Source organism: Alkalicoccus chagannorensis DSM 18086, assembly GCF_000429725.1.
Taxonomy (GTDB): domain Bacteria; phylum Bacillota; class Bacilli; order Bacillales; family Salisediminibacteriaceae; genus Alkalicoccus; species Alkalicoccus chagannorensis.
Genome location: NZ_AUCK01000004.1, coordinates 1 through 114037, shown reverse-complemented (window position 1 = coordinate 114037; position 114037 = coordinate 1). Strand labels below are relative to the sequence as shown.

124 protein-coding genes, 4 tRNA genes, 1 other RNA gene and 2 riboswitches are annotated in these 114037 nt (G+C 50.5%); of the genes, 108 read left to right on the top strand and 21 right to left on the bottom strand.

The genetic code is table 11. The features are described 5' to 3' along the window. Positions 1–497 precede the first annotated feature (497 nt). Positions 498–1607, bottom strand: coding sequence for a flavodoxin-dependent (E)-4-hydroxy-3-methylbut-2-enyl-diphosphate synthase (gene ispG, locus G477_RS0103200; protein ID WP_026696715.1), 1110 nt, complete (start codon positions 1605–1607; stop codon positions 498–500). A gap of 257 nt (positions 1608–1864) precedes the next feature. Here ispG and G477_RS0103195 point away from each other — a divergent pair, with 257 nt between their 5' ends. Together G477_RS0103195 and G477_RS0103190 are read left to right on the top strand one after the other, a co-directional pair. Further along, positions 1865–2761: a DUF1002 domain-containing protein gene (locus G477_RS0103195; protein WP_026696714.1), complete on the top strand. Its 897-nt coding sequence runs from the start codon at positions 1865–1867 to the stop codon at positions 2759–2761. Positions 2762–3310: 549 nt separating this feature from the next. Next, positions 3311–3997 (top strand): NfeD family protein, encoded by a 687-nt coding sequence (locus G477_RS0103190; RefSeq protein WP_026696713.1) that lies wholly within the window; start codon positions 3311–3313, stop codon positions 3995–3997. Between the two features lie 938 nt (positions 3998–4935). Here the strand turns inward: G477_RS0103190 and G477_RS0103180 are convergent. Beyond that, positions 4936–5736 carry a DUF1189 domain-containing protein gene (locus G477_RS0103180; RefSeq protein ID WP_026696711.1) on the bottom strand — a complete coding sequence of 267 codons (801 nt, stop codon included), beginning with the start codon at positions 5734–5736 and terminating at the stop codon, positions 4936–4938. Between the two features lie 233 nt (positions 5737–5969). Between G477_RS0103180 and G477_RS0103175 the strand changes: the two genes are divergently transcribed. The 8 genes from G477_RS0103175 to G477_RS0103145 all read left to right on the top strand — a co-directional run bounded on the left by G477_RS0103175 (position 5970) and on the right by G477_RS0103145 (position 11689). Beyond that, on the top strand, positions 5970–7568 hold the full coding sequence (locus G477_RS0103175) for a Na/Pi cotransporter family protein (protein WP_051287640.1): 1599 nt from the start codon (positions 5970–5972) through the stop codon (positions 7566–7568). 330 nt (positions 7569–7898) lie between these two features. Continuing rightward, positions 7899–7975 (top strand) — tRNA-Met (locus tag G477_RS0103170). Positions 7976–7992: 17 nt separating this feature from the next. Beyond that, a tRNA-Ile gene (locus G477_RS0103165) sits at positions 7993–8069 on the top strand. A 5-nt stretch (positions 8070–8074) separates the two neighbouring features. Next, positions 8075–8167, top strand: a tRNA-Ser gene (locus G477_RS0103160). Positions 8168–8242: 75 nt separating this feature from the next. Beyond that, entirely contained in the window at positions 8243–8584 is a 342-nt protein-coding gene (locus G477_RS0103155; protein ID WP_026696709.1) for an iron-sulfur cluster biosynthesis family protein, read from the top strand. A 99-nt stretch (positions 8585–8683) separates the two neighbouring features. Beyond that, the gene (locus G477_RS0103150; RefSeq protein WP_026696708.1) at positions 8684–9292 is read left to right on the top strand and encodes a superoxide dismutase; all 609 of its coding nucleotides are present in this window, start codon (positions 8684–8686) and stop codon (positions 9290–9292) included. 73 nt (positions 9293–9365) lie between these two features. Further along, a non-coding RNA gene (ssrS, locus tag G477_RS20850) (6S RNA) lies at positions 9366–9556 on the top strand. Between the two features lie 78 nt (positions 9557–9634). Continuing rightward, entirely contained in the window at positions 9635–11689 is a 2055-nt protein-coding gene (locus tag G477_RS0103145) for a peptidoglycan D,D-transpeptidase FtsI family protein (RefSeq protein WP_245575368.1), read from the top strand. Positions 11690–12341: 652 nt separating this feature from the next. Here G477_RS0103145 and rpmG read toward each other — a convergent pair. Beyond that, positions 12342–12491, bottom strand: a complete 150-nt coding sequence (gene rpmG, locus G477_RS0103140) for a 50S ribosomal protein L33 (RefSeq protein WP_026696706.1) — start codon at positions 12489–12491, stop codon at positions 12342–12344. A 228-nt stretch (positions 12492–12719) separates the two neighbouring features. Here rpmG and G477_RS18555 point away from each other — a divergent pair, with 228 nt between their 5' ends. Next, a complete protein-coding gene (locus G477_RS18555; protein ID WP_035211055.1) occupies positions 12720–13037 on the top strand; it encodes a hypothetical protein in 318 nt (105 codons plus the stop codon). Between the two features lie 110 nt (positions 13038–13147). Next, the gene (locus G477_RS0103130) at positions 13148–13645 is read left to right on the top strand and encodes an endolytic transglycosylase MltG (RefSeq protein WP_026696705.1); all 498 of its coding nucleotides are present in this window, start codon (positions 13148–13150) and stop codon (positions 13643–13645) included. A gap of 214 nt (positions 13646–13859) precedes the next feature. Here the strand turns inward: G477_RS0103130 and G477_RS0103125 are convergent, their stop codons facing one another. Beyond that, the gene (locus G477_RS0103125) at positions 13860–14219 is read right to left on the bottom strand and encodes a hypothetical protein (protein WP_026696704.1); all 360 of its coding nucleotides are present in this window, start codon (positions 14217–14219) and stop codon (positions 13860–13862) included. Positions 14220–14540: 321 nt separating this feature from the next. On the opposite strand from G477_RS0103125, the gene G477_RS0103120 reads away from it, so the two are divergent. From G477_RS0103120 to G477_RS18550, 5 genes are all read left to right on the top strand, one after another. Then, on the top strand, positions 14541–15092 hold the full coding sequence (locus G477_RS0103120) for a 5-formyltetrahydrofolate cyclo-ligase (RefSeq protein ID WP_026696703.1): 552 nt from the start codon (positions 14541–14543) through the stop codon (positions 15090–15092). Continuing rightward, positions 15089–15853, top strand: coding sequence for a DUF92 domain-containing protein (locus tag G477_RS0103115; RefSeq protein ID WP_026696702.1), 765 nt, complete (start codon positions 15089–15091; stop codon positions 15851–15853). Before G477_RS0103120 ends, G477_RS0103115 begins: the two co-directional genes overlap by 4 nt. A gap of 73 nt (positions 15854–15926) precedes the next feature. Next, positions 15927–16883, top strand: coding sequence for an L-lactate dehydrogenase (locus G477_RS0103110; RefSeq protein WP_026696701.1), 957 nt, complete (start codon positions 15927–15929; stop codon positions 16881–16883). Between the two features lie 120 nt (positions 16884–17003). Next, positions 17004–17459, top strand: coding sequence for a hypothetical protein (locus tag G477_RS20420; RefSeq protein WP_156897270.1), 456 nt, complete (start codon positions 17004–17006; stop codon positions 17457–17459). After that, positions 17460–18629: a rhomboid family intramembrane serine protease gene (locus tag G477_RS18550; protein ID WP_051287634.1), complete on the top strand. Its 1170-nt coding sequence runs from the start codon at positions 17460–17462 to the stop codon at positions 18627–18629. It begins immediately after the preceding gene. Here the strand turns inward: G477_RS18550 and G477_RS0103095 are convergent. Then, positions 18626–19021, bottom strand: a complete 396-nt coding sequence (locus tag G477_RS0103095) for a YueI family protein (protein ID WP_026696699.1) — start codon at positions 19019–19021, stop codon at positions 18626–18628. The genes G477_RS18550 and G477_RS0103095 overlap by 4 nt on opposite strands. 196 nt (positions 19022–19217) lie before the next feature. On the opposite strand from G477_RS0103095, the gene G477_RS0103090 reads away from it, so the two are divergent. Genes G477_RS0103090 through G477_RS0103080 form a run of 3 tightly spaced genes read left to right on the top strand, consistent with a single transcriptional unit; the run spans position 19218 to position 20923 of the window. Further along, positions 19218–19406 carry a YqgQ family protein gene (locus tag G477_RS0103090; protein ID WP_026696698.1) on the top strand — a complete coding sequence of 63 codons (189 nt, stop codon included), beginning with the start codon at positions 19218–19220 and terminating at the stop codon, positions 19404–19406. Positions 19407–19434: 28 nt separating this feature from the next. After that, positions 19435–20403: an ROK family glucokinase gene (locus tag G477_RS0103085; RefSeq protein WP_026696697.1), complete on the top strand. Its 969-nt coding sequence runs from the start codon at positions 19435–19437 to the stop codon at positions 20401–20403. Positions 20404–20407: 4 nt separating this feature from the next. Further along, positions 20408–20923, top strand: a complete 516-nt coding sequence (locus G477_RS0103080) for a hypothetical protein (RefSeq protein WP_026696696.1) — start codon at positions 20408–20410, stop codon at positions 20921–20923. Positions 20924–20966: 43 nt separating this feature from the next. Here the strand turns inward: G477_RS0103080 and G477_RS0103075 are convergent, their stop codons facing one another. Further along, positions 20967–21152, bottom strand: a complete 186-nt coding sequence (locus G477_RS0103075) for a DUF2759 domain-containing protein (RefSeq protein ID WP_026696695.1) — start codon at positions 21150–21152, stop codon at positions 20967–20969. Positions 21153–21321: 169 nt separating this feature from the next. Between G477_RS0103075 and G477_RS0103070 the strand changes: the two genes are divergently transcribed. Next, positions 21322–21954: an MBL fold metallo-hydrolase gene (locus G477_RS0103070; protein WP_026696694.1), complete on the top strand. Its 633-nt coding sequence runs from the start codon at positions 21322–21324 to the stop codon at positions 21952–21954. A 47-nt stretch (positions 21955–22001) separates the two neighbouring features. Here the strand turns inward: G477_RS0103070 and G477_RS0103065 are convergent, their stop codons facing one another. After that, positions 22002–22244: a DUF2626 domain-containing protein gene (locus G477_RS0103065; protein ID WP_026696693.1), complete on the bottom strand. Its 243-nt coding sequence runs from the start codon at positions 22242–22244 to the stop codon at positions 22002–22004. A 238-nt stretch (positions 22245–22482) separates the two neighbouring features. Here G477_RS0103065 and G477_RS0103060 point away from each other — a divergent pair, with 238 nt between their 5' ends. The 12 genes from G477_RS0103060 (at position 22483) to gcvPB (ending at position 32331) form a co-directional block, all read left to right on the top strand. Continuing rightward, positions 22483–22932 carry a YtxH domain-containing protein gene (locus G477_RS0103060; RefSeq protein ID WP_026696692.1) on the top strand — a complete coding sequence of 150 codons (450 nt, stop codon included), beginning with the start codon at positions 22483–22485 and terminating at the stop codon, positions 22930–22932. A gap of 512 nt (positions 22933–23444) precedes the next feature. Continuing rightward, entirely contained in the window at positions 23445–24512 is a 1068-nt protein-coding gene (gene comGA / locus G477_RS0103050; protein ID WP_026696691.1) for a competence type IV pilus ATPase ComGA, read from the top strand. After that, on the top strand, positions 24509–25531 hold the full coding sequence (gene comGB / locus G477_RS0103045; protein WP_026696690.1) for a competence type IV pilus assembly protein ComGB: 1023 nt from the start codon (positions 24509–24511) through the stop codon (positions 25529–25531). The genes comGA and comGB overlap by 4 nt, the downstream gene beginning before the upstream one ends. A 96-nt stretch (positions 25532–25627) precedes the next feature. After that, positions 25628–25939, top strand: a complete 312-nt coding sequence (comGC, locus tag G477_RS0103040; RefSeq protein ID WP_026696689.1) for a competence type IV pilus major pilin ComGC — start codon at positions 25628–25630, stop codon at positions 25937–25939. After that, a complete protein-coding gene (locus tag G477_RS18545; protein ID WP_035211051.1) occupies positions 25939–26370 on the top strand; it encodes a hypothetical protein in 432 nt (143 codons plus the stop codon). Before comGC ends, G477_RS18545 begins: the two co-directional genes overlap by 1 nt. Further along, the gene (locus tag G477_RS0103030; protein ID WP_156897269.1) at positions 26318–26668 is read left to right on the top strand and encodes a hypothetical protein; all 351 of its coding nucleotides are present in this window, start codon (positions 26318–26320) and stop codon (positions 26666–26668) included. The genes G477_RS18545 and G477_RS0103030 overlap by 53 nt, the downstream gene beginning before the upstream one ends. Further along, positions 26616–27095, top strand: a complete 480-nt coding sequence (comGF, locus tag G477_RS0103025) for a competence type IV pilus minor pilin ComGF (RefSeq protein ID WP_170203817.1) — start codon at positions 26616–26618, stop codon at positions 27093–27095. The genes G477_RS0103030 and comGF overlap by 53 nt, the downstream gene beginning before the upstream one ends. Beyond that, entirely contained in the window at positions 27092–27463 is a 372-nt protein-coding gene (locus tag G477_RS0103020) for a hypothetical protein (protein ID WP_026696686.1), read from the top strand. The genes comGF and G477_RS0103020 overlap by 4 nt, the downstream gene beginning before the upstream one ends. Before the next feature lies 1 nt (position 27464). After that, positions 27465–27959, top strand: a complete 495-nt coding sequence (locus tag G477_RS0103015) for a shikimate kinase (RefSeq protein ID WP_026696685.1) — start codon at positions 27465–27467, stop codon at positions 27957–27959. A 72-nt stretch (positions 27960–28031) separates the two neighbouring features. Next, a riboswitch (glycine riboswitch) is annotated at positions 28032–28120 on the top strand. Between the two features lie 3 nt (positions 28121–28123). Next, positions 28124–28203, top strand: a riboswitch (glycine riboswitch). A gap of 215 nt (positions 28204–28418) precedes the next feature. Continuing rightward, positions 28419–29504 (top strand): glycine cleavage system aminomethyltransferase GcvT, encoded by a 1086-nt coding sequence (gene gcvT, locus G477_RS0103005; RefSeq protein WP_026696683.1) that lies wholly within the window; start codon positions 28419–28421, stop codon positions 29502–29504. 14 nt (positions 29505–29518) lie between these two features. Beyond that, positions 29519–30865, top strand: coding sequence for an aminomethyl-transferring glycine dehydrogenase subunit GcvPA (gene gcvPA, locus G477_RS0103000; protein ID WP_026696682.1), 1347 nt, complete (start codon positions 29519–29521; stop codon positions 30863–30865). After that, on the top strand, positions 30862–32331 hold the full coding sequence (gene gcvPB / locus G477_RS0102995) for an aminomethyl-transferring glycine dehydrogenase subunit GcvPB (RefSeq protein WP_026696681.1): 1470 nt from the start codon (positions 30862–30864) through the stop codon (positions 32329–32331). Before gcvPA ends, gcvPB begins: the two co-directional genes overlap by 4 nt. Positions 32332–32706: 375 nt before the next feature. Here gcvPB and G477_RS0102985 read toward each other — a convergent pair whose 3' ends face one another. Further along, on the bottom strand, positions 32707–33084 hold the full coding sequence (locus G477_RS0102985) for a rhodanese-like domain-containing protein (RefSeq protein ID WP_026696679.1): 378 nt from the start codon (positions 33082–33084) through the stop codon (positions 32707–32709). 138 nt (positions 33085–33222) lie between these two features. On the opposite strand from G477_RS0102985, the gene G477_RS0102980 reads away from it, so the two are divergent. The 3 genes from G477_RS0102980 to mntR all read left to right on the top strand — a co-directional run bounded on the left by G477_RS0102980 (position 33223) and on the right by mntR (position 37862). Next, positions 33223–34059 carry a lipoate--protein ligase family protein gene (locus tag G477_RS0102980; RefSeq protein WP_026696678.1) on the top strand — a complete coding sequence of 279 codons (837 nt, stop codon included), beginning with the start codon at positions 33223–33225 and terminating at the stop codon, positions 34057–34059. A gap of 279 nt (positions 34060–34338) precedes the next feature. Beyond that, complete coding sequence (locus G477_RS0102975) at positions 34339–36891, top strand: vitamin B12-dependent ribonucleotide reductase (RefSeq protein ID WP_156897276.1); 2553 nt, start codon at positions 34339–34341, stop codon at positions 36889–36891. Between the two features lie 545 nt (positions 36892–37436). Then, a complete protein-coding gene (gene mntR / locus G477_RS0102970; protein ID WP_026696676.1) occupies positions 37437–37862 on the top strand; it encodes a transcriptional regulator MntR in 426 nt (141 codons plus the stop codon). Between the two features lie 279 nt (positions 37863–38141). Here the strand turns inward: mntR and G477_RS0102965 are convergent, their stop codons facing one another. Together G477_RS0102965 and G477_RS20415 are read right to left on the bottom strand one after the other, a co-directional pair. Next, entirely contained in the window at positions 38142–38960 is an 819-nt protein-coding gene (locus tag G477_RS0102965) for a hypothetical protein (RefSeq protein WP_026696675.1), read from the bottom strand. Positions 38961–39032: 72 nt separating this feature from the next. Then, positions 39033–39428 carry a hypothetical protein gene (locus G477_RS20415; RefSeq protein WP_051287632.1) on the bottom strand — a complete coding sequence of 132 codons (396 nt, stop codon included), beginning with the start codon at positions 39426–39428 and terminating at the stop codon, positions 39033–39035. Positions 39429–39639: 211 nt separating this feature from the next. Between G477_RS20415 and aroQ the strand changes: the two genes are divergently transcribed. The 20 genes from aroQ to G477_RS20410 all read left to right on the top strand — a co-directional run bounded on the left by aroQ (position 39640) and on the right by G477_RS20410 (position 58159). Next, positions 39640–40071: a type II 3-dehydroquinate dehydratase gene (gene aroQ / locus G477_RS0102955; RefSeq protein ID WP_026696674.1), complete on the top strand. Its 432-nt coding sequence runs from the start codon at positions 39640–39642 to the stop codon at positions 40069–40071. Further along, the gene (locus G477_RS0102950) at positions 40068–41135 is read left to right on the top strand and encodes a M24 family metallopeptidase (protein ID WP_035211047.1); all 1068 of its coding nucleotides are present in this window, start codon (positions 40068–40070) and stop codon (positions 41133–41135) included. The genes aroQ and G477_RS0102950 overlap by 4 nt, the downstream gene beginning before the upstream one ends. 18 nt (positions 41136–41153) lie before the next feature. Continuing rightward, positions 41154–41711: an elongation factor P gene (gene efp, locus G477_RS0102945; RefSeq protein WP_026696672.1), complete on the top strand. Its 558-nt coding sequence runs from the start codon at positions 41154–41156 to the stop codon at positions 41709–41711. A 27-nt stretch (positions 41712–41738) separates the two neighbouring features. Continuing rightward, positions 41739–42140, top strand: a complete 402-nt coding sequence (locus G477_RS0102940; RefSeq protein ID WP_026696671.1) for a hypothetical protein — start codon at positions 41739–41741, stop codon at positions 42138–42140. A gap of 415 nt (positions 42141–42555) precedes the next feature. Beyond that, positions 42556–43044, top strand: a complete 489-nt coding sequence (accB, locus tag G477_RS0102935) for an acetyl-CoA carboxylase biotin carboxyl carrier protein (RefSeq protein WP_026696670.1) — start codon at positions 42556–42558, stop codon at positions 43042–43044. 15 nt (positions 43045–43059) lie between these two features. Next, positions 43060–44433: an acetyl-CoA carboxylase biotin carboxylase subunit gene (gene accC / locus G477_RS0102930; RefSeq protein ID WP_026696669.1), complete on the top strand. Its 1374-nt coding sequence runs from the start codon at positions 43060–43062 to the stop codon at positions 44431–44433. After that, positions 44426–44851: an Asp23/Gls24 family envelope stress response protein gene (locus G477_RS0102925; RefSeq protein WP_026696668.1), complete on the top strand. Its 426-nt coding sequence runs from the start codon at positions 44426–44428 to the stop codon at positions 44849–44851. The genes accC and G477_RS0102925 overlap by 8 nt, the downstream gene beginning before the upstream one ends. Before the next feature lie 339 nt (positions 44852–45190). Further along, complete coding sequence (gene nusB, locus G477_RS0102915; RefSeq protein ID WP_026696667.1) at positions 45191–45604, top strand: transcription antitermination factor NusB; 414 nt, start codon at positions 45191–45193, stop codon at positions 45602–45604. Between the two features lies 1 nt (position 45605). After that, positions 45606–46463: a bifunctional methylenetetrahydrofolate dehydrogenase/methenyltetrahydrofolate cyclohydrolase FolD gene (gene folD, locus G477_RS0102910; protein ID WP_026696666.1), complete on the top strand. Its 858-nt coding sequence runs from the start codon at positions 45606–45608 to the stop codon at positions 46461–46463. Continuing rightward, entirely contained in the window at positions 46456–47808 is a 1353-nt protein-coding gene (xseA, locus tag G477_RS0102905; RefSeq protein ID WP_026696665.1) for an exodeoxyribonuclease VII large subunit, read from the top strand. The genes folD and xseA overlap by 8 nt, the downstream gene beginning before the upstream one ends. Continuing rightward, positions 47801–48031: an exodeoxyribonuclease VII small subunit gene (gene xseB / locus G477_RS0102900; protein WP_026696664.1), complete on the top strand. Its 231-nt coding sequence runs from the start codon at positions 47801–47803 to the stop codon at positions 48029–48031. The genes xseA and xseB overlap by 8 nt, the downstream gene beginning before the upstream one ends. Positions 48032–48034: 3 nt before the next feature. Further along, the gene (locus G477_RS0102895; protein WP_245575366.1) at positions 48035–48928 is read left to right on the top strand and encodes a polyprenyl synthetase family protein; all 894 of its coding nucleotides are present in this window, start codon (positions 48035–48037) and stop codon (positions 48926–48928) included. Between the two features lie 660 nt (positions 48929–49588). Continuing rightward, entirely contained in the window at positions 49589–50182 is a 594-nt protein-coding gene (locus tag G477_RS0102890; RefSeq protein ID WP_026696662.1) for a CNNM metal transporter family protein, read from the top strand. A gap of 15 nt (positions 50183–50197) precedes the next feature. Then, on the top strand, positions 50198–52093 hold the full coding sequence (gene dxs, locus G477_RS0102885; protein ID WP_026696661.1) for a 1-deoxy-D-xylulose-5-phosphate synthase: 1896 nt from the start codon (positions 50198–50200) through the stop codon (positions 52091–52093). After that, entirely contained in the window at positions 52090–52899 is an 810-nt protein-coding gene (locus tag G477_RS0102880) for a TlyA family RNA methyltransferase (protein WP_026696660.1), read from the top strand. The genes dxs and G477_RS0102880 overlap by 4 nt, the downstream gene beginning before the upstream one ends. Before the next feature lie 12 nt (positions 52900–52911). Then, complete coding sequence (ahrC, locus tag G477_RS0102875) at positions 52912–53361, top strand: transcriptional regulator AhrC/ArgR (protein ID WP_026696659.1); 450 nt, start codon at positions 52912–52914, stop codon at positions 53359–53361. 89 nt (positions 53362–53450) lie between these two features. Next, on the top strand, positions 53451–55184 hold the full coding sequence (gene recN / locus G477_RS0102870; RefSeq protein ID WP_026696658.1) for a DNA repair protein RecN: 1734 nt from the start codon (positions 53451–53453) through the stop codon (positions 55182–55184). Positions 55185–55226: 42 nt separating this feature from the next. Next, a complete protein-coding gene (gene spo0A, locus G477_RS0102865; protein WP_084406099.1) occupies positions 55227–56066 on the top strand; it encodes a sporulation transcription factor Spo0A in 840 nt (279 codons plus the stop codon). Positions 56067–56209: 143 nt separating this feature from the next. Further along, the gene (locus G477_RS0102860; RefSeq protein WP_026696656.1) at positions 56210–57181 is read left to right on the top strand and encodes a tyrosine-type recombinase/integrase; all 972 of its coding nucleotides are present in this window, start codon (positions 56210–56212) and stop codon (positions 57179–57181) included. 180 nt (positions 57182–57361) lie between these two features. Further along, positions 57362–58159, top strand: a complete 798-nt coding sequence (locus tag G477_RS20410; RefSeq protein ID WP_051287631.1) for a hypothetical protein — start codon at positions 57362–57364, stop codon at positions 58157–58159. Between the two features lie 800 nt (positions 58160–58959). Here G477_RS20410 and G477_RS0102850 read toward each other — a convergent pair. After that, on the bottom strand, positions 58960–59196 hold the full coding sequence (locus G477_RS0102850; protein WP_026696655.1) for a helix-turn-helix domain-containing protein: 237 nt from the start codon (positions 59194–59196) through the stop codon (positions 58960–58962). A 185-nt stretch (positions 59197–59381) separates the two neighbouring features. Here G477_RS0102850 and G477_RS0102845 point away from each other — a divergent pair, with 185 nt between their 5' ends. From G477_RS0102845 to G477_RS0102740, 22 genes are all read left to right on the top strand, one after another. After that, on the top strand, positions 59382–59921 hold the full coding sequence (locus G477_RS0102845; protein ID WP_026696654.1) for a tyrosine-type recombinase/integrase: 540 nt from the start codon (positions 59382–59384) through the stop codon (positions 59919–59921). After that, positions 59918–60127, top strand: coding sequence for a hypothetical protein (locus tag G477_RS0102840; RefSeq protein WP_026696653.1), 210 nt, complete (start codon positions 59918–59920; stop codon positions 60125–60127). The genes G477_RS0102845 and G477_RS0102840 overlap by 4 nt, the downstream gene beginning before the upstream one ends. Continuing rightward, the gene (locus G477_RS0102835; RefSeq protein ID WP_026696652.1) at positions 60124–60360 is read left to right on the top strand and encodes a hypothetical protein; all 237 of its coding nucleotides are present in this window, start codon (positions 60124–60126) and stop codon (positions 60358–60360) included. Before G477_RS0102840 ends, G477_RS0102835 begins: the two co-directional genes overlap by 4 nt. Next, a complete protein-coding gene (locus G477_RS0102830; RefSeq protein WP_026696651.1) occupies positions 60357–60713 on the top strand; it encodes a hypothetical protein in 357 nt (118 codons plus the stop codon). Before G477_RS0102835 ends, G477_RS0102830 begins: the two co-directional genes overlap by 4 nt. Positions 60714–60975: 262 nt before the next feature. Continuing rightward, positions 60976–61098, top strand: a complete 123-nt coding sequence (locus G477_RS21595) for a hypothetical protein (protein WP_281171118.1) — start codon at positions 60976–60978, stop codon at positions 61096–61098. A 34-nt stretch (positions 61099–61132) separates the two neighbouring features. Next, positions 61133–61603, top strand: coding sequence for a hypothetical protein (locus G477_RS0102820; RefSeq protein ID WP_026696650.1), 471 nt, complete (start codon positions 61133–61135; stop codon positions 61601–61603). Then, positions 61600–61851: a helix-turn-helix transcriptional regulator gene (locus tag G477_RS0102815; protein WP_026696649.1), complete on the top strand. Its 252-nt coding sequence runs from the start codon at positions 61600–61602 to the stop codon at positions 61849–61851. The genes G477_RS0102820 and G477_RS0102815 overlap by 4 nt, the downstream gene beginning before the upstream one ends. Continuing rightward, positions 61838–62020, top strand: a complete 183-nt coding sequence (locus G477_RS0102810) for a hypothetical protein (protein WP_026696648.1) — start codon at positions 61838–61840, stop codon at positions 62018–62020. Before G477_RS0102815 ends, G477_RS0102810 begins: the two co-directional genes overlap by 14 nt. A gap of 362 nt (positions 62021–62382) precedes the next feature. Then, positions 62383–63252, top strand: a complete 870-nt coding sequence (locus tag G477_RS0102805; protein WP_026696647.1) for a hypothetical protein — start codon at positions 62383–62385, stop codon at positions 63250–63252. A 112-nt stretch (positions 63253–63364) separates the two neighbouring features. Then, complete coding sequence (locus G477_RS0102800; protein ID WP_026696646.1) at positions 63365–63607, top strand: helix-turn-helix domain-containing protein; 243 nt, start codon at positions 63365–63367, stop codon at positions 63605–63607. 5 nt (positions 63608–63612) lie between these two features. Further along, positions 63613–64464, top strand: coding sequence for a hypothetical protein (locus tag G477_RS0102795; protein ID WP_026696645.1), 852 nt, complete (start codon positions 63613–63615; stop codon positions 64462–64464). Between the two features lie 64 nt (positions 64465–64528). After that, a complete protein-coding gene (locus G477_RS0102790) occupies positions 64529–64846 on the top strand; it encodes a hypothetical protein (protein WP_026696644.1) in 318 nt (105 codons plus the stop codon). 134 nt (positions 64847–64980) lie between these two features. Beyond that, a complete protein-coding gene (locus G477_RS18530) occupies positions 64981–65418 on the top strand; it encodes an HNH endonuclease (protein WP_035211042.1) in 438 nt (145 codons plus the stop codon). After that, positions 65399–65878, top strand: coding sequence for a hypothetical protein (locus G477_RS0102780; protein ID WP_026696643.1), 480 nt, complete (start codon positions 65399–65401; stop codon positions 65876–65878). The genes G477_RS18530 and G477_RS0102780 overlap by 20 nt, the downstream gene beginning before the upstream one ends. 153 nt (positions 65879–66031) lie before the next feature. Further along, positions 66032–66187, top strand: a complete 156-nt coding sequence (locus G477_RS21110; RefSeq protein ID WP_156897266.1) for a hypothetical protein — start codon at positions 66032–66034, stop codon at positions 66185–66187. Between the two features lie 13 nt (positions 66188–66200). Then, positions 66201–66461, top strand: coding sequence for a hypothetical protein (locus tag G477_RS0102770; RefSeq protein ID WP_026696642.1), 261 nt, complete (start codon positions 66201–66203; stop codon positions 66459–66461). An 18-nt stretch (positions 66462–66479) separates the two neighbouring features. Further along, positions 66480–67574, top strand: a complete 1095-nt coding sequence (locus tag G477_RS0102765; protein WP_026696641.1) for an SU10 major capsid protein — start codon at positions 66480–66482, stop codon at positions 67572–67574. 32 nt (positions 67575–67606) lie between these two features. Beyond that, a complete protein-coding gene (locus G477_RS0102760) occupies positions 67607–68149 on the top strand; it encodes a hypothetical protein (protein WP_156897265.1) in 543 nt (180 codons plus the stop codon). A gap of 147 nt (positions 68150–68296) precedes the next feature. Then, a complete protein-coding gene (locus tag G477_RS0102755; RefSeq protein ID WP_026696639.1) occupies positions 68297–68557 on the top strand; it encodes a hypothetical protein in 261 nt (86 codons plus the stop codon). Continuing rightward, entirely contained in the window at positions 68548–70875 is a 2328-nt protein-coding gene (locus tag G477_RS20405) for a phage tail tape measure protein (protein WP_051287630.1), read from the top strand. Before G477_RS0102755 ends, G477_RS20405 begins: the two co-directional genes overlap by 10 nt. Next, positions 70872–71885, top strand: coding sequence for an XkdQ/YqbQ family protein (locus tag G477_RS0102745; RefSeq protein WP_026696638.1), 1014 nt, complete (start codon positions 70872–70874; stop codon positions 71883–71885). Before G477_RS20405 ends, G477_RS0102745 begins: the two co-directional genes overlap by 4 nt. A gap of 12 nt (positions 71886–71897) precedes the next feature. After that, on the top strand, positions 71898–72164 hold the full coding sequence (locus G477_RS0102740) for a hypothetical protein (RefSeq protein ID WP_026696637.1): 267 nt from the start codon (positions 71898–71900) through the stop codon (positions 72162–72164). Positions 72165–72589: 425 nt separating this feature from the next. On the opposite strand, the gene G477_RS0102735 is transcribed toward G477_RS0102740, so the two are convergent. Further along, a complete protein-coding gene (locus tag G477_RS0102735) occupies positions 72590–72859 on the bottom strand; it encodes a DUF2627 domain-containing protein (RefSeq protein ID WP_026696636.1) in 270 nt (89 codons plus the stop codon). An 89-nt stretch (positions 72860–72948) separates the two neighbouring features. Here G477_RS0102735 and G477_RS18520 point away from each other — a divergent pair, with 89 nt between their 5' ends. The 9 genes from G477_RS18520 (at position 72949) to G477_RS0102690 (ending at position 84427) form a co-directional block, all read left to right on the top strand. Continuing rightward, on the top strand, positions 72949–74820 hold the full coding sequence (locus G477_RS18520) for a sigma-54 interaction domain-containing protein (RefSeq protein ID WP_051287629.1): 1872 nt from the start codon (positions 72949–72951) through the stop codon (positions 74818–74820). A 136-nt stretch (positions 74821–74956) separates the two neighbouring features. After that, a complete protein-coding gene (locus G477_RS0102725) occupies positions 74957–75880 on the top strand; it encodes a bifunctional enoyl-CoA hydratase/phosphate acetyltransferase (protein WP_026696635.1) in 924 nt (307 codons plus the stop codon). After that, a complete protein-coding gene (locus tag G477_RS0102720) occupies positions 75877–76977 on the top strand; it encodes a Leu/Phe/Val dehydrogenase (RefSeq protein WP_026696634.1) in 1101 nt (366 codons plus the stop codon). The genes G477_RS0102725 and G477_RS0102720 overlap by 4 nt, the downstream gene beginning before the upstream one ends. Before the next feature lie 15 nt (positions 76978–76992). After that, positions 76993–78087 carry a butyrate kinase gene (gene buk, locus G477_RS0102715; protein WP_026696633.1) on the top strand — a complete coding sequence of 365 codons (1095 nt, stop codon included), beginning with the start codon at positions 76993–76995 and terminating at the stop codon, positions 78085–78087. Between the two features lie 14 nt (positions 78088–78101). Beyond that, positions 78102–79526 (top strand): dihydrolipoyl dehydrogenase, encoded by a 1425-nt coding sequence (gene lpdA / locus G477_RS0102710; protein WP_026696632.1) that lies wholly within the window; start codon positions 78102–78104, stop codon positions 79524–79526. A gap of 70 nt (positions 79527–79596) precedes the next feature. Beyond that, on the top strand, positions 79597–80538 hold the full coding sequence (locus tag G477_RS0102705; protein ID WP_245575377.1) for a thiamine pyrophosphate-dependent dehydrogenase E1 component subunit alpha: 942 nt from the start codon (positions 79597–79599) through the stop codon (positions 80536–80538). 2 nt (positions 80539–80540) lie between these two features. Continuing rightward, positions 80541–81524 (top strand): alpha-ketoacid dehydrogenase subunit beta, encoded by a 984-nt coding sequence (locus tag G477_RS0102700; protein WP_026696630.1) that lies wholly within the window; start codon positions 80541–80543, stop codon positions 81522–81524. Between the two features lie 12 nt (positions 81525–81536). Continuing rightward, on the top strand, positions 81537–82820 hold the full coding sequence (locus tag G477_RS0102695) for a dihydrolipoamide acetyltransferase family protein (RefSeq protein WP_026696629.1): 1284 nt from the start codon (positions 81537–81539) through the stop codon (positions 82818–82820). A 434-nt stretch (positions 82821–83254) separates the two neighbouring features. Continuing rightward, positions 83255–84427 carry a metal ABC transporter solute-binding protein, Zn/Mn family gene (locus tag G477_RS0102690; protein ID WP_026696628.1) on the top strand — a complete coding sequence of 391 codons (1173 nt, stop codon included), beginning with the start codon at positions 83255–83257 and terminating at the stop codon, positions 84425–84427. 118 nt (positions 84428–84545) lie between these two features. On the opposite strand, the gene G477_RS0102685 is transcribed toward G477_RS0102690, so the two are convergent. Next, positions 84546–85031, bottom strand: a complete 486-nt coding sequence (locus G477_RS0102685) for a hypothetical protein (protein WP_026696627.1) — start codon at positions 85029–85031, stop codon at positions 84546–84548. Between the two features lie 107 nt (positions 85032–85138). Here G477_RS0102685 and G477_RS0102680 point away from each other — a divergent pair, with 107 nt between their 5' ends. The 4 genes from G477_RS0102680 to G477_RS0102665 all read left to right on the top strand — a co-directional run bounded on the left by G477_RS0102680 (position 85139) and on the right by G477_RS0102665 (position 87457). After that, entirely contained in the window at positions 85139–85567 is a 429-nt protein-coding gene (locus G477_RS0102680; RefSeq protein WP_026696626.1) for a BrxA/BrxB family bacilliredoxin, read from the top strand. A gap of 149 nt (positions 85568–85716) precedes the next feature. Next, positions 85717–86091, top strand: coding sequence for a hypothetical protein (locus G477_RS0102675; protein WP_026696625.1), 375 nt, complete (start codon positions 85717–85719; stop codon positions 86089–86091). Positions 86092–86156: 65 nt separating this feature from the next. Beyond that, positions 86157–86231 (top strand) — tRNA-Arg (locus G477_RS0102670). A 245-nt stretch (positions 86232–86476) separates the two neighbouring features. Further along, on the top strand, positions 86477–87457 hold the full coding sequence (locus G477_RS0102665) for an aromatic acid exporter family protein (RefSeq protein WP_026696624.1): 981 nt from the start codon (positions 86477–86479) through the stop codon (positions 87455–87457). Between the two features lie 471 nt (positions 87458–87928). Here G477_RS0102665 and prli42 read toward each other — a convergent pair whose 3' ends face one another. Then, the gene (prli42, locus tag G477_RS21105; protein ID WP_156897264.1) at positions 87929–88018 is read right to left on the bottom strand and encodes a stressosome-associated protein Prli42; all 90 of its coding nucleotides are present in this window, start codon (positions 88016–88018) and stop codon (positions 87929–87931) included. A 125-nt stretch (positions 88019–88143) separates the two neighbouring features. Between prli42 and G477_RS0102655 the strand changes: the two genes are divergently transcribed. From G477_RS0102655 to G477_RS0102640, 4 genes are read left to right on the top strand one after another with little or no spacing between them, the layout of a single operon-like run. Beyond that, positions 88144–89787 (top strand): acyl-CoA mutase large subunit family protein, encoded by a 1644-nt coding sequence (locus tag G477_RS0102655; RefSeq protein ID WP_026696623.1) that lies wholly within the window; start codon positions 88144–88146, stop codon positions 89785–89787. An 11-nt stretch (positions 89788–89798) separates the two neighbouring features. Then, complete coding sequence (mce, locus tag G477_RS0102650) at positions 89799–90620, top strand: methylmalonyl-CoA epimerase (RefSeq protein WP_026696622.1); 822 nt, start codon at positions 89799–89801, stop codon at positions 90618–90620. Further along, positions 90607–92154 carry an acyl-CoA carboxylase subunit beta gene (locus tag G477_RS0102645; RefSeq protein ID WP_026696621.1) on the top strand — a complete coding sequence of 516 codons (1548 nt, stop codon included), beginning with the start codon at positions 90607–90609 and terminating at the stop codon, positions 92152–92154. The genes mce and G477_RS0102645 overlap by 14 nt, the downstream gene beginning before the upstream one ends. A gap of 50 nt (positions 92155–92204) precedes the next feature. Continuing rightward, complete coding sequence (locus G477_RS0102640) at positions 92205–93311, top strand: M20/M25/M40 family metallo-hydrolase (protein ID WP_026696620.1); 1107 nt, start codon at positions 92205–92207, stop codon at positions 93309–93311. Positions 93312–93791: 480 nt separating this feature from the next. Here the strand turns inward: G477_RS0102640 and G477_RS18515 are convergent, their stop codons facing one another. Beyond that, positions 93792–93986 carry a hypothetical protein gene (locus tag G477_RS18515; protein WP_035211033.1) on the bottom strand — a complete coding sequence of 65 codons (195 nt, stop codon included), beginning with the start codon at positions 93984–93986 and terminating at the stop codon, positions 93792–93794. Between the two features lie 167 nt (positions 93987–94153). On the opposite strand from G477_RS18515, the gene G477_RS0102630 reads away from it, so the two are divergent. From G477_RS0102630 to G477_RS0102600, 6 genes are all read left to right on the top strand, one after another. Beyond that, the gene (locus G477_RS0102630; RefSeq protein ID WP_026696619.1) at positions 94154–95326 is read left to right on the top strand and encodes a DNA polymerase IV; all 1173 of its coding nucleotides are present in this window, start codon (positions 94154–94156) and stop codon (positions 95324–95326) included. Between the two features lie 65 nt (positions 95327–95391). Beyond that, complete coding sequence (locus G477_RS0102625) at positions 95392–97869, top strand: hypothetical protein (protein WP_026696618.1); 2478 nt, start codon at positions 95392–95394, stop codon at positions 97867–97869. After that, positions 97866–98165 (top strand): EscU/YscU/HrcU family type III secretion system export apparatus switch protein, encoded by a 300-nt coding sequence (locus G477_RS0102620; RefSeq protein ID WP_415783241.1) that lies wholly within the window; start codon positions 97866–97868, stop codon positions 98163–98165. The genes G477_RS0102625 and G477_RS0102620 overlap by 4 nt, the downstream gene beginning before the upstream one ends. Before the next feature lie 65 nt (positions 98166–98230). Continuing rightward, positions 98231–98650 carry a flagellar export chaperone FliS gene (gene fliS, locus G477_RS0102615; RefSeq protein ID WP_026696616.1) on the top strand — a complete coding sequence of 140 codons (420 nt, stop codon included), beginning with the start codon at positions 98231–98233 and terminating at the stop codon, positions 98648–98650. A 14-nt stretch (positions 98651–98664) separates the two neighbouring features. Then, the gene (locus G477_RS0102610) at positions 98665–100095 is read left to right on the top strand and encodes a flagellin N-terminal helical domain-containing protein (protein ID WP_026696615.1); all 1431 of its coding nucleotides are present in this window, start codon (positions 98665–98667) and stop codon (positions 100093–100095) included. Between the two features lie 278 nt (positions 100096–100373). Continuing rightward, on the top strand, positions 100374–100814 hold the full coding sequence (locus tag G477_RS0102600; RefSeq protein ID WP_026696613.1) for a YaaR family protein: 441 nt from the start codon (positions 100374–100376) through the stop codon (positions 100812–100814). A gap of 493 nt (positions 100815–101307) precedes the next feature. Here G477_RS0102600 and G477_RS0102590 read toward each other — a convergent pair whose 3' ends face one another. Further along, positions 101308–102531 carry a DUF4236 domain-containing protein gene (locus tag G477_RS0102590; RefSeq protein WP_035211031.1) on the bottom strand — a complete coding sequence of 408 codons (1224 nt, stop codon included), beginning with the start codon at positions 102529–102531 and terminating at the stop codon, positions 101308–101310. Between the two features lie 65 nt (positions 102532–102596). On the opposite strand from G477_RS0102590, the gene G477_RS0102585 reads away from it, so the two are divergent. Continuing rightward, complete coding sequence (locus G477_RS0102585; protein WP_026696610.1) at positions 102597–103046, top strand: SRPBCC family protein; 450 nt, start codon at positions 102597–102599, stop codon at positions 103044–103046. A gap of 251 nt (positions 103047–103297) precedes the next feature. On the opposite strand, the gene G477_RS21100 is transcribed toward G477_RS0102585, so the two are convergent. From G477_RS21100 to proC, 5 genes are all read right to left on the bottom strand, one after another. Continuing rightward, positions 103298–103435 carry a hypothetical protein gene (locus G477_RS21100; protein WP_156897263.1) on the bottom strand — a complete coding sequence of 46 codons (138 nt, stop codon included), beginning with the start codon at positions 103433–103435 and terminating at the stop codon, positions 103298–103300. Between the two features lie 479 nt (positions 103436–103914). Next, positions 103915–104400: a cyclic-di-AMP-binding protein CbpB gene (gene cbpB / locus G477_RS18510; RefSeq protein ID WP_051287639.1), complete on the bottom strand. Its 486-nt coding sequence runs from the start codon at positions 104398–104400 to the stop codon at positions 103915–103917. Positions 104401–104550: 150 nt separating this feature from the next. Beyond that, complete coding sequence (locus tag G477_RS0102565; RefSeq protein ID WP_026696609.1) at positions 104551–104856, bottom strand: MerR family transcriptional regulator; 306 nt, start codon at positions 104854–104856, stop codon at positions 104551–104553. A 96-nt stretch (positions 104857–104952) separates the two neighbouring features. After that, on the bottom strand, positions 104953–105771 hold the full coding sequence (locus G477_RS0102560) for an ion transporter (protein WP_035211027.1): 819 nt from the start codon (positions 105769–105771) through the stop codon (positions 104953–104955). A 260-nt stretch (positions 105772–106031) separates the two neighbouring features. Beyond that, positions 106032–106883 (bottom strand): pyrroline-5-carboxylate reductase, encoded by an 852-nt coding sequence (gene proC / locus G477_RS18505; protein ID WP_051287627.1) that lies wholly within the window; start codon positions 106881–106883, stop codon positions 106032–106034. Between the two features lie 155 nt (positions 106884–107038). On the opposite strand from proC, the gene G477_RS0102550 reads away from it, so the two are divergent. The 6 genes from G477_RS0102550 (at position 107039) to G477_RS0102525 (ending at position 113598) form a co-directional block, all read left to right on the top strand. Then, positions 107039–107821 carry an SDR family NAD(P)-dependent oxidoreductase gene (locus tag G477_RS0102550; RefSeq protein ID WP_035211023.1) on the top strand — a complete coding sequence of 261 codons (783 nt, stop codon included), beginning with the start codon at positions 107039–107041 and terminating at the stop codon, positions 107819–107821. Between the two features lie 148 nt (positions 107822–107969). Then, positions 107970–108437: a low molecular weight protein-tyrosine-phosphatase gene (locus G477_RS0102545; RefSeq protein WP_026696606.1), complete on the top strand. Its 468-nt coding sequence runs from the start codon at positions 107970–107972 to the stop codon at positions 108435–108437. A gap of 62 nt (positions 108438–108499) precedes the next feature. Further along, on the top strand, positions 108500–109492 hold the full coding sequence (locus G477_RS0102540) for a class I SAM-dependent methyltransferase (RefSeq protein WP_026696605.1): 993 nt from the start codon (positions 108500–108502) through the stop codon (positions 109490–109492). Between the two features lie 232 nt (positions 109493–109724). After that, a complete protein-coding gene (locus G477_RS0102535; protein ID WP_026696604.1) occupies positions 109725–111215 on the top strand; it encodes a phytoene desaturase family protein in 1491 nt (496 codons plus the stop codon). Then, entirely contained in the window at positions 111212–112654 is a 1443-nt protein-coding gene (locus tag G477_RS0102530) for a phytoene desaturase family protein (protein WP_026696603.1), read from the top strand. Before G477_RS0102535 ends, G477_RS0102530 begins: the two co-directional genes overlap by 4 nt. 92 nt (positions 112655–112746) lie before the next feature. Beyond that, complete coding sequence (locus G477_RS0102525; RefSeq protein WP_156897273.1) at positions 112747–113598, top strand: phytoene/squalene synthase family protein; 852 nt, start codon at positions 112747–112749, stop codon at positions 113596–113598. Positions 113599–114037 lie beyond the last annotated feature (439 nt).

Genomic DNA, 114037 nt, shown 5'->3' with positions numbered 1-114037 from the left:
CCAAACAAAGCACTCGGAGAAAAATGGATCTCCCTGAGAACAAAATAAACATCTTGTGTGCTGTTGAAGGAAGACCACCATCGGCAGAACGATCTAATTCGTACGATACGTTGGAAACATTAAGATGTTTCGAAATTTTTAAGTTATAAGAATGGATAGATTCTCATCGAGGGAGACGGCTTCTTCGTGCGCTGCTCAAGAAGAAGGCAGGATTCCATCTTCCCTCTAAGAACCAGGGTTACACTGTTGTGACCAAAAGGCGCTTCGGGCTTTTGGTCACTAAAAATCGAGAACGTTCTTTCCTTAAGAATGTTAGGGGAAAGAGGATAAGCTAGTGGTAAAAGCAGCAGGTATCCCGTCCGTATGCGTTCGCCGCTCGGCGGATGTTCTGCCGGCGGGAGGCGGTGAATCACTTTGGGATACGTAAAGCCCTCACCAAAAATGGTGAGGGCTTCTTAAATTTCTGCTTTTGTCCCAGCAGGAGGGTACAGAACATGTTAAGCGTTCTGTTCTTGCTCTTCACGTTGTTTTTTATAATGTTCTTCCGCAAGTTTGTCGATTTCTTTCTTTAACTCTTCGACCATCGTTTCTTCAGGAACTTTACGGACTGTCTCCCCTTTCATGAACAGCAGACCTTCCCCTCGGGCGCCTGCAATACCGATATCGGCTTCTTTTGCCTCACCGGGTCCATTGACGGCACAGCCGAGAACAGAAACCTTGATCGGTGCGTGGATGTTCTGAATATATTCTTCGACCTCATTTGCAATACTGATCAGGTCAATCTCAATTCTGCCGCATGTCGGGCAGGAGACGAGGGTTGCTGCATTAGCGGCAAGCCCGAAGCTCTTGAGAAGCTCTTTCTGTACTTTAATCTCTTCTACCGGATCCGCCGAAAGGGAAATTCTCATCGTATTTCCGATGCCCTGATTCAACAGGACGCCGAGGCCGGCGGAACTCTTAACGGTACCTGCGAAGAGTGTACCGGACTCTGTAATACCGAGGTGGAGTGGATAATCGAAAGCTTCAGCGGCTTTCTGGTACGCTTCGACAGCGAGGTGAACATCGGATGCTTTCATTGACACGATAATGTCATAAAAGTCCAGATCTTCAAGTATCTTAATGTGGTGAAGGGCACTTTCCACCATACCTTCCGCCGTCGGATAGCCGTACTTATCGAGAATTTTTTTCTCCAGGGAGCCGGCGTTTACGCCGATTCTGATTGGAATGCCTTTCTCTTTCGCTGCGTTGACAACAGCTTCGACTTTCTCACGCCGGCCGATATTACCCGGGTTGATTCGGATTTTATCAATTCCGCCTTCAATCGCCTTCAGCGCCATTTTGTAATCGAAATGTATATCTGCCACAAGAGGGATGTTGATCCGTTTTTTAATTTCAGGGATGGCTTCAGCATCTTCCATGTTTGGACACGCTACCCGGACAATTTGACAGCCGGCTTCTTCCAGCCGGAGTATTTCTGCAACAGTAGCTTCAACATCGTGCGTCTTGGACATGGTCATGCTCTGCATAATGACTTCGTCTTTGCCGCCGATTGTTAATGGACCGACTTTGACCGGTCTCGTGTTTTTTCGATGTGTCATTTCGCTCATGCGTCATCATCGCCCTTTCTTCATTCGAGCAGTAAAAGCTTCATTCTATATTGTAACAACGAGCATACCAGGATACAAGCAGAACCGCTTCGATTTCCACAATTAACAATGTTTACATCCTGCAGCGGCCATATTAGAATAAAAAGCGGCACTGCAGGCACGTGATGCAGGAAGACAAATTTTCGACTGTGTGAAACTTTTCTCCACATATCGTCGACAAAGAGAGTGCAGTGGAGACAATAAGGAGTGATAGGTTCATGAAAATAGCGATGAAATCATTTATAGTGTTTTTAGCAGTACTTATTTTTACTGGCAGTACAGCGGCTGCTGATGCGGTCCCGGGAGAAGAGATCGTCACACTCGGTGAGGATCTGAATCCAGAACAGCGTGAAGAACTTCTCCAGGAAATGGGAACAGCGGAGGGAGAAGTAGAAATCATTACTGTCACGAACGAGGAAGAACATCAGTACCTCGGAGATTATATTGATGCATCCGTGATTGGAAGCAATGCTCTTTCTTCGTCAAAAATCACCATGCTGGAAGCGGGCGAAGGCGTCAATGTCGAGACAAACCGGATAACCTGGGTGTCTGAAGGTATGTATGCCAATGCACTGATTACGGCTGGCGTGGAAGATGCCGACGTCTATGTTACTGCGCCATTTGATGTTTCAGGTACTGGAGCATTGACCGGCCTGATTAAAGCCTACGAAAGTTCATCCGATGAAGATATCCCGGAAGAGCAGAAGCAGGCCGCCAATGAAGAACTCGTTCGCACGGCAGAGCTGGCGGATGAATACGGCGTAGAAGATGCAACGGAACTGATGACGAGAATTAAAGAAGGAATCGCAGAGGAAGACATTGAATCGGAAAGTGATCTCAGAGATCTCATCCGCCGTCTTGCGGAGGAAATCGGTATTGATCTGACTCAGGACGAAGAGGACAGCCTGGTTTCTCTATTCGAACGAATCCGTGGGCTGAATATCGACTGGGATCAGGTGAGAACGCAGCTGGACTCCGTCCGGGGAAATATCAGTGATTTTGTTCAGAGCGATGAGGGACAGAGTATTATAGAAGCCATTACGGACTTCTTCAACTCCTTGATCGACACAGTCATGAGCTGGTTTAATTCCGGTTCTGACAATCCGGAGCAGTAAGAGTCCACGTATATAGCAAGCATCATGTCATTTTTGGAGATATCGGTCTGATGACCGCCCTGCCGGGATATACCGGCAGGATATTTTTTTAGATGATAAGAATGTATAAGTTTTCGGTTCTAAATTATATGTTGGAGTAGAGGTTTATTTCCGTGGCATCTTTTTTTCGTATCAGGCGGACGCCCGCCAAGGGGATGCTGCCTGAAACGATCTTCGCTTTGCGGGGAGGATGTTCGGACGGCGCTTGATCCTTCTGGCGTCGCCGCCGCGCGTTGCGAGGGAAAAAAGAAGTTCCCTTTTTCCCTTCGAAAGCCTGCGGTTTCGGCCGCTGCTCAGAGACAGTGGACAGGGGTTTCCCCGGAGTATCCTGCAGCGATGTTGACCGCAGCTCTCTACATAAGGTACTCTGCGGTTTTGTTTTCCTCAGCTTCATCCGACGCGGGATAGAAAGAAATCAGCTGAAACTTTTTTTTCGGTAGTTCGTACGTGATACAAAGGCGCTACTTCTGGTAAACTGGAAGTGTAAGCGGATGAGAGGGAGTGAAAAGAATGGAACTACTGGATAGTGCCGTTTTTGGTTTCTTTGTTATATTCCTTGCGACGCTCTTTATTTTCGGAGAAGTAATGGTAAGAGTGAAAGGACTTTTCGCTGTTATCGGGATACTTTTGATGACGCTCTACTTTTCTTACCATTTAGGTGCAGCTGACGGTACGTGGGTGATTATTCTGTATGCAGTGGGTCTGGCACTGATTGTATTTGACGGGAAAGTAACGACAGACGGGACGATTGCTGGCATCGGTGTACTGCTGATGGTGTTTGGTCTCGCGATTCCTGCACCGGATCTTGCCTATGGATTTATGGTGGCAGTAGCATTTCTCATTGCCGCACCTTCATCCTATTTATTTACGAAAGTATTTCCTTCCAGAACGCTGTGGGAAAAAATGCTTTTGAAGGACAGGTTAACAGGTGAAGACGGCTACAATTCGATGAATGATTCCTACAAGGAGCTTGCAGGAAAAGAAGGCACAGCGATGACACCATTTCGACCGACTGGAACTGTGGATATCGATGGGGAATTATACAGTGCAACCACCGATAATCAATGGATCACAGAAGACACGAAAGTCCGCGTTGTGAAAGCAGATGGAACGAGAATTCTCGTCACGCCGATCAGCAGTGATGAGGAGAAAAAAGAAGATCAGCAGACAGAGCAGTCCCGCGCTGATCAAGCTTAAGTCTGCTGCTGCATAAAAATCAGTCGGCTGAAGCACTGGTTCCACATGATAGATCGAAATAATGTTCAAAAGAACGCCTCCGATGATCCAGGACGGATCGTCGGAGGCGTTCTGTCTGCATGGACGAATCATACGCTGGTTAGGACGATCCGTTTTCGTGAACTCAGGTTCTAAAATACATGTTGTGGTAGAGGTTCATTTCCGTGGCATCTTTTCTTCCGTTTCAGGCGGACGCCTGCCAAGGGGCGCTTGATCCCTCTGGCGTCGCCGCGCTTTCCTACTGATAGAGGTTTCGTTTTGTTTTTCTTTTTCGCTCTTTTCCTGTTCATTGTTGATACAAGGGTCCTTCCTTTCAAGTCGGCATGCCTGTCGTGGTCGAGCTCCTCCGCTTCGTTCTTGCTTTGCAAAAGAAAAGACAGAGATGGTTTCTTTCTCCCATTTTCTATCAAAAAAGCGTAGGCAAGGCGATGTTTCGAGACGCCTGCGGAAAAAGAAAGCATGACGATCATCCCGGACGAAAGGAAGGGATAGCGGAAGGATTTCTCCGCGACAAGCGAAGAAAAAGGAGCCGCAGGCGTCCTTTGAAAAATGTATGAGCATTTTGAGCCTGTTCAACATGTGAATGAGAACCTGAACTCAGGGGCAGCTCGAAGGGTTATGCAGCTGTTGAAGCATTTGGTCAATGAGGCGTTGGTGCCGCCGCACAGGAAGAAGCCGCCTTTATCCTGCTATGACATGTTATGCTTTCCTGCGGAGTGAAAAGAGTGGGGGAAACCTCTTCGGTTTGAAGCTGTCGGATGAAACCGATCATTCATAATCAGCATGTCACGCTAAAAAAAGACCATCTTACATACAGAAGACCCTCACCAAGAAAATGGGAAGGGTCTTCTGTATTGTTACTGGTTGTTAACGGCCGTATTAAAGCCTGTTCCTCCTGATTATGTCGAAGTGGAAGGTTCGCTCGGTTGAGACTCGTCACTGTTATCCGCTGACGGTACATGCTTCATAACGAGGTTCAGCATCACGACAGCAATAATCCAGTAAAAGGCGAACTGGAAAGGGAAAATAATCCCGAATGCTTCCAGTGCCGCAAACAGTAACGTAGGCATCGTTACTGTGAAAGCAGAAAGGACGAAGCAGTCCCGGTACCTCAAGTGAGGAGCACGGCTCCGTTTCATCAAGAGCGCAATCAACGACAGAAAGAGGACGCCGATAAATTTCGACCCAGTGTTGAATAAGTAAATAAGCAGGGCAGCTCCGGCAGCCAATAATCCGGAAAGACCGTCAATGGTCAGGTAAAACGATTCAATCTCTTCTTTGCTTACATCCAACCCGAATTCCTGATAGCCCAGCTGATCAGCGATCCCACCAACAGAAAAAACAGCGTTCCTCTCCAGCAGCGCGATGACATCGCCTTTACCGTCGAGATCTCCAACCGATGTTTCTCCTGTATCATCGACGACAATGGTCATCCCGTCAATCTCTTCCCGCATCGGTTCATCCAGTCCTGACTCCAATGTCCCGTCTTCGATTGTAAAGTCAGGCATTTCGTCCAGATAGTCTCCTCCGGAATCGATCAGGCTGTTAATTAGAAAGATGGTCGTAATAATAACTGGCAGGGTGGCAATCAGCATCAAGAGGAAGATGTAAAGGACGGCCTTACCAGGATGTGTCTGACGGAAGCCGGCAATCGCCTCCGGTGAATAAATGCTTTTTACTAGTTTTTGAAAAATATTCATCGTCTGACTCCTAACATGGATAATTTCTCTGCATAGCTTAGTTTACCTGTTTAGTTCATGATGCACAAATCGAAATTCATTCATAAAAACTACAATCTTAATATAATCTTTACAAAGCATTAATGAATAATTAACAATCTGCACGTAGGATGAGGGCTGGTTTAGTTTGTTGACTTTATTTACGTACAGGGGGATGCTTTGTGGAGGAACTGGGTCTGCAGGAAATATTATTTATGTTTTTTGGTGGTCTCGCCATTTTCTTATTCGGCATTAAATATATGGGAGACGGCCTGCAGAAAGTAGCCGGGGACAAACTCCGAGATATGCTCGACAAGTTTACGAGTAATCCGGTGATGGGTGTTATCACTGGTATAACCGTAACCGTGGCACTGCAGACGAGTACGGGTACTACGGTACTCGCCATAGGTCTTGTTAACGCCGGCTTTATGAGTCTGAGGCAGGCGATTGGTGTTATCATGGGGGCGAACATTGGGACCACCGTTACTGCGTTCATCATCGGCTTGAACATTGCTGATTACGCGCTGCCGATCCTCGCTGTCGGTACCCTTCTTATCTTCTTTTTCAAAAACAAGAAAGCCAATAATTTTGGCCAGGTGTTTTTCGGGTTCGGTGCTTTGTTTTATGGACTGAACCTGATGGGAGACGGTCTCCGCCCGATTCGAGAAGTGGAAGCTTTTGCTGATTTGACCGTAAGTATGAGTCAAAACCCAATGCTGGGCGTTCTGATCGGAACCATTTTTACGGTCAGTGTGCAGAGTTCTACGGCGGCAATTGGACTGCTGCAGCAGCTTTTCGCCGAAGGAGCGATTGGTATTGACGCAGCTCTGCCTGTTTTGTTTGGTGACAATATCGGTACAACGATTACTGCAGTATTGGCTTCGCTTGGTGCTTCTCTTGCAGCCAAAAGAGCAGCGTTGACGCACGTCATCTTTAATGTTGTCGGAACGGTGCTTGTTCTGATCATTATTCAACCGTACATCTCCTTTATCGTTTTTCTGCAGGACGCACTGGAATTGAATGCTAGAATGACAATCGCCTGGGCACACGGTATTTTTAACGTGTCCAACGTGCTCATTCAGCTGCCGTTTGTCGGAGTGCTGGCCTTTATTGTGACGAAATTACTGCCAGGTAGAGAAACGGTTATTGAATACAAGGCGCAGCATCTGGACCCGACGCTAATCACGCAGTCATCCTCGATTGCCTTAACCCAGGCGAAGAGAGAAACGCTGAGAATGGGAGAGCTGTCTGTGCAGGGTCTCCATGAATCTGCGCAATTTGTCCGGACAAATCAGAATCGCCACGCGGAGCTGGCGAATCAATTTGAAGATGCAATCAATAATTTAGACAAAAAAATCACGGAGTATTTAACGAAAATTTCAACGAACTCGTTGTCCGCCAACGACTCCCGGCTTCATTCTATGCTGATGGATACGGTCCGGGATATCGAGCGGGTCGGGGATCATATGGAAAATATTGTGGAGCTGAAGGAATACCAGATTACGAATAAAGTAAAACTATCGGAATCGGCAGTGGAGGATCTCGAACAGATGTTTACATTGACTATTTCGACACTGGAAGAGGCGATGGAGGCACTGGATCACGATGATAACGAAAAGGCTCGTTCCGCCATTTTGAAAGAAGAAGAAATTGATAAAATGGAGCGCCAGCTGCGTAAGAAGCATATCCGCCGCTTGAACGACGGGCTCTGTGATGGATCCGCCGGGATTGTCTTTGTGGATATGATCAGCAATCTGGAACGAATCGGCGACCATAGTGTTAACATTGCGGAGGCGGTGACAGAGGAGACGTAACCCTGGTCTCGCAGAACAGGGATGCTACGTTTCTAAAAGAAGAATGAGCTCGACCCTTCGACATCTCTCGGTACAGGCCATGCTGCATAAAAGGCGTCCCACTTCTTTGTCTTTCTGTAGGAGAGGAAGGATAGGCCGGTTCTACATCCCTGCAGAGGCAACGCACGTGTTTGCTTCTGCAGGGGTGTCGTTTTATATAGGAGGGTCCAGCACTGCCTGCATAATCAGTTGAATGAAATAACCTGGATATGTGCCTGTGAGACCAAAGACGGGATGAAAAAGATATTGACGCTCAATTTTCAAGCGTGGTATGATACTATTTGTCTGCATGGCGGTGTAGCTCAGCTGGCTAGAGCGTACGGTTCATACCCGTGAGGTCGGGGGTTCGATTCCCTCCGCCGCTACCATTCATACATACTGATCAGGACCCTTAGCTCAGTTGGTCAGAGCAGACGGCTCATAACCGTCCGGTCGCAGGTTCGAGTCCTGCAGGGTCCACCAGTTCAGGAGGAGTACCCAAGTCCGGCTGAAGGGGTCGGTCTCGAAAACCGATAGGGGCTTCACGGCCCGCGGGGGTTCGAATCCCCCCTCCTCCGCCAGACCTATTAATAAAAACCCGGACATTTTGTCCGGGTTTTTGTGTATATCCGCAGCCTGGGTGAGAGGAGCCGATCATGGAACGTATAGAGATAGAGGAAGCGGCAGCGATCAAACTAGAACGTACGCGCAGCGGCTCAGAAGTCATTTATTTTTTCTATGATACAAGAAAGACTGGATGCAGTACTGACGGAGTGATCCGTTTATTCTTAGTAGAGGAGAAGGACGTTCCTTCTACCTCTCTTCACGTCAGTTCAGAAAGAATATTTGGTGTTTATGCGGACCGGAGGCTCGCGTGGCGGACGGAATCATTCATGAAATTAAAACTCGAATCAGACGGGGAAACGTATCGTTTGTATTCCGACAGTGAAGTGTACGAAATCCACCTTCGTTTAAAAAGACCAGAATTTGAGGTTTAAAATTTGATGGGAAGTGGAAAATTTGGTAATGTGAACGTTGCAGGTGTTCGTATAGAGAATACTCTCATACTGCAGTTATCTTAAAGGAGGAGATTCACAATGGCATTTACACTACCAGATCTACCTTATGATCACAACGCACTGGAACCTCATATCGATGAGGAGACAATGAAGATTCACCATGGTAAACATCACAACACGTATGTCACAAAGCTGAATGACGCTCTGGAAGGACATGACGATCTGCAGAATAAGAGTCTGGAAGACCTGCTTTCCGACTTGAGTGCGCTTCCTGAAAGTGTACGCGGGCCAGTTCGAAACAACGGCGGCGGACATTTCAACCACACAATGTTCTGGCAGCTGATGTCTCCGAACGGAGGCGGCGCGCCGCAGGGTGAGCTTGCGGATGCGATCAACAGCGAATTCGGAAGCTTTGACAAGTTCAAAGAAGAATTCAAAAATGCTGCTCTTGGAAGATTCGGTTCCGGATGGGCATGGCTCGTCGTAAACAACGGCAAGCTTGAGATTACAAGCACACCAAATCAGGATACACCGATCAGTGAAGGTAAAACGCCAATCCTTGGTGTAGACGTATGGGAGCATGCGTATTACCTGAAGTATCAGAACAAGCGTCCAGATTATGTTGAAGCGTTCTTTAACGTGATCAACTGGGATGAAGTAGCGAAGCGTTACAACGCTGCCAAATAATTTTCACTTTCCGACCCTGGCACAGCATTGCCAGGGTCGAGTTATGTATTGTATAATAAGAATTAAGTTAAAACGTTGCCTGCGGTGCTGGTGTACTTCGAGTTTAATTCGAACCGAACACCAATTCACTTGGGAGCCTTACATTGAACGGATGACAGCATGCCCGGATTTATTTCCGGGAAGCTGGAGGCTGTTCTGCAGGCACCCACCTGCCTTAGGCGGGTTCGTGAAAATCTGGAAGAAAACCGCACGCGCGGGCAGTCAAGAGGGTGTCCCGGGAACGATTCCCGGGACACCCTCTTGCAGAGATTAAAAAACAGCGTAAGGCTGTAGAGGTGTTATATGATGGCAGTGAAATCGAAAGACTATAAATCGCATCTTTCATTAAGGCTCAACGTGCTCTTTTTTTTAGTTTTCCTTTTATTTTCAGCCCTTATTCTGAGGCTCGGCGTCGTTCAGATCGTGCAGGGGGAAGAATTTCAGGAGCAGGTGGATGAGGAGGTCAGCGTCAGTGAGCCGGTCGAGGCCCCCCGGGGCATGATGTATGACCGGCACGGAAACCTGCTTGTAGGAAATGAACTGATGCTGACGGTGACCTATACAAACCGGAACCGCCCGCAGGAACAGCTGCTGGAGACAGCGGAGGATCTGAATGCGTTTATTACTTTGGACACAGAAGACGCAAGGGACCAGTATGAACGGGATCGTCGTGAGTTCTGGGCTTTATTAAATGAAGAGGAATTTGAAGAGAAACTCACACTCGAAGAACAGGAAGAACAGGGGCTGGGTGACGGAGAAGCCCACCAGATCAGAATTGAAGCTGTAACGGACGAAGAGTTGAATTCCCTGACGGATGATGACCTGGAAGTATTCATGATCTGGAGGGAGTTTAACAGCGGATATAACGACGTACCGCACAAGGTACTCCGGGACATAGAGTATGAAGAAGCTGCACAGATCATGGAGCACATGGAAGATCTTCCTGGTGTCGATGTCATCCGCGATTCGATGCGTACTTATACTTATGGAGAAGAATTAAGCTCTATTTTCGGCAGGGTCGGATCCATTCCGAGAGATGACCTGGACAGCTATCTCGCGTCGGGCTATGAGCGGAATGATGAAGTCGGTCAGAGCTATCTTGAAGCTGAATACGAAGATATTCTACGCGGCAGACCGGGATCGATGGAAAACTTCTTGGACGACGAAGGGAACCCGATCCGGGCACCGGAATCTACTGAAGGCAGCCGCGGCAGCGATTTGATGCTGACCTTTGATATGGAGCTTTATCAGCGTATCTCAGAGATTATCGATACAACGTTGGAGCAGCGCAGTCATCATTTTGTCGGAGATGCCGATGCCTATGTAGTTATGAAAGAACCGGACACTGGTGAAGTGCTTGCTTTAGCAGGTGGTAATAATGATATTGGTACTTTCGCTTCTGCTTTTGTTGCCGGTTCCTCTATCAAAGGGGCTACGGTCCTTGCAGGATATGATACCGGCGTACTGCCGCCGGGATCGGTTATTTATGACCGACCGATTGAATTCCCCGGATCAAGGCCAGTCAGCTCGGTATCCAACCTTGGATACGTCGATGATCTTACTGCGTTGGAGCGGTCATCAAACATCTATATGGTTGAAGTTGCGATGCGGCTGATCGATTATGTGCCTGGCGTTTCCGGTACAAACTGGGGAGATTTCGGCCAGGGGTACGACATTCTGCGTTCCTATTACCAAAGATTCGGTCTTGGTGTTCCTACCGGAATCGATCTTCCAAACGAGTTCAGCGGGATCGACGGAGGACGCAGAGATCCAGGGAACATGCTTTTCCTTTCTTTCGGGCAGTTTGATACGTACACACCACTGCAGCTCGCGCAGTACGTGTCTACGATCGCCAATGGAGGCAGCCGAGTCGAACCGAAAGTTGTCCGGGAAATCCGGGAGCCGTATAACGAACCAGGGGAAATCGGAGCTGTATCCCATCAATTTGAGCCAAGGATGTTAAATTCCATTGATGTGGACGACAATTACTTCTCCCGCATTCAGGAAGGTTTTTACCGGGTGATACATGGCTCTGACGGTACCGCTAGAGCTTATTTCCAAGATGTTCCTGTAGATGTTGCCGGGAAAACTGGAACTGCCCAGATTACCGTCAACGAACCGAACGATGCCAATAACCAGACGTTTGTTGGTTACGCGCCATATGACGAGCCGGAAATTGCTTTCTCTGTGGTGGTTCCCGGTGCATCTACAGACTCTGACGCATCCGGAATCGCGAACTCCATCGCTGAACAGTCGGTGGAAGCGTACTATGAGCTTCAGGAGGATCGAGAAGGACCTCAGGAGCCGTCTGACGGACCAGTATTGGATGAAGACCTGGATGATGATCCGGAAGAGTAGTAATAAGCTGCCTGTCCCTCGTTCGTCTAGGCGGAGATAGAAGCAGAGACAGAACCAGACGCATACAAAAAAAGCTCAACCTAGATAAAGCAGGCGTCCGCGGGGCCGATTCTTCTTCCTTTCATTTTGGAAAAGAGGGATGGAGCCCATGCGGAGTGCCTGCTTTTTCATGTGTTAAGATTATATACGTTTTCATACGGGGGTGCGGCGGCTTCATGCGCTGCACGGGAAGAAACAAAAGCGTCTTCTTCCCTCAAAAGGCTTGCAGCGCTTCCGCACGCCGTTTCGATCAAAAGGCGCTCGGCGCTTTTGTTCCAAGTATAAGAAAGCATAAGTTTTCATACAGGGGGACGGCGGCTTCATGCGCTGCACGGGAAGAAACAAAAGCGTCTTCTTCCCTCAAAAGGCTTGCAGCGCTTCCGCACGCCGTTTCGATCAAAAGGCGCTCCGCGCGTTTGTTCCTGTGATAAGAAGATATTTGTTTAATCGAGGGAGACAGCGTCGTGGGCCGCTGGGGAAGAAAGTAGAACTTGTTCCTCCCTCAACAAGACGGCGAAATCTTTTCGAATTGGTTGCTGCCGGCGTGTTTGAGTGGGGGAGAAAAGCATAAAAAAACCGGTTTTCCCATGGGAGAACCGGTTTTCTTACCTGCTTATTTTGTTTCGCGGTGCAGCGTATGACGGCCGAGACGCGGGCTGAATTTTTTCAGCTCCATACGATCAGGGTTCGTACGCTTATTTTTGGTTGTGATATAGTTACGATCACCAGTTTCTGTGCAGGCAAGCGTTACTTGTACTCGCATGTTTACCCCTCCAAACTCTTAATTCTCATACCTTAAAATAATAGCAGATACTGAAAAGATATTCAAGGATATCTGTAAAGGAAATTTCCTTTCAACCTTAAAAGAAGGCGGACAGTGGGGATCGCTTTTAAAACAGAGGTTTGTTAAACTAACACAGGAACTGTTTTCATAACATCAACAGGTGAGAAGTGCGGGTTATTTTCACTATAGGAAGAAGAGGGGACGACGATGATAGAATGGGCGATGATTACTCTGCTGGCAGCAGCTGTGCTGCTGTTTGTTTTTTCCTTTTTCAGTAGAGACCGATACAAGACGCTCGCTGAAGAAGCGGAAGAACGAGAGATGCGGCTGCTTCAGGAACTGTACATAGTAAAGAAAAGAATAGAAGTGCTTGAAAAGCAAAGCCAGAGCGGGCTTCGGATGTACACGAGAGATGACCTGCTGGAAATGCAGGAGGAAGGCAGCAGTCTGAGTGACATGAAGCTAGAGACGGGGCTGTCGGAAGAGCAGATTGAAGCGCTGCTTGATGGCAAAGGATCGTCGTGATACGGTCTGTGACTGCAAGAGAAATGCTTAAGAGCTGATTCAGAGAGAGGGGGAAGGCGGAACACCCGCAGCATCATGGTCGCATCCAGGCGGGTTGAAGCTGAAACACAATGAAGAGACAACTGCAGGGGGCAGCAGCTGGCTGCCTTTTCAGCGGGGCGGTGCTCGCGGCACTTTATGTCAGCGGTTTGATGTCAGCGGAAGAAGAAAGTGGAGGAGACGGACAAACAGACGAAACAGACGTGATTACCGTCGACGAACATGCAAGCATCATCGAGGATTTAGAAAACGATATAGAACGTCTCTCTCAAGAGCTGACAGCAGCGGAAGCGGAGGAACCTGCTTCCTCGACAGCGGATCCTGAGGAGCAGCAGGAGAACGAGGAGAGAGAAGAGGAACTGATTTACGTCTCTCTGTTGGAAATCGAATCAGGAATGACCTCGGAGGATGTTGTGAGAGAGCTGGCCCGACAGAACATCATTGACAGCCGCAACGCGTTTACGGAAGCGCTGCGGGACTCAGGCAGCGAAAATGAAATTCAAACCGGAACATATGAGGTACGAAGTGATATGACAGAGGACGAGATTATGGATCTGATCGTACGTTGAAGAGAAAACAGCTTCTGAAGTAAGAACAGATACTGTTCGCTCGGCGGACTCGAAAGCTCTGTTACTCCTATAAAAGCCGCGCCGGTGTGATCGGCGCGGCTTTTATAGGCTTTATCGATTATCAGGAAGCTGATAGAAATCGCTCTCGTATTCCTGCTGCAGGCAGAAAGAGGGCAGATGCGTGTGCTATTGGAGGATCCTGAATCAGCAAGAATCAGTTTTCATCATCTTCATTCTCGTTGTTTTCTTCATTTTCCTCGTCATTGTCATCATTGTTATTCTCACTGCTGTCTTCGGCATCGTTGTTTTCAGCATCGTCGTCTTCGTTGTTGCTGCCATCGTTGTTCTGATTGTTTTCTTCGTTGTTTTCGGCATTGTCATCTTCTTCTTCGTCTTCTTCATTTTCGAGGTTCTCGGTGAAATCATCTGCATCGTTGATGTTGTTCTCATCGGCTTCCGGGGCATTCGAATTGGAAATATTTTCAGGATCTACCGTGTTGACGTTGTTGTCATTCCCGCATGCCGTCATCACCGCAAGGGCTGTAATAAATGTCAATGTCGCTGCTTTTTTCATGGGAGAACACCTCTCTTTCATGTTAATTCGTTTATGTATAGCCTTTTCTCTAATACACTGGAACTTAAACCTCTAAATAACGCAGCAGTGACGAGAAGCTCGGCAAAGAGTGTGTGCCGCCCGGGTTCCTCTGAGTCGATGCGGGAAATGAACAAAATAAAAAGTGCTGCTATTGGTGCGCAGGAGAAAGTTTCGATATGATAGAAGAAACATTTTAACATAACACGAAACTAGGCAGACCGTCTCATGTACCCGCGGACGCAGCATACAACCGGCTTCTTCGCTGCAAGTAGAACTTGATTGATATTGGAGAGATGACGTGTGGATAAAAAAGGACTTAGAAAAACGATTCTTGCTGAGTTGGATCAGATGGAGGAATCGGTGAAATTGAGGGAGGAATCTATTGTGCTGGAGACGCTTCTGCAAATGGACACCTGGAAGCAGGCACAGCACCCGGCCTTGACCATTGCCGTTGGTGGAGAGTTTCCTACGGAGCCTTTGTTTGAAGCTGCATGGGAAGAGGGGAAAATCCCTTCAGCCCCAGTAGTCATTCAAGAAACGAAAGAAATGGCATTCTATGAAGTGAAGAGCTGGGATGACTGCAGGCCGGCGGCGTTCGGTCTTGTAGAACCGGATCCGGAAAAATGTCGGCGTATCCGTTCGGAAGACCTTGATTTTATTCTCGTACCCGGCGTGGCATTTGATCGACGTCATTACCGCATTGGATACGGCGGGGGTTACTATGACCGCTTTCTGGCTGTATCTTCCGCCCCTTCATGTGCTGTGTTTTACAGCTGCCAGCTGATTGATGAAGTACCTGATGAGGCACATGACCAGCGGGTAGATTATATGATTGGCGTGCCGCTCCTGTGATTTATCTCTTTGTCCTCCTCGTTGTCGGTGCTGCATGGTGGAAGCAGTCATTGTCGTTAAGTGGAGCAGCAGCAGCATTCGCCGTCGGTGGGATAACTGCTGCAGCCTTTGGCACTGCAGGGCTGGTAGTATTAGGGGCTTTTTTTGTTTCCTCCGTCGTCCTTGATAAGCTTCTGGCCAAAGAAGAAGAAGATGTAGAAGAAAAAGGATCTCGCCGGGACGCGGTGCAGGTAGCTGCGAACGGAGGGGTGCCCGCGGCTGCAGCGGCATACTATCTGGTCTTCCCGGAAACGGCGGCGGTCTTTGTTTTCGCTGGCGCTTTTGCAGCTGCAACGGCTGATACGTGGGCATCCTCGATCGGGCGGGCTGCGGGTGGAATCCCGGTACACGTATTTTCGAGAAAGCCACTGACGCCTGGAATTTCAGGAGGTGTATCCAGAGCTGGCACCGCTGCTGCCTGGGGTGGCGCACTGTTTACAACTTCGGCTGCGGTGATTGTTCTGCCGGAGCTGCAGCTCGTGCATCTGCTTATTCTTGCAGCGGCAGCTTTTGCCGGACAGTGGATCGATGCAGCCGCCGGTGCGCTCTTTCAGTCCTGCGGTGCATGCCGGGTCTGTGGACAAATGACGGAAAAAAAAGAGCACTGCGGAGCAAAGCCGGAACATGTAAAAGGATGGAGATGGGTGCAGAACGACGTTGTGAACGCCGTTTCCAATCTGCTCGCCGGACTGATCGCGGCTTCCGCATTTTTTTACTTTTAGCATGACAACAGCACGGTCCATCATGTATAATTAATGTGAAGTTATTCACAAATAAAATGGAGGTTGATGATGCATGGCTTTTAACAAACGTCCATCCCGAGTTGTTGTCATAGGCACCGGGTATGTTGGTTCCAGTTACGCTTTCTCCATGATTAACCAGAACATTACCGACGAGCTGGTGCTTATTGATTTGAATGAAGAAAAAACGAAAGGGGATGTTATGGATTTGAATCACGGGGTTCCGTTCGGCTCCCCGACGAAAATATGGGCCGGTACGTACCGTGATTGTGCAGAAGCAGATATTATTGTTATTACTGCCGGTGCCAATCAGGGGCCTGGAGAGACGCGTCTCGATTTGATAGGTAAAAACGCATCGATCTTCAAAGGTATTGTTGACAGCGTCATGGACTCTGGCTTCGATGGCATATTCATCATAGCAACGAATCCAGTCGACGTGCTTTCTTATGCGGTTTGGAAGTTTTCCGGACTGCCGATGGAACGGGTGATTGGTTCCGGTACGATCCTCGATACGGCCAGATTCCGCTTTCTCCTCGGAGAGTATTTCGAACTGGATGTACGGAATGTTCACGGATATATTATGGGTGAGCACGGGGATACCGAACTCCCAGTCTGGAGTCAGACCCGGATTGGATCGGAGCATATTGACAGGTACATGGATAAATATAAACCTGATGGAACGAAGGAAGATCTGGATGAGCTGTTCATTCAGGTGAGGGATGCTGCCTATCACATCATTGAGCGTAAGGGAGCAACGCACTATGCAATTGCGATGGGGCTTGCCCGCCTGACGAAAACCATCCTCCGTAATGAGCATTCGATTCTTACAGTGTCGACACTGCTTCAAGGGGAATATGGAATGGAAGATCTTTATATCGGGGTGCCGGCAGTTGTAAGCAGACAGGGCATTGAACGGATCGTAGAGATTGATTTGAACGAAAAAGAGAAAGAGCAGTTCGCTCATTCTACCGGAGTGCTCAAGGAAGCAATGAAGCCGGTATTTGAGGTATAATAGACAAAAGATGCATGAAAACGCTCATGGAGATTCCGTGGGCGTTTTCATTTCCGCTTATAACGATCTCTGACCTCTGTTTTTTTACGAGAGGCTTAGGGTACGGTACATAAGGAGGCGTTGGAAAGGACGCAGGGGGGTGACAAAGTGAACGATGCCTATGCAGAGCTCAGGTATTGGGAATTGATTTATCATTTAGTGAAAAGAGAGCAGATGCAGATTGTGCACATGAATGAGGATGGACCGATTATCTGGCTGGAAGATAACCGCGGAAAGAAGACCCAGCTCCTCCGGTTTCATTTGAAAAGTTATGACTGGAGCCGGGAACTGCGGACAGATATTGAACGTGCCTACAAAGCTTCAGACAGGGTTCGAAAAAAATTGAATCTCCGGAAGGCGAATGTTGTTAATGTCGTTACGGCTCCGTATACACCGGTGGACAGCTACGAATCGGATGTATCAAGAGCACTGCCCTTCACTGCTGGAGGACAGCGCCAGTTCAGGACGGTTGTACTTCCATTAAAAGAACTGGAGAGCGTCCTTTTTCCTCTGGCAACAGAGTGGAAGCTGCAGTAAATGCCCCCGTTCACCCCTGATTTTCAGCTGGAAGGGGAAGGGCAGACAGAGCAGTTCCGGGATACGGTACGGCACATGGTTCGACGAGAATATCACCGTCAGCAGAAAGAAGATCAGGCGGCATTTTTGTTCGGAAAGCCGGTGTTGACGCTTGTGCTCTTGTCTGTCATTCTCGCGGTTTTTGCGTTGATGGAGCTGCGCGGCAGTTCCATGGCAACAACGACTCTGGTGGAGATGGGGGCCAAATTCGATCCGCTTATCCTGGAGGGGGAATGGTGGCGTTTTTTCTCCAGTATGTTTCTGCACATCGGTTTCTTTCATTTATTCATGAACTCTCTGGCCCTCTATTTCCTGGGGACGGCAGTCGAGAGAATTTTCGGTTCGTTACGGTTTCTCTGGATTTATGCCGCGGCCGGCTTGTCAGGATCAATTGCCAGTTTCGTTTTTAACGACAATATTTCCGCAGGAGCGAGCGGGGCTATTTTCGGCTTGTTCGGCGCTCTGCTTTACTTTGGGCTGATCAAACGCCGGTTGTTTTTCCGTACGTTCGGTATGAGTGTTGTTATCATTTTAATCATCAATTTAACCTTTGGCTTTCTAGTTCCGATGGTGGACAACGGGGCCCACATAGGTGGACTCGCGGGCGGCTTTGCGGCCGCAGCTGCAGCGGGACTTCCCGGTCGTGGGGTGCATGTCAGTCAGCCGTTGTCTTTAGCCGTAGGTCTGGCCGCGGGGCTCTTCCTATGGAATATCGGATTCTCTCAGGAAGTCGAAGGCGGACAGCTGCAGGCGGTTTACTATGAACTGGGGAGAGAGTCTGCGGAGGCTGGCAGAGCAGAGGCAGCGGAACGATACCTGCAGCAGGTGCTGGACATGCCTTCTGATGGGGAAGGGCCGATTCCCCAGGATATGCTTGAATCTAATGCCTACTTTCTGCTCGCCTCGCTGGAGATAGATCAGGAAAATCTGGATAACGCTTCAGAACTGCTTGACGCGGCAGTCAGTATCAGAGACGATTTTCACGAAGCCTACTACAACCTCGCTGTAATCGCCTACGAACAGGGAGACATGGACGAAGCTGAAAGGTATATCGAAGAAGCGCTCCGCTTGGAGACGGATGAACAGTATGAAGAGCTTCAAGACGATATTGAAGCACAGCAGGCATCTTAGCCGCTGTGCTCCATGTCGTGCTTGAATATGTCGTCCTCAATAAACTTCTCCTGCTCAAATACGGGCTTATCGGATGCCAGAACGAGTCCTACCGGCGTATCGCCGGCTTCCGCGTGAATGGTGAATGGCACCCCGTGTTTCGTCGCTTCCTTTACGTAGTTGTTGTAAGATTGATAGGGAAGCCGGCCGTTGATGTAGAGGTGGAGCTGGGTGTCTTTCATTTTATGGACAACTTCTTCATACATGCCTTTTTTGTAGACCTGGCCGTTGGTCAGAGCAATTTTCACTCTTTCAGCAAAGTTGCCGAGAAATACTCGTTTCTCATCTGCCTTCAGCTCCGGCTTTCCTAAAATTCCTTCCTTCAGCACTTTATTTACTTGATCATCACCCATCGTGTATGCTCCTTTCTATTATGACGGCATCCATGAATGCCAGTTCTGTTTCAAATGACTATGTGAATTACTGAACAATATAATGATACCATGTCTGACCGGCATTTGCAACGCATTGTCTCATTTTCTGAGGCGCAAAACAGTGCTCTCTGCTATAATAGAAGGCGGTTAATGAAAGAAAGGGGTAAAAGATTCCATGACGTATCTGGAGCTGCTGCAGCATTTGAAATCCTATCAGGCTGTTATCTATACTGGCAATAAGGAAGCAGACTTGGATTTGATTCAGGAAGAACTGGACGAACAGCGAAGGCTCGGGCTGATCGACAGTACTTTTTACGCGGATGCCAGAATAGTGATACACCAGGAGCGGCAGAAACTTACATAAATCGAAGACGAGGAAAGGGGATGTTACGATGACACAATCTGTGATTGCTGCAGCGGATGTCGGAGGAACGACAGTGAAGCTGGCATTTGTTACAGTTGAAGGAGATATCATCGACAAATGGGAAATCAACACGAATCAGGCAGAGAAGGGGCGCTACATTATGGCTGAAACAGCTGATGCCCTGCTGCATCGTGCGGCTCAGCTTGATCTGGATATTGAAGCTGCCGGCGTCGGCGCGCCTGGATTTATTGACGTGGAACGCGGATATATCTACGAAGCTGTGAATGTCGGGTGGAAGGACTACCCTCTTGCTGATGAGCTTTCCGCCCTTCTGCAGGTACCTGTTCGGACAGATAATGATGCCAACCTGGCAGCGGCCGGGGAGAAGTGGAAAGGTGCAGGGGACGGAGCCGATAATATGCTGGCTGTCACGCTCGGCACGGGTGTAGGCGGAGGCATCATTTCCGATGGACGTATCGTTCACGGTGTAAGTGGAATGGCGGGCGAAATCGGCCATATTACGGCAGTGCGGGACGACGGATTCCTCTGCAACTGTGGAAAAACCGGCTGCCTGGAAACCGTGAGCTCGGCGACAGGCATCGCCCGGCTCGGTTCGGAAGCAGCGAAGAGAAGAGAGTCCGACCATCTGCATCAGATACTGCAGCACCATGGAGCAGTTACTGCCAAAGACGTACTTGAGGGAGCTGCAGCCGGAGACGAGGGAGCCCTTCGTGTGCTGCGTACTTCGCTGGACCACCTTGGATTTGCTCTCGCTAACCTGTGCAACTCATTAAATCCATCGACGATCGTTCTTGGCGGCGGCGTTTCCAAAGCCGGGGATTTTTTGATCACGGAACTCAGGCCGTTTTTTGATGCCTATGCGATCCCGAAAATCGCTGAAGACACGCATATGCGCATTGCAGCACTCGGCAATGACGCCGGTGTTTTAGGAGCGGCATGGATCGCCAAAGACCTTGCTTCTGTAAAGGAGACCTGACTGTATGAAAGGAAATTGGACGGTAGTGCTGCTGCCTTTAGCTGTGATGGCCGGCCTCTTCATCTTCGGATACTTCACTCTGCAGGAGAATACTGCTGAGATGACGAACGCTGATCTTCAGGAGGAAATGATGCTGGAGATGCAGGAGCAGCAGCTGGAATGGGAATGGGAAACGCAGCCGCAGGACGGGGTCATTGGCGATAATTATATTGAAATTGTGACGGAGGATACTGAACTTGTTGATGATCTGTCGGTGGCCCTATACTATGCCAATGAAGCGATAGAGTCGGAGCACGAGGTGTTCCTGACAGAGGATGGTGTCGCTGCTGCGTATCCAACGTATATTGATAATGAGATTACAGCCGGGGCAATCGGCGAAGCGGTCTGGGAGCAGAGTGGGGTCGAATCGGTCCGGATGTATCATACGTGGGCTCAGGCTGAACCGGAAGAAGGAGCAGATCTCGCAGAGGAGCTGGAGGATCAAATCAGCGGCTACTACTGGGTACAGGAGGCGGAATAAGAATAAGGCAGCGGTTGTAAAACCGCTGCCTTGCGTCAGGCCGTCAGGCGACGACGCCTCCTCCATCAGTGAAGATGACACCAATGATGGTACGGATGGAGAACCATCCAAAAACTGCGACAGAGACAAAGGCAAAGCCGGCTCCGAAGAAGTTTTTGCGCTTCGCTTCCTTAATAAGCCCAAACAGAGATAAAATTGTAACACCTAATGTAATAAGACCAAGAAACAATGGGCTACCTCCTTTGCATTGGAATACAGATATGAATTAACTGCTCCGCGATACGGATGCTTTCTCGTTTATTTTACTGTGTTTTATTCAGAATGTCGAGTAGGAGATACTAGAAAGAATAAGGAAGTACAAAATTGTGAACAAACCATGACGAAAGGTGGTAATCGGATTGAAAATCGAAAAGCTGCCCCTCGGTCCACTTCAAACAAACGGATACCTGCTCGTGCAAGGAAAAGAGGCGGTAATGATCGATCCCGGCGGTGGTGCCGGCGAGCTGATCCAGTATACAAAGGATTACGACGTAACCGCCATTCTGCTTACGCATGCCCATTTTGATCATATCGGAGCACTTGAGGAGGTAAGAAAAGAATGGAACTGTCCAGTATATATGCACGCAGAGGAGGCCTCCTGGCTGGAGGATCCTCAGAAAAACGGCTCGGGTGTCTTCCCCGGAATTGAAGCCGTCCGCTGTTCTCCGCCGGAGCATGTGATCGTTGAAGAAGGGCCGCTGCATGTTGGTTCGTTTCGCTTTGACGTGATGTACACTCCGGGTCATTCTCCCGGCAGCATTTCCTTTTATCTGGAAGAGGAAAACATCGTGTTCAGCGGAGATGTTCTGTTCCGGGGCGGGGTAGGCCGCACGGATTTATATGGTGGAAGTGAGGAAGTGCTCCTGGAGAGTATTCACAGCAGGCTTCTTCCGCTCCCGGAGGATACCATCGTTGCCAATGGCCACGGACCGGAGACCACTGTTGGTTCGGAAAAAGAGACGAATCCCTTTATTAACGGGTTTGGATGGTAAAAAACCGGCTGTCCCGAGATGTCATCTCGGGACAGCCGGTTTCTCAATTAATGGCCGAATCCTGGCTGCATAATAAAAGTGCTGTAATACGTGAAACCTACAAAGAACACAGTTAAGTATGCGCCAAAGATATACACATATGCACGTTCGGACAGCTTAAGATAGCTGAGTGCTATAAACACGGCTGTCTGGGCGAAAAAGAGGATTGATGCTTCCAGCATATCACCGACGAGAAAAAGTACAGCAAATATTCCTGTCCAGAAACCGAGTACTCGGTACATCCGCTCCATAATGTCCCCTCCTTTGAAATATGTAGCTGATGATCAGAATGATATAAAGTTCACCTTATTATAAATCGAAAACGGTTCATTTGTAAACTGAAGTCCACAGGAATGAACGATTAATCGATAAGTTGTGACAAAAAAATGGCGGGGGAAAAAAACTTCGGTTTATTTTCTCTTAAAAGAAGGAATATCAAATTGTATGAAGAATTATATACATACAGACTAAAAAGGAGATGTGATTGACATGAGCAGCATGAACACGAAAGATTTTATTCTCGGAACCGCTGTAGGAGCCCTCGTAGGAGCGGCAGCAGCTGTCCTGATGACGCCTAAGTCCGGAACGGAAGTCCGCGGTACGATTAACGAAAGAGCGGGTGCAGTAGCAGATCGGACAGCCGAGTGGACGAGCACAGCTAAAGATAAGAGCAATGAATATTCCCAGCTCGCACGTGAAAAAGCAGAAGATCTTACGAGTGCAGCAAAAGACCAGGTAGAACGAATTACCGACAAAACATCAAACGTGACGAACAAGGCAACAGAAATGGGCGAAGACCTTGCTGCGGACGTCCGTGAAATCATGGAGACGGAAAAGTCAGAAGGACGTAAACTTGCGAAGCAAGTGGTTCAGGAAATCGAAGAAACGAAAGAGCGACTGAAAAAAGACGTAGAAGCGTTGAAAGAAGAAGAAAAGTAAGTCTGGCTTTCTGACGATGATGAACATCGTCGGCACGATGGTGCCTGCCTTATTTATAGCTCAGCCGTCTTCGGCTGTGGAAGAGCTGTCTCTGCGGAGGCAGCTCTTTTTTTTAGAAGTATAGGAATGTATTAGTTTTCATACAGGACGACGGCGTAGCCGGCTGCACGGGAAGCATGAAGAACCTATGCTTCCCTCAAAGAACCTGCGGTACAGGCCGTTCCGGCCGAAAGGCGCTCCGCGCTCTCCATCATGTCCATACAGAAGCGCTGGCTCTGAAAGTGCAGACCGTATCCAGAGGTTAAAAAGCGGGGAGGGACTGCTTCCCCTCACCGGGGTGGGTCATTCCTGCCATTCGTTGAAGGAATGGCCCTTTTCGAAAAAAATATTGTTTTTGTACAAAAAAATAAAAAAAGAAGCAGGAGAATGAAGAAGCAATGGCGAATATATGTTCTTGTAAGAGCTTTTACATACGGGATTGATCACCCCGCGCTTACAAAGGAGCGTGATGTATGGACGTTGTTGCTAAGTTTCATCAGCTTATTAAAGAAGCTGTCAGTATGCAGGCCTCTGATCTTCACCTGCTGACCGAAGCGGATAATGTGAGAGTCCGATTACGTGTTGACGGCAGGTTAATGGATATGGAAAGGCTGACAATCAGCACAGGAAGAAAATTAATATCACACATGAAGTTCAGTGCCGGAATGGACATCGGAGAGCGGAGACGTCCCCAGAATAAACGTCTCGAACTAAATATCGGAAGCCGAACACTGTATGCCAGAATGTCCACGTTTCCCTCAGCGATGCTCGAGACAGTCGTAGTTCGGATCTTTCCCTATGATACGTCTCGTGAAATGAAAGAACTCGCATTATTTCCTTCGCAGATTGATTCCCTTCAGAAATTGATTCTCAGTCCTCACGGGTTGGTGCTCTTATGCGGGCCGACCGGGGCTGGGAAAACCACTACCTTATATTCCATGCTGCAGGAACGACTAAAAAATTCATCCGAAAACATTATGACACTGGAGGATCCTGTTGAACGAAAACAGGATGGACTGCTCCAGATGGAGATCAATGAAAAAGCAGGGGTGACCTATGCCGCTGCACTTCGAAGCCTGCTCAGGCATGATCCCGATGTGATCGTTATAGGAGAGATTAGAGACGAGGAAACAGCTGCGTCAGCTGTTAAAGCTGCGATGAGCGGTCATCTTGTTGTATCCTCCCTTCATTCTGCAACTGCTGCCGGTGCACTGCGGCGGATGCTGGATCTTGGAACAGATCCCGCAGACCTTCGGGAAGTGCTCTACGGTATTGCTGCACAGAAACTTGTGGATACGGCCTGTCCGTTCTGCTCCGGAGCCTGTTCTATTCATTGTAAAAAAAGAAGGACGAGCAGAAGAAAAGCATTGTATGAAATTTTAATGGAAGAGGAACTGCAGCTCTGCTTCAACCAACTTCACGACCATCACCGTCAAGAACTGCCGGTGAAAAATTTTCGACACCTTCTCCAGCGCGGCGTCGCGCTCGGGTTTATCAGTGAAGGAGACAGCAGCCGAATCAGCAGGAATGCCCGCTTATGACCAATCCGTTCAAGCATGACGGGGAGCGTGGACGTTTTCTGATTGAGCTGGGAGGTCTTCTCGAGCAGGGATATGAACTGAGAGAGGCTGTACTGCTGCAGCAGACGTTCTATCATGGTCCTGCAGCTGCATGGCTGGATGATGCTTATGCTGAACTCGAAAAGGGTGAGCTGCTGTCCGACCAGCTTGTAGAAGCCGGATTTTCCGGGGAGACAGTCAGTTTTTTAAGAATGATGGAGCTTTTCGGCTCGTTTTACAGCAGCATCCAGCAGGCCGGCCGGCTTCTTGAGCAGAAGTACCGGCAGCAGCGGGAGCTGCGGCAGGTACTCTATTACCCCATGTTTCTCATCCTCGGTGCTGTCGTGCTGGCAGCTGCTTTCACGGAGGGGATCCTGCCAAGATTCCAGCAGTTTTATGATGCACTGGGGACAGAGCTGCCAGCCGTGACGAGGTGGATGATCTTCATCGTGGAGTGGGTCAGGCTTCCATTTCTGCTGTCAGCAGCAGCATTGGCTGTGATGATTTATTTTCGGATGAAAAACAAATCACCCGCCGAGCGGTATCGTCTTTACTTCCGGCTTCCGCTGCTCCATCGCTATATCCGCCTTCTGCTGACGTATTATTTCACTGCTCAGCTGTCTCCGCTGCTGCAGAATGGACTGACGCTCCAGGAGGCTTTAAAAGCGGTACAAAAAGAGGCATCACTTGCTTTTTTTCGGCTTGAAGCAGAGATTTATCAGCAGCGGCTGGAACAGGGAGAAGAATTCTCCGATGTTCTGCGTACGAGAAACTGGTATCTGGAAGAGCTTCCTGCTGTATGGGAATATGGCGAGCTCCGGGGAGATACCGGAAGAGAAATCGGCACATACTCCAGCTACTTGTTTAACAAACTGAAAGAGCAGACGTCCAATGCGGTCAACATGATTCAGCCGGCGGCCTTTCTCGCAGCAGGAGCGGTAGTGTTAGTTCTTTTTCTATCGATGATGCTGCCGGTGTTTTCCATGATGCAGTCGATTTGACGATCGTGCTGCGGCAGATGTAGACGGAGATTCTGCCTGAATTCAGCAGTACCGGCTGATCCTTTTGCCGGAAATCTAAAAGAAAAGAGTGGTTGCATGCGGCATCTATTAAAAAACAAGCGGGGATTTACATTGATTGAAGTCATGGTGGTGATGGTGATCATCTCCATCCTGCTTCTTGTTTTCATACCAAACCTGACAAAAAATCAGTCTGTCGTTAATTCGAAGAGCTGTGAAGCTGTACTGGAACTCGTAGAAGCTCAGGCGCTCGCTTATCACGTGGATCATAATCAATTCGCAGACAGTACTGAAACACTGAAGACGGAAGGCTATATCGACCGCAGTGACTGTCCGGATGGAGGAAGCATTCAGCTTAACGGGTTGAATGCCTCCTCGGAAACGCAGTAATGCGTAACTGCAGAGGTGCTGCACTGCTGGAAGTGATGGCCGCGCTGGTCATCACGGCCGCAGCGGCAGGAATAGGAATCCTGTCAGCTGAGAAAGTCATGCATGTAAATCAGGCCGAAGTCAATCTACGGGTCCTGCTTGACGACCTGCACATGCTGCAGCTGGAAGCGATGCGGACACATAAGCACATGGTTGTGCAGTTTCATGGGAATGGAAGCTACAGCGCTTACATAGAGAATGAGCTTGTGTTCTCCAGAGATCCGGCCTATCCGATGTCCTTCCGGCCGGGCACCTTGTCCGGAGCGAGTGTCGTCTTTCGGTCTAACGGGAACATTCCGCAGTTTGGAACGATGAAGATCAGCACAGGGGGCAGAGAATATGAGCTCGTATTTCAGATCGGACGAGGACGGTTCTACATCCGGGAGTCATGAGTCAGGCTACGTGATGCTGGAAGTGCTCGGAAGTCTCTTTATCCTTCTTTTGTTTCTCGGCTTCTGCTTAAGTATCTTCGTTTTTCTGCTTCAGGAAAAACAAGGGCACGCTGAAAACGGGGAGATGATGCAGATCCTCTATGAAGAAGCGGGGAAAAACAAGCCGTTGACCGGAGAAATTGCCGGAGACATCGGTACGTATCAGGGGGTGACCCGCTATGGCGGAGAAGTGGTGGAAATCTGTCTTGCCAGTACACGAACAGAGACAGAACGATGTCTCCCGCTGCGCTTTGAATAACAATCGTGGTTTTCTTCTGCTGGAGGCAATGGCGTCTCTCATGGTTATGTTCGTTGTTTTGATTTTGTTTGTGTCACTCTATACTTTCTGGGTGGAAAGCCGGCCGGATACAGGGAGATTTTCGGAAAAAGAAATGATGGTATTTTCCAGACAGCTCGAAGCGGAAGTTCAGCAGGCTTCATCTTTTCACATCATGAACCAGGGACGGACGATCGTGATGCGCGTCGGCCGCTCCAATATCTCGTATGAAATGTATCAGGATAAAATCAGAAGACGTGTAAATCAGACCGGACATGAAGTTGTGCTGCAGCACGTGGACCTTGTGCAGTATGAGGCCCTGCTGCATGATGTTCGAGTTGAGATCACAGCCGGGGGTACGGTTCACACAACCGTTATTGGATTTCCGGCAAGGAGGGCACTGCCTTGAGAAGATCAGAGGGTGGTTTTATTCTGCTGTCAGTCATGCTGCTCGTATTCTGTCTGAGTGCCTGGCTGCTGTATCTGATGACAGATCATCAGCATCGTGTGGAGCTTCAGCAGCATGACCAGGAACATTATGTTGAGAGGCAGCTGTTATGGGCGGGGGCAGCTTCTGCGATCAAAAACAGGGAAACGGGTTTTTCTTCGGAATATGAAGGCAGACCCATTTACGCTGACAGCGCTCTGGAGACGGATGGCTTGTGGCGTATTCAACTGGAAATGGACGGACCGCTCTATACATTGACAGCCTCTTTTCTATATAATGAGGAAACAGAACGGATCACGGAATGGCATGAAGACAAAAAGGGGGGATAGTGTGAAAGAACCGATTTACTTAACAGGCTTTATGGGCGTCGGGAAAACAACCGTCGGCGGTGTGCTGGCTGAAAAGCTGGGGCGTAAATTGATTGATCTGGATCAGTATATCGAAAAGAAAGACGGGCGCGAAATTCCGGCAATCTTTCAGGAGAGTGGAGAGGAAGCGTTCCGCCTGCTGGAGCTTGACGCGGTGAGGGAACTCCGGACGGAGCCGCATGTGATTGCAACGGGCGGCGGCGTCGTGGAAACGTCCGATGTAAGGATGGAGATGAAAACCTCAGGAACAGTTATTTTCCTCGAGGCACCTTTCGATACGTTATTTCAACGAATTGAAGGAGATGAAACCCGTCCCCTTACAAAAGAGGGACAGACAGCCCTCAAGGAACGTTATGAACGAAGACTCCCGCTTTATCAAGAAGCAGATGTGATCATATCTACTGAAAACCGAACGCCGAGAGAGACAGCAGATGAGATCATTCGGTTCATCCGCTGAAAAACACTTGCGGCGCTGAATTTGCAGGTGGTATGATGTAGATGAAAACGCATCAGCAGCTGAATAAAGCGAATGACAGCAGGGGGAGAGCACGGCTGAGCCGTCACCGAAGGAGCAAGCGATTACGTGAATCTCTCAGGTACAGGGACTCCTGTTCGACGCATCTCTGGAAAGTCTGAAAAGACAGACACCGATGGGGAAACCTGCCAGCAGGCTAGGGAAACTCTCAGGTAACAGGACAGGGGCAGACGGATGTTTTCCGTATGCCCCTGTCTTTTTTTACAGGCCGGAAATGGTTCAACGGCTCGTTGAAGGAAACGGCAGCTCCGTTCACTGCGCGAAAAGAGCCTGGAGCATCAACACGTATCAGGAGCAGGCTGCAACTCCGCATGCGGCTCTGATTCAAAAGGCGCAACGCGCGTTTGTTCGGCTGTTCTATCATTCAGGAGGTGTCTGAAAATGGGGAATAAAACACCGCTCCATCCGTTGTACGAACAGTATGGAGCAAAGGTGATCGACTTCGGAGGTTGGGACCTTCCAGTCCAGTTCAGCTCTATTAAAGAAGAACACCATGCCGTCAGAACGAAAGCCGGCTTGTTCGATGTATCTCACATGGGAGAAATACGCATAACCGGCGAAGACACGATTCCATTTCTGCAGCGGCTGTTGACCAACGACCTCGCTAAAGTGAAGCATGGTCAGTGCCAGTACACGGTGCTCTGTTATGAAGACGGAGGCACGGTGGATGATCTCGTGCTGTATAAGACGGCAGATGATGATGTGCTGCTGATTGTTAATGCGGCGAATACGGCCAAAAACGAGGAATGGATCCGCTCCAACTTGAAGGAGGAGCAGGTGCACATCGCAAATGAGTCAGATGAAACGGCTCAGCTCGCTGTTCAAGGGCCGGAAGCAGAAGAAATACTGCAGCAGCTGACCGGGACGAACCTTCAGGATATCGGATTTTTTCGTTTTCAGTCCAATGTAGACATGGACGGCGCGTCTGTCCTCATTTCGAGAACGGGGTATACGGGCGAGGATGGGTTTGAAATCTACTGTCGTCCGGAAGATGCTCCTGGATTATGGAAAACGCTCGTTGCAGCAGGTGCCCGGCCGATCGGTCTCGGTGCAAGAGATACGCTCCGCTTTGAGGCGCGCCTTGCTCTCTATGGGCAGGAGCTCTCCCGGGATATTACTCCGATTGAAGCCGGTATCGGGTTCGCCGTGAAGCCAGGGAAAGGCATCACGTTTATTGGGGAGGAAGTCCTCCGTGAACAAAAAGAGAACGGGCCTTCCAGGAAGCTTGCAGGTATTGAAATGGTTGATAAAGCGATCCCGAGACACGGGTACGACGTTTTTCATAACGGAGAACCAGTCGGATTTGTAACGTCCGGCACCCAGTCTCCAACGCTTGGGAAGAACGTCGGGCTTGCTCTGATCGACAGCGGCCTTAAAGAGATGGGAACCGAGGTGGAAGTGGAAATACGAGGGAAGAGAAAACGAGCTGTAGTAACAGCTACCCCGTTTTATCAAAGGAATAAATAGAGAGGATGACCAACATGAGTGAATTCCGCTATCTCCCTATGACCGAGGAAGACCAGCAGGAGATGCTGCAGACGATTGGCGTAGATCAGCTGGAGGATCTGTTTGCGGACGTTCCGGATGATGTCAAATTCCAGGGACAGCTGGAGATCGAACCAGCCCTGCACGAAACAGCACTGATGAAAGAAATGAACCGTCTTGCAGGTAGAAACGTGAATATCAAAGATTATCCATCTTTCCTTGGTGCGGGTGTGTATGAACACTATATCCCATCTGTCGTCAATCATATGCTGCTTCGATCTGAATTCTTCACTGCCTACACGCCGTACCAGCCTGAAATCTCGCAGGGGGAACTGCAGGGGATTTTTGAATTTCAGACGATGATCTGTGAGCTGACAGGAATGGATATAGCCAATAGTTCGATGTATGACGGTCCGACTGCTCTGACGGAAGCGGCAATGATGAGCTGTGGCGTGAACAAGAAAAAAGAGATCCTCGTTTCCCGCGCTGTCCATCCAGAATCCCTGGAAGTGCTGAAAACCAACGCGGCCGGACAGAATCTGCACGTTATCGAAGTAGAGGAGAAAGACGGGCTTACCGATATGGACGATCTGGAAGCGAAATATTCTGAGAATACGGCCTGCGTTGTTATGCAGTATCCGAACTTTTTCGGGCAGCTGGAAGATCTGGAACGCGCAGAAACGACAGCACATCAGTCGAAAAGCCACTTCATTGTTTCATCGAACCCACTGAGTCTTGGTATCCTGCAGCCGCCTGGAGAATTCGGGGCAGATGTGGTTGTCGGTGATGCACAGCCGTTTGGTATTCCTACACAGCTTGGCGGACCACACTGCGGTTATTTTGCGGTTACCAAAAAATTAATGAGAAAAGTTCCGGGCAGACTTGTGGGTCAGACTACGGACGAAAACGGAGAACGTGGTTTTGTGCTGACTCTGCAGGCGCGCGAACAGCACATCCGACGCGATAAAGCTACAAGTAATATCTGCTCGAACCAGGCGCTGAATGCTTTGGCTGCTTCGATTACGATGAGCGCCCTCGGTAAATATGGACTCGAAGAAGTAGCGGAACAGAACCTGCAGAAAGCGCATTACGCCGCTGGTGTGCTTCAGGATGCAGGATTTGAATTAGAAACGGACAAACTGTTTTTTAATGAATTTGTTGTCCGCCTGGATACACCGGCTGCAGAAGTGAATGAACGACTCATGGAAAAAGGATTTATCGGAGGGCTGGATCTCGGCCGATTCTACGAAAACCGTCGTCATGACATGCTCCTTGCGGTGACAGAGCTCCGCACGAAAGAAGAAATTGATGCATTCGCATCAGCATTGGAGGAATCTGTATGACAACCAATGGACAGCCGCTCATTTTTGAATACAGTCGTGAAGGCCGGCGGGGTCACAGCCTTCCGGAGCTCGATATCGATAAAAAGGACGACCTGCTGCCGGCCGCACTGCGGCGGAAGAAGAAAGCGGACCTTCCTCAAGTATCCGAACTTCAGCTCGTTCGTCACTACACGGCTCTTTCCCGGCGCAACCATGGCGTCGATTCCGGCTTTTATCCGCTAGGCTCATGTACCATGAAATACAATCCGAAAGTAAATGAAGACGTAGCAAGGCTCCCAGGGTTTGCCCACCTGCACCCATATCAGCCGGAAGGACAGATTCAGGGTGCGCTGGAGCTGATGTATAAGCTGCAGCGGTCGCTTGAAGCCGTTACAGGAATGGATCAGGTCACACTTCAACCGGCTGCTGGTGCTCATGGAGAATGGACGGGTCTCATGCTGATCCGTGCTTTCCATGAAGCAAATGGGGATACTGGAAGAACAAAAGTGATTGTTCCGGATTCTGCCCACGGAACAAATCCAGCTTCCGCGGTCGTTGCCGGATTCGAGGCGGTGACCGTACGCTCCACCGAAGAAGGACTTGTAGACCTGGATCATCTTCGTGAGCTTACAGGGGACGATACGGCAGCGTTGATGCTGACAAATCCGAACACACTCGGTCTTTTTGAGCGTCAGATTACGGAAATGGCAGATATCATTCACGGCGCCGGTGGAAAACTGTACTATGATGGAGCGAATTCCAATGCGATTCTCGGCATGACACGGCCGGGGGATATGGGATTCGACGTTGTACACCTGAATCTGCACAAAACGTTCACCACTCCGCACGGCGGGGGAGGTCCTGGTTCCGGCCCTGTAGGAGTGAAGCAGGATCTCGTGCCATACCTGCCTGCGCCGGTAGTACAGGAAAAAGAAGGAACGTTTTTCTTCAACTGGGACTTCCCTGCAAGCATTGGCCGGGTGAAGCCTTATTACGGAAACTTCGGTATAAACGTGCGCGCATACACGTATATCCGAACGATGGGACCGGAAGGGCTGCGGCAGGTATCCAGGCAGGCTGTGCTGAATGCCAATTACATGCTCCGTCGTTTGGAGCCGTATTTTGACGCACCGTATAAGCAGCACTGTAAGCACGAATTCGTGCTCTCAGGAAGCCGCCAGAAAAAGCTTGGGGTCCGCACACTGGACATGGCGAAACGACTGCTTGATTTCGGCTATCATCCTCCGACTATCTACTTCCCGATCAACGTGGAAGAATGCCTGATGATCGAACCGACGGAAACCGAATCCAAAGAGACTCTCGATGAGTTTTGTGATGCGATGATACAAATTGCGAAGGAAGCAGAAGACACACCAGAAGTTGTACAGGAAGCACCTCATCACACCGTGCTGGGACGTCTTGATGAAACGACGGCCGCACGAAAACCGGTGCTCAGATACGAGAAACAAGAAGCTGTCACAACATGATAGTAAGCAAAAAAGCGCCCAGGGCCGTTATTCGGCCCTGGGCGCTTTTTCCCTTTGACAGGGATGAATTCGTCGTTGAAGGGTTGTTCACGTTCCTTGAGAAACACCGCAGCAGCTCAGCAGACGTCCGACTGCTCTTGCTTCGTTCTGTACCGGTACAAAAGAAAAGGATCTCTGTTTCAGGAGCCGTTATTTCAACCGGGAGGTACAAGTGCGCGGCGTTGTGTGGAGATGACCGCGGAAAACAAAGCAGGTGCTGGCCAGAGGTCCTCACCTCCACTGCTGTGGAAACGGAGCCTTTCTTACATAGAAGCCCGGCTGCTGCCGGCATACGGGAAATGAAGCTTCGCGCTGCAGGTTGTCGTGTGAAGCCCTTTATTTCTTTTTAATTTTGCCGCTCCATTTTTTGAAGCCGCCTTTCAGCATGGCAATTTCTTCAGGCTGTCGCTTTTTTTGAATAATTTTTGCTGCCTGAATGGAGCGGGATCCGTTCTGGCAGTAAATATAGACCGGGGTGTCGGGCCGAATCTCTTCTATGCGCATCTTCAGCTGACTCAGCGGGAGGTTGCGTGCACCGAGAATGTGACCGGTTTTGAATTCACGTTCTTCCCGGACATCCAGCAGCTGTGCCTTGCGGTAATTTTTCGTAAATTCTTCCTGTGTTAATGTCTTTAAATACTTCGGTTTCTTTAACCTGAAAAGCAGCAGGGCAAGCAGTGCTGCTGTTAATAGCAAAAGTATCCACCAGCTCATCGTGACACTCCTTTTTTCGATTTACATGCATCATTTTAAATGATATACCTTAATAATGAATTGTGCAATCCTCTGCGGCTTATCTTTTGCCGCTTTGTCTACCTGTCAGGTAAAATGATAGCTGATGGAAGGAGAATGATGATGACTTCAGAATGGTATTACCTCGATTCCGGCGCCCAGCGCCCGGAGTATAATATGGCCATGGATGAAAAATTAATGGAATGGCACCGCAATGGAGAAATTCCACCGGTTGTACGCTTTTACGAATGGGCACCTGCCTCTCTCTCTCTCGGCTACTTTCAGCGGATTCACCGGGATATTGATCTGGAAGCAGTAAAACGCCATCAAGCCGGGCTGGTCAGAAGGCCGACCGGCGGCCGCGCCGTGCTGCACGAGGATGAACTGACCTACAGTGTCATCGTTGAAGAAAGCTATCCCGGCATCCCGCAGGGGGTAACGGAAGCGTACCGTGTGCTCTCCGAAGGATTGTTAAAAGGATTCCGCAGCCTCGGTCTTGATGCAGACTTCTCGATTCCAAGAACAGAGGAGGAAAAAGAAGCGCTTAAGAATCCACGTTCAGCTGTCTGTTTTGATGCACCATCCTGGTACGAGATGGTAGTCGAAGGCCGGAAAATCGCCGGTAGTGCTCAGACCCGGCAGAAAGGCGTTGTCCTGCAGCACGGCTCGCTCATTCGCACGATCGATGCCGACAAACTTTTCGATATGTTTCAGTTTCCAGATCAGAGAGTACGTGACAGAATGCAGCAGGGGTTCTATAAAAAAGCAACGCCGCTCGGGGATCTGATGGAAGAACTTGCTGACATGGAAACGATGAAAGCACACTTCCGGCGCGGATTTGAAGAGGCACTCGGTGTCTCGTTGAAAACGTGGACGCCTGATAAAAAACAGGAAGAAGAAGTCCTGCAGCTTGCAGAAGAAAAGTACGCTGCTCAGGCCTGGACAGAAAAATATTAACCGGCACCAGAGAGGGCGGAAGATTTTCTGCTCTCTTTTTCCTGAGCTGACGCCGCTTCGCAATGTGTCAATACTCGGAGGAAAAAAATAGTCGTTTACAGAGTCTGTGTCAGGGTATAAAATAAACGAAGATAACAATATATTGAGCAAATTGTTGAAGGTGACCCTATATATAGTGTGTGAAAGGCAGTGTCTACAGGGCGGTGCGCTTTTGCCGGCGCTCCGGCAAGTCCCTCATTCAACATTTTGTGCAAAGGAGCGAGTCAAGTGACAACATTTATGTCCAGTAAAAACATTGATGCCGATCAGCTGAACCGAGATATTGAGCATTTCCCGCAGGTGTTTCCCGTTACAGAGGACATGCACCGCACGCAGAGTGGCGTTTCCCGTCTGGTCATGCTGGACCGCTATACATTCAAAGATACAGAGAAGAAAACGCTGAAAAGCGGTGACTTCGTTGTTTTAACCGTAAAACCTGACCCGAAATTTCCTGCACGTGGATTCGGCTTCGTTACAGAAGTGGACTGGGACCACGACGAGGTTTACGTCTCCGTCGATGAAGAATTCACCGCCATGCTGGAAGGTAAGGAAAAAGAGACGGGGATCGTCAAGCGTACGACCGCTACGATCGACAAACCGCTCGAGATTTTCTATGAGCAGATTGCACTGCGGAATGCTCGGGGCCTGGCATCGGTCGAGAAAACCGAAGAGAAGAAGCAGGAAGCGTTCGATCAGTTTTATCATGAGCTGGTGAATATGAATTTTGTGCCTGCCGGGAGAGTGCTGTATGGAGCTGGCGCGGAAACGGACGTTACCTACTTCAACTGTTATGTGATGCCGTTTGTTGAAGACTCCCGTGAGGGCATTTCTGATCACCGTAAACAGGTGATGGAGATTATGAGCCGTGGCGGCGGAGTCGGTACCAATGGTTCTACCCTGCGCCCACGTAACGCACTGGCACGGGGGGTAAACGGAAAATCCTCCGGCTCGGTTTCCTGGCTGGATGATATAGCGAAGCTGACGCACCTGGTGGAACAGGGCGGTTCCCGAAGAGGTGCGCAGATGATCATGCTGGCGGACTGGCATCCGGATGTTCTCGAGTTTATCGTTTCCAAGATGCAGAACCCGAGAATCCTCCGCTACCTGCTGGAACAGTCGGAAGACGAGCAGATCCGCAGTCTTATCAGCGAAAAATTGAAATTCACTCCGCTCACCGAGCTGGAGGAGGCGATGTATCAGAGCATCGCGAATTATAAGCATATTGAAGGCCAGGGCGGCTTTGATCCGAAGGTAATCCGGGAAGCGGAACAGAAACTCCGTGACGGCGGCACATATCAGGTCAACAATCCGGAGTTCCTGACAGGTGCGAACATTTCGGTATGTATTACGGATGATTTCATGAAAGCAGTTGAAGAAGATGCGTCTTATGAACTTCGTTTTCCGGACGTGGAAAGTTACACAGAAGCTGAGATGGACGCCTACAACCGGGAATGGACCGAATATGGTGACGTCCGGGAATGGCAGGCGCTCGGCTTTGCGGTAAAGACGCACCGTACTATTCAGGCCCGCGAACTCTGGAATCTTATTAATATCTGCGCCACCTATTCAGCAGAGCCGGGAATCTTCTTCATTGATAATGCCAACGAGATGACCAACGCGAGCGCCTACGGACAAAAGGTTGTTGCAACGAATCCGTGCGGGGAACAGCCGCTTGCTCCATACTCGGTCTGTAACCTTGCCGCTGTAAACCTTGCCGAAATGGCGGACCATACGAATAAAGTAGTCGACTTCGACAAACTGGCAGCGACTGTTGCAACGGGCGTACGCATGCAGGATAACGTCATCGATGCGACGCCGTATTTTCTGGAAGAGAACACGAAGCAGGCACTCGGTGAACGCCGCGTAGGACTCGGCGTGATGGGCCTGCATGATCTGCTGATTGAAACAGAAACCGTCTATGGATCCGATGAAGGAAACGAGCTGGTGGATCAAATCTTCGAAACGATTGCAACGACCGCTTACCGCACATCGATTGACCTTGCTGAAGAAAAAGGCGGGTTCCCATTCCTCGAAGGCAGCAGCACCGAAGAAACGGAACACTTGAGACAGCAGTTTATCAGCACGGGATACATGGAGAAAATGCCGCAGGATATCAAAGACGGCGTGCTCCGTCACGGTATCCGCAACTCGCACCTTCTGACCGTGGCACCAACAGGGTCTACGGGGACGATGGTAGGGGTCTCCACCGGCTTGGAACCGTACTTCTCCTTTTCTTATTTCCGAAGTGGACGGCTCGGCAAATTCATCGAAGTGAAAGCCGAAATCCTGCAGCGCTACCTTGAAGATCATCCGGAGCAGGACCCGGAAAATCCTCCGGAGTGGTTTATCTCCAGCATGGATCTGTCGCCGGAAGCACACGCAGACGTCCAGTGCGTGATTCAAAAATGGGTCGACAGCTCGTTGAGTAAGACCGTCAACGCTCCGAAAGGCTATACGGTCGATCAGGTCAAGTCCGTATACGAACGCCTCTACAACGGCGGGGCGAAAGGCGGCACGGTCTATGTTGACGGAAGCCGTGATTCTCAGGTGCTGACACTGAAAGCAGAAGAAAACGATGAATATACTGTAGACCTGACAGGCGGTGAAGAACCGGATGAAACAAGACAGCCTGTTGTGCTTGTTGAATCAATCGCTGACCTTCGATCCACTTCTGTTAATTACGGAAGTGAAGTAGGTGATACTTGTCCTGTCTGCCGCCAGGGAACCGTTGAAGACATCGGCGGTTGTAATACGTGTACGAACTGCAGTGCACAGCTGAAGTGTGGTCTGTAAATACGAAAAGAAAATCATTTAGAAATCAATAACGAGCGGACAATTCTCACATGGATTGTCCGCTCGTTATTTTACGTGATAAGAATGTAGACGTTTTGATGCAGGGTGACGGCGGCTGCGCGGGAAATAGGAAGCCCTACCCTCAAAGAACCTGCGGTACACACCGTTCCGACCAATGGGCGCTTTTGTTCTGCCTTCGTAGAATGCAATAAGATGTTATAACAGGATGAGAGCGGCTTCGCACGCGGCAGGGGAGAATGAAAAGCCGATGCTTCTCTCCAGGCAGGAACCGGTGGTACAAGAAGTTTCAGTCTACACGGACTTAGTGTGTTGGATCGATAGGTGTAGACGATCTCCGAGAGCTGAGGCTTCGCGTATGGATTCTCATCACCTGGAGCGACAACGCACAACCGGAGTTCTTTCAAGCTGGAAGGGTCCAACAGAGATAAAAGGGAAGTTGTTTCTGTTTCTGATTGGATGGCAGGAAGCGATTCTGCTGTGCTAGAATGGAAGGCAGAAGGAATTTGAGTCTGGAGGAAGTATGCATGCCGACGCCAAGTATGGAAGATTATTTAGAGAGAATTTATCAGCTCATAGATGAAAAAGGATATGCACGGGTATCGGATATTGCAGATGCTTTGGAAGTGCATCCCTCCTCAGTAACGAAAATGGTTCAGAAGCTGGATGCCAGTGAATACTTGATATACGAAAAGTACCGCGGGCTTGTTCTGACTTCCAAAGGGAAAAAAATCGGAAAGCGGCTCGTCTACCGGCATGAATTACTCGAGGAATTCATGAGAATGATCGGCGTCGACGAATCACGCATTTACAAAGATGTTGAAGGCATTGAACACCATTTAAGCTGGGAAGCGATAGATCGAATCGGCGATCTTCTTCAGTATTTTGAAGAAGAGGATGGTCGGATTGAAGCACTCCGCGAAGTGCAGCGGAAGCAGGAAGAATCGGGCTGAGCCCAGCGCAGCAGTTCATCCCGACAGAACAGGAACAGGCCTTCCACAGCAAAGCTGACGATCCAGGTACAAACAGCCTATGCAAATCATGTACTGGCCTGCAATGCAAGCTGTCGCTTTAGACGAGGTGGGCACTATGCAATCCGGGAAAGCCGGTCATCGAGTCTCATATGGAAAGAGCACGCCGGAGGTGAACATTTCCGGCGTGCTTTTATGCGTGGAACATCATTTGTCTGCCTGCAGACCGGGACAGCTGGTTGCTACAAACATCCTTATCCCTTAAAATCGCCGAGTTGAATGATGAAAAACCTGTTCCCGGTTTCCGAATTGTTCATACAGCTGCGAGACGATCATCATAAAAGGCACAATGAGTGTGATCCACAATCCGGTGAAGACGCCGGTGATGAGCTCCCCCGTCATAAACCCTTCAAAAGCAGGGCGTACGCCGGCCATAACAAAGATAATGCCGGCCGCTCCGACAGCAAAACAGATGAATTTGGAGCGCCGCCGGGTCTGCTCGAGGTTCATCCGGATCTTATACTGTTCCAGGGTTGCTCCGACCCCAATTCCAAGCAGCAGCCCCGGCAGAAGAAGAAAGTACTCCTGTGGATAAATCAGCAGGCTGAGGAAAAAAGGCAGAATGATGGCCAGCAGGAACAGGTAGAGATCCGGCATCGCCCCAATCCATTCGAGACTATGGTAGTAGGTGTAGCTGATAAAACCTCCTATCAGGATTCCGCCGGCGATCGTAAAGGCCGGCACTCCCTGAACGAGGAGATAAAACATACTGACGACTGCAGGAGAAGCGACGCAGAGGGACGTCTGCAGCCTTGTCCGGCAGAGCGGGAGAAGGAAGGAAAAGAGCGTTACCGTGGCCTGGACATGCGGGTGCGTGACAGGAACATTCTCATTTCCTAAGTCCAGATACGGAAAATACATGACGATAATATAACTCAACGTCAAAGAGACGACCGTCAAATATAAGAGTTGAAATCCAGCCCGTTTATCGAGCCCCCAGAAAATTCCTCCTGCTGTAGCAAGCCAAGCAATAAAAAGAATCTGAGAATAGATATTAATAAAAAAACCGGGATCCGTCATCATGCACCTCCCTGCCTTCAGCTGTCTGTCAGCCGATTTCTCTTTTGCAAACTAAAAGAAAAGAGCCGGGCTTTAAAACAGGGCGCGGCTCTTCTTCTTCATGTTTTTCTTTCCTTCAATGACAGTCAGCTTGACATCCGACTGTTTTTTCACCAGTGGTTTAGGCGCTTTTTTCTCCTGTTTCACCGGCTTGAGCTGTGTATTGGTGCGGCGTGCAGGTTTGCGCTGTTTTTGTTTCTGAGGCTGGGGCCGGCCGTTTTTGACGGGGACTTCAAAACCGGACTGCCGCTGCATCAGTTTAGGCTGGATGAATTTTCTAAAGAGCAGAAGAAGCAGGGTTACTACCCCGATAGTGACAAAAATACCAGTTATAAAGCCAACTGGATTTTGTACAAGGCTGAAAAGTATCCCGACTGCTGCGAGTCCCAGCACAACAATCAGAACAGGATGCAGTTTTCTGCTGGTCATTGCGGACACCTCCCGAATATAGTAGCAAGGCCTGGCTGGCGGGTAATCAAGAACAGGTGAAAGACACGATTATCTATAGCTATTGTACTTTTCTGTTCCCGTTTTTGGAAGTACTTACACCTCTATTTTGTCTTCATGGAAACTATCTTCTCCACTAGCCTTGTGATAAAATACAGACTGGAGCACAAAGCCATAAATGGATGGAGGCAGGATGATGCATATTCTGGTGATAAACGGCCCGAATCTGAATCTTCTAGGCAGACGCGAACCTAACGTCTACGGTTCGGAGACGCTAGAGGATTTAGAGATAATGCTGCAGCAGGAAGCAGAGGCACATGGGGTGAAAGTATCCTTCTTTCAGTCTAACCACGAGGGTGGACTCATCGACTGCCTGCATACGTTTGACGGCACAGCAGTGATCATGAATCCCGGAGCATTGACCCACTACAGCTATGCTTTGCGGGATGCTGTTGCGGGCATTGAAGCCCCGGTAGTCGAGGTACATATATCAAACGTGCACAGCAGAGAAGATTTCAGAACGATTTCTGTGACCGCCCCGGTCTGTATCGGACAGGTCAGCGGCTTCGGTTTTGAAAGCTATACTGCAGCACTCCATCAGCTCATAAGGAGGTTTGCACCATGACTCAGATTATTGAACAAATCCGCTCCGCTTCATCCGTGCAGAAAACGGACGCCTTTCTGATCCAGAGCGGCATCAACCGCAGGTATGTAACGGGATTTACAGGCACTGCCGGTGCGGTTCTGATTACGGAGAAACGGGCTTTTTTCATTACAGACTTCAGGTACACGAAGCAGGCTGAAGATCAAGTAAAAGGGTTCGAGATTGTGGAGCAAAAAGGTCTGCTCCTCGATACGGTTGCTTCTATCATAGAGGAAGAGGGCGTCAAGTCAATCGGTTTTGAAAAAGACCACGTCACCTACACCCAGTTTGAGCAGCTGCAGGAGAAGCTTTCATGCGAGCTCGTTCCCGTATCCGGTTTGATTGAGGAACTGAGAATGAAGAAATCCGGGCAGGAAATCGACGTGATCCAGGAAGCTGTTGATATCGCTGACCGTGCTTTTGATCATATCCAGGCTTATATCCGACCGGGGGCGCGCGAGATTGATATCTCAAATGAACTGGAATTTTTCATGCGCCGCGAGGGCGCTGTGTCCTCTTCCTTCGATATCATCGTCGCATCCGGCTGGCGTTCAGCGCTGCCGCATGGGGTTGCTTCGACCAAGCAGATCGGCCAAGGAGAGCTGGTCACCCTTGATTTTGGCGCCTACTATCAAGGGTACTGTTCCGACATAACAAGAACCGTGGCTGTCGGTGAGCCGGACAGCGGACTACGCAGTATTTATGATACCGTCCATCAGGCCCAGCTTACCTGTCTCGAAGGTTTGAAGCCGGGTATAACAGGTATCGAAGCGGACGCTCTGGCACGTGACTATATCACTGAAAAAGGATACGGCAGGTACTTCGGACATTCTACTGGTCACGGAATGGGCATGGAAGTTCATGAAGGACCGGGACTCTCATTCCGCTCCAGCAAGAAACTGGAGCCGGGTCACGTAGTAACGGTCGAGCCGGGCATTTACATCGAAGATACTGGCGGTACAAGAATCGAGGATGATGTCGTGATCACGGAAGAAGGATGCAGAATTCTTTCCAGATCGACAAAAGAACTTTTGATTTTAGAATAACAAAGGAGGACGTATAGTATGGTTTCAGTCAACGATTTTAAAACAGGCCTGACTATTGAAGTGGAAAACGACATCTGGCAGGTTATCGAGTTTCAGCATGTTAAGCCGGGCAAAGGCGCTGCCTTCGTTCGATCCAAGCTCCGTAATCTCCGCAGCGGCAATATTCAGGAGAAAACGTTCCGGGCCGGAGAAAAAGTAGAGAAGGCGCACATCGAGAATGCGAAAATGCAGTATCTATATGCAAATGGCGATGCACATGCATTTATGGATACGACCTCGTATGAACAAATCGAGATTCCTGAAAACCAAATGAAAGGCCAGCTTCAGTATTTGAAAGAAAACATGGAAGTCAGTATTCTCATGTACGGCGACGAGATTCTAGGGGTAGAGCCTCCACAGACAGTACAGCTCGAAGTAGTGGAAACAGATCCGGGAATTAAAGGAGATACGCAGTCCGGCGGATCAAAACCTGCTAAGCTGGAAACAGGCCTGACTGTTCAAGTACCTCTTTTTGTGAATCAGGGTGACAAACTGGTCATCGATACACGAGAAGGGAAATATGTATCAAGAGCGTAATTTGATTTAAGCTGGGAGGAAGTATTTATGGATTGGTCCGAATTGACAGAAGGAGCAAAAGCTGTCCTGGAGCAGACGAGAAACATCAGAAATGATAAGATACAAATCGTGGAATTTGAGGTTGGTTTCCAACAGCCGGAAGAACATGCAGACGGCGGGTACCCTGTTTCTATTCAGGAAGAGGATTACCAGAGCCTCAAACGCTACACGCAGGAAAATGTGTACGGAGAAAAATATCACATGGCCCGCAACAAGAATATGGTGAAAATCATCATTCTCGAAGACGGGAAAATTCCGGATAATCTGTCTGATTTTCCGATTTTCCGGGAGTATAAAACGTCTTATCAGGAAGAACTTGCGGCGAGGCGTGCAGAAGAAGCGGCCCAGGCAGAGCAGGAAGGCTCTGATGAAGGTGGAAGCACAGGTTGATACGTACTCACTGAACCCGGCGAGGATGGGGAGCAGAGGCTGTATGCCTTTCTCCAACTTGATCACCGGTTAGGCACGCAAGCACTATTCACGTCAGAAGCCTGTACTTCTGGCGTGATTTTGTCCATATAGAACGTGACATCACGGCGGCAGGCGTGATGGCTGTCTCTGGAAAGCAGCATCAAACGTCCGCTGCATTCCTGTCATGCCGGGCAGCACAGAATCAGGAAGCAGGCAGAACCTTTTACGCAGAGGCTTCTTTGTAAGCGTTTACAGGAAAAAGGACATAAAAATACTTCCCAATACAGATGTTTTACGGTAGCATGATTAATGACCAGGTTTTAATAGGTTGTATTTACTGGCAGCGCATGTTTTCTCTACATAAAGAAGAAAGAATAAAGGAGTGTTTTACACGATGCTGAAAATCCAGGAAATCCGGGAACTAATACAATTGATAGATCAGTCGTCCATCGATGAGTTTAAATATGAACAAAATGGAGCGAAAGTGACGTTGAAAAAACAAGGAGCTCAGCCAGCTGTTGTGCAGCAGCCAGCTCCAGTACAGGAACCGCAGCCACAGCAGAGCGTTCCTGCAGCGCCGGCACCTTCCCCCGCCGCTGAATCAGCTCCGGCGAACGGACAGGAAGCGGAGAAAAAAGCAGGACAATACGCGATTACATCGCCGATGGTAGGGACCTTTTATGCTGCTCCTTCTCCTGAGGCGGATAACTACGTACAGCAGGGGGATAAGGTAACGAAAGAGTCCGTTGTCTGTATTGTAGAAGCAATGAAACTGATGAACGAAATCGAAGCGGAAGTAAACGGGGAAATCGTAGAGATTCTGGTCGAAAACGGGGAGCTGGTTGAATACGGGCAAGAACTTTTCCTCGTCCAGCCGGAATAGGGAGTGTAGCTGACTATGCTGAAAAAAATTCTAGTTGCAAACAGAGGAGAAATCGCTGTACGTGTCATAAGGGCCTGCAGAGAAATGGGCATTGAAACGGTTGCGGTTTATTCTACTGCGGATAAAGAGGCTCTGCATGTCCGCCTGGCAGATGAAGCCTACTGCATTGGTCCCGTATCGAGTGCAGACAGTTATCTAAACTTCACAGCTGTTATGAGTGCTGCAACGCTGAGTGGAGCAGATGGTATTCATCCCGGCTACGGGTTTTTATCCGAGAATCCGGATTTTGCAGAAATATGCTCAGCATGCAGCGTCACCTTCATTGGACCGAGCCCGGAGGCAATCAGCCGAATGGGCACGAAGGATGTTGCACGCACCACCATGAAAGAAGCAGGCGTTCCTGTTGTGCCGGGGTCGGAAGGGCTGATCGAGTCAGTGGAAGACGGCGTTCGTATTGCTGAGGAGCATATCGGCTATCCGGTGATCATCAAGGCGACGGCCGGCGGCGGAGGAAAAGGCATTCGTGTGGCGGAAGATGAGGCTTCCCTTCGAAAAGGGATCTCTGTCACACAAAAAGAAGCCAAAGCAAACTTCGGCAATGAAGGGGTATACCTCGAGAAGTATATTGAAGATTTCCGTCATGTTGAGATCCAGGTGCTTGCAGATACCCATGGGAATGTCATTCATCTTGGAGAGCGGGACTGCTCCATTCAGCGCCGGCTCCAGAAATTGGTGGAAGAAACCCCTTCGCCAGCTGTTTCACCAGAAACCCGGGCCCGTATGGGAGATGCAGCCGTGCAGGCTGCCAAAGCAGTAGACTACACTGGTGCTGGTACGATAGAATTCATATACGACCATCATGCTGATACGTTCTATTTCATGGAGATGAATACCCGTATTCAAGTTGAGCATCCTGTGACGGAGATGGTTACGGGGGTAGACTTGATCAAAGAGCAGATTCTTGCTGCTTCCGGCGAACCTCTCAGTGTGAAGCAGGAGGACGTGGAGTTCCGGGGCTGGTCTATTGAATGCAGAATCAATGCAGAGGATCCTTTCAAGAACTTCATGCCGTCCCCTGGAAGAATCACAGAATATATTACTCCAGGCGGTCCCGGCGTACGCATTGATTCTGCCGCGTACCCGGACTACATGATCACGCCGTACTATGATTCCATGGTCGGTAAACTGATTGTTCACGGAGCAGATAGAAAAGAAGCTGTTGCTAAAATGGAAAGAGCGCTCGCCGAATACGTCGTCGGCGGGGTCAAGACTACGATTCCTTTCCATCGAAGGCTCTTCCAGCATGATGTATTCCGTTCCGGAGATTTTAATACTAAGTTTCTGGATCTGTACCCTATCGAACCCGAGGAGAGTGAACAAGATGAGTGAAACAGTGAACGAAAAAAAGCTGCCGGCGATGCAGAATGAGCTTGGCCAGGTAGAAATAGCTCCAGATGTGCTTGAAATCGTCACAGGACTTGCTGCTTCTGAAATCGAAGGTGTAGATCATCTCCGAGGCTCCTTTGCATCCGGTGTGGCTGAACGCCTGGGACGAAAGAGTACCCACAGTAAAGGGGTTAAAATTGACCTGGATGATGAAGGGGTCATGCTGGAAATTTATCTTGTAGCCACCTACGGTTATTCCATTCCTGATATCGGAAAGAAAGTCCAGGAAAATGTTATCCAGACGATGGAGATGATGACAGGGGTCAAGGTGAAACATGTCCATATCCACGTAACAGGCGTGCAGCTGGAGCCCAAAGAACCCGGTGATCAGGATAAGCAGGAGAAAACCGTAACAACTTGATGCCTTGTACATGCACCCTGCCGGCTGTTTCATCCTATCAGCCGGACAGAAAGGCATAGTTCCGTGCAACACGTGCAACGAAGGGATCGTAACTGCACAACGACGAAAGGATCGCGCCGGAAGCATGCTTCCGGCGCGATTTTGTCTGTTTCAATGCACAGACTGCCGGAAGACGAGCCGGTGCAGCATGCCATGCTGCAGCAGCAGAAGAAGAGCGCTGAAGGTCGACAAAAGCTCTTTCTTACGTGAGGAAATCGGAAAGGGAAGTGCAGATCGGTTTCCCTTTATGCTATGATGATGTAGTGAAAAAGTTCCGATGATATAAAGGAGAAAGATAAAATGAATAGAAGAGTCGCACGGATCAAATCCGTTCAGGCACTGTATCAGGTAGAAATGACGGGCGTTGATCCGGATGAAGCGATAGAAGTAGCCTTAGAGGAAGATGAAACGACAGATCCGTTCCTTCAGGATCTCGTACACGGCACACTCCAGTACCTCATAGAGATTGATGCAATGCTGGAGGAGGCGCTTGAACATTGGACGCTGCAGCGTTTATCCCGTATTGATCGAGCTATCATGAGGCAGTGTGTTTATGAAATGAAGTACGTGGAAGAAGTGCCCGTCAATGTCAGCATCAACGAAGCTGTTGACCTCGCAAAAGGATTTCATGCTGAGGAGGAGTCCGGTCGTTTCGTCAATGGTGTTACGTCCAAAGTTGCTGAAATGATCCAAACTAATACTGGTGGTGAATGAGATGACAGCAGAAGTTATTTCAGGAAAAGAACTAGCAGGAACGATCCGGGAGACGTTGAAAACTGAGACAGCGTCCTTGAAAGAAAAAGGGATTGTGCCGGGATTGGCGGTTCTGCTGGTAGGAGACGATCCTGCCTCCGCTTCGTATGTCCGCGGAAAAGAAAAAGCCTGCATAGAAGCCGGCATCACCTCGGAAGTACAGCGCCTGGAGGCTTCCATAACAGAAGAAACGCTTCTCAATAAAATAGAAGAATTAAACCGCGCGGCCCATATTCATGGAATCCTGGTCCAGCTGCCACTTCCTTCCCATATCAGTGAAGATAAAGTGATCGAAGCTGTCAGCCCGAAAAAAGATGTCGACGGATTTCATCCGGTAAACGTGGGTAATATGGTACTCGGAAGGCAGGCATTTTTATCGTGCACGCCTTATGGGATCATCGAAATGCTTCGATCCAAAAACCTTTCACTGGAAGGAAAGCATGCGGTTGTTGTCGGCCGGAGCAACATCGTAGGCAAGCCAGTCGCACAGCTGCTCCTTCGTGAAAATGCAACGGTAACCTGCTGCCACTCCCGGACTCGTGACTTGAAGCAGCACACGAGACAGGCGGATATTCTCATCGCTGCGGCTGGTATGCAGGAATTTATCAGCGCAGATCATATTAAAGACGGAGCAGTCGTCATTGATGTCGGCATCCATCGGAAAGAAGATGGCAGCCTGACAGGGGATGTATTATTTGAAGAAGCTTCGAAAAAAGCGTCTTATATTACGCCCGTTCCAGGTGGAGTTGGACCGATGACGATTACGATGCTGTTGAGCAACACGGTGGAGTCTGCGAAAAGGACGATGTCCCGTGTCTGAACAGCTGCCTGGAGTGACAGCCGTCACACGCAGGATCAAACAGCTTCTGGACCGCGAACCAGGACTTCAAAATATATGGCTCCGCGCGGAGATTTCGAACTTTAAGAGGCACAGCCGGGGACATTTGTATTTCACGCTGAAAGACGATAAATCCCGGTTACAGACCGTGATGTTTGCCGGCAGTGCGAAAAACCTCGCTTTCTCACCGGAAAATGGGCTGAGTGTGATAGTCCGGGGAGACATCTCTGTCTACGAACCGTTTGGGCAGTATCAGTTTTATGCGAAAGAGATGCAGCCGGACGGGATCGGGCATTTGTACACACAGTTTGAACAGCTTAAAAAGAAACTTCATACGGCCGGCTGGTTCAGTGACGAACATAAAAAGAAGATTCCAAGAATCCCCCAGCGCATTGCGGTAATCACATCACCAACAGGTGCAGCGGTGAGGGATATCGTCACAACCCTCCGCCGCCGCTATCCTCCTGCTTCTGTCACCCTTCTTCCTGTACTTGTTCAGGGACCAGAAGCTGCGGCTTCGATTTCGCGTGCGGTTCGTCAGGCAGATCAAGCCGGGTTTGATGTTATCATCTGTGGCAGAGGCGGCGGTTCGCTGGAAGAACTCTGGGCATTTAACGAAGAGGAAACAGCGGAAGCTTTTTACCGTTGCTCCACTCCGATTATTTCCGCGGTCGGTCACGAGACCGATACGACCATGACGGATTTCACTGCCGATCTGCGCGCACCAACGCCAACAGCCGCAGCCGAGTTGGCGGTACCGGATATACATGAAATGCGCAACTTCATTCTGGACCGGCATGCCAGACTGGTAAAAACCGTTCAACGAAGGTATCAGCATGCAGCAGACCAGCTTCACCGCCTGGAGCAGTCCTATGCGTTTAAATATCCGAGAAGACTGATTGAGGAGAAGACGCAGCAGCTGGATACTGCAGAGGAACGGCTTGCTCGAAGCCTGAAGACGCGCGTTGACCTTGCTTATCAAACACTTGATCAGCAGCGGCAGCGATTGCATGTCAGGCACCCCGCTCAGCTCCTTGAACAGAAAAAAGAACGCCTGACGTATATCGAAAGAGAGCTCCTCCGTGCAGCAGAGGAACAAAAGCAGCGAGCAGAGAAAAAACTGGAACTGCTCTTGTCCAAACTGGAACTGCTCAGCCCGCTGTCGCTGATGAGGAAGGGATACAGTCTGACGTATGATCAGCACGGGCGGTTGATCCGCCATATACAGGAAGTTCAAGAGCAGGAGACCATTACAGTGAGAGTTTTCGGCGGGAGCGTATCAGCAGCCGTGCAGGAGATTGAGGCGAAGGAGGATCCTTATGAGTGAAGAAAAAAAGGAAAGCTTTGAACAGTCCATGCGAGAGCTGGAAGAGATCGTGCAGAAACTGGAGCAGGGGGATGTGCCCCTGGAGGAAGCGATGAATATGTTCCAGCAGGGAATGAAACTGTCGAAAGACTGCCACGACCGACTGCATAAAGTGGAAAAACAGATGACAGAAGTGCTGTCTGAAGATGGGACATTGTCAACGCTGTCTGAAGAGGAGCTGTAATCATTGGAAGAAAACCAGATGCTGAAGGAATTCATAGAACAGTATAAACAACGGGTGGAAAAGCAGTTCCCGACGATGATCAACAGTCTTGCCGGACCGCAGCGATTAAAAGATGCGATGCTGTATTCTCTGGAAGCTGGCGGGAAGCGGATCCGGCCGATGCTGCTGTATGCTGTCCTCCACGGCTACGGACGTCCGGCGGTAATGGGAGATGCAGCAGCATGTGCGCTGGAAATGGTGCACACCTATTCGCTGATTCATGATGATCTGCCTTCCATGGATAACGATGATATGCGGCGGGGCATGCCGACGAACCACCGCCGTTTTGATGAAGCGACCGCCGTTCTAGCGGGGGACGCCATGCTGACGCACAGTTTTCACCTTATCGCAGCGGATCAACATCTGGATGATGCGGTGAAAGTAAAGCTGATCGAGCAGTTGAGCCGGGCTTCCGGGGCCGGTGGGATGGTCGGCGGACAGATGGCAGATATGCTCGCGGAGCGGGAAGAAAACATCCTTGCAGCGGACCTGGAAAACATTCATGAACATAAAACAGGGGATCTGCTGGCGGTCGGCCTGCAGATGGGGGCGGTCGCAGCCGGTGCAGATGAAGAAGCGCAGAAGCACCTGGATCTATTCGGCCGTCACATTGGTCTATCGTTTCAAATTAAGGATGACCTGCTCGACGTCGAAGGAGATGAAGCGCTGATCGGCAAACCTGTCGGGAGTGATCAGACGAATCATAAGCACACGTATGTGCGTCTGCTCGGCGTCGAAGGAGCGAAAAAGCGGCTCGATGAACATACGGAAGCAGCGCTTGAGGCGCTCCAGCACGTGCATGCCGACACGAGCATTCTTTCCGCTCTCGCTCATTACATCCGCACCAGAGAGCAGTAGGATTGTCTCTGCATCAGTCTCCGTGGTATAATAATAATGGTGAGTGGTGCAGTATTCTAGTCGGCTCTGCACCTTCGAAAGCGGGCCTAAAAATCCGCTAAAGGGCACATCGATGAAGTTCCTAGTCTTGGCTTGAGGCGCCCAGCTTTGGGTCCTGACTGGGAGTAAAGGATGTAGGGCGATCCACAAAGGCATGTGGGCGAAGACCCTGCATCCGCGGAGGCCCATGTGCATGCTGGGACACCCCTGTTCTGGTATGTACATGGGTATGAACCTGTCACGCGGGTCTTTGGGCACTCGTGGACAGCGTAGCCTGCCTTGAGTGGAGTCTGAGGGGATTATGATTGCCAATCATATGAAATCAGCTCTGCAAAAGAGGATAGAAGGTGAATTGAGCTGTCGGGGAAAACCCCTAGACTGTTCCATTGGACACAGGAGAAGGATTAAAGTGCGTACTAAGTGGCAGTCCAGTCCGGAGTCCGGCAACGGCTCCGAGACGGGTTTAATGGGAAACCTCCGCTGCGGCGACGCGGCGGAACCCGTCTGGGAAATCCAACTGGACCTAAGGCGCAGCGTTTACTTTTTCTGTGACCACCCACCCTATACATAAGCCAGTTACTAATTCATTACAGGTTAAACGAGGAAGCAGGGTCGCTTTTCATGAAGGAATCTATGCGAAAATCACTAAGATGGAGCTGGATGATCGCCGTTATCACTCTTGTGTTAGCGGCTATTTTTTCTGTCATCTCAACAGCCGTCCTATCTGGAGTAGCCTGGGGCGCGGGAATGATGATCGTCTTTCTTATCGTCCTTATCGGGGTGATGGCGGATACGATCGGTGTTGCAGCTACAGCTGCAAGTGAACGGCCGTTTCATGCGATGGCCGCAAAACGGATGAACGGATCAAAGCAGGCGGTCAGCATCACGAGAAACGCCGATAAATTCTCCAACTTCACGAACGATGTCATCGGCGACATAGCCGGTGTCATCAGCGGCACAGCATCCGCTTATGTCGTACTTCAGCTTGCTCTTAATCTCGGTCATGCGGAAGGGTCCGTTATTCAATTCTGGATTTCTGTATTATTCACCAGTATTGTCGCAGCTTTGACAGTAGGGGGGAAATCTGTCGGAAAAACGATAGCAATTCAATATTCTACACCGATTATATACCGTGTGGGTAGATTATTTTATTTGATAGAGGTAAAATTGGGAATAACCATATTTAAGGATAAGAGAAAGAAATCTAAACGATGAAAGTGAGGGTTCCCCTTGGATGTTATGACAATGAGGAATCCATCTTTTCTAAAAGGGATGGATGATGAACAACTACAGGAGACAGCCGCGTCAATCCGGGAATTTCTTATCGATAAGCTATCGGTGACAGGCGGGCATTTAGGTCCGAACCTCGGTGTTGTTGAGTTGACCCTGATTCTGCATCAGCTGTACGACAGTCCCAAAGATAAGTTTCTGTTTGATGTCGGACACCAGGCGTACGTGCATAAAATCCTGACTGGACGTGCCGGAGAGTTTGACACGCTCCGCCAGCACAAAGGACTCTGCGGCTTTCCGAAGCGTTCGGAATCGGAACATGATGTCTGGGAGACAGGTCACAGTTCGACTTCGCTTTCCGGCGCGATGGGGATGACGCTTGCAAGAGACCTTAAAGGAACGGGCGAGCACATTGTACCTGTAATCGGAGACGGCGCTCTTACCGGAGGTATGGCGTTGGAAGCGCTTAACCACATCGGAGACGAGCAGCGTGACATGACGGTAATCCTCAATGATAACGAAATGTCGATCGCTCCGAACGTCGGTGCCATGCACAGCATGCTCGGACGAATGAGAACCGCTGGAGGCTATCATAAAGCGAAAGAAGATCTGGAACTTCTCATCCGGAAGGTGCCGGCATTCGGAGGCAGACTGGCCTCCGCAGCTGAACGAGTGAAAGACAGCCTGAAATATCTGCTCGTGTCCGGCATGTTTTTTGAAGAGCTCGGATTCACTTACCTTGGACCGGTGGATGGACATGATCTTCAGGATCTCCGCTCTAACATCCGTTACGCAAAGAATACGGAAGGACCTGTGATCGTGCATGTCGTAACGAAAAAAGGAAAGGGGTACGCCCCTGCCGAAAACGATGCAAAAGGAACGTGGCACGGCCTCGGTCCATACAAAATCGAATCGGGTGAAGTAGTGAAAAAGCCGGGTCCACCGAGCTACAGCGGTGTGTTTGCTGAAACGATGAAGCGGATGGCAGCAGAGAGCGACAAGCTGGTCGCAGTGACGCCGGCAATGCCGAACGGCTCCGGACTTGATAAATTTGCGAAAGAGTATCCAGAGCGGATGTTTGACGTCGGCATTGCGGAGCAGCATGCAACCACAATGTCTGCTGGACTTGCCACGCAGGGCATGAAGCCGGTACTTGCAATTTATTCGACGTTCCTTCAACGCGGGTATGACCAGCTCGTGCATGATGTGTGCAGGCAGAACCTGAATGTGATGTTTGCCATCGACCGGGCAGGTCTCGTCGGAGCCGACGGAGAAACACACCAGGGTGTATTCGATATCTCCTACATGCGGCACCTGCCGAATATTACGCTTTTGTGTCCAAAAGACGAGAACGAATTCCAGCATCTTCTTTATACAGCGTTCCAGCATAACGACGGACCAATAGCCGTGCGCTATCCACGAGGCGGGGGACTCGGTGTTCCGATGGATGAAGAGCTGAAGACACTCCCGATTGGAACGTGGGAAACACTTCATGAAGGAAATGAAGCCGCTATTCTCGCCGTTGGCACCATGGTTCCTGCTGCAATGGCAGCTGCTGAAAAACTGGCCGAGAAGGGCATCCGTACCGAGGTCATTAATGCCCGGTCGATTAAGCCGCTGGATGAGAAAAAGCTGCAGGACCTTGCCGGACGTCAAGTGCCGATTCTCACGATGGAAGAACATGCGCTGCTCGGAGGATTCGGATCGGCAGTTCTGGAACACTTCCACTCTTCAGGCGTGCACTCCGTCGTCGTCGAGCGGATGGGTATTCCTGATTGGTATATCGAACACGGCGGCGTTCCTGAACTGCTCGAAGAAATCGGCCTGACTGCGGAGGAAGCGGTTAAACGCGTGGAATCCATGATTCCTGGAAGGCAGAAACGCGCGTCGTCATGAAGAAGGAACGCGCAGACGTCATGCTTGTAGAACAGGGACTGGCTGACACCCGGGAAAAGGCCAAACGCAGTATCATGGCAGGCATCGTCCTCGCTGATGGGCAGCGTGTGGATAAACCGGGGATGAAACTAAGCGAGGAAACCGTTCTTTCAATCAAGGGGGAAGTACTTCCTTATGTCAGCAGGGGAGGACTTAAGCTGGAGCGGGCGCTTCAGCTTTTCCCTCTGACATTGGAAGGCAGAACGATGATTGATATTGGAGCATCAACCGGTGGATTTACCGATTGTGCCCTGCAGAACGGTGCCGCCCGTGTGTACGCTCTCGATGTAGGTACGAACCAGCTCGCCTGGAAAATCCGGTCTGATGACCGGGTCATCGTGATGGAGCAGACGAATTTCCGTTATTGTACGGAAGACAATTTTTCCTTTGGGCGCCCGACTTTTGCTGTGATGGACGTCTCCTTCATTTCGGTCCGGCTGCTTCTTCCTGTGCTCAAACGGATACTGGCAGAAGGTTCTGATGCCGTCATCCTGATTAAACCGCAGTTTGAGGCGGGAAGACATGAAGTAGGACGCAAAGGCATCATTCGGGACGAAAAGGTACATACACGTGTACTTGAAGAAACAGCGGCAGCTGCATCGCAGGAAGGGTTTGGCCTGCTTGGTGCAGCGCCATCCCCGATCAAAGGCGGAGGCGGTAATACAGAGTTTCTGTTCTGGCTCCGCAGCGGCGCGGAGTCGACCGTGACGAAAGAGGAATTACAGCAGACTGCGGCAGCTGCCCGCGCAGATGATGGTCTGGAATGATGGAGGAGTGCCATGAATAAAGGACAGCGACATATTAAAATACGTGATATTATCGGCAATAACGATGTAGAAACACAGGATGAACTCGTAGACGAACTCCGAAGTGCCGGATTCAATGTGACGCAGGCAACCGTAAGCCGGGACATTAAAGAACTTCATCTTGTAAAAGTACCGATGATGGACGGGCGGTATAAATACAGCCTGCCCTCTGACCAGCGTTTTAATCCGCTCCAGAAATTAAAGCGTGCCCTGATGGACAGCTTCGTTTCCATCGACCATACGAACAATCTTATCGTCATCAAAACGCTTCCCGGAAATGCTAATGCGGTCGGAGCGCTGATCGATAACCTGGATTGGCCGCAGATCATGGGAAACATCTGCGGCGACGATACGATTTTGATCATCTGCCGTTCTGAAGAGGATCCGAAAATACTCTCAGAACGATTTCTGGACATGCTCTAAGGCTGGAGTTAGAAAGGGTTTCCCGGACGGGCGCCCTTTTTTTCGCCCTTCTAAGGGGAATACAGGTTCGAAAGAAAGGATGTCTCACTATGCTGATGGAACTCTCCATCCGGAACTTTGCTATTATAGAAGAACTGTCTGTATCTTTTGATGAGGGGCTGACGGTCCTCACCGGAGAAACCGGTGCGGGGAAATCGATTATCATCGATGCGATCGGACTGTTGATCGGAGGAAGAGGCTCCGTTGATTTCGTACGTCACGGCAGCAAGCGAGCCGAAATAGAAGGGTTGTTTTCGATTCAGGAGAACCTGCGCGACGATCAGCAGAAACTGCTGGAAGACCTCGATATTGAGCTGGAAGAATCGACCCTCGTCCTGAAACGGGAAATCACACAGCAGGGAAAAAGCGTGTGCAGAATCAATGGGAAACTGACGACCCTGGGCGTGCTCCGCCAGGTAGGGCAGCAGCTCGTCGATATTCACGGGCAGCACGAGCATCAGCAGCTCCTTCAGGCAGAGAAACATATTTATTTTCTCGACCGCTATGCAGAAAAAGAAATCAGTCAGTCGAAAAAAGCATATAAAGCGTTGTACGATGCGTTTCAAAAGAAACGATCCCAGCTCAAGCAGCTCTCGGACAATGAACAGCAGAATGCACAGCGGCTCGATCTCATTAAATATCAGTATGAAGAAATACAAAATGCACAGCTGCAGCCGGATGAAGATGATCACCTGGAAGAGGAACACCGCCGTCTCGCGAACAGTGAAGAACTTTACCGGACGGTGCACGGCGCATATGAAGCACTGTATGGCGAGGGGAAAGGAATGGAGTGGGTGATGACCGCGATGAACCAGCTGGAAGAAGCAGCTTCGCTCGACCCTTCCCTGGAAGAATCAAAAGAAGCAGCTGCCACTCCGTATTATCTGCTGGAAGAAGCGGCTTTCCGGCTGCGTGATTATTATGAGTCCATTGAGTTTGATCCGGAACGCCTGCACGAAGTAGAAGCGAGAATGAGCGAACTGCAGCAGCTGAAGAAAAAGTATGGAGCGACGGTCAATGATGTCCTCGAATACGCGGCGTCGATCGAGGAAGAACTGGATACCCTGACCAACAGAGAGCAGCGGCTGGAAGAATGGGAAGCTGAACTCGTTTCATCAGCAGAGGATTTATATGTGGAAGCGAAGCATGTAAGCCAGCTCCGGCGTAGGGCAGCAGAACAATTGAAGGAGGATATCCACCTTCAGCTGGAGGGCCTCTTCATGCATCAGACTATTTTCGATATTAATATTTCAACCGCACCGCAGCCAGCCTTTCAGGCGGACAGCCTGCTCCGTCACTCCCCGTTTCGTGCCGACGGGATGGATGAGGTGGGATTTTATGCAGCCACCAATAAAGGGGAGCCTTTGAAACCACTGGCGAAAACCGCGTCCGGAGGCGAGATATCACGGATGATACTGGCGTTGAAATCGATCCTGGCACGTCACGAAGGGGTGACGTCGTTGATCTTCGATGAAGTGGATACCGGCGTGAGCGGCAGGGTTGCGCAGGCGATCGCGGAAAAAATCCACGGAATTGCAGAAGGGTCGCAGGTACTATGTATTACGCATCTGCCACAGGTCGCTGCCATGGCGGATACGCACCTTTTCATCTCCAAAAGAGAGGAAGAGGAACGGACACTCACCAATGTGCAGCCATTGACCGAACAGGAGAAGACAGAGGAAGTCGGCAGAATGATCTCCGGGGTCGAAGTCACCGACTTAACGCGGGAGCATGCACGGGAGCTGATCACTCAGGCAGCAGAAAAAAAAGAATCCGCCGAATAGACGGTGCCGTTACCATTGGGCTGTTTTATGAGCTGGATGCATATGGTATACTTAGTTCGTTCATATTGTGAAGATCGGTCGGCTGACCGTCAGCAAGGAGGAGCAGTTGTGAGTCAAATTACAGTATGTGTTGCAGACGATAACAGGGAGCTGGTAGAGCTTCTTGAAGATTATATGGCGAAAGAAACGGACCTTAAAGTGGTAGGAACAGCATTTAACGGGCAGGAATGTCTGGAGCTTTTAGAGAATGAAGTACCGGATGTGCTGCTGCTGGATATTATCATGCCTCACCTCGATGGGCTCGCAGTACTCGAAAAACTGCAGCGGTTGAAAAATGCGAAACCGCACATCATTATGCTGACGGCGTTTGGACAGGAAGATGTCACCAAAAAAGCTGTTCAGCTGGGCGCCTCTTATTACGTTCTCAAGCCTTTTGATATGGAGATGCTCGTGAATAAAATACGGGATGTAGCTGCCTCGCGCTCGCTGGATCAGCCTTCTCCAACAGAAGACCGGCAGAATAAACCGATGAATCTGGACGCTTCGATTACAAGTATCATCCATGAGATCGGGGTGCCGGCGCATATCAAAGGATATATGTACCTTCGTGAAGCGATTACGCTTGTCTATCATGATATTGACCTGCTTGGTTCCGTGACAAAAGCACTCTATCCGGATATCGCGAAGCGCTTTGATACCACGCCGAGCCGTGTTGAACGAGCGATCCGGCACGCCATTGAAGTGGCGTGGAATCGTGGAAATGTCGACTCAATTTCCAAAATGTTCGGCTATACTGTCAGCACAACGAAATCGAAGCCCACAAATTCCGAATTCATCGCAATGGTGGCTGATAAACTTCGTGTGGAGCACCGTTCGAAATAGCGCCTGGCATGGCGGCTTTTAACAGCGTTTTTAATCGGAAATACACAGAGGAATGTCCGCTTAATGTCGGACAATGTGCGATAAAGTGTTACGCACTATATCCTCCTTTTGTCGAAATATTCGGCGGAAGGGGGTTTTTTGTATTGCACAGCGAATTTCATCGGCAAATTGACGATTACATGCTGTATTGTCAGTCGCGAGGATTGACGCGAAAGTCGATGTCATCTTACGAGCAGGCACTACGCCTTTTCGCAGAGTGGGCGGCTAATGAAAAGAAGATCGACCGGGCGGAAAAAGTAACACGCGACGTGCTGCGCGAATACATGACGTTTTTGTTAGAGCGCGGCAAGTATACCGTTGTGACCGATCAAGCAACGACCATCATCAATCACCCGGACAAAAGGCCGGACCTGGGTAAGCCGGTCAGCCCGACGACTGTTGCCAATTATATGCGAAATATCAAGGTGTTCTTTCGATTTTTAAAGGACGAGCGGGTCATTAAAGTGAATCCGGCCGACCGGCTGAAGACGCCAGCACCCGTCAAGAAGGAGCGAAAGCTATTGTCGCAGCAGGAGTTACGGGCGTTTATGCGTACGTTTGACACCGTGTCGCCTTATGGCCTGCGTAGTTATATTATGGTGCGGCTGATTCTCGACACTGGTATGCGCGTTGGTGAAATCATAATGGTAACGCCGGATGACGTGGATTTACGACAGCGCACGATCCTGGTCCGCCACAGCAAAAGTCAGAAAGAAAGATACGTATTCTTTTCGCAAAAAATGGGCCGGGAACTGCGGCACTGGCTGGACTTTCGCGATCGCTACGAAGACTGCGACTATTTATTTTGTTCCATGCGTGGCGGTCAGTTGAAAACAGCGAGCTTTGAAAGGACCGTCAAAAGACACGGCGAGCAGGCCGGGCTGGAAGTAACGCCACACTTGCTGCGCCATAACTTTGCAAGGTATTACCTGCAAAACGGGGGCGACCTGGCCACCTTGAGCCGGATTCTCGGCCACAGCAGCTTAGAAACAACAAAAGTATACCTCGATTTTTCAACCGAGGAAATAAGAAATCTGTATCAAAATAACAGTCCGCTAAATAATCTGAAAATTTAACACAAAAAAAAAGGACGTAGCACGTTCACCGCAGCCTGGCAGGGCTGTAAAGCGGGACGCACATACGACCGAATACCTGAGTCGTAGTATATCGCGAAAAAACGGATTTGTCAATATTCTGCCCGTCTGTCCGTTTTACCGAACGTGCGTTCGCGTCCTTATCCGAAGGAGCGATCCATCATGCGCCATTTATCCGAAGCCTCAACGTTCGAAACTAAAGCCGACCTTAACGCCGCCGTGGCCGACCACCTGCGTGCCTGCCGCGCGCACATCACCGACACCGACTATGCCGTGCTTTCTTTCGTCGCCCAGCACGCGGTAAAGTATCCGGGCGCCGCGCAGCTCAAAGCCGACACCATTGCGTCTGGGGTCGACAAGTCCAACGCCACGGCCCGCCGCAGCCTGCGTAAACTGGCCGCGCTGGGCGTGCTGGCGAAGCGGCAGTTACTGCGGCCGAAAAGCGGTGGCTGGGGCGCAAATGTGTACGTGATCCAGCGGCCTGCACAGTCGCATGATCACTCGCATGACCACTCGCCCGACAGCGCCAGCCCGCGCCGCCCTAAGCCGCAGCCGGCGAATCAGCCGGGCGAAACTACGTCTAAAGCTACGTCTAATAAACCTGAATACACAAATGATACAGAAACGCCTCTACCTGCGGCTATGCTTCGCGCGAATATGCCGAAGGCGGTTTACAAAGCGTTGGCCCCGTACTTCGACGCAAGAGAATTATACGGCCTGGCAGGCGCTGTTTTCAAAGCCAAAAGCCGCCACAGTAACGACATCATCATCGAACACCATGCCGCTGAGTTTACGGACGTTCTGCGGGCCGCTGTGCTGCGTTATAAAGCCGGCAAGGTAAAGCCGGGGAAGCTACAGGGATACGTATATACGGCGGTCAGCAGGCTGTGTACGGCGATTACAGTGCGCGAAAAGTTGGGCGCTAGGGAGTACGACTGGCTGGGCGCTGGAATAAATTAGGTGTTGATTTTGGCACCCAATAACTTAGTATTATATATTCCGTAGCCAGGCGCGCTGCCGCACGGAGAGTGGGCGAAGTGGCTCGCAGAGGTCGCATGGCCGGCCAGTGTGCGCATATATAAGAAGAAAGTCGCCGGGGCTGTGCGACGTTATGCGACGCTCAAACTCCGATGGCACTATGTGCGGTAAGGTATATGGAAGAAATGCGCTATAGGGGACGGAGTAGTTCGGAGTGTAAACCGCCCCTTTTTGCGCAGGGTATATGGTAGAAAGCCGATAGTGGCGGTGTGCATAGGTTTACATGGTGCGGCTGCTGGGCGGCATACACCCGCGACAAGGGGCCGGCGCGCGCCCTGCCGAACGCTTTGGGCATATGCGAACATGCGTTCTATTTAGCGAACAGAGGGCGCCTGGGGAACGTATGTTGCCTGCGCTAATATGCACGATTGTATGCAGAATTAGCCGATCACAGCGCATTTATAAACGTTGATACAGCGCTGTTTATTCGCTGCATAAAACAAGCCGCCAACTTTTGCGCTGATGATTCGTTATAAACGCCGGCAAATCAACGTTTGTTAACGTCAGCGAACGTAACTTAATGCTATTGTGTTTCGTTTCGTATTCGTATTCATGAATCGTTTATACATTCGCAAAAATTGTAAATTGTTTAACGCTTTAACGTAGTAAAGCACGATATTTTATTCCCCCAAGGGCCGCCACTGTATCCCTCTCTCCTGGCGCCCTCAGAATACGTACACTAAAATTTCGTTCCGGCCTCGTCTAGTTTCGCGAGCTTTCGTCTATTCTTGCGCATCATCTTCCGTATCGATAATCGTAATTAACTCGGACACACTTTCGAGCTGTAATTCGTTCACAATACGCTCGATCACGTCAGCCGGATAATGCCGCACTTTCCCTGTATACAATGCGCTCACTGTGGCCGGCCTGATGCCGGTATTTCTTGCGAGTTCTTTCTGCAGCATACCGCGCTCGTCGAGCAGTTTTTTTAGGTTACAGCGTACTAATTTTTGCGACATACCTCCGCCTCCTTTCCTCTAAGTGTATCGTACCACATTCGCGATGATTCCGAAATTCGTAAGTAAAAGTATTGACAGCGGCAGGCAGGCGCTGTATAGTCGTAGACATAGCAATTACGAAATTCGTAAGGCAATTATTTGTAACGAATTACGTTATACTATTTACGTAAAAGGAGGACAACGACATGAACGAAGTAAAAGCGCTAACTCCCGAAGAACGCGGCCGTTTTAAGAAGGCGCTGCACGGCCGAAACAAGCTGCTGTACATCGCCGGCGCATCGACAGGCCTGCGGGTCAGCGACCTACTCGCGCTCAACACTGCCGACATAGCCGGCCAGCAGGCGCTCACAGTCCGCGAAAGCAAGCGGGGCGCACGCCGCACCATTACGATCAGCAAAACGCTGCAGGCGGCCGTACAGGCGGAACTGAAAGCCGGCACAATCGACGCGGCCGGGCCGCTGTTTCCTTCGCGAAAAGGGGGCCGGCCGCTGAGCCGAGCGCAGGCTTATCGCATCTTGAACGACGCAGCCAAGCGGGCGGGCATTGACGGCGCCATCGGCGGCCACACGCTGCGGAAAACGTTCGGGCTGGCGCTGTATGAGCAGGGCGTCGACATTACGCGAATCATGGCGATTCTGGGCCAGAAGGCGCCGGCTGTGACGCTGAGGTACATCGGCATAACCGCGCAGGAAATCGCAGAAAGCTACGAGGCGATCGAAATATGAAAACGATCATCTATTCCGGCCAACTGTACGAAGTTGTCGATGAAGTAGGCGGCGACCCGTCGATCGTAACAGGCTCCCGCAAAATTGGCAGCCACATTTACCGCCTGGTGCAGTTTACGTACTTCGAACAATATCGCGAATTACAACGGAGCACCGTCCTTGTCACGAAAAATACTACGCAAAAACTACTGGAGGAATCGAAATGACCTACGTAACCTATCGCATGACCAAGCCGACCCTGCCCGCAGCACAGCCCGCCGTACACGTCCACACAGGCGCCGAGTCGCTCGCCGTGCCGGCCGACCTTGCCGCCGACTTCCTGGGCGTCAGTGACGTTGTAGGGGCGCTGTATGTGCCCGCAGAAACTATCGCGGAGTTAAAGGACGAGCCAGGCGTCGTAGTCGAAGCGCAAGAAACAGCCGGGGAGGTGGCGCTATGATGAACCGTAATGATCGCGAAGCACTAGCGCTTGCAATCGCCGACCCAGCCATCGACACAGCGGCGGCAGAGGACGTCCTAGAGCGGGCGGCGGTCGACATGCCGCTGCCGGCCGGGGCGACATTCGAAGCAAAGACCGTCCAGGATCAGGCGGAGTATCTGCCGATGGTCGTTTATGGCACGAAGGTAGGGCGGCTGACGGTCGAAGTGTCGTACTGTTACGACCCGGCAATGCCGGCTATGCTGTACATAGTAACGGATGAAGGCCGCGAAGTGGACGTAGAGTATAAGGAGGAAGGCAGGCAGTTGGTCGAAATGATGCTGCGCCAGGAGGCGGCATACTGCTTCGCGTGATTTATATAGTCATTTGTCCGTTTTTTAAAGGCTGCGCCAACAGCCGGGAATAAAAGGACCGCCAAACTTAAGATATACATAGGAGCGCCCAAACGTGGGTGCTTCTTTTTTTGAAATTTTTTCGCCGAAAAGTGACGCATTTTCGAATTAGGGGGGCTATATATAGTAGGCGGAAAAATTGAAAGCCGAAATTTTAAAGTTTTTTCGCAAAAAGTGACGTAAATTTGGTCGGCGCGGAGTATGTAGAGTAGGAGGCGATGCAATGGAGCCGGCAGAAGTGATCGACAGACTGAGGCGGACAGACTTCGACAGCGAGGGCGAGGCAGCAGAAGCGGCGGAGTTTTTACGGGAAGAATACGGCGTCGATATTTTTTGCGCGAAATGAAAAGAAAAATCAACTAATTCTAGGAGGAATAACTATGAAAATGACATTTGAGAATCTCGGCTGGGACAAATTAGAAAGCCTTCAACACCTAAAGGACGATTTTCACTGGGAAGAGATTAATGATTTAGGTCTCGTCTTACCAACAGTAGATCAGCTTCAAATGGTTTATGAAGAAACGTTCCTATTTTTAGTATATGTATATTCTGAATCTAAGAAAGTGAAGGAAGATTTCAAAGGACGCGAGTTTGAAGACGTCGAAGAATGGTTTTTCGAAATAACTGGAGCCTTAGGCCGGGGCTATAAAGTTGAAATTTATGGAGATATAATCCGTGAATTTTGTGGAGATCATCTATTGGCCTTGTTTGAACAAATTAACGACGGGTTCAATTTAAATCAATTTGAATTCGAATTTGCTCTTATATTGTTCGCCTTCGAAGAATGTTTATTGGAGGAAAAAATAAAAGGCCGGAGCATCTTCGAAGAAAAGGAGGCAGCCAACGTATGACGATCGACCGGCACACAATGCGCATGATACGCCGCGTATACGGACTGACCCAGCAGGAAATGGGCGCAGCATTGTACGTCAGCGACACGCACATTTGCAACGTTGAATCCGGCGTCCGGGCGGTTTCGCGCCGCCTGGCTGCCCGGCTGATATTTACGTTCGGGCTAACGGAAGCCAAGCTCGCCAGGATGCGCGACGTTGAGGCGGAGTTTAACGGGAGGGAGGTGGGCGCTGATGACACGATATAATACGCCCGACCGGCCGGTTCATAGCATAACGCTCGCCAATCGCCTGATTCAAGACGGCTATACGATCGAATTTATACAGAAGGAAGGCGCGCAGATTGTCTTTTACTTCCGCAGCACCTTCGGTCTTAGTCAGAGGATCAGCGATCATATGCGTAAAGTTAAAACGTAATGACGGTTATTCTACGTTGTTTGTATACAAACGCGGAGAATGGGCGGGGGCATAGAGCGCCCCCGAACTGCGCGGCTGGCGCCGCTTGTTAATCTGATACACATTTTCGCGATAAGGTTAGATAACACAAGCCGCAGGCGCAGTGTATGAGAATTAGAATAGTGCCGCCATCTTGCGTTTAATACCGCTAGTATCAGTATATTTGCGTTTGTTTTAGAACATAAAGACTGAAAGAAATAAGTTTGCCGCTTTTATCGAAGAAAAGGCTCTATGGCGGGCTTTGAAGGCCGAAATAGGGTATGCACGAAATGCAGAAGTGGTATGCACGAAATGCAGAAATGCAAAAGGAGGAAAGAACTTTAATGTCAAAATACAACTACTGTGAATACTGCGGAGAAAGAGTTTCCGCCTCAAAAAAGCAGTTCAACAAAGATTACGGCGACGTTTGCCCGCCGTGCTTTAACGAGTTAGGGGAAGGCGAGCGCCATATGGTTACATTCTACGAGCGGGTGGCGGAAGAATTAGAATTTTCCGGCGGTATAGTCGAGGCGCTGAATCCGTGGATCTCGTTCAAAATTCGCGAAACAAATCCGGATGCAAAAGAAAGAATGCGCGATTATGTCATGGTGGCCGCTATTTCACGTCGGACAGCGACCGACTTTTTCTACAACACTCGCGGCGAATCTCTTCTTAATTATAGCAGCGGAAAAGAAATTCTTTCGAAGCTAGGAGACAAGCTCGATCGACAGGCGGAACGTTTATTAAGGATGAAGGAGGAACCTGCGGAGGACTTCGAACACACCTATATAGATTACCCGATAACGGGCGAAAGTGTTCCGACAGTTACCGGCGATTATTTAAGTCTCGCGGAAGAAGGTTATATGACTAAGGAAGAAGCGGATAAAAAAATCGCCGGCCTGCGAGAATGTCAGTACCGGTTTTGTTACGCAGCTATAGGGGCGGAAAAACACGGGAGCAAACGATACTGCTGCGATGCTCACAAACATGCGGAGAAGAACGCAAAAAGAAGAAAAGCAGCAACCGGAAGCGCACTGCCAGAGAACGCAGTAAGAGATAAATTAAGCAAGACGGCCGCTGATAATTTCAGTAAGAACGAGCGAGCAATGGAAGGTTGGATAATAGACGAGGTAAATACGAAAGGCGCTCAGTATTATACGCGTGACTATCAGCGGGATATGAAAATTCGTGAAAATAAATCGCTGAGAACATAGAAAAACCGCTATTTTCCGGGGTATCTGAGCGGTAATAGTAGGAAGGTAAAAGTTCCGCTTTTTTTAAATAGATAGTTGTAAAAACAACGGTGAAGGGGAGGGGTGATCTAATATGACAGGGGAGTTTTTAAAGGCTGTTAGATTATTATTTAACTTAACACAGGCGCAACTTGGATCGATCACAGGAGTGACCCAGACTTACATCTATTTACTGGAATCTAATCAAAGAAATTTGACTGAAAGGTTTTACGAACGGCTATTAAAAACGATGAACTTAACTGATGAAGAACTTTTGAAAGTAAAAGAATTGCAAAAGCACCTTGAAATGACAAAAAAATTGCAGGTTAAGGAGTGAATTACGTGTCTAAATTTGATGAACATGAATATTTTAAAGGTACAAGAACCGAAATTGATGAGGAAACAGGGGAAATCAGGGTGAGCGCGCCCCAAAAAACGCACGTTGTTAGAAGTAAAAAGCAAATAGAGAGCTATAAAAAGAAATTGCAGAAAGGGAATGGACGTCAACCTGAGTTTACTTTTTCAAATATGGAGAGCATCAAGGTCTTAACGGAAATTAAAGATAATTACTTAGGTCATTTTCTATATATCCAAACATACATAGATTACAACAATCGCCTTGTTACTAATAAACGACCGTCACTTCCGATGAGAAAGGCTGACATTAAAGAATACTTAGGGGTTGGTGAGCGGATGTATCAAAGCTTTATGAGCGAAATGAAGAAGCACAATCTCATTTTTGAGCAGGACGGTTATTACTACGTTAATGACAATTACCATTTTCGCGGGAAAACTAATAACTCAACAGTAATACGCTCATTTAAGACTAAGATACGAGAAATGTATGGGGGAACATCCGCTCGGGATGTAGGCATGGTATATAAACTACTTCCGTACGTCCATTTAAAAACTAATACCATTTGTAAAAACCCTTATGAAGAAGATGTAAGAAAAACGCAGGCTTTTAATCAAATGGAACTTTCAAGACTTGTGGGAATGAAAGACCAGGCTAGGCTAAGAAATAAAATGATGAGGCTTAAGATAGGCGACGAATATGTATTCGGTGAAATAAAAACTGGGCATGGTACATTTTACAGGATCAACCCGGCGATATTTTACCGTAAACGAGGCAATCCGCCAGAAGCCTTGATTGAAGAATTTTCAATCAGAAACAATTTTACTAAGAAGAAATAGAGAGCCGGGCCGCACAAAGCAGCCTGGCTTTTTATTATAAATCAAAGTTGAGGAGAGATGCGAAGTGATCGTAAACATTAGCCAGACAGTACAACGTACCAAACGGAATACCTTTGACGTGAAAATCTCGGCCACCACCGATGCAGGCGACGCTCTGCCCGGCCTGGAGTCGATTTACTATGGGCACCTGGCAGCGGCGGCCTATCAGAGTCTATCAGATTTTTGCGAGAACCTGCCGGCCGAAACGGAAGCCGCGAACATTGTTTCGGACGTACCATTCGCGCAGCGCGAGCTTACAGCGGCGCAGGCTGATCGACCAGTGGGCGGCGAGGCGTGGAAGTGTCACTTGCATTTTGAAGCTGACGGAATAAAAATCCTTTAAAAAAACTAAACGGAGCGGAGTGGTGCGGAGATGGGTAACGTATTATACAGAAATTGGATAGTAGATATTGTCGCGATATACAGCGTAACAGCAGCAGCGGTCGGCATCTTGGAAGTCATCGGAGGTGCTGGCCTATGAGCGAGACACTTGAGCGCCGAGCATGGCGTTTCATCCAAACGCGCATGCGCAGAAATGGTGTATTCGACCTTTTGTCGTACGATGACTATCTCTTAAAACGAAGCAAGCCGACCTGCTCTTACTGTGGCTATCAATTCGCACCGGGCGAGGCTGTAATGCTCGATCACATTCAACCGTTGGGCCGCGGAGAACACGTAGCCAGCAACCTCACCCGGGCGTGCAAGAGCTGCAACAGCAGAAAAGCGCGCCAGGACGTGCTGACATTTTACGATGCCACGCCGACTTTTACCCCGCAGCTATTCGGCGCCATGCTGGCGGAGTTGGCAATAGAATACGGTGTCAGCGCGCCCGACATGCTCGAAATGCTGGAACGCGAGCAGGCCGCCTGGCAGCGAGAAAGGACGGACAACCGGGATGACAAAGAAGCAACGTAACATAAAGGCCCTCGTAGGCGAAGTGGTCGGCCAGCTGGGCGGTCGCAGCGGCTATGACCACGACTACTACCACCGCGAAACACCTCGCACGAAGAAGGTCGATCGCCAGGCGGGCCAACTAGCGGCCACCTGTGCCAACTTTACAGGGGCCGGAGGCTGTCGGGCGGAAGTAAACGGCGAGGCGACCTGTCAACTTTTTGCGCCGGGCTTTATCGGCCACCGCCGCTGTCCGCAATTTGAGCGCGTCCTACTGCCGGCCGACGAGCGGCTTGTGCAGGAATACTGGGAGATTATCGCGGGCAGCCCGGACGCGCATAACGTCAAAGTCTGCGTCGATTGTGAGGCCGACTTCGAGCCGCGAAGCAATCGTCAGCAGCGCTGCGATACTTGTGCGGATATTCACCGCCGGCAGAAACTTCGCGAATACCAGGCCGAGGCACGACGTCATGTCAACAGTTAAAAAGGCCAAAATACGGCATATTGGGCGAAAATGGCCGCCTGTGCGTGCGTGTGAGAATCGAAAAAAGGCGCTGAAGGGTAATACAGCCGACACCCTAAAAAGCGGCTTCTAAGTGATGACATAACAGACTATGGGGAAAGGAGGTAACGTTCGATGAAAAGGAAGAATAATACATATGAAACCAAAGATCAAGCGCTGCAGAAGAAAGCCGCTTTCCAACAGCGCGAACAGGATTTGAAGCAAAAACGCGGGGCGAGGAATTATCCGAGGCTGAACAGAGAAGCAGCGGAAAGCATCGGCCTACTTTAAAGGAGGCGTAAATATGACCAACGAAATTAAAAGCTGTACGATAATCGTCACCGTCGAGCCACCGGATTCGATCGGTTATGTAAATGTAAGAACGAAGGTACTCGACGAATCAACCGGCGAGCTTATGCGCACACGTAGCGTGGAATATAACGCGATGCCACTAGATGTAGCGGCGAAATTTGCGAAGGACAGGGCGTATGATGACGCGGAAGAACTAGGTTATAAGCACGTAGGGCAGTACGTGAGTAATATCGACCAAATTATTTTTAACTAAAAAAGGAGCAGGATATTTATGGCAAAAGTATACTTGAATGAACTCGTAGGCGTACAGGAATCAGTAGAGGATCAGGTCTTTCTGCTGAACGAACACCAGATTCCGATTCTTCAATACACAGGCTTTGGTGAACCAGTCTTGGATGTGAAACACTCATGGTTTGAGGACAGCACATTCAGCTTTGAAACCAAGCTAAAAGACGACGTAGCCGCGGCAGATGAAGAAATCCTCGTTGACGATACGGAGCCGTTCATGATCGGCCATCAGATTAAGATCGACGAGGAACTCCTGAAGGTTACAGGCGTCAATCACACGCAAAACACGCTCGAAGTGGAACGTGGCCTACACGGCACAGAAGCCGCAGCTTATCAGAAAGGTGATACCGTCGAGGTGCTTTTTCGCGAAGGAGCCGAAGGCGCTGACGCCGGGGAATCGAGGTATAAGGCGCGAAAGCAGGTATCAAACATTACGCAGATTTTTGACGAAACGATCAGTGTGACCGGCACGGCGCAGGCTGTTTCTCTGACTGGCATCGAAGATTTGTATAACTACGAGCAGGCGAAAAAGCTGACGGAACTATCGCTGCAACTGGAGAAGGCGCTCGTCAACGGCCAGAAATACGAAGGCCAGGGCGGCACAGTAAGGCAGATGCGCGGTGTCCGTTCGTTTATCGAGACGAACGTTATCGACGCTGGGGGAAACGACCTCACCGCGGAAATCCTGAATGACGCGATTCAGTCGCTTTTTGAAGCGGGCGCCCTACGCAGCCAGACGGATTACAAGATCATGGTGTCACCTTCGCAAAAGCGGCAGATCAGCCGAATGGGAGCGGAGCATGTTCGCCTGGAGCGTCAGGACAATACTCGCGGGAACGTCGTGGATCAACTCGTCAACGACTTTGGGACGTTCGATTTCGTAATAAACAAAAACCTCAAGGACAATGAAGTATTTATCGTCGACATGAATCGTGTCAAAGTTCGGCCACTCCGCCCATTCACTCATGAACTACTTAGCACTACCGGCGACAGTGTGAACGGAACCATCCTCGGCGAATTTACGTTGGAACTGATCCAAGAGCAGGCACACGCACGAATCATCGGACTGGAGGTATAAGCATGGAATTTTCTAAAAAACTACAGGACGAAATGAAGCGGTTCAAGAAGGACGCCAAGCCTGGCCGTCAGCGCCAGCAGCAAATAAAAGAAGCGATCGAAGCCGAACAGGCCGAAATTGAACGCCTTGCCCTCGAAATTGAGGGCGAAGTCAGCGTAGATAAGCAGCTCGAACTGCACGAAAAGCAGCAGAAGCTCGAAACGCGAATTCGCTTTCTCAAAGACCAGCGTCGAAAAGGCGTCCTCAACGGCAACCCCTCGCAGGACGCGGAACTCGATCGACTGGCTGGCAACATCGCGGATGAGGTAAACGCCGCCAGAAAAGCGGAACTCGCCCAGATCGAGCAAGAAGCCCAAGCACTCGCAGAAAAGCAGCGCGAACTGGCCGACCGTGCCAGAAAAGCGAACGCAGACGCCGAGCAGGCTCACTACAAGGCAGCGGATGAAATCGGCATGTATTTCGAAGAAACGCCGAGCGGCGGGCTGATGCGAAACAAGCGGATTCTGTACGGCAAAAAGCGGCCGGACTTCGGTGTAATGCTGGATGCCGCGGAAGTTCGGGAACTAGCGGAATAATATACGGCAAGCTGCGATGATGGGATTAGTTCACCCGGAGCGGAATGTTCTCCTTTTTGAGCTTTCCTACAAGCTCGTTGTTAGCCCGTGCCCTCGTTGGTGCGGGTCTTTTTTTATACGAAATCACGCAGAAGGGAGCGTTTTATCATGGAAAATATTCGCAATTTTGATCGCATAACGCAGGTTATCAAACGTATTACTGCGGCGGACCATGCATCACAAGCGGACTTTGACGAAATCCTGGCCGTCCGGGCGCTTTATGACCGCGGCACAGGCGGCTATACATACGCCAACAACGTATACAAAGCAGCACAGGCGTTCAACGCAGGTCAGCGCAAAAAGTTCCGAAAGCACTTCGATAAAGCCAAGAAAGCGTACGATGCCGAGGTGATGGCCGAATGGCTATGAACCTCGAAGCAGTCTTGCGGCTGCGCGACGAATTTACCTCACAAATGGGCAAGGCCAAAAGTGCCGCCGGCAAATTCGAGGGCAAAATGGGCGGCCTGGAGAAGGCGCAGAAGAAACTGAGCGACGGCGGCAAGGCGATGTCGAAGAAAGTCACGGCGCCCCTGGTCGGCGCGGCAGGCGCGGCCGTTTATACTGCGTCAAACTTCGAAGATAGCATGGCGCGCGTACAGGCAGTATCAGGCGCATCGTCTGACGAACTCGCGCGGATGGAGGGCGCCGCCCGGGAAGCCGGAGCCACTACGGCCCACAGCGCGAGCGCGGCGGCTAGTGCGCTAGAATATACGTCACTGGCCGGCTGGGATGCCGCGGAATCAGTCGAAGCATTGCCGGGCGTGCTCGACCTAGCCAGCGCAGGAAGTGTCGAAATGTCATCCGCTGCTGATATTCTGACTGATACAATGTCAGCATTTGGCATGGGCGCAGAGGACGCCGGCAAGGCCTCGGACATTTTCGCGAAAGCACAGGCGTCAGCAAACACCGACGTCAACCAGCTCGGCCAGGCGATGTCGTACCTTGCACCGATAGCTAACGCTGCGGGAATGGACTTAGAGGAAGCGGCTACATCGGTCGGTATACTTTCAGATTCCGGCCTTAAAGGATCGAAAGCAGGTACGTCGATGGTTGCCGTGCTGTCCGACCTGCAAAACGCGGCCGAGAACGGCAAGATAGCGATCGGAGACTACGCGTTTAGCATATTCGATGCTGAGGGCGAAATGAAGTCGTTTCCGAATATTCTTGCGGGCATCAAGGAAGGTATGGACGGCCTTTCCGGCGCTGATCGGGCCGACGCCATGCAGGACATCTTTGGACGTCAGGCGATGAAGGGGATGGAGGTTTTCCTGCAGGACGGCCGCGAAGGATTCATGGAGCTTGAAGATACTATCCGCGACTCAACCGGAGCCGCAGCGGAGCAAGCCGAAATCATGGAGGACACCTTTGGCGGCTCGATGCGCGAAATGCGGTCGGCTATCGAGGACTTCCTCATCGAAGTAGGCGACGCACTGATTCCGGCGCTCGAAGGCGGCGTGGAAATTATTTCTGACCTGGCTCGCAAGTTTGGGGATCTCAGCGGCGACCAGCAGCGGGCAGCACTCGCAGCAGGCGCCCTGGCAGCGGCAATCGGGCCGGCCATGCTGGCGTTGTCGATGATGGTCAGCGTCGGGCGGAACCTGGCGACGGTGTTCCGCTTGATGGCGAAGGCGAAACTGCTGTTCTCGAAAACGCTACTACTTTCGCCGCTCGGCTGGATCGTGGCAGCTATCGCGGCAGTGGTCGCGGCCGGCGTGCTACTTTACCGGAACTGGGACCTCGTAACGGCCAAAGCGTCCGAATTGTGGGCGGCCCTGGTGGAAGCCTTCGCTAGTATTCGCGACTCCGTGACCGATTCAGTCTCGGCGCTGCGAACGGCCGTGATCGAACGGTTTGAGGCCATCCGCGAAGGTATTGCTTCCGCCATCGAACGAGCGCGCGAGATTGTCGTATACATATTCACGCAGCTACCTGCTGACGCCGCGTATTGGCTCGGCTATATGGTCGGCCGTGTGGTCGCGCTGCTGGCGGAACTGCCGGGCATCTTTCGCGACTACATTTCGCAGGCTTACGATAATACAGTCGAATGGCTGGGAAAGCTACCGGGTCGAACAGCGGAGTTCCTCGGCGACATGAAAGACCGCGGCGTTACGATCCTGACCGACTTTGCCGGCGACTTTAAAGAATGGTTCCAAAATGCGTATGACAACGCGGCCGACATCATTCGCGATCTGCCGCAGACCATCGCGGACTTCATTGGCGAAATCCCCGGTAAAGTCCGCAGCATGATCAGCAGCGTACAAGATTCGTTTGCAGAACTCGGCTCGTCGATCGTCGATGGTATCGTGGGCGGCTTTGAGTCGGCGATGGGCGCACTTGGCGGCGCTGCTAAATGGGCGGTTGATACCGTATCCAGCGGCATGGGCAGTCTGCGCAGTTTGGGCGGCCGTGCAGCCAGCGGCCTTGTTGACGGCGTGACCGGCAGAGGTAGCGGGCATTTCCACGGCCTCGACAGCGTACCTTACGATGGCTACCACGCAAGACTACACCGCGGCGAGGCCGTACTCGACCGAAATGATGCCGAAGCATGGCGGAATGGTCAGTCCGGCGGCGGTGGCGGTGTGAATGTGACCGTGCAGAACATGACTGTCCGTAACGACTCCGACATCGACAAGATCGCGGCGCAATTGTACAGCAGAATTGAAAAAGCGCAGGTGTCGGGAGCATGAGCCGGCCGATGATGGTGCACGGATATGCCGACATACAGGTCGAACACGACGACGGTGCACGGACTGCCGATGTGACCGACCTGGTGACGCAGGTCCAAAGCACCGACGACATTAACACGGCATATGCCACGCTGGAAGTATCGCTGTATAATTCCGTCAACGGGCGCGACCGGCGGATTAACTTCGACAACGGAGACTGGTTGATTTTCAAAAATCACGGCGTGGAGTGGTTTCGCGGGCGGATTTTTAATCGCGATATTGATGCCGAATTGATGGAAACGCTGACGGCCTACGATACGAATGCTTACCTGACAAAGAACGAAATCACGCGAAAGTTTACTAAGCAGACGGCTGGCGATATTTTGCGCCGCCTCTGCCGTGAGTTCGACTTGGGCGTCAACGCGATAGACGACACGGGTTATGTAATTCCGAAGTTAAGCGTAGAAAATGAAACGCTTTTCTCTACGTTTAAAAAGGCGATTGAAAAGACGGAGAAGCAAACCGGAAAGCGTTACGTCCTATACAATTTTCGCGGAAACGTAGCACTGCGCGAAGAATCGTTTTTCACGCCTGGCCGGGTGATCGAAGAAGGACAAAGTATCATGAGCGCCAACTACTCGCAGTCCATCGAGGACATGCGTGGCCGGTTAATCATGACTGGCGGCGAAGACGACGAATATAAAGAACGCAAAACATCGCAGCAGCACATCGACCGCTATGGCCTGACGACAGCCCGCGAGTCATACAGCGGCAGTGACGTTAGCCGGTCGGAAGTACGTAATGCGGCGGCCGAAAGGTTTGACGAGCTGACGCAGATTGACGACGAGGCAAGTATAGACGCACTCGGCATGGACGCTGTACGAGCCGGCCGGCGGGCCTATTTTCGCGAGCAGTCGTCGGGCATCGTTGGGTTGTACCGGGTAACTGCGCATACACACACGTATGAAAACGGGCAACATACGATGAGTTTAAATGTAACGCGAGTTGGCGATTTGCCGGCGGGAGTATAAGGAGGCGAATACATGAAAGAAGGCGGAACATATTCGAAATTCGTCGATTTAATTAGAACGACAGGCGCGAACCATGACGTCCTCGTACGCTTCGGCCGAGTGACGAGCGGCTCGCCTAGTCTGCGGATTGATGTCGACGGGGTAGATCGCGTGCTGGATGCGGAAGATGTTTTAATCGGAGCGAGTGTGGCAACGCTGCAAAGTGGTGACCGCGTTATCATGCTCGGCTATGAAACGGAGTACGGGCGCGAATATGTGGTGCTCGACAAAATAACGTAAATTAAGCCGGTCTGTCCTGCGAGGGCGGGCCGGCCTTTTTTTTGTGCGCTGAGAGGGCGATTCTGCGGACATTAGTTTCGGTGCGGCGGGTCGTACTGCGGCTAATGTGCGTAGAATGGCGATTTGAGAAAACGCTTGTAAAATGCAGGAATGTCCGCTATAATGTCCTCATAAAGGAACGACTATGACCGTCTACTTCGACAGTATTCCCGAAGCAAAAACGCTGAAATAACGCCATATATGCCTCGCACTGAGTCACAAATTCCGAATTCATCGCAATGGTGGCTGATAAACTTCGTGTGGAGCACCGTTCGAAATAGCAGGAGACGGTCGAAGGGATTGTCTACCTTTCCTTTCTACATACAAAACCCGCCGGAAGCAGCGCTTCCGGCGGGTTTTTATGAACGGGGCGATGGACAAGCGGGCTATAGGGCATTTCCGTTTTCCCGCTGCTGCTCCTGCTGAAATTTTTCGGCAACGCGTTTGTTCCGGCGGTCGCGGCGCAGGATGAATCCTGCGAAAAACCATATCCCACCTGCAAATAGAAAACCTCCGACGAAGAATTGAATCATCAGATTCGGAAAGGGTGTGTTAATGATGTCAAACATCGTGTCGCGCATGAGCTTGATGCCATAACCGGCGGTAACCACCGGAATCAGCATGACCATCAGCGCAAGAAAACGCTGTACTGTCACGACTGTATCCCTCATTTCGTAATGGATTCCTGTTTATTGTACAATAGAACCCAAGTGAAGTCGAGAAAGGCATGGAAAGGCGGAGGCAGATGCGGATATACACCGGGAACGATCACCATTTACAAAAGCTGGCGGAGTCAGCGGGATTCACGAGTGTTGAAAGCAGGGAGGCAGCAGATGTCTGCCTGGAGAAGAACAGCAGAGATAGCTGCGTGGAGCGCATGCTCTCCTATGCAGCCGAATTATATCAGGCGGAGGGGCAGAGCAGAAGAAAAAACCGCCGCCTGCATAACATCATCAATGCTACCTATGACGGCATGATTGCTGTCGATCTGAAAGGCAAGATCACGCTGCTGAACCAGCGAGCCGAAGACATGACGGGATTAAGAGAGGAGGACGTTCTTGGCAAAGACGTTCTCCATGTCATGCCTTCCAGCCGCCTGCCGCGTATTCTCGCCACCCAGCAGGTCGAACATAACCAGCAGCAGTGGCTGGACGAAAAACGTGCCATTATTACTACCAGGATTCCTCTTTATGAAGAAGGCCGGCTGGAAGGTGCGCTCGGGGTGTTTCAGGATATTACCGAGATTAAACAAATGGCGGAGGAAGTAACAAGCCTGAAAGAAATACAGCAGATGCTGGAGGCGATCATTCATTCTTCCGATGACGCCATCTCCGTAGTGGATGACAACGGCATCGGTCTCATTGTAAACCCGGCCTACACGAGGCTGACCGGACTGAGTGAGGAACAGATTGTAGGCCAGCCTGCTGCGGTGGACATTTCCGAAGGAGAAAGTATGCACATGAAAGTGCTGGAGACCGGGGAAGCAGTCCGGGGAGCAAGGATGAAAGTCGGTCCAGCAAAGAAAGATGTCGTCGTCAACGCAGCTCCGGTGATTGTAGATGGCCGTATCCGTGGGAGTGTCGGTGTTATTCACGATGTCTCCGAAATGGAAGAGTTAACCTCCGAATTGGAACAGGCGAAACAAATCATCCGCACGCTGGAAGCAAAATATGATTTTAACGACATCGCCGGCACCTCAGAAGAGATCATGATTGCGGTAGAGCAGGCAAAAGCCGCGGCGAAAACACCAGCTGCTATTCTGATCCGAGGTGAATCCGGAACCGGCAAGGAATTGTTTGCCCATGCCGTCCACAATGAAAGCCGGCGCCGCTTTAATAAGTTTGTCCGTGTGAACTGCGCGGCAATTACGGAAAATCTGCTGGAAAGTGAGCTGTTCGGCTACGTAGAAGGCGCGTTTTCTGGTGCGAGGCGCGGGGGGAAAAAAGGACTCTTTCAAGAAGCCGATAAAGGAAGTATCTTCCTGGATGAAATAGGTGAACTTTCAGCCGGTACACAGGCTAAACTTCTTCGGGCGCTGCAGGAGGGGGAGATTATGCCGGTCGGCAGTACGACACCGGTTCAGGTGGACGTGCGTATCATTGCCGCAACCAATGTGGACATGGAAGCGAAGATGAAGGATGGTTCCTTCCGTTCGGATCTATACTACCGCCTGAATCGGGTGCCGATTCATATTCCGCCGCTCAGGGAAAGAAAAGAAGATATTGAGCTGGTCAGCAGCGTGCTGTTAAAAAAATTGAACCAGGACTATGGCCGGCGCATCGAATCGATTTCCACCCAGGCGCAGGATCAGCTGACAGCCTACCCGTGGCCTGGAAACGTGAGGGAACTGGAAAACGTGCTGGGCAGGGCGATGATTCACATGCCGGCATCGGCAGTCGTTATGCAGGCATCCCACTTGATGATGGATGGAGCCGTCTCTGTTAAACGGGATCAGCGGTATACAGGAACACTGGAAGAAGCCCTTGCAGGACGCGAAAAAGAGATTCTGCAGCAGGCACTTCAGGAGAATCACGAGAGCAAAAAGAAAACGGCGGAACAGCTGGGCATCAGCATCAGGAGCTTATACTACAAACTGGATAAACATCAATTGGCGTAATGTGCAAAAACATGCATGCATTATGTTGCGCGCATGCATGTTTTTGCATGCATAATTGCTGCAGGACGTTGTTCTTACGCAAGTCTGACTTGGCATGAATATTGCATAGGTAGTTAGAGTAGAAGGGGGTTCTTGTATGGACATGATGACATTAAAAAATAAAATACATACTAGAGAACGGCGGGCGGTGATTGCTGTTGCCCACGCGGTAGATGCCTCTATTTTTCAGGCTGCAGCGCAGGCGTCTGATGAGAACCTTGCGACGTTTCTTTTCATCGGCCCGCTCTCCGAGATGACGGATGCGATGCAGGAAGCTGGATATTCAGCTGATACATCGACCAGCCGGTTTATTGATACGAAAGATGAGAAACAGTCTGCATCCGAGGCAGTGAAGATGGTATCGGAGGGGGAAGCCGATGTGTTAATGAAGGGCATGACGGCGACCTCCACATTATTGAAAGCGGTGCTGGATAAAGAGCATGGACTTCGTACAGGCAGGATCCTCTCGCATGTTGCTGGATTTTCTCTTCCCGGAAGAGAGAAGCTTCTATTTTTATCAGATGCGGCGATGAATATAGCTCCCGACCTGGAGCAAAAAGTAAAAATCACAACAAATGCCGTGGAAGCAGTGAAGAACATGGGCGTAGAAGTACCAAAAGCAGCTGTGATTGCTGCAGTGGAAACGGTAAACACGTCGATGCAGGCTACACTCGATGCGGCTGCGCTGACGATGATGAACCAGCGTGGACAGATTTCCGGCTGCATCATTGATGGACCGCTCGGATTTGATAATGCCATTTCCCCTGAAGCGGCTGAGCAGAAAGGCATCACTTCACCGGTAGCGGGTCAGGCGGACCTGCTGCTTGTTCCACAGATTGAAACAGGGAACGCTTTGTATAAGTCGTTTACGTATATTGGCGGAGCGGTTGTCGGCGGCATGATTGTCGGAGCTGGTGCACCGATTGTCCTCTCTTCCCGTTCAGACAGCGTGGAAAGCAAACTTTTTTCTATGATGATGGCAGTTAGTACTGCAGACCAAAGCCAGGAGGGATCGATATGAATTTATTCTCGAAAATGGAAGTACAGGACTATGAACAGGTTGTCGTCTGCCAGGACAGAGAATCCGGACTAAAGGCGATCATCGCCATTCACGATACAACACTCGGACCGGCACTCGGCGGAACGAGAATGTGGACCTATGCCAGCGAGGAGGATGCGTTTGAAGATGCGCTCCGTCTATCCAAAGGCATGACCTATAAGAATGCAGCTGCCGGATTGAATCTCGGGGGAGGCAAAACGGTGATCATCGGTGATCCGAAAAAAGACAAAAACGAAGCGATGTTCCGTGCTTTCGGCCGTTTCATCCAAGGGTTGAACGGACGCTATATTACCGCGGAAGATGTGGGAACGACCGTAGAAGATATGGACCTGGTCTACGCAGAGACGGACTACGTAACAGGCGTTTCACCAGCGTTCGGTTCTTCCGGTAACCCATCGCCGGTTACGGCCTATGGCGTTTACGTAGGGATGAAGGCAGCAGCTAAGGAAGCATTCGGTTCCGACTCGCTGGAAGGGAAGACTGTTGCGGTTCAAGGGATCGGCAACGTTGCATACAACATGTGCCGCTACCTTCACGAAGAGGGAGCTAAACTGATTGTGACTGACATTCATGAACAGTCCGTAGAAAGAGCGGTAAAAGACTTCGGTGCGGAGGCTGTTCATGTTGATGATATCTACAGTGTCGACTGTGATATCTTTTCTCCATGTGCTCTCGGAGCTGTGATCAATGATGACACCCTCCCAAAACTGAAAGCATCTGTTGTAGCCGGGGCTGCAAACAATCAGCTTCATGAAAGCCGTCACGGAGAGGAACTGAAGAAAAAAGGAATCGTCTATGCACCGGACTATGTCATCAATTCCGGCGGCGTGATCAATGTGGCTGATGAGCTGCTCGGCTACAATCGGGATCGAGCCATGAAAAAAGTAGAGACCATTTATGACAACATTCTAAAAATCTTTGAGATCGCCCATAGAGATGGAATAGCTTCCTATGCCGCTGCAGATCGGATGGCAGAAGAGCGGATTGAAACCATGAGAAAATCCCGCAGGCAGTTCCTGCAGAACGACATGAATATACTGTCACGGGGCCGTGTTTAGAGGAGGGAAAGACGAGTGGAGCATTCTTACCGTGTGCTGGCACTGAATCCAGGATCCACGTCGACGAAGATCGGTGTGTTTGAAAACGAAATGCCATTAATGGAAAAAACGATCCGTCACGATCGAGAGGAAGTCCTTGCCTTTCATTCGATCATCGACCAGTATGCTTTCCGCAAAGAGGCAGTACTTCAGACGCTGGATGAGGCAGGCATCAACATCTCCAAATTGGATGCTGTCGTCGGACGCGGCGGACTGCTGAGGCCGATCGAAGGCGGTACGTACCGCGTGAATGAAGATATGACTCTGGACTTGAAAGAAGGTTATGCAGGCCAGCATGCATCCAATCTAGGTGGCATTATCGCGGATGAAATCGCGTCACAACTGAATATTGAAGCATATATCGTCGATCCCGTCGTTGTCGATGAAATGGATCCAGTTGCCAAAGTATCTGGATTTGCAGATTTCGAACGACGCAGCATCTTCCATGCGCTGAATCAGAAAGCGACGGCAAGAAAGGCGGCCGAAGAACTCGGAAGAGACTATGAAGATCTTCGGCTCATTGTCGCGCATATGGGTGGAGGGATCACTGTCGGCTCCCACCGCTACGGCAAAGTCGTCGATGTGAACAATGGACTGCACGGAGAGGGACCTTTTTCACCAGAAAGAGCGGGAACGGTGCCTGCCGGTGATCTCGTATCCATGTGCTATTCCGGTGATTATTATGCAGACGAAGTTATGAAAAAAATCGTCGGACAGGGAGGTCTCGCAGGGTATCTCGGTACGAACGATGCCGTAGAGGTAGAAAATCGAATTGTCCGTGGAGACCGTGCTGCCGAAACGATTTACGAGGCGATGGCTTACCAGGTAGCGAAAGAAATTGCAGCGAACGCAGCGGTTTTGGAGGGAAGAGTGGATGCGGTCATTCTAACCGGTGGACTTGCGTACGGCCGGGAATTTGTGCAGAAAATTTCGAATCGTGTACAATGGATAGCGGAAGTACTTATCCGCCCTGGAGAGAATGAGCTCGAAGCACTGAACGCCGGTGTGTTGAGGGTACTTCGTGGACTGGAAGAACCGAAAATATATCAAATACCGACGCACGAGCGGTAAAAGGGGAGATACCTGTGGCTGAAAAATATGATCTGGTCATATTAGGAGCTGGTACGGGAGGCTACGTTGCCGCCATTCGTGCAGCACAGCTCGGCATGACAACAGCGGTAGTAGAAAAAAGCAGTCTGGGCGGCACCTGCCTGCATCAAGGATGTATCCCGAGCAAAGCAATGCTGCGCAGCGCAGAAGTCTATCAAACAGTAAAGAAAGCAGAGGCCTTTGGGGTTGAATCCGGAGAAACCAGCCTTTCTTTCTCCAAAGTCATGAGCAGAAAAGATGCGATTGTCGATCAGCTTCATCAAGGGGTACAGAGCTTGATGAAAAAAGGAAAAATTGATGTCTATCACGGATTTGGCAGAATCATGGGACCTTCCATTTTTTCTCCTTCTGCAGGAACAATCTCTGTTGAATACGAGGACGAACGGGAGAATGACATGCTGATTCCCGCCAATGTCCTTATTGCTACCGGTTCAAAACCGAAAACCCTGCCTGGACTGGAACTCGACGAAACGCAGGTCCTCTCTTCAAATGGGGCGCTGCGTCTGACCGAGCTGCCAGCGTCGTTGACCATTGTCGGTGGTGGTGTCATCGGGGTGGAATGGGCCTCGATGTTTGCAGACTTCGGTTCTGAGGTCACGGTTCTTGAATACACAGACCGCATACTGCCAGCAGAAGACCACGACATTGCTGTAGAGATGAAGAAAGCTCTGGAGAAAAAAGGGGTTACGATTCATACGGGAGCAGAAGTGCTTCCTGATACGATGCAAAAAGAGGAAAACCGCGTTTCGATCTCATTTCGAAGTACCGGCGGAGAAGACGTGATTACGTCAGAGAAGCTGTTGGTGTCGGTAGGAAGAGAAGCGAATATTCATCAGATCGGGCTTGAGAATACGGATATTCGGACGGAACAGGGTGTCATCAAAGTCAATAAGTACCTGCAGACGAAAGAGTCTCACATTTATGCTGTCGGTGATGTGATCGGCGGCCTGCAGCTGGCGCACGCTGCCTCTCATGAAGGAACAGCAGCAGTCGAACACATGGCAGGAAGAAACGTGGAGCCGATGGATAACAACCTCATCCCACGATGCACCTATTCTGCACCGGAAGCCGCAAGTGTAGGCATGACAGAGAAAGAAGCAGCCGACAGCGGCTACGACGTGAAGGTCGGCAGGTTTCCTTTTCAAGCTGTTGGTAAAGCGCTCGTTCATGGCGATACGTCCGGATTCGTTAAGTTCGTAACAGATGCTGCGACCGATGATCTGCTCGGGGTGCACATGATCGGTCCGCACGTCACCGACATGATATCAGAAGCGGCACTCGCGAAGCTGCTCGATGCAGCACATTGGGAAGTTGCCGGGATGGTTCACCCTCATCCGAGCCTGTCAGAGGCTGTTGGTGAGGCAGCACTTGCAGTGGAAGGACGTCAAATACACGGGTAAGGCAAAGGAGGAGTTCCAATTGAAAACAAAACATCAAGATCTAGGATTAACGGAAGAGCAGGTACTGGACATGTACACGACGATGCTGGAAGCAAGAATGATCGACGAGCGGATGTGGCTGTTGAACCGCTCCGGTAAAATTCCATTCGTTATATCCTGTCAGGGTCAGGAAGCAGCCCAGGTGGGTGCGTCGGCAGCTCTGGATACTGATTCGGACTACGCCCTGCCATACTACCGTGATATGGGCGTTGTGCTTCATTTTGGCATGACATCGAAAGAACTAATGCTGTCCGCCTTCGCAAAAGCGGAAGATCCCAATTCCGGCGGCCGGCAGATGCCGGGGCATTTCGGCCATCGAGTGAAACGGATCGTCACGGGCTCTTCCCCTGTGACCACGCAGGTTCCGCATGCCGTCGGATTTGCCCTCGCCTCTTCGATGAGAAAAGAGAACAGCGTCGCGTTCACCACATTCGGAGAAGGTTCCTCCAACCAGGGTGATTTTCACGAGGGCATCAATTTCGCCAGCGTGCATGATCTTCCGGTGATCTTTTTGTGTGAGAATAATAAGTATGCGATTTCCGTGCCGCTTGATAAGCAGCTGAACGTTGAACACGTCTCCGAACGGGCGAAAGCGTACGGCATTCATGGAGAAACCATCGATGGCAATGATCCTTTGGCTGTCTATGACGCAGTGAGAAAGGCAAGAGAGCGCGCGGTGAACGGAGAAGGACCGAGCCTCATCGAAACGATATCCTACCGCCTTACCCCACACTCCAGCGACGATGATGACAGTACGTATCGCTCCAGGGAAGAAGTGGAGGAAGCAAAAAAAATCGATGCTGTTCATACATTCGGAAGCTATCTCCGGGAAGAAGGGATTCTTACGGAGGAGAAAGAAGAAGAAATCCGGAGCAGGATCAGGGATGAAATCGATGAGGCGACGGATTACGCAGAAAATGCTGCCTACGCAGAAGTCAGTACCTTGATGCAGCATGTGTATGAGGAGGAATAACCATGGCCGTGAAAACATATATCGAAGCTGTAACACAGGCAATGCGTGAAGAGATGGAGCGGGATGAGACCGTCTTCGTCCTCGGGGAAGATGTCGGTAAGAGAGGCGGCGTTTTCCGCGCGACGGACGGCCTCTACGATGCTTTTGGAGAAGAACGTGTCATTGACACCCCGCTGGCGGAGTCCGCCATTGCTGGTGTCGGAATCGGAGCGGCCATGGCCGGAATGAGACCGGTGGCAGAAATGCAGTTTGCAGACTTCATCATGCCGGCCGTGAACCAGATCGTATCGGAAGCTGCAAAAATCCGCTACCGCTCCAATAACGACTGGCACTGTCCAATGACGATCCGGGCCCCTTTCGGCGGAGGAGTCCATGGAGCGCTTTATCATTCTCAGTCTGTAGAAGCGATGTTTGCTTCCACTCCTGGGTTGAAAATCGTGATTCCATCCAATCCATACGATGCGAAGGGCTTATTAAAATCAGCCATCCGCTCCAATGATCCAGTCCTGTTTTTCGAACATAAACGAGCGTACCGTCTCTTGAAAGAGGAAGTGCCGGACGACGATTATACCGTTCCCATCGGAGAAGCGGCCGTGGCCAGGGAGGGTGATGATGTCACGATTATTACGTACGGCCTCTGTGTTCATTTCGCCAAGCAGGCAGCTGATCAGCTCGAGGAAGAAGGCGTCAGCACGCATATCCTGGATCTTCGTACGATTTATCCACTGGATCAGAAAGCAGTCATAGAAGCTGCTTCAAAAACAGGGAAAGTCCTGCTTGTAACAGAAGATAATAAAGAGGGCAGCATCATGGGAGAAGTCGCCGCAGTGATTGCGGAGTACTGTCTGTTTGATCTTGATGCTCCGGTACAGCGGCTTTCGGGGCCGGATGTACCCGCTATGCCGTACACACCGCCGCTGGAAAAGGAATTTATGATGAATACGGATAAAATCGAAGCCGCCCTGCGGGATCTGGCTGAATTTTAAGGAGGGAGCAGGATGGCAGTAGAGATTACAATGCCGCAGCTGGGAGAAAGTGTCACAGAGGGAACGATTACCCGGTGGCTGGTTGAACCGGGGGACGAAATAAAAAAATATGACCCGATAGCGGAAGTCATGACGGACAAAGTGAATGCGGAGGTACCCTCCTCCTATACAGGTACGATTAAAGAACTAATTGCGGAAATTGACCAGACCGTGGAGGTGGGACAGGTCATCTGCACCGTCGACACTGGGGAGGAGGCGCCGGCAGAGGAGAAACCGACTCAGGAAAAATCAGCGCCTTCTGCGGAACAAGCGGATGTCCAGCAGTCTGCGCCGAAGCAGGAGGATGTCAACAAGAAGAGCGGCGGCGACGACAACAGCAGCCGGTACTCCCCGGCCGTTATGAGGCTTGCGCAGGAAAACAAGATTGATCTGCAGCAGGTGAAGGGATCGGGACGCGGCGGTCGCATCACGAGAAAAGATATCGAAAAACGTATCCGTGAAGGCGCTCCGGCAGCAGAGGCGTCGCCTGCTCAGGAAGCAGCTCCTGCTGAGGCACAGGCACCGAAGCAGAGCGGACCGGCTCCGGAGTCAGACAGCCGCAGGGAGGTCATCCCGGTGACCGGTGTACGAAAGGCGATTGCTCAAAACATGGTACAGTCCAAGCAGGAAGCACCTCATGCATGGATGATGGTCGAGGTGGATGTGACTGGTCTGTCCAGACTGCGTAAGCGCATGAAACAGGAATTTGAACAGCAGGAAGGCGTCAAATTGACGTATATGCCTTTCTTCATGAAAGCTGTCGTCGAGGCGCTGAAAAAATTCCCTCAGGTGAACGCGACATGGGAGAACGACCACATTATCCGTCATAAAGACGTACACCTTTCTGTAGCCGTGGCATCGGAAGAGGAACTGTTTGTGCCGGTCATCCGTCACGCCGATGAGAAAAACATCACCGGCCTCGCGCGCAGCCTGCAGGACACAGCAGCAAAAGTGCGTGCAGGATCCTTGAGCTCTGCTGACATGCAGGGAGGCACGTTCACACTGAACAACACTGGATCGTTCGGTTCCGTCCAGTCGCAGCCGATCATTAATCGGCCGCAGGCAGCGATTTTATCGGTAGAGTCGATTGTGAAACGGCCAGTAGTCGTCGACGGCGATGCCATTGCCGTGAGGGAGATGGTCAATCTTTGTATGTCACTCGACCATCGCATCCTGGATGGGGCGATCTGCGGTGCGTTCATGAACCATATCAAGCAGACACTGGAAAATATTTCAGAAGACCAAATGACACTTTAATATACAGCAGCGAAGCGCTTCGTGCCCTGAAAGGGGCTTGGAGCGCTTTTCAGCTTGTTAAGACTGCATAATCTCTCTCGGGGAGAAGGGGCGGCTGTGTGCGCGGTGATTAAACGAGGCTTGCGTTTTATCGCCGTAAGCGTCTAAGCATATGTAAGGACATAAGCGCTGCGCGTGAAGAAAGAAGAACCCTTTCTACCCTCAACAATCCTGCGGCACACGCCGTTCCGACCAAAAGCCGCTCCGCACTTTTGGTAGATATGAATAGCGCGGTGGACTTCTCCGTTCAAACGATGTTTCGTTGTCAGCAGCAGATGATGGCAAGAGACAAACATGTTCGAAAATACATAATAAATCGTAATTATTATTATTTACAAAACGTAATTCTTACGATATACTGTTTTTTGTACATCAAAGAAATAGAGAGGAGCTTGATGATGAAACGAACGGCTTTGCCATTATTTCTTACAGCCGCGGTTGTGCTCGCAGCCTGCGGGAATGAGAACAACGAGATGAATGATACTGATACGAACGAAAACATAAACAACCCATCGGCTCAAAATAATGCTGAAGGAGATGAGGGAGATGACGTGGATCCTGTTTCGGTACAAACAACCCTTTATCCCCTGGAATACTTTGCAGAACGGATCGGCGGAGATGATGTGGAGGTAGAAAACATGGTGCCGGTCGGTGCTGACGCACATACCTTCGAACCGACAGCAAACCAGATGATTGAAACGGCGGAAGCAGAGCTTTTTATTTATAACGGTGCTGATTTTGAAGGTTTTATCAGCAGTATCCAGGATGCTATTGAAGGCGAAGATGTTCAGATGGTCGAGGCTGTAGAAGGAATAGAGCTGCTTGATTACAGCCACGATCACAACCATGATGATGAGCACGATCATAACAACGAGGATCACAACCATGACGATGAGCATAATCATAATAACGATGATCTCAACCACAACGACGAGCATAATCATAACAACGACAATCACAACCACGAAGATGAGCATGATCATAATAACGATGACGCCAATCATAACGATGCAGATAATAACCACGACGATCACGCTCATGGTGATGAAGATCCACACGTATGGCTGGATCCGATGAGGGCAGCGGATATGGCAGAGAACATCAAGCATGCCCTCGTAGAGGCTCGTCCGGAAGCATCCGAAACCTTCGAAGCAAACTTTGATACACTGGTCGAAGAACTGGAAGAGCTTGATGGACAGTTTGAAGAGCTTGCAGATAACATGGATCGAGACCACATCGTGGTATCCCACGCAGGCTACGGGTACTGGGAAGCCCGCTACGGAATTCACCAGACAGGTATTGCCGGGCTCTCTCCAACGAATGAACCTTCTATCCAACAGATTGAAGAAACCATCGAGATGATGGAAGAGAACAATATCAACCATGTGATGTTTGAGCAGAATATCCCAGTTGATGTCGCTGAGACAGTACGTGAGGAAACCGGGGCGGAAGAGCTGTGGCTGCATAACCTGGAAGCAAAAACGGAGGAAGATCTGGAGAACGAGGAAGACTACTTTAGTCTGATGGAAGGAAATCTGGAAGCCCTGGAAGAAGCACTGTTCGACTAAAAAGCTTCCAGCCGCTGAAGCAGCAATAGAGACATGATGCTGTTTCATCCAGAACACGGCGCCGGATCGACGATTCCGGCGCCGTGTTTTTACCTGGATAAGCCGCGCTGCGCGGTGCTCAGCCTGGGTTTTCTTCTGTTTTTACAGGAGGAGGTGCAGCCTGTTGGCACCCGCTCCATCTGGTAAACCACAGCAATTTTGTTTGTCCTGCCTCGACGGTCGATAGGAGGATGACTGCCAGCACAAGAAGGATATACCAAACCGAAGGCACGAATCCGGAGACCGTCACCATCCCTGCCCAGCCGATTGTAATCCAGGTCCCTCGCAGCACCCTATTCTGGCGGCCACAGAAAATAGGAAGCTGGATGACGAGCATCCCCGGCGACGACCCGGCAGCCGGAAGCAGGACGAAAAAGATGATGATTGTCACAGCAGCTACCACCATTTCCTGGAGGTCGGGAAAAAGAGTAAGGATCAGAAGAGCAGCAGTCCGCGCAAAGAGATAATCCACGCCGAGCTGAGCCCATTCTTTCATACAAACAGGGATATGCATCGCAGCGGCAGAGGAAGCGGGCGGCACATGTAAGGCGTCTGCCATACCCATTCTCTGCCTTTCCTCCTTTCAGATTCAGATTCCTGCATCATAATCGTTGGAACATACGAATAAAACATGTAAAATGAGGATATCAGGTTGAAGAAAGGGTGTATAGCATGGAATTTCAAATGTTTATGAACGATGTGGTACAGGCCGCTCGTCAGGATATGGATCAGGCTGGCTATGATCAGCTCACCTCCGCAGGAGAAGTGGAGAGCACACTGACGAAAGAGGGCACAACGTTCGTTGTCGTTAACTCTGTCTGCGGCTGTGCCGGCGGGATTGCAAGACCTTCCGCTGCGTATATGAAGAATTATGAAGTGCAGCCGGACCGCTTTGTTACTGTATTTGCAGGTCAGGATAAAGATGCAACGGAAACGGCAAGATCGTACTTCACCGGATATCCACCGAGTTCACCATCCTTTGCGCTGTTGAAAGACGGGGAACTGAAGGCAATGGTAGAGCGTCATGAAATTGAAGGACACGAGCCGATCGAAGTTGTCAACAAACTGGAAAGCTACTTCGACGAGCACTTTAAAAAGTAAACAGCAGGCGCCGGACGCTGCTCCGGCGCTTTTCTCTGAGCATCCGTACAGTTTGTTTTCCTGTCCTGCTCTATGCAGAAAGGGCATGCTGTGCTATAATCTAAAGTCGTCAGAGCATTGGTACGGAAATACATATAGGAGTGGTCAGAATGCAGGAGCTTTATAAAGAAATACATTTCTATTTGAACCAGGAAGAAGAAGTCCCATTTAAGCAGTTCGATGATTATTACAAGCGTGTTCTGAAATACTTCGATGAGCATGCAGAAGAATTCAAAGAAGAAGATGTCTGGAAAGCACTCTTTATTTCAGAGAACGTGATGTCCAATGCAGACGAACGTTCGAAGGAAGTGAAGAACCAGAAGCAGGCGAAAAAATATTCACGTATGTCTCAGCGTCTGACGCTCTGGGCACAGAATTTTGCTGCTCGTCTTGCACGCCGCGGATACAATGAAGAGCAGATGAACAGCCATTTTGAAAAGATGTTCGAAGACTACGAAACATTTAAAGAAGAATTAGAAAAGTAAGGGTTGCACTTCGGATATTATTTTGGTATATTAAATGAGTGCCGTTGAGACCGACGGCACGACATGCGCCCGTGGTGAAATGGATATCATACGAGATTTCGGCTCTCGCGTTCCGGGTTCGAATCCTGGCGGGCGCGCCACTTTTACATCGACAACCTCCATGCTCATGGAGGTTTTTTTAATAATAAAAGATAGTAGTCATTGTTTATAGGAGGCACCCGCTGGCCTATAGGGCTGCCCGCGCCTTTGGCTGTGCTTAAGAAAACCTATGTTTGATATAGAAAGACGGCGGCTCTGTCCGCTGTCCGCGAAGCAGAAAATCTTCTTCTTCCTCTATAAGCAGAGAGCGGCGCGGCACACTGGTTATAAAAAAAGGAGGTCCACCGTGGGGCAGTGGCGTTTAGGTTATCGGACAATGAAAACCGCAGCTGGAGCTGCCATCGCTGTACTGGCTGCACAGCTCCTTCAGCTCGACTTCTACGTATCGGCAGGGATTCTCACGATCCTCTGTATTCAAAAGACGAGAAAGAAGTCGTTTCAGAGCTCATGGGAGCGGCTGGCAGCATGTTTGATCATTCTTGTGATGGGCGCGGTCATTTTTGAAGTTTTTAACTATGCTTTTTGGAGTATTGCTCTCGTACTGCTGCTGTTTATCCCCTTGACCGTCAGGCTGCAGATTACTTCTGGTATCGTGACGAGTGCTGTCATCATGTTTCATCTCTACACAGCCGAGAACATCACTACCGGCTTGATCCTGAACGAACTCGCATTGATTACCATCGGCTTATCCACGGCTCTCGTCATGAACATTTACATTCCGAGTAACGAAGAGAAGCTCGACAGTATGCAGGACGATCTCGAAGAGCAGCTGGCTGTTATTTTCCACGAGTTTGCAGCCTATATCCGGGAAGGGGAGCAGAACTGGACTGGGGAAGAAATCACGAGAGCTTCCGACATTCTGAAAGAAGCCAAGAATGAAGCCCTGCAGAATCTCGAAAATCATATTATGCGTTATGAAGACACCTATTATCACTACTTTAAGATGAGAGAAAAACAGCTCGATATTATCGAGCAGATGATGCCGCTCCTCACCACCATCGATTACCACGTAGAGCAGGCCGATATGCTGGCTTCCTATATGGATGAACTCGCTGATGGTGTTAATCCACGGAACACTGCCTATAAATATATCGATAAGCTGGACGAGCTGAAAGAGTCTTTTAAAACGATGCCGCTTCCGGAAACGAGAGAAGAATTCGAGGCGAGAGCAGCTCTAGCTCATTTAGTACGCGAACTCGAGCAGTACCTAGCGGTCAAAAAACAGTTCAAACGGACAAAAGAGTACGGCATGTTTGAAGCGGATTAGCCTTCTTTCATGCAGCGTGAATCATGCAGCAGTACAGGAACCGTCTCTTTATGGAGCCGGTTCTTTTTTATTTGATAAAAGCGCATGCATGATCACAAGGGAGCGTTCTGCTTTCTTTCGGAAGAACCAAGGCATTAAAGCACACAGCACCTTTTGATCGGCACGGCGTACAACGTCGCTTCAAGTTGTCAGAGAGAAGAACAGGTTTTCGTTCTTTTCAATCAGCGAACCAAGCCGCCCTTTTCTTTCAGGAAAAACGGCTCTCTTTTTCTCATTGGCTGCCTTGAAAATAGAACTCTGTTCAAGCTTGTTGTTGTTACTTGATGAAAGTAGCGATAGGCGGCGACGCTCAAGGGACAAGCCCCTGAGCAAGCGTCCGCCGAAAGCGGATGAAATCAACAACGAACGATAACATAGCCTTTCATTAAAAAACTGCCCCGGAAACCGGGACAGTTCAGCTATTGCTATGAGTTAAAATGCGGACACTCCCATAAGTGCAGTACCGACAAACATCACAATAATCATCATATAAACGATCGCTTTACGGAATTTACGAGGCATGAGCGACCCTCCTTTATCTTTTCACTCCCCTCATTTTAACCTCTCCGGTCGTTTATTTCAAGAGGATGGGAACGCTTCCCTGCTTATGGTATAATGAACACACATTCAGATTGGGAGGCATCGTCATGGAGCAGTACAGAGAAGCGTATAAAGCGTGGCAGGAAAAAGTGAAGCAGCAGGCTGCGAAACAACCTGAACGAAAAGACGTATTTCAGACAGGGTCCAGGCTGGAGGTGGAGCCTCTCTATACACCAACCGAATTTGACAGCGCTTACATAAATAAAGTCGGCTTTCCCGGTGAATATCCATACACCCGGGGTATTCGTCATTCCATGTACAGGGGCCGTCTCTGGACTATGCGGCAGTATGCGGGATTCGGCTCAGCTGCAGAGACGAATGAACGGTTCCGCTATCTGCTCGAACAAGGGCAGACAGGCCTCTCTGTCGCTTTTGATCTCCCAACGCAGATCGGCTACGACTCGGACGATATGATGGCGGCGGGTGAAGTAGGAAAAGTAGGGGTTGCCATCGATTCCCTTGAAGACATGGAGATTCTCTTTGATCAGATTTCGCTCAAAGACGTAAGTACATCGATGACGATCAATGCACCAGCTGCTGTGCTGCTCGCGATGTACATTGCTGTGGCGGAAAAGCAGGGCGTGTCCGCAGCGGAAGTAAAGGGGACGATTCAGAACGATATTTTAAAGGAGTATATCGCCAGGGGAACGTATATTTTTCCGCCGAAGCCGTCGATGCGGCTGATTACTGATATATTTGCCTACTGCAGTCAGGAAGCACCTCAGTTCAATACGATCAGCATCAGCGGCTATCATATTCGGGAAGCCGGATCGACAGCCGTTCAGGAGCTGGCGTTTACGCTCTCGAATGCCGCGGCTTACGTGGATGCTGCCGCAGCTGCAGGCATGGATATCGATGCGTTTGCCCCGAGAATCGCGTTCTTTTTTAACGGCCACAATGACTTTTTCGAAGAAATCGCCAAATTCCGTGCAGCACGGAGGATGTGGGCCCGCATTATGCGGGAGCATTATGAAGTGAAGAATCCTAAAAGCGAACAGCTTCGGTTTCATACGCAGGTGGCCGGCTCCACCCTCACCGCCCAGCAGCCGGAAAATAACGTCATCCGCGTAACGCTGCAGGCACTCGCTGCTGTGCTTGGCGGGACACAGAGTCTGCACACAAATGCGAAGGATGAGGCGCTGTCGCTCCCGACAGAGTCGTCGGCACGTATTGCCCTGCGGACGCAGCAGATCATCGCCCATGAAAGTGGGGCAGCAGATACGATTGATCCTCTCGGCGGGTCGTATTTTATCGAAGAACTGACGGATAGGCTCGAATCAGAAGCTGCGAAGTACATGAACCGGATCCAGGATCTGGGGGGAGCGGTCCAGGCCGTGGAAGCCCAGTACATGCAGCAGGAGATCCATCGGGCTGCCTATGAAACCCAGAAGCGGCAGGAAAGTGGAGAGGAAGTCGTGGTCGGGGTCAATGCTTACCGAACAGAAGAGGAAGCTGATCCTGATGTCATGAAGGTAGATGAGGCGTTTGTGTCTTCGCAGATCAACCGTCTGGAACAAATCCGGGAAGAGCGGAATCATGAAGAAGTAAAGCGTCATCTGCAGCGCATCAAGGACGGCGCTGCCGGACAGGAAAATCTCATGTATCCCATTATCGATGCAGTGAAAGCCTACGCTACGGTTGGAGAAATCTGTCATACCCTCCGCAGTGTATTCGGCGAATATTCAGCTTAGGGGGAAAAAGAATGTCAGCTATCAGAGTACTTATTGCCAAACCCGGTCTTGACGGCCATGACCGCGGGGCACTGGTGATCAGCCAGGCACTGCGGGATGCAGGGATGGAAGTCATCTACACGGGTCTGCGGCAGTCACCGGCCCAGATTGTCCGGGCTGCTGTGCAGGAAGATGTGGATGTGATCGGACTGTCGAGCCTGTCCGGAGCACACAATGTTCTGTTCCCGGAAGTGATGAAAGAGCTGGAGAAAGCGGAAGCATCGGATATGCTCGTCATTGGCGGCGGAGTCATCCCGGTGCAGGATATTCAGCGGCTGGAAGAAGAAGGGATTGCTAAAATATTCACACCAGGTACTCCCACGGCGGATATCGTTCATTACATTGAACGAAAAATCGCAGGAGAAACAGTGGTGAAAGAAGCGGCTGCCGTCGATCACATCGGCATTGCAGCGTACTCGATCGAGGAGACAGCTGATTTCTACCGTACCCATTTCGGACTCCGGGTGGAACAAGTCGTTGAAGTGCCGGAACAAGGAGTCCGGGTTGCTTTTCTGCCGGCCGTCAACGTGACGCTCGAAGTGCTCGAGCCGCTTGGTGAGAACAGTCCGGTCCAGCGTTTCCTGGACAAGCGCGGGCCGGGACTGCACCATCTTGCTTTTCAGACGACCGGCATCAAAGACCGGATCCAGGAATTGAAAACCCGCGGTGTGCAGATGCTGGATGAGGAACCGAAACCAGGTGCAAAAGGACACCCGATTGCTTTTCTGCATCCATCTGCTGCTTCGGGAACACTTGTAGAACTGACGGAGGCGGATCAGCATGGACATGTATGATAAGTTAAACGAACTGTATGATAAACGGCGGAAAGTAGAAATGGGAGGCGGCGACGAACGGCGCCGCAGACAGCACGATAAAGGAAAACTGACGGCGAGAGAACGGATTGACCTGCTGCTGGACGAGGGAACGTTCACAGAACTGCAGCCTTTCATCGAACATCGTTTTGATGAACCGGGGATGGAGAAAGGTTCGGCACCCGGGGAGGGAGTTGTCACCGGCTACGGCCTGGTCAACGGCCGTAAAATCTTTTTGTTCGCCCAGGACTTCACGGTTTACGGCGGAGCACTGGGAGAGATGCACGCGAGAAAGATTGCTGCCGTGATGGATCTTGCAGTCAAAAGCAAAGCACCGTTTGTCGGCTTGAACGATTCCGGCGGAGCGAGAATTCAGGAAGGAGTTCTGTCTCTCGATGGGTATGGCAGCGTCTTTTATAGAAACGCTGTCTATTCCGGTGTCATCCCTCAAATTTCTGTCATCCTTGGTCCATGCGCTGGAGGAGCCGTGTATTCGCCGGCTATCACGGATTTCGTCTTTATGGTGGAGAAAACGAGCCAAATGTTTATTACCGGACCGAAAGTCATTGAGACAGTAACCGGTGAAAGCATCACATCAGAAGAGCTCGGCGGAGCTTCGGTACACAGTTCCATCAGTGGCAACGCCCACTTTTCTGCCGCTTCGGAAGAGGAGATCCTGAAGCAGGTCCGGCAGCTCCTTTCTTATCTCCCTGCCCACGTGAATGATCAAGCACCTATGCTTGAACAGGATGCAGAAGATGATTTTCTGCCTGATCTGCTGGATCATATTCCTATGGATCCGTCGCGCCCTTATGATGTCCGCAGGGTCCTGGAGCAGGTCATGGACGAAGGATCCTTCATGGAAGTCCATCAAGGTTTTGCTAAAAGTGCCGTCGTCGGCTTTGCCAGACTCGGTGGGCGCTCGATCGGCATTGTGGCGAATCAGCCGAAAGTGATGGCTGGAGGACTCGACATTAATTCTTCCGATAAAATTGCCCGGTTTATCCGTTTCTGCGACAGCTTTGGAATACCGATCGTCACATTTGAAGATGTAACCGGCTTCCTGCCGGGGGTGCAGCAGGAACACGGCGGCATCATCCGCCACGGAGCGAAAATCCTGTACGCTTACTCCGAGGCAACTGTACCAAAGATCACGGTGATCACGAGAAAAGCATACGGTGGTGCCTATGTAGCGCTGAATAGTAAATCCATCGGGGCAGATCTTGTTTTTGCCTGGCCGAATGCGGAAATAGCTGTTATGGGGCCCCACGGTGCGGCCAATATTATCTTTGCAAAAGAGATTAAGGAAAGCAGCAATCCGGAGAAGACGAGAGCAGAAAAAATTGAGTTGTACAGAGAAAAGTTCGCCAACCCTTACATTGCGGCAGCCAATGGGATGGTCGATGACGTGATTGATCCAAGGGAAACGCGGATTCGGCTGCTGGACAGTCTTCATATGCTGGAAGACAAAGAAGAGACGAGACCGTCCAAAAAACACGGGAATATTCCTTTGTAGCCTCCTGTGGTATAATAGCCCGCGGATACGAAAGACAGGAGGAGAAGCGGATGAATAAAGACAGACTGCTGCAGGAATTTCTGGAGCTCGTGCAGATAGATTCGGAGACGAAGTATGAACGCGGCATCGCCGATGTGCTGACAACGAAATTTGAAAACCTTGGCATGAATGTCGTTGAAGACAATTCTGCAGAAAAAACCGGCCATGGCGCAGGGAATCTCATCTGTACGATGGAAGGAGAGCTGGATGGGCCGGTTATCTATTTCACTTCCCACATGGATACCGTCGTCCCCGGGCTTGACGTCAAGCCGGAAGTGCGTGATGGTGTTGTCTACTCGGACGGGACGACGGTACTCGGTGCAGATGATAAAGCCGGCATTGCAGCGATGCTGGAGGCCGTCCGGACGATTCAGGAAAAAGGCATCAAAACTGGCGGTCTGCAGTTTATTATCACGGCCGGGGAGGAGTCCGGACTGGTAGGAGCAAGGCATCTGGATACTTCGTTGATTCACGCTGCCTATGGGTACGCCCTTGACAGCGATGGGCCCGTTGGTACTTTGATTACTTCAGCGCCGAATCAGTCGAAACTGTATGCCGTTGTGCATGGGAAAAAAGCACATGCCGGTGTTGCACCGGAAAAAGGAATTTCCGCGATAGAAGTTGCATCCAAAGCGATTGCTTCGATGCCGCTTGGTCGGATCGACGAAGAGACAACGGCCAACATCGGGCGGATCGAAGGAGGGTCTCAGACGAACATTGTCTGCGACCGCGTAGAAATGAAAGCAGAGGCACGCTCGCTCGTAAAAGAAAAAATGACGGCTCAGACGGAAGCGATGAGACAAGCACTGGAGCAGGCCGCCTCGGAAGCGGGAACGGACGTGGATATCGATATCCATGTCGTCTATCCAGGGTACAAACAGGCAGAAGAGGATGAGGTAGTTCAAAGAGCGAAGAAAGCTGTCGAGCAGATCGGACGCAGCCCGCAAGTGAAAAGCAGCGGCGGCGGCAGTGACGCGAATATCATCGCCGGTCACGGCATTCCGACCATCAATCTCGGAACAGGCTATGAAGAGATTCATACAACAGAGGAACGGATCTCGATTGAGGAACTGGAGAAATTGGCCCTGCTCGTCGAAGCGATCATGAAAGGCGAATAACGCAACGGAATCATTGCAGCGTCCTGACAGGCGCGGATCATCTTCTCAGCGGGAACACACGAGAGGACATAAAACAAGGCAGGGCCGACTCACATTCTTGGTGAGGCGGCCCTGCCTTGTTGTTCTGGTTCTCATTCACCTGTTGAACAGGCTCAGGAATGCTCAGACGTTTTTCAAATGGCGCACTTAGGATTCTCTTTAAAAAGAAAAACAAAAAGAACCCTTTTCAGTAGGGAAAGGCGGCGACGCCAGAGGGATAAGCGCAGTCCGAACATCCTCCTCGCAAGGCGAGGAGAGTGTAGGGACAGCCCCTTGGCAAGCGTCCGCCTGAAAAGGAAGAAAAGATGCCACGGAATTGAACTTCTACCCCAACATTTATTTTAGACTGTTGTTCTCCCGTACATAACGACGCGTGAGGCCGTCTCCTGGGAAGAGAGACGGCCTCACGTGCTGGCGGCACCGGTTGAAAATAAGCTGTGGTCAGTGAAGCGGTCTCACTTCAGGTCTGCCGAATTCAAGGGATTCGAGAATCAGTTCCTCGGAACACCCCACGTGCTGTGCCAGCTGTGTAATCGTAGGTGAAGGTCTATCATGCTGTGAATATTCACAGACGATGGTCAGCACACGATTCAATACAGTCTCATGGACGTAGCATGTTTCGTGTTCTTCTCTCATCTGCATGACCACCTTTCATTGTTATTAACATTATATCACAGAAGGCCGGAGGGAGATATGACTTTTCTTTATTTACTGACGATTCCGTCTGCTGCATATCCTTCTAGAGATTTGTAGCAGCGGAGATGGTAAAATGAAAGAACATACGTTTGAAAGGAGAGGCTGACATGAGCGGGCGGGTCCTGTTTCACGTTGATATGAACAGTTATTATGCATCTGTAGAAGCGGCAGATGATCCGTCTGTCCGGGGCAGACCCCTCGTGATTGCAGGCAGTGCCAAGAAACGAAAAGGCATTGTCGTTACGGCAAGCTACGAGGCGAGGCGTGCTGGAGTCAAGCCGCCGCAGCCCCTCTGGGAAGCGAAAAAAGCCTGTCCAAACCTGCTCGTTCGTGAACCACGCTTCGACAGATACCGGGAGAAGTCCGAAGCGCTCTTCGATTATTTGCGATCCTGCAGTCCGCTTGTTGAAAAAGTGTCCATCGATGAAGGTTATGTCGATGTAACCGGTCATGAGGCTCCGTATACGCTCGCTGTACAGATGCAGCAGGACATTAAAGAGCAGCTCGGTCTTCCTTGCAGTATCGGTATTGCACCAAATAAATTTCTGGCCAAAATGGCAAGCGACATGAAAAAGCCGGAGGGGATTACGGTTTTAAGACGTCGAGAGCTGCATCTTCATTTATGGCCGCTCGAGATCGAAGAAATGCACGGAGTCGGAGCGAAAACGGGAGAAAAACTGCGCAGTGCCGGGATTGATACTATCGGTCTGCTTGCTCAGACCGAATCGGAAGTATTAAGGCAGCTGCTCGGGAGCAATGGCCTCAAGCTTCATGAAAGAGCAAATGGAAAAGATGACCGGCCCGTAGATCCGGATGCCGCCGATGAGTTTAAATCCATTGGTCATTCAAGAACCCTTCCGGAAGATGCCGTCAGCTGGCAGGATGTAGCGGAAACGATGCACTATATGGCTGGACTGGTAGAGGACAGGTGCCGGAAGAAAAACGTCTATGCTGAAGGGATACAATTAACAATCCGCTACCGGTCCTTTCAAACGATACAACGATCAAAACGGCTGCAGAAACCGTTGAGGGAGCAGTCCGCTCTATTTGAGGCAGCGAAGGAGCTGTGGGAAGAGGCGTGGTCAGGTGAGCCGGTCAGACTCGTCGGCATTACTGCCATCGATCCCGTCGAACAGGGGACTGCCTACGAGCAGCTCAACTTATTTGACTGGGAGAAAGATGCAGAAAAATGGAAGACAGATGCGCTCATCCAGCGTATCAATGAGGACTATGGCCGTGGTTCGCTGCAGAAGGGACGTTATTTCCGCGGCAGGGATTAAGAATGCCTGAGGTGATGCCGATATAATAGCCATCTAGATTTTGATCGTAAAGGAGTCTGTCCGCCATGGATATTCAACAGCCGCAGACACAAAACGCTGCAAGAGGAGCCGGGGAGCAGGCCGGCCGTCCACGAGAAGGAGAAACTGTGCGCGTGCAGGTTTCGGAACGCCTGTCGGACCAGGAAGCGAAAGTGAAAATCCGGGGGCAGGAGACGCGTGTCCGTTTTGAAGGAGGGGTCCCCTCCAGTGACAGCGCCAGAGTGGAAGTAAAAGGATCAAAGGAAGGAACGCTGCACGTCCGTGAAGTACAGGGGGATCGTTCGGGCAGTGGCAGATCCGGTGCGGAAGAGGCGAGAAGAAGTCAGGCCGAAGTGCAGCGCGAACTCCGCCGTCTCGGGATTGAACAGCCATCCAGAGAAACCGTCCGTGCAGCAAGAGCCTTTATGGACCGCGGGGTAAGAATGGACGAGAGAACAGCAGCGGACCTCCAGCGGTACATGGAGCGTGGACCTGGGACTGTTCGGGAACGCATGCAGACGGTGCAGCAGGCAGCAGACAGACAGCTCCAGCCGTCTCAGGCTCAGCTGCAGAGCATGCACCGCGCCGTCCACGGTGAAAGTACAGCAGACAGGATCCAGCAGACCGCATCTGGAGGAAGCCGTGACAGCTACGCGGAAGCTGTCCGTATGATCGAGCAGGTCCGTGCAGATCAGCAGCGGGGCAGACCTGCGGAAGCTTCCATCCAGCAGGCCCGGGACATGATCAGCAGACAGCCGGCTGAAAGTCAGGAAAGGCTGATGCGGGAGCTGCAGACCGTCCAGGCAGCTGCAGGAAGGCAGACAGCATCCGGACAGACGATTCAGCAGGCAGCCTCGATGCTGCGGACGGCGATGGAACAGGGCAATGGACTTAGGCAGGCCGTTCAAGGGATACAGGAATCAAGCCGGCAGTCCACCCCGGAAATACAGCGCACAGTGAATGATCACCTCCGGCAGATGCTGCAGGCACAGGCGCAGGGAGGCAGACAGCAGGCGCTTCCTGTTATCGACCGTCTGGAACAATCACTCCGAAGCACTGCATCCGGCTCTCCGGAGACGTCAGTACAAGGACGTCCGGCCGGGGGACAGCAGACAGGCAGCTCCTTGGTCCAGCAGTGGCAGCAGTCTGTCCAGCTTCAGCCGGACCTGAGACAAAGTCTGGATCAAATCCGGCAGGAACTTCCGAATCAGCCGGCTCCGGTCCGAGAAGTGATGGAACAGCGCCTGCCGGTCATCGAGCAGCAGCTTGACCAGGGCAGAGAGCTGCAGGCGCGCAGGGAAACAGCATCCGCGCTGGAACAGGTACGCCCACTTATGAATACACAGCAGCAGGCAGAAAACACGTCGAGAGCAGCGGCTGCTGCAGAGGTGAAAGAAGCACTTGGATCCTCCGCCAGACAGGTCTTGATCACGGAAGTGACAGAACGCCTGGCACGGGCCACGGATACCTTCCGTGAATTTCAGCGTTCGACCGTACAGCAGCTGAGCAGAATGGACCAGCTGCTGCAGCAGTCACGCACGCAGCAGCAGACGCAGGTGCAGATCCGTCCGATGCTGGAGAACACGATTCAGCAGCTGGATCGGGCAGTTTCCAAAAGCGACTGGCTTCTCTACGCTGATATGAAGCAGGAGCGTCAGCTGCTCGGAGCAGGGACAAGGCTCGGTGAGGCACGGGACATGCTGCAGCAGGGTCGGACGTCTGAAGCCCAGCAGATCGTAAGAGAGGTAGCAAGAACGCTTGACCAGATGCAGTATCGTCCTTCCCACCAGCGTATTCAGCATATGTCGATGGAGCAGAACCGTGTGGAAGACGCCCGGCCGCAGCAGCAGATCCAGCGGCAGTATGATGCGGCAGCCAGAATGCTGACGCATAATGACCATTCCGGCAGGCAGGTCATGGAAGGAATGCGGATGCTCGGTATGACCCGGGAAGCAGATCTGGCTCAGATGCTCGCACAGGGGAAGCAGATCAGCGAACAGCAGCAGCGCGATGTCCGCTCGATGCTGATGCAGTTCTCCCGCGGTGGAGACGATGAAAGCCGGCAGCAGGCCCAGCAGACCGTGCAGCAGATGAACGGCGGGCAGCTCCAGCAGCGTCAGGATCCTGCCCAGCAGATGCAGTTCCAGCTGCCGATGCAGCTCCGGGGGGAGAATGAAGAACTGAAAGTATACATGCAGAATAAAGGAAAGCAGGGAGGCATGGACTGGGAGAACATGAACCTGTTCTTCCACATCGATACGCCCTCGCTCGGCCCGCTCGGCATTGCGCTGCAGGCTTCGGAAAGAAACTTGTCCATCCAGCTGAAAAATGATACGGATGGATTTGAAGATATGGTCCTGCCATTAACCGGGAAATACATGGAGGCGCTGGAACAGGCCGGCTACCGCGTGCAGAACATCGATGCCGGTGCCTATACATCCGAGGTGGAAGACGTGGTTGAAACAGCTGCTCCCGAACCAGTCCGGGCTATCATGACGGAGAAAGGATTTGATTATAAAGTATGATCATACAACGCCGGTACGATCAGGTGAAAAAACGCGAGATGAACGGTCCTTCTGCTGCGGTTATCCAGTATGACGAGAGCCGAGGCGGATCACCACAGGTGACAGCTTCGGGCAGCGGCTATGTGGCTCAGCGGATCAAGGAGCTGGCGGACGAACATGATATCCCGATGGAAGAAGATCATTTTCTGCTGAGCAGCCTGCTTGAACTCGATCTCGGAGAGGATGTGCCGCCGCAGTTGTATGCGGTGATCGCAGAAATTCTGCTGCTGATTGAAGAAATTGAATATCATCGTTAACTTCAGCCGCGGTATGCCGATATAAGAAACAGGAAGTAAACGTGAATACAAGGGAGAGAGCGGGTATGATTTCATCTCAGGCATTACATCAAAAATCGCCGCAGGAAATCACAGCACTGCTTTATGAAGCGCTGCTGGATAAACTGAACACAGCAAAAACAGCGATAGCCGACCGTGACTACATAGAAGCCAATCAGTCGATTCAGCGTTCGGTGGACATCCTGCAGCGGCTTGGGGCAGGCATTAACTACGAGAGCGGAGGCATTATTGCCGAGCAGCTCGACGCGCTGTACAGCTACGCAGTGGATACGCTGATTCAAGCGAATTACGACAAGAGTGCGGAAAAAATAGAAGCTGTAGAAGAAGTGCTGGCCCCGGTGGCAGCATCCTGGCGGGAAGCGCTCAAAGAAGAAGCAGCGCCGAAAAAAGCGAGGCAGCACCAGCGTGTATCTGCTTATGAACAGCAGATGATGTTTGAACAATAACAGGGGGGACCAACATGAAAATCAATAATAACATTCAGGCGCTCAATGCCTACCGAAACCTGTTCCAAAATCAGGAAGCGACGTCCAAAAACCTTGAAAAGCTCTCCTCCGGACTCCGGATCAACCGGGCTGCGGATGATGCTGCAGGACTGGCCATTTCAGAGAAGATGCGCTCGCAGATCCGCGGTCTCGAAATGGCAGAACGAAATGCGATGGACGGCATTTCTCTCATGCAGACGTCAGAGGGAGCTCTCGAGGAAGTGCATCAGATGCTGCAGCGGATGCGGGAACTTTCCGTGCAGGCAGCCAATGACACGAATACCGGTGAGGACCGAGATCAGCTGCAGAAGGAAATCAATCAGCTTGTAGAAGAAATTGATGAAATTTCGGATAAGACCGAATTCAATACGCGCAAACTGCTGGATGGCAGCAGCGCGGTACTGACCACACTGGAAGGAAACACGTCAGAGACCGGTATGACGCAGAGTCCGAAACCGATGGATGCCTCCTATGCAACCGGACAGTATCAGCTGGATGTTGACGGAGTGGAAGAGGTTGTTCGGGTTACGCAGACGAATGCAGGATTTTCTAATGCTGATGAAGAGGAAGGCGGATTTAGTCTTGCTGATGATGAGAATTTGCCATTCGGAGAATATTCCGTCATTGTCCGTAACTTTGAAGAACGAGAGGACGATGATAATCCGGTTGCCGATGTAGAGGTGCTCGATCCGAACGGCAGAAGCCTCGGGGAGAAGAGTGTCGAAATAGGCGGTGATACTGGACCAGAAAATGACGGCATGGAAAGTGTTGGTGGGTTCACTTTTAACACTGAGAGCATCTCCAGCAGCGGAACGGCGAAAGTGAGCATCGAAGCCCGCGCGGAACTCACGATGAATGAAATCGATGAAGACGGCGATCCAACAAAAATCCGTGCCTCCGAAACGCTCACGTCCAATAACGGTGTGTTCCGCTATGCGGGTATCGAATATAGCTATGATAGTAATATGCTGGCCAATGAAGATCTAGTTTCAGATACTTTCAACCTGACCAACAATGCGCTTGCTTTTCAGATCGGACCGAATGCCAACCAGGGAGTCAACATCGACATCCCGGAGATGACGTCGGTGGAACTCGGCGTGGATGAAATAGATGTGAGCTCCAACGAGGCGGCCAACGAAGCCATTTTCAGTATTGATCAGGCGATCAATCAGCTTTCGGATGCACGCGCGAAGCTGGGTGCTGTGCAGAATCGCATGGAACACACGATCAACAACCTGCAGGTGACAATAGAAAACCTGACGAGCTCGGAATCCCGGATCCGCGATGCAGATATGGCAAAAGAAATGACGGAATTTACTAGAAACAATATTTTGAACCAGTCTGCTACTGCGATGCTCGCCCAGGCGAATCAGCTGCCACAAGGCGTCCTGCAGCTGCTGCAGTAAGAACGAACCGAAGCGTCTCTACAACGTAGAGGCGCTTTTCGCATGAAATGGTAAGGAAGAGTTCTCAACCGGGAAACGGCGGTTCGATCCGCGGCACGGAGAGAACGAAAAGCCTCTTCCTTCCGAACCTGAGCCGCACGCCGTGCTCAGCAAAAAAAGCATCCGCACAAGCAATGATCAATGCAGCCGAAAGAGGTGCAACCTTTTCGGCGAAGCATGCCCAGAGATGGACGTAAAATGGTATACTGGGTGAAACGGACGAACAGGAGGGACAGACAGTGGAAGTTAACAAGGTGGGACGCTCCTCGATGCAGCGGACGAATGCCAAACAGGGGACTGGCACAGAAGCCAAGGTGACCTTTCAGGAAATCATGAAGCAGGGGCGGAATGGTGCACAGTACGAGAAGCTTGGACAGCTGCTGAAAAAAATTGAAGACGAAGGAAAAAACTTAGCAGAATCTCGTACCGTAGACCAGCTGCGTACATACAAAAAACTGGTACAGGAGTTTATGGATGATGCCGTCAAGCTCGGGTTGAATCTGGAGGAGAATAAAGGATTTAACCGGCGCGGAAAAACGAAAGTGTATAAAATCGTTAAAGAAGTCGACTCGAAGCTGATCGATTTGACAAACGCAGTGCTTGATGAGCAGAAAAAGGGGATAGATGTGCTGAAGATGACCGGGGAGATTCAGGGTCTGCTCGTAAATATGTACGCCTAGTAAACAGAAAACCAGATGCATCTGCCTGCAAAGTGCCTTTTAAAAAAAAGCTCTTTTATTGTTTATTGTTTATTGTTTATTGTTTATTGTTGATAATGACAGAAAACTCCGCTGCAGCTCGGCAGGCTTGCCGTGGAGGAAATCTCCAGCTTCCTCGGTCTTACGCCCTGCGGGATCTTCCGATCTCCTTCTTCCACAGGCGTCCGCCGGTCTTCGCTCCGTCCTTCTGAAAGAAAAGAAAGTTTTATGAAGCGGAGCAAGCCCAGGCTATTTTTCGAGACGCCTGCGGATAAAGAAAGCGTGACGATCCTCCCGGACGTAAGGGAGGGAGAGCGGAAGGATGTCTCCGCGGCAAGCGAAGAAAAAAGAGCCGCAGGCGTACTTTTGTTATAACAACACTAGGCTTTAACAAAGCCTAGAAAAAAGCGATCGGAAATGGACCTCAGCAAAAGATGCCGTCTCCAGCCGCTGGAGACGGCATTCGTTTTTACTGCTACTTTTCCGGCACCGAATTAATAACATCTTCCGGACGCAGCGGTGTTATCTCTTTTAGTACATAGGTTTTTGTCGCATTCGTGACGGCATCGAAGTGTTCCAGAGCATCGAAAGGATGCAGGTGCTCCAGGACCAGCTCCTGCAGCGCTTCCCGCGTGATATGCGCGCTGTATACATAAACATCTTCTGCCTGTCCGGTTGTACTATCCCTGCTTTCATAACAGCCGGAGAGAAGCAGTGACTGCAGCGTGGGTGCATACGCAAAAAAGAAACCGGCCGTATACAGGGCACTGCCGCCGATCAATCTCGCATAGTGATCCCGCTGATCGCGCTGGGTTTTCGATTCGATTTTCAGTTTACCGGATTTCATGACTTCTGCCTCTTCCTCCGGGACCTTCTCTGGGGGTGGGAGATGAATATCGCAGGCGATCACCTGTGGATCCATCACCGTAAAGTCCAGATCCGTAGGAAGTGGAAAATCCAGCTCATCGAGGGCATTGGACAGCCACGATTCCATGGCTTTTTTGTTTCCTTGATACACGTCAGATACCAACTTCTGCCTCTCACGGATTTCCTCTTCAACTAGGATGGCTTCCTCGTATTCCTCCTTGTATGCTTCCTGTGCTTCTTCAACAACAGGTGCTTTCCACTGCTCGTAAAATGGAGGAATCATATGGAGTACTTTTTGCAGCAATCCTCTTTCCGCGCGCGCTTCTTCAAGAAAACGCTTTTCAACCTCCGCTTCCCGGGGAATAGGTAGAGGAGTCGGGAGTCGATCTTCCAGCGCTGCCTCAGAAAAGCTGTTCAAATGAAGGTGAAGCAGTCGTTCTGTCCGCTGATTAATGGCCGCTGCGGCCTTTTCCCTTTCCTGGCGGAGGAGCTCTTTATGACTGCGGCGCAGCGCTGTCTGATCTTTTTCAGGGAGCACGTCATCGTCAGGTCCCCGAAACACCATATCCTGCTTTGTGTCATCCCAGTCCAGGGTGATTCGTGCCGGTGCGCCGGCGCGGTTTTGGTTACGAGCACCGCGTGGCCCGGAAGTGGAGAGCTTCTTTCGGTAGGACAAACCGGTCCCCGGCGCACCAACGTTACCGTAGACCCCACGCCGGCCGACGGAGACGGAGGCGCCCCTTGGACCGAAGGATGTACTTACGCCGCGCTTGCTGAGGTTCAACCGCATTCCCGGTGCCAGCTTGACTCTTTTTTGAAAACGAAATGCCACATCAATCCCTCCTGTCTTTTGTATTAATCATATAAAAGATGGAGGTCAAAAGAAAGGGTGAGACGATGTTTCATGGAGAATTTTACTATAAGACAGAACTGCCGCACAGCCTGGACGAGGTATGGAACTTTTTTCAGTCTAATGAGAATTTAGCTGCGATTACCACCTTTCCGAAGATTCGTATTTTGGGAGATACAGATGTGTTTGAGGGATCCCGGGTACATTTGGAGATGAATTTTCTGCTTTTCCGTCTCCATTGGAAAGGAGTTATTACGAAGAAAGTAGACAAGGCGTATTTTATGGATGAAGGGGTGCAGCTGCCGTTCCCATTTCAATCATGGGAACATGTTCATGCCTTCAAAGAAGAGGATGGCCGAACGGTGATGATCGACCGGGTCCGATTCTCAGCTTGGGTCCCGGCTCCATTCGTATCCCTGATGCTGAGAGGAATGTTTTCCGACCGAAAACGTCATCTCGTCCGACTGCTGGACGAGCGTAGAGAGCCGTTAGTATAGAGGTATTCTCCGGATGGAAAGTCCGGTTTGACCTTGCGCTCTTTGCAAGTGGCTGGGCAGCATCTGTCTCTATCAAGTAAAAAACGCTTTCGATGATCCGAAATGGATCGTCGAAAGCGTTTTGTTTCTAAATAGCGATCATGAACCTGTTTCGTCACAGTAAACTTAGTCACGTTCACTGCCAATGAGTGCAAGCCCTGTTACCGTGGCTCTGCCTCTCATCGACATGCTGGTAAAACGCAAATGCTCCTTCAATAATCCAAGGCTCCAGTTTCTGCTTCTGAATCAATGGTCTTTCCTCGATTCATCTGGATCGGAATGGAACAAACATTGGCGTCATCGTTCCTCGACATCAGGGTGATCTCGGAATCGATGCCGTTTACCGTCACGTAAAGAGCCCCTCTTTACTTTGCAGGAAAAAATAAGAAGTCTCAGCAGGATCAAGGCGGCACCGTCCGCCTTCCAGAGCAAAAATCTAGATCGTGCGTTCTATACAGCGGGCGGGTTGTGAAAAAAGAGCCACCCGCGGGAAAAGCAATAGCTGAAGATGTCCCGTTGATGTTCTTCCGACGGTCAGCTGTAGCCTTGCCCGAGAGAGGAAAGTCATTGGAAGGACCAACCCTTTGGGTACAGAAAGCCCTCACCAAAGACGAGGTAAGGGCTTCTTTCTATTCTGGTTTTGTGTCGGTTTGTTGTTTAAAGCAGGGACATGTTTCGATGTTAAAGCCGCGGGCGCAGAACGAAGAAACGTTTTCCCGTGAAGTGTCTGCGGTACACACCGTTCCGTCGGGCGTTTTGATAGAGCCGCGTAAGGTGACAGGACTGACTGCCTCCGCTGGGCTTGAATGAAACAAGGGGGAGCAGTTGTTTATCTGCCCGTTTGATGCTGCTTTTTCTCCGGCGGCGGCATTTTCTTCCTGAGGTCATGGAGAAAGCCATTCAGATGAGCGAGAATTTTGCTGCGCGGAATAATGCCTTTAAAGCTTCCCTCATCATCCTCTACACAGACGAAGGGATACTGAATCGACTGTGTCATCACTTTTTCAAACGGTGCCTGGTAGTTCACCGACGTATAATCTTTTTCCATTATTTCTTCCACGAGCCAGCTGTGCAGCTTCTCTGGTTCGATTCTTTCGATGCCAAGAATGCGATCGAGAATCTGGGCTTTACTGATGATGCCCTGGAGTTCATTACTCATGTTGAGTACCGGTATTGCAGTGTATCCTGACTTGACGAGTACCAGCAGCGCATGTTCCAGAGAATTGTCCGGCTGCACATGAGCAACTTCCTCCGAGGGTACGATAAATAAATCAATGGATCCACTTAATACATCATGTTCTTCGATGTTCTGCATACACATGCACACTCTCTATTTGTTATTGAAAGCTGCCCGGGGCATTCTTCCAATCTTAATAGTAGAGTCATCCCGGACAGTTGTCAACGAGATTCAACCCGCTCATCTCTTCTGCAGACTTGATGACAGAAAGCAGTCCGGCTGCAGCTGTTATTTACGCATCTTAAATGCAGCATTCAGCTGACCGCGGAGCATTTTGTTACGGACATCGGATTTTTTGAGCTCTTCTTTCCGGATCTCAAACGTCTGCATGCCGTCTTCCATCTTGTTAGCGATGTCGACAAGTTTCTCGACATCTGCAAAGGAGTACTTTCTAGTTCCTCCTTTACTGCGGTCTGGAAATATCAGTCTTCGTTCTTCATAATAGCGGATCTGTCGTTCGGATAAACCTGTTAGCTCACTGGCGATTCCAATTCCGATCACCTTTTTTTGTTTATAGGAGCCTGGTTCACTCAAAGGAATCCCCATCCTTCCCGGTTGATTTCTCAATAATGTACACTATATCACGATGAAATCAGCGGGGGGGTAAAAATGGGAGATAATCTGACAATTTCATTTTTTCTCTTTTTCGGCATAGAGAAAATCCTTCAGTTCCCGTATTTCAGATCGAAGTTCACGCAGTTCTCTCTGGGTTTCCTCTTCCGGACTTTCGCTGTCATCGGCCTTCTCCACGTTGTTGACGATGACACCGATAAAAAGATTAAATACGACAAAGGTACCTACCAGCACGAAGGCGACGAAATACATCCACGACCACCAGAGCTCTTCCATAATCGGCCTCATCACCTGGGAAGCCCACGATTCCAGTGTTACGACCTGAAAGAGGGTCAAAAGGGACAATTCCAGCGTTCCGAAATACTCGGGAGCGGTTTCCTGGAAAAGCATCGTGCCGATGACGCCGAAGATGTAAAAGATGATCCCCATCAGCAGCAGAATATTGCCAAGAGAAGGTATTGTGAGAAGCAGTGCGTCAACCAGTCTTCTCAAAGAAGGAATGACAGAGACGGCTCTGAATACCCGGAGTACCCGCAGAATACGCAGGACGGTAACGAAATGAGCTCCGGCGAAAATATGACCCGCAGCGACGATGAGAAAGTCAAACCAGTTCCATCCGCTGCTGAAAAAATCTTTCCAGCTTTTTTCAGCAGCAAAACGCATCGCGATCTCTACGGTGAAAATCCAGAGCAGCACGCGGTCAATCGTCAGGAAAAGGCCCTGATTGTTTTCATACACACCGGGATAGGTTTCAATACCTACCACGGCGGCGTTGAACATGATAACGGCCAATATGATCCAGGTGAACCAATTCGACTGGACGATCTTCCGCAGACGCGATTTCCAGACAGGTTCGTTTCGTGTCGAGGTCGGCATGTTGTTTTCCACCAATCTTATGTATTCATTGTTCACACTGCCTGTCCATTTTACTAGACTTGCCGGTCAGGTTGCCACTTCTTTATATGCCCGCCCCCAGGTCTGAGATGAACGACGAGAGCATAGAGAAGATCCCGTCAGATGTTTCTGACGGGATCTCTGACTGTTGAATCGCATGTCTCCGTGTATTGGGGCGACCGCTGCTTGCTGCAACGGCCGCGGCATGACAGGTACTGACGTGAAGCAGGACGCTTCATTCGTCAGGTGGTCCTCTTCAAGCTCTCTCCCTGCATGCTTGTTTCTGCTGCTGCGCCCGGCGTGATGCCGGAGCGGCCGAGTTCCTGGGAACGTTCGTGCGCACGAGCAATACAGGAGATCAGTGCTTCCTGCACGTGTTCTTCCTGAAGAACATGGAAACCGGCTTCGGTAGTACCGCCGGGACTCATGATCTGTTCATACAGTTCCTTCGGCGTCGTTTCTTCCTCCTGCACACGGCGGCTGGCCCCGATCAGCGTCTGAGCGACAAGCTTGCGGCCGATTTCTTCAGGAATACCGATGTTGGCGGCTGCCATTTCCATGGATTCCATCAAGTAGTATATATAGGCAGGTCCTGTACCCGTCAGAGCGGTTGCTGCATCCATGAGACTTTCTTCAAGAACAGCCGTTTCGCCGGCCTCTTCAAAAAGGGCGAGGACCTGCTTCTGCTGATCCTCCGTAATGTCTTTATCAAATGCGAGCGATGTCATGGATGCACGTACGGCGGCAGATGTATTCGGCATAGCCCGGACGATGTGTGCCTGCGGTACGGCGTGCTTCATGGACTCAATCGTGACACCTGCCATGACGGAAATGACAAGGGTTCCAGGCTTTACGACAGAGATGTATCGTCCAGCTGCTTCTTCCCAATCCTTTGGTTTGCAGGAGAGAATGATCACATCTGCTTCGGCTGCGCGGCTGGTTGAACGGCTGGTCGATACGTCGAAGCGTTCCTGCATCTGCTGAAGCCTCTCATCATTGCTGTGGTTCGTTACGGTTATGTGGTGGCTGCCCTGATGCCAGGCGCCGATCAACGCCTGCGCCATCGACCCGGCACCGATGATAAATAGGTTCATGGGGATACTCCTTTGCCTCTATGTTGATTCCAACGTTCATGAGAGAGAAAATCTGATAAAATGAAAAGTAGCTTCATTATCGTCTGTTCCTGTCGCAATGTCAACCTTGACAGGACAAGTATCCATATCGAATAGACAAAGAAGGGGAGTCTTTGATGAATACGAACGTGCTGATTACAGGAGGATCGAGTGGCATCGGGGCCTCGCTGGCGCTCGAGCTTGCAGAGAACGGGTACCATCCGATCATCTGCGGAAGAAGCGAAGAAAAATTGATACGCACGCAGAAGCTGATCTACCATCGATGCGGCGTATTAATAGAAGCTTTTCAATTTTCTGTAGACCGGCTGGATGAACTCCCCGGATTTTACAAGGAAGTGGAGCGGAAAGCAGGTCCAGTTGATGTCGTCATTAATAATGCCGGAGCGGCTGTGTTTGATGCCGTCGTGGATATCACCACCGAGGACGCCGAGCAGATGATGCAGCTGAACGTGCTTGCGCCGGTTATTCTCAGCAGAGAAGCAGCTAATTCGATGATACGGAGAGGGGCGGAAGGGCAAATTTTATTTACCGGATCTCTCGCAGGAAAAATCGCAACCCCCAAATCGAGTGTGTATGCGGCAAGTAAACATGCTCTCCAGGGATTTGTTCAAGCCTTCAGAATGGAAATGACGTCTCACGGTATTCATGTCGGTATCGTGAATCCAGGTCCTGTCGATACGCCGTTCTTTGAAGGGGCAGATCAAGACGGCAGCTATGCGGCAGAAGTATCGAACTTGATGCGGCGCCCGGAGGAAGTGGCGGTGCTGTTTCGAAAAATGATAGCAGGACGTGTACGGGAAATAAGCATCCCGTGGTGGATGGGAGCAGCAGCAAGAATTTATCAGGCTGCCCCGGTACTCGTTGAGAGGCTTGGCAGTAGGTATTTTCATAAGAAATAATACCAGAACACATGAGGCATCCAAGTCGGGTCGCAGCCTGATCTACCATTCATGATCAGGGTCTTTTTCAGTCAGGCGCTGACAGACAGCAAGGGAAAAAGCACGCTTGAGGAAGGGTTCTATTCTATTTTGAAAGGGTGGTGCTTAAATGAAAATCGTATTCGTCTGTCTCGGGAATATTTGCCGATCACCGATGGCAGAGGCAGTATTTCGCCAATGGCTGGAAGCAGCTCAGTTGACCGGGGTTACCGTGGATTCTGCAGGCACAGGAAATTGGCATGAAGGAAGTGAGCCTCATGAGGGCACCCTTCATCTGCTGGAGCAGGAAGGAATCGACGCTTCGGGGATGGAGGCACGGATCCTGTCACAGAAAGATTTCCAGTCAGACTACCTGATCGCCATGGATGCGGAAACGGCCGGCACGCTGCACAGCTTAAAAGGGAGCGGGACCGGCGGGGCAGCTGTGTTCCGTCTGCTTGATTTCGCCGACTCTGAGGAGGAAGATGTGCCGGATCCCTATTTCACGGGTGATTTTGAGGAGACCTACAAGCTGATCCTGCAGGGCTGCAGCGGGTTGTTTCACGAATTGTTCCCGGATGCTTCCGAACGTGTTTAACCTCCGTCAGATCAGGGAACTCTTTACTAAAAGATGACAATTTAGTGAAGCGGGTGAGATGAGTGAGTGAACTTCAACGAGTACTCCAGGCAAGAAACTGGATGAAAACGAACGAAAACTTTTTAAAAACATGGCATGCCCATGTCGGCTATAAGCTGGATTTGTTTGATTCTTTTAAGCGCCCGTCCAGAGTGGACAAAGTAGCAGCATCCAGAGAGTTTTCCCCTGAACTGCTTCAACGCTGGATCGATGTCGGTATCCAGGTCGGTCACATGAAAGAGGGACGAGGCGGCCGATATCGAGCCAAGAAAAGGCTGATCAAATATGCCTCCAAAAGCAGCGCAGAATCCGTCGGTATTCTGCTACGAGAAATGATGGAGCTGCACATTCCAACGCTCTTACAATACCCGAGCCTGTTGGAAGAGGACCAGCGTCTGACCTATCTGACCGACAAGTTTGCTGATATTGTTGCCGAAACGTCTACGCTGCTGGAAAAAGCTGCAGTGCACCCTATTCTGAAGTGGGTAAAAAAAGAAAAGCCGGCGAGCGTGATCGATTTGGGCTGCGGCCTCGGCGGATACTTAAAGAGCATTCACGACAAATACCCAAAGACCGAGCTGATTGGTGTCGAACTCAGCAGTGAAGTTGCCGCGAAGGCGCAGCAGCGGGCTGGAGATAAAATTGATATTCGTCAGGGAGATATTAATGAATTTCTCGACACATTCGATGGGCGTACGGACATGATTATGGCTCACAACCTGCTTTACTATTTTACCCGGGAAGAACGTCAGCGGCTTTACAAACGCTTTTCTAATGCGCTGTCTTCCAGAGGCAGTGTTACGATTATCTGTCCGCTCGTGAAAGCGAAATACGGAGCTGCGTTCACCACGGCGTTCAATACATTCATGACTGCTCACGAGAACCTACATCCGCTTCCTTCTATTGAAGAGATCGATACTGACGCAGGGCGTGCCGGATTCAAAGTTGAAGATGTGAAACCGTTGATCCGGGAGGGCGGCTGGTACTTGGTGACGTTGAAAAAGACCGGTCAGTAAGGATGCCTCTGCCGGAGGACAGCCCCTTCTTTTCTCGTCTCGGTACTTTGGCCCGGACATTCGGGACAGACAGCCCTGCTGCCAGTGAGAGAGAGCGGCTCAATGAAGAATTGAGCCGCTCTCTTTTTTATTACATAGAAGAAGTATATAATATTTGTATATTGGTTGTTTAAATCAATTCGGGCTCGGGAATGTATAAAAATATAACTATCACGGAAGCAGGTGCACGAAAATGACACAAGTGACGATTATTGGTGCCGGTCCAGGAGGGCTCGCCTCCGCAGTAGTTCTCGCCGGAGCAGGGTACGAGGTAGAGGTCCTGGAAAAACAGCCGTATGTCGGAGGAAGAACCTCTTCGTTTACGATGGATGGGTTCACGTTCGACTTGGGGCCGACGTTTTTCAGTATGCCGCAGATACTGGAAGAGGTTTTTGAGAGTTCCGGACTCAAGATGGAGGATTACGTTGAACTAATCCGGCTGGATCCGATGTACTCTCTCCGCTTTAACGGCCGTAATATCCGAGCAAGTTCCGATGAGCAGAAAATGTTTGAAGAAACGGAACGTCATTTTCCAGGCTCGGGTGCTTCCTACCAGCGGTTTATGCAGGATACAAGGAAAAAACTCGGGATATTAACCCCGATGCTTAAACATCCTCATGCATCTCTGCTTGATTACGTCAGGCTCAGAAGTTTGAGAGCGGTACCGGAACTTGAACTCGGGCGCTCGCTTTATGATGTCTTATCCTCTTATTTTGAGGAAGAAGAGTTGAAACTCTCCTTTACGTTTCAATCCAAATACTTAGGTATGTCCCCGTGGGACTGCCCTGGGGCTTTCACCATTTTGTCCTTTATGGAGCATGAATACGGCATCTACCACCCGAAAGGCGGAATGAATCAGCTGACCAAGGGGCTTGCCCGGGCAGCGGAAGATCTCGGAGCAGTTATTAAAACCGGATGCGGTGTGGCTAAAATTCATACAGAAAACGGGAAAATCGCTTCTCTTGTTCTGGAAGACGGTTCACGGCGCAGACCGGATCACACTGTCATGAACGCAGATTTTGCCCATGGAATCAGCACCTTGATCGATGACAGCAGCAGAAAAAAATACAAGGACGATCGTCTGGCGAAGAAATCCTATTCGCTTTCCACCTTTATGATCTACCTCGGAATAGAAGGCAGCGTGGATCTAGATCATCATACCGTTTTCTTTGCTGATGATTATAAAACGAATGTTGAAGATATCTCTAAACGGGGGGTATTATCAGAAGATCCTTCTGTGTACATTCAAAATGCTTCGCTGACGGATGAATCACTTGCGCCCGAGGGAGACAGCGCGCTGTATATTCTGGCGCCTGTTCCGAATAATCTGAGCGGAATCAACTGGGCTGAAGAAACGGAAGCTTTTCGCGATCTTGTCCTGCGGCAGGTAGAAACGAAAGCCGGTATAACGGACCTGCGCTCCCGGATTAAAACGGAAAGAGTCCTGACCCCGCAAGGCTGGGAAGAAGATATACACATTTACAAAGGCGCGACTTTCAACCTAACGCATCATTTAAGTCAAATGATGTATTACCGGCCGCACAATCAATTCGAAGATGTTGAAGGACTGTGGCTGACCGGAGGAGGCACGCATCCAGGCAGCGGCCTGCCGACAATTTTTGAATCTGCGAAAATCACAGCAGGACTGATACGAAAACAGGATGGGAAGCAGGTGGCTACATGAAAACAGTCGTTGCAGGTGCCGGTATCGGCGGAATGGTCTCGGCTCTTTATGAACAGCAGCGGGGAGCAGAAGTGACCGTTATCGAAGCTCAGGAGCGGCCCGGCGGCAGATTATCCAGCCGCTCGGAGCACGGCTTCAAGATTGATGCCGGTCCGACCGTCGTGCTTCTCCCGGAGATGATTCAAAGTGTCCTGGGAGATTTAGGACTGCAGGACCGTGTGGACATGATCCGTGTAGATCCGCTCTACCCCGTCCATTTTGCGGACGGCACGACATTGATGAAATGGAGTGACCCTGTAAAGCAGCGGGAAGAGATTGAACGATTTGCTCCAGGGGAATCGATTGGTTTTGACTTATACATGAAAGACATGCGGGAGAGGTTTCACGCGGGGAAACCGGCCTTTCTCGATAACTCGTTTCATCAGAAATCGACGTTCTGGACAAAGAGCAATGTCCAGACGCTCATGAAGCTGAAAGCGTATGCTTCGGTATATCGTCAGGCTGCTTCCTACTTTCAAAATGAGAAGCTGCGTCAAGCTTTCTCGCTGCAGACGCTGTATATCGGCGGAAGCCCGGACCGGACCCCGGCGATTTATTCCCTTGTTCCTTTCAGTGAACACGAGCATGGCATCTGGTATGTAAAAGGGGGGTTCGCTGCACTGGGTGAGATGCTTGCGGAGGCGATGGAGGAACGTGGAATCACCCTCAAGCTGAACACACGTGTGCATGAGGTGGAACAGCAGAACGGGAGAGCAACAGCACTGAGAACAACGGGAGGCCGCTTTGCCGCAGACCGTGTGATCGTCAATGGTGACTTCCCGATGATCGAAAAAACGGTGCAGAAGCCGAGACGATCCTACGAACCTTCTTCCGGCTGTCTCTTGATCTATCTCGGGTTGAAAGAACTGCCTGAAACGAGAGCCCCGCACAACTTCTTTCTCGGCGCTGATCATGCAGGTCACATGGATGCCGTTTTTCAGCAGCGGGCGTTCGTTGAGAAGCCTTCTTTCTATTTTTTCCTTCCGTCCATGATGGATGAAACGCTGGCTCCTCCGGGAAAAGCGTCCGGATATATTCTCATTCCGGTTCCGCCTGCTTCCGCCGATACGGAAGAAGCTTTTTATGCCTATGCTGACCGGATCAGAGAAGAGATTTTCTCAAGGATTCATCCGGATTTTGCTTCATTGATTGAATGGGAGGAGTGGAAGACTCCACACGATGCAGAAAGAGAAGGGATGTTTGACGGAGGGAGCTTCGGCATTGCCCCCGTATTCCGTCAGTCCGGGGTATTCCGCCCGCAGCTGAAACCCTTCCGCCTCTCCAACGTCTATGCTGTCGGTGCATCCGTTCATCCCGGCGGAGGCGTTCCGATCGTGATGCAGGGTGCCAGACTGCTTTCAAGATTAATTTTGGAAGAAGAGGTGAAGGCATGGGCATAAATCAGGAAAGACTAAACCATATCACCCTTTATTCTGGTATGATGGAAGAAAGAAAAACTGCCCGGATTCACAGAGGCAGAGAGGGGGATCCGATGCTGCTGGATGATGCGTATGATCACTGCAGACAAGTCATTGAATATCACTCGAAAACGTTCGCCAAAGCATTCCAGCACCTGCCGAAGAAAAAGAAACAGGCTGTATGGGCTGTCTATGCCTTCTGCAGAACAGCAGACGACGTCGTAGATGAAGGAGATGGAACGGATCAGGGACTGCTTGCTTTTCAGAACGAATTCGATGCTTTTGTTTCTGGAGATATAGACAGATCCAACCCACTCTGGAGAGCGATGGAAGACACATTCCAGCATTTCTCCTTCGACTTGAAACCTTTCTATGACATGATCGAAGGGCAGAAAATGGATTTATACGGCAGGCAATATGAAACCGTGGAGGATGTTCTCGATTATTCCTACCATGTTGCAAGCACTGTCGGACTTATGCTGCTGCCTATTCTCGCTCCAAAGAAAAAAGAAGAGCTGCATGACAGCGCCGTGAAGCTCGGTTATGCCATGCAGATAACGAATATACTTCGTGATGTAGGCGAAGACAGCACGCTGGGAAGGAATTATCTGCCGGATGAGCTGATGCAGAAGCATGGGTATACGGAGAGCATGCTGCTCACCGGGGAAGTAAATGATCAGTTTGTCGCACTCTGGGAAGAGATGGCTGCCATGGCGGAGCACTATTACGAAGAGGGTCTTGCACTTATCCATTATTATCCCCTTCAATCACGGATGCCTGTACAGGCAGCCGCCTACTTTTACAGAGGCATTCTCGGTGCAGCAAGAAAGAATGGGTACGATGTCTTCAGTGAACGAGCCGTCGTATCGCAGCAGGAAAAAAAACAAATTATCGAAGAACTTTCTTCCACAGCATCTCAACAATAGAGGTGCTGTGTGTTTCTGCGTTCTGTTTTAGCGGAGCCGTGCATATGGAAGACCCCGGATGCTTTCCTGCATCCGGGGTCTTCGTGGTGTGCCCGGCATGTCTGACAGCTTGGTGGTGAAAGTCCACTACGGGCTTGGTAATGGGAACCGTTAGCGAATGGCAAGGGTGTCCGGGGTGACCCGGAATCTGAAGGAAGCCGGACGCAAACACACGCGGCAACGAACAGGAACAGGATACAAGGCTGAACAGGGATGGATGAGTTTGCCACACAAGACGAAATCCGACATTACCCGAGTCCCGTTTAGTAAATCCTGTGCCGACGGGTGGAAAGCGGTCAGACTTACCCGGGGAGGTCTTGTCAGGGTTCTGAAAAGGGAGGAATTCCTACAAGGAACAACGGTACCAGTGATGGTACCGTGAATGACAAGAAGTCAGCCG

Bases quoted from the DNA above. Each gene is read 5' to 3' on its own strand.
- ispG (WP_026696715.1), bottom strand. From the start codon at position 1,607: ATGAGCGAAATGACACATCGAAAAAACACGAGACCGGTCAAAGTCGGT.
- G477_RS0103195 (WP_026696714.1), top strand. From the start codon at position 1,865: ATGAAAATAGCGATGAAATCATTTATAGTGTTTTTAGCAGTACTTATT.
- G477_RS0103190 (WP_026696713.1), top strand. From the start codon at position 3,311: ATGGAACTACTGGATAGTGCCGTTTTTGGTTTCTTTGTTATATTCCTT.
- G477_RS0103180 (WP_026696711.1), bottom strand. From the start codon at position 5,736: ATGAATATTTTTCAAAAACTAGTAAAAAGCATTTATTCACCGGAGGCG.
- G477_RS0103175 (WP_051287640.1), top strand. From the start codon at position 5,970: ATGTTTTTTGGTGGTCTCGCCATTTTCTTATTCGGCATTAAATATATG.
- G477_RS0103155 (WP_026696709.1), top strand. From the start codon at position 8,243: ATGGAACGTATAGAGATAGAGGAAGCGGCAGCGATCAAACTAGAACGT.
- G477_RS0103150 (WP_026696708.1), top strand. From the start codon at position 8,684: ATGGCATTTACACTACCAGATCTACCTTATGATCACAACGCACTGGAA.
- G477_RS0103145 (WP_245575368.1), top strand. From the start codon at position 9,635: ATGATGGCAGTGAAATCGAAAGACTATAAATCGCATCTTTCATTAAGG.
- rpmG (WP_026696706.1), bottom strand. From the start codon at position 12,491: ATGCGAGTACAAGTAACGCTTGCCTGCACAGAAACTGGTGATCGTAAC.
- G477_RS18555 (WP_035211055.1), top strand. From the start codon at position 12,720: ATGATAGAATGGGCGATGATTACTCTGCTGGCAGCAGCTGTGCTGCTG.
- G477_RS0103130 (WP_026696705.1), top strand. From the start codon at position 13,148: ATGAAGAGACAACTGCAGGGGGCAGCAGCTGGCTGCCTTTTCAGCGGG.
- G477_RS0103125 (WP_026696704.1), bottom strand. From the start codon at position 14,219: ATGAAAAAAGCAGCGACATTGACATTTATTACAGCCCTTGCGGTGATG.
- G477_RS0103110 (WP_026696701.1), top strand. From the start codon at position 15,927: ATGGCTTTTAACAAACGTCCATCCCGAGTTGTTGTCATAGGCACCGGG.
- G477_RS18550 (WP_051287634.1), top strand. From the start codon at position 17,460: ATGCCCCCGTTCACCCCTGATTTTCAGCTGGAAGGGGAAGGGCAGACA.
- G477_RS0103095 (WP_026696699.1), bottom strand. From the start codon at position 19,021: ATGGGTGATGATCAAGTAAATAAAGTGCTGAAGGAAGGAATTTTAGGA.
- G477_RS0103090 (WP_026696698.1), top strand. From the start codon at position 19,218: ATGACGTATCTGGAGCTGCTGCAGCATTTGAAATCCTATCAGGCTGTT.
- G477_RS0103085 (WP_026696697.1), top strand. From the start codon at position 19,435: ATGACACAATCTGTGATTGCTGCAGCGGATGTCGGAGGAACGACAGTG.
- G477_RS0103080 (WP_026696696.1), top strand. From the start codon at position 20,408: ATGAAAGGAAATTGGACGGTAGTGCTGCTGCCTTTAGCTGTGATGGCC.
- G477_RS0103065 (WP_026696693.1), bottom strand. From the start codon at position 22,244: ATGGAGCGGATGTACCGAGTACTCGGTTTCTGGACAGGAATATTTGCT.
- G477_RS0103060 (WP_026696692.1), top strand. From the start codon at position 22,483: ATGAGCAGCATGAACACGAAAGATTTTATTCTCGGAACCGCTGTAGGA.
- comGA (WP_026696691.1), top strand. From the start codon at position 23,445: ATGGACGTTGTTGCTAAGTTTCATCAGCTTATTAAAGAAGCTGTCAGT.
- comGB (WP_026696690.1), top strand. From the start codon at position 24,509: ATGACCAATCCGTTCAAGCATGACGGGGAGCGTGGACGTTTTCTGATT.
- comGC (WP_026696689.1), top strand. From the start codon at position 25,628: ATGCGGCATCTATTAAAAAACAAGCGGGGATTTACATTGATTGAAGTC.
- G477_RS18545 (WP_035211051.1), top strand. From the start codon at position 25,939: ATGCGTAACTGCAGAGGTGCTGCACTGCTGGAAGTGATGGCCGCGCTG.
- G477_RS0103030 (WP_156897269.1), top strand. From the start codon at position 26,318: ATGAGCTCGTATTTCAGATCGGACGAGGACGGTTCTACATCCGGGAGT.
- gcvT (WP_026696683.1), top strand. From the start codon at position 28,419: ATGGGGAATAAAACACCGCTCCATCCGTTGTACGAACAGTATGGAGCA.
- gcvPA (WP_026696682.1), top strand. From the start codon at position 29,519: ATGAGTGAATTCCGCTATCTCCCTATGACCGAGGAAGACCAGCAGGAG.
- gcvPB (WP_026696681.1), top strand. From the start codon at position 30,862: ATGACAACCAATGGACAGCCGCTCATTTTTGAATACAGTCGTGAAGGC.
- G477_RS0102985 (WP_026696679.1), bottom strand. From the start codon at position 33,084: ATGAGCTGGTGGATACTTTTGCTATTAACAGCAGCACTGCTTGCCCTG.
- G477_RS0102980 (WP_026696678.1), top strand. From the start codon at position 33,223: ATGATGACTTCAGAATGGTATTACCTCGATTCCGGCGCCCAGCGCCCG.
- G477_RS0102975 (WP_156897276.1), top strand. From the start codon at position 34,339: ATGTCCAGTAAAAACATTGATGCCGATCAGCTGAACCGAGATATTGAG.
- mntR (WP_026696676.1), top strand. From the start codon at position 37,437: ATGCCGACGCCAAGTATGGAAGATTATTTAGAGAGAATTTATCAGCTC.
- G477_RS0102965 (WP_026696675.1), bottom strand. From the start codon at position 38,960: ATGACGGATCCCGGTTTTTTTATTAATATCTATTCTCAGATTCTTTTT.
- G477_RS20415 (WP_051287632.1), bottom strand. From the start codon at position 39,428: ATGACCAGCAGAAAACTGCATCCTGTTCTGATTGTTGTGCTGGGACTC.
- aroQ (WP_026696674.1), top strand. From the start codon at position 39,640: ATGATGCATATTCTGGTGATAAACGGCCCGAATCTGAATCTTCTAGGC.
- G477_RS0102950 (WP_035211047.1), top strand. From the start codon at position 40,068: ATGACTCAGATTATTGAACAAATCCGCTCCGCTTCATCCGTGCAGAAA.
- efp (WP_026696672.1), top strand. From the start codon at position 41,154: ATGGTTTCAGTCAACGATTTTAAAACAGGCCTGACTATTGAAGTGGAA.
- G477_RS0102940 (WP_026696671.1), top strand. From the start codon at position 41,739: ATGGATTGGTCCGAATTGACAGAAGGAGCAAAAGCTGTCCTGGAGCAG.
- accB (WP_026696670.1), top strand. From the start codon at position 42,556: ATGCTGAAAATCCAGGAAATCCGGGAACTAATACAATTGATAGATCAG.
- accC (WP_026696669.1), top strand. From the start codon at position 43,060: ATGCTGAAAAAAATTCTAGTTGCAAACAGAGGAGAAATCGCTGTACGT.
- G477_RS0102925 (WP_026696668.1), top strand. From the start codon at position 44,426: ATGAGTGAAACAGTGAACGAAAAAAAGCTGCCGGCGATGCAGAATGAG.
- nusB (WP_026696667.1), top strand. From the start codon at position 45,191: ATGAATAGAAGAGTCGCACGGATCAAATCCGTTCAGGCACTGTATCAG.
- folD (WP_026696666.1), top strand. From the start codon at position 45,606: ATGACAGCAGAAGTTATTTCAGGAAAAGAACTAGCAGGAACGATCCGG.
- xseB (WP_026696664.1), top strand. From the start codon at position 47,801: ATGAGTGAAGAAAAAAAGGAAAGCTTTGAACAGTCCATGCGAGAGCTG.
- G477_RS0102890 (WP_026696662.1), top strand. From the start codon at position 49,589: ATGAAGGAATCTATGCGAAAATCACTAAGATGGAGCTGGATGATCGCC.
- G477_RS0102880 (WP_026696660.1), top strand. From the start codon at position 52,090: ATGAAGAAGGAACGCGCAGACGTCATGCTTGTAGAACAGGGACTGGCT.
- ahrC (WP_026696659.1), top strand. From the start codon at position 52,912: ATGAATAAAGGACAGCGACATATTAAAATACGTGATATTATCGGCAAT.
- recN (WP_026696658.1), top strand. From the start codon at position 53,451: ATGCTGATGGAACTCTCCATCCGGAACTTTGCTATTATAGAAGAACTG.
- spo0A (WP_084406099.1), top strand. From the start codon at position 55,227: ATGGTATACTTAGTTCGTTCATATTGTGAAGATCGGTCGGCTGACCGT.
- G477_RS20410 (WP_051287631.1), top strand. From the start codon at position 57,362: ATGCGCCATTTATCCGAAGCCTCAACGTTCGAAACTAAAGCCGACCTT.
- G477_RS0102850 (WP_026696655.1), bottom strand. From the start codon at position 59,196: ATGTCGCAAAAATTAGTACGCTGTAACCTAAAAAAACTGCTCGACGAG.
- G477_RS0102845 (WP_026696654.1), top strand. From the start codon at position 59,382: ATGAACGAAGTAAAAGCGCTAACTCCCGAAGAACGCGGCCGTTTTAAG.
- G477_RS0102840 (WP_026696653.1), top strand. From the start codon at position 59,918: ATGAAAACGATCATCTATTCCGGCCAACTGTACGAAGTTGTCGATGAA.
- G477_RS0102835 (WP_026696652.1), top strand. From the start codon at position 60,124: ATGACCTACGTAACCTATCGCATGACCAAGCCGACCCTGCCCGCAGCA.
- G477_RS0102830 (WP_026696651.1), top strand. From the start codon at position 60,357: ATGATGAACCGTAATGATCGCGAAGCACTAGCGCTTGCAATCGCCGAC.
- G477_RS21595 (WP_281171118.1), top strand. From the start codon at position 60,976: ATGGAGCCGGCAGAAGTGATCGACAGACTGAGGCGGACAGACTTCGAC.
- G477_RS0102820 (WP_026696650.1), top strand. From the start codon at position 61,133: ATGAAAATGACATTTGAGAATCTCGGCTGGGACAAATTAGAAAGCCTT.
- G477_RS0102815 (WP_026696649.1), top strand. From the start codon at position 61,600: ATGACGATCGACCGGCACACAATGCGCATGATACGCCGCGTATACGGA.
- G477_RS0102810 (WP_026696648.1), top strand. From the start codon at position 61,838: ATGACACGATATAATACGCCCGACCGGCCGGTTCATAGCATAACGCTC.
- G477_RS0102805 (WP_026696647.1), top strand. From the start codon at position 62,383: ATGTCAAAATACAACTACTGTGAATACTGCGGAGAAAGAGTTTCCGCC.
- G477_RS0102800 (WP_026696646.1), top strand. From the start codon at position 63,365: ATGACAGGGGAGTTTTTAAAGGCTGTTAGATTATTATTTAACTTAACA.
- G477_RS18530 (WP_035211042.1), top strand. From the start codon at position 64,981: ATGAGCGAGACACTTGAGCGCCGAGCATGGCGTTTCATCCAAACGCGC.
- G477_RS0102780 (WP_026696643.1), top strand. From the start codon at position 65,399: ATGACAAAGAAGCAACGTAACATAAAGGCCCTCGTAGGCGAAGTGGTC.
- G477_RS21110 (WP_156897266.1), top strand. From the start codon at position 66,032: ATGAAAAGGAAGAATAATACATATGAAACCAAAGATCAAGCGCTGCAG.
- G477_RS0102770 (WP_026696642.1), top strand. From the start codon at position 66,201: ATGACCAACGAAATTAAAAGCTGTACGATAATCGTCACCGTCGAGCCA.
- G477_RS0102765 (WP_026696641.1), top strand. From the start codon at position 66,480: ATGGCAAAAGTATACTTGAATGAACTCGTAGGCGTACAGGAATCAGTA.
- G477_RS0102760 (WP_156897265.1), top strand. From the start codon at position 67,607: ATGAAGCGGTTCAAGAAGGACGCCAAGCCTGGCCGTCAGCGCCAGCAG.
- G477_RS0102755 (WP_026696639.1), top strand. From the start codon at position 68,297: ATGGAAAATATTCGCAATTTTGATCGCATAACGCAGGTTATCAAACGT.
- G477_RS20405 (WP_051287630.1), top strand. From the start codon at position 68,548: ATGGCTATGAACCTCGAAGCAGTCTTGCGGCTGCGCGACGAATTTACC.
- G477_RS0102745 (WP_026696638.1), top strand. From the start codon at position 70,872: ATGAGCCGGCCGATGATGGTGCACGGATATGCCGACATACAGGTCGAA.
- G477_RS0102740 (WP_026696637.1), top strand. From the start codon at position 71,898: ATGAAAGAAGGCGGAACATATTCGAAATTCGTCGATTTAATTAGAACG.
- G477_RS18520 (WP_051287629.1), top strand. From the start codon at position 72,949: ATGCGGATATACACCGGGAACGATCACCATTTACAAAAGCTGGCGGAG.
- G477_RS0102725 (WP_026696635.1), top strand. From the start codon at position 74,957: ATGGACATGATGACATTAAAAAATAAAATACATACTAGAGAACGGCGG.
- G477_RS0102720 (WP_026696634.1), top strand. From the start codon at position 75,877: ATGAATTTATTCTCGAAAATGGAAGTACAGGACTATGAACAGGTTGTC.
- G477_RS0102705 (WP_245575377.1), top strand. From the start codon at position 79,597: ATGTACACGACGATGCTGGAAGCAAGAATGATCGACGAGCGGATGTGG.
- G477_RS0102700 (WP_026696630.1), top strand. From the start codon at position 80,541: ATGGCCGTGAAAACATATATCGAAGCTGTAACACAGGCAATGCGTGAA.
- G477_RS0102695 (WP_026696629.1), top strand. From the start codon at position 81,537: ATGGCAGTAGAGATTACAATGCCGCAGCTGGGAGAAAGTGTCACAGAG.
- G477_RS0102690 (WP_026696628.1), top strand. From the start codon at position 83,255: ATGATGAAACGAACGGCTTTGCCATTATTTCTTACAGCCGCGGTTGTG.
- G477_RS0102685 (WP_026696627.1), bottom strand. From the start codon at position 85,031: ATGGGTATGGCAGACGCCTTACATGTGCCGCCCGCTTCCTCTGCCGCT.
- G477_RS0102680 (WP_026696626.1), top strand. From the start codon at position 85,139: ATGGAATTTCAAATGTTTATGAACGATGTGGTACAGGCCGCTCGTCAG.
- G477_RS0102675 (WP_026696625.1), top strand. From the start codon at position 85,717: ATGCAGGAGCTTTATAAAGAAATACATTTCTATTTGAACCAGGAAGAA.
- prli42 (WP_156897264.1), bottom strand. From the start codon at position 88,018: ATGCCTCGTAAATTCCGTAAAGCGATCGTTTATATGATGATTATTGTG.
- G477_RS0102655 (WP_026696623.1), top strand. From the start codon at position 88,144: ATGGAGCAGTACAGAGAAGCGTATAAAGCGTGGCAGGAAAAAGTGAAG.
- mce (WP_026696622.1), top strand. From the start codon at position 89,799: ATGTCAGCTATCAGAGTACTTATTGCCAAACCCGGTCTTGACGGCCAT.
- G477_RS0102645 (WP_026696621.1), top strand. From the start codon at position 90,607: ATGGACATGTATGATAAGTTAAACGAACTGTATGATAAACGGCGGAAA.
- G477_RS0102640 (WP_026696620.1), top strand. From the start codon at position 92,205: ATGAATAAAGACAGACTGCTGCAGGAATTTCTGGAGCTCGTGCAGATA.
- G477_RS18515 (WP_035211033.1), bottom strand. From the start codon at position 93,986: ATGAGAGAAGAACACGAAACATGCTACGTCCATGAGACTGTATTGAAT.
- G477_RS0102630 (WP_026696619.1), top strand. From the start codon at position 94,154: ATGAGCGGGCGGGTCCTGTTTCACGTTGATATGAACAGTTATTATGCA.
- G477_RS0102625 (WP_026696618.1), top strand. From the start codon at position 95,392: ATGGATATTCAACAGCCGCAGACACAAAACGCTGCAAGAGGAGCCGGG.
- G477_RS0102620 (WP_415783241.1), top strand. From the start codon at position 97,866: ATGATCATACAACGCCGGTACGATCAGGTGAAAAAACGCGAGATGAAC.
- fliS (WP_026696616.1), top strand. From the start codon at position 98,231: ATGATTTCATCTCAGGCATTACATCAAAAATCGCCGCAGGAAATCACA.
- G477_RS0102610 (WP_026696615.1), top strand. From the start codon at position 98,665: ATGAAAATCAATAATAACATTCAGGCGCTCAATGCCTACCGAAACCTG.
- G477_RS0102585 (WP_026696610.1), top strand. From the start codon at position 102,597: ATGTTTCATGGAGAATTTTACTATAAGACAGAACTGCCGCACAGCCTG.
- cbpB (WP_051287639.1), bottom strand. From the start codon at position 104,400: ATGCAGAACATCGAAGAACATGATGTATTAAGTGGATCCATTGATTTA.
- G477_RS0102560 (WP_035211027.1), bottom strand. From the start codon at position 105,771: ATGCCGACCTCGACACGAAACGAACCTGTCTGGAAATCGCGTCTGCGG.
- proC (WP_051287627.1), bottom strand. From the start codon at position 106,883: ATGAACCTATTTATCATCGGTGCCGGGTCGATGGCGCAGGCGTTGATC.
- G477_RS0102550 (WP_035211023.1), top strand. From the start codon at position 107,039: ATGAATACGAACGTGCTGATTACAGGAGGATCGAGTGGCATCGGGGCC.
- G477_RS0102545 (WP_026696606.1), top strand. From the start codon at position 107,970: ATGAAAATCGTATTCGTCTGTCTCGGGAATATTTGCCGATCACCGATG.
- G477_RS0102535 (WP_026696604.1), top strand. From the start codon at position 109,725: ATGACACAAGTGACGATTATTGGTGCCGGTCCAGGAGGGCTCGCCTCC.
- G477_RS0102530 (WP_026696603.1), top strand. From the start codon at position 111,212: ATGAAAACAGTCGTTGCAGGTGCCGGTATCGGCGGAATGGTCTCGGCT.
- G477_RS0102525 (WP_156897273.1), top strand. From the start codon at position 112,747: ATGCTGCTGGATGATGCGTATGATCACTGCAGACAAGTCATTGAATAT.